The organism is Saccharopolyspora sp. NPDC003752 (assembly GCF_053605825.1).
Genome location: NZ_JBSGJZ010000026.1, coordinates 1 through 113,229, shown reverse-complemented (window position 1 = coordinate 113,229; position 113,229 = coordinate 1). Strand labels below are relative to the sequence as shown.

The following is a 113,229-nucleotide window of genomic DNA, read 5'->3' as shown; positions in this document are numbered from 1 at the left end:
AGGAGGCCCAGCTGGTGGCCCGCTACGGCCGGGATGCGCTGTACGACTGCTGGGAGCGGGAGAACTCCAACCTGCTCGACATCCACCGCCCCTCGGCCGCCTGACGCCCCAGGGGTCGGTGGCCGGGGAATCCGGGTCGGGTCGGGGTCGAACCCCGAGGCCTCCGGCCCCTCCGGGGCCCAAGCTGGAGGCATGACCGAGAACTTCGCCACCACCGGCAGCACCCAGAGCACCACCGAGTCCCGGGTCCGGAAGTTCCGCCGCAGCCGGGAGGACGCCATGATCGCCGGGGTCTGCGCCGGCGCCGCCAAGGGTCTCAGCGTGGACGCCACGATCCTCCGCGTCCTGCTGGTCGCCGCCACGCTGCTCGGCTTCGGCGCCGGCATCGTCATCTACCTCGTCTGCTGGGTCCTCGTCCCGCAGGAGTGACGGCCAGTTTCAATTGAAACCGCGGTCGGAGAAACACAGTTTCAATTGAAACTGCACCGTCAGCGGATGCCGGGGGCCTGTTCGACGAACGTGTCGAGCACTCCGTCGGCGACCAGCACCTGACCCTGGGGCCGGACCTCGCCGGGCAGGGTGCGGATCTGCTTGGCCTGGTCGGCGAACTGCCGCGCCGCGGTGAAGTGCTCGAAGGTGCTCGCCTCGTCGCCGTTCGCCCGCGCCTGCAGACCGTCCACAGTGGCCACCAGCGCGTCGCCCCACAGCTCGGTGGCCGTCAGCCACGGCTTCGCGTCGGCGACGAAGTCCGCGGGCGCTCCCCGCCCGATCTGCTCCGGCGCACCCGCGATCGCCTGCGCGTAGCCGCGCAGCGCTTCCACCGCGCCCGCGCGGTCGCCGCGCTCCCAGCCGTCGCGGAACTCCTGGATCCGCCGCGCCAGCTCCGGCGCCGGCGGCAACCACGGCCGCCCGCTGGGCAGCGGCGCCATGTGCTCCAGGTCGAAGAACACCATCAGCGCGTCGACGGTCGCCTGGTCGGCGACCAGCCCCGGCTCGCCGGCCGCGCGCTTGCCCGCCAGGTACTCGGCCGCCGCCCGCCAGGCCCGCTGCGGATCGAAAGCCGCGTCGTTCCAGGCGAAATCGGCCACCCCGAGCACCACGACCTTGCTCGCCGCCGCCAGGTTCATCGGGTTCGACACGTTGCCCACGAGCTGCCCGCTCAGCCCGCGCTCGCGCTTCTCGTACGGTCCGAGCAGCAGCCGCCCGACGGAGCCGTCGAAGTCGTTGACCGGGTAGTTGTCCCACAGGAAGAGCTTGCGGCCCCAGACCTTCTCGGCCTGCTGCGCGTCGGAAACGGTGATCTGGCGCGGAATCACGCCGTCACCGGTCCACATCACCAGCACGCGCGGGTCCAGCGCCGTGCGGATCGCCGTCTTGTAGGCCGAATCCTCCACGTCGGAGTACTCGGTCGGCACGAACTGCAGCGGCGCCACGCCGGGATGGGTGTCGACGAACTCGCGCTGCACGCGGTTCAGCAGCTCCGCCTGCGCCTGCCCGGCCGCGCCCTCGGACGGCTTGCCGTACTTCGCCTGGTCGCCCGCGCAGTTCCAGCGGGTGTAGGAGATGTCGTCCAGCGGCACGGAGAAGTCGCGCACGCCCTCGTCGTACACCGTCTGCAGCTTCGCCAGCAGCGCGCGGACGTCCGCGTCGTCGCTGTAGCAGATCGAGGTGCCCGGGGAGAGCGCGAAGGTGAACTTCACGTGGTGCGCCGCGGCCTGCTGGATCAGCTGCTTCACCCGGGCCAGGTCGTCGGCCGGGTACGCCTCGCGCCACTTCTCCCGGTGGTACGGGTCGTCCTTGGGCGCGTAGATGTAGGTGTTCATCTTGACGTCGCCGTAGAAGGCCAGCTGGTCCATGCGCTCGGCGTGCGTCCAAGGTGGACCGTAGAAGCCTTCGACGGTGCCGCGCAGCGGCATCGCCGGGTAGTCCACGATGCCGACCCCGGCGAGGCGGCCCGGCGAGGCGATCTGCCGCAGCGTCTGCACGCCGTAGTAGGCGCCGGCCGCGTCGGAGGCGCCGATGAAGATGACCGGCGCGCCGCCGCCGCGACCGGCCAGCACGTAGCCCTCGGGCGGCAGCGGCGCGGGCGCGGCGAAGCCCAGCTCCTGCAGGCCCTTCACCACCGTCGGCGCGGTGCGCTCGCCGATGCGGATGCTCAGCGTGGCCCCCTCGGACGGCGGACCGGGTTCGCGCACCACGACGTCGCTCGCCCCGGCGAGCCGCAGCACCTGGGCCGCGAGGTCGCGGGTGGGCTGGTCGACGAGCGGATCGACGATCACGTCGACCTTGCCCTGCACCGGGATGTCGTCGCCGAGCCGCTTCATCTCCTGCGGCTGCGGGGTGACCTGCGGCAGCCCGGTCGCGGGCAGCGACTGCGGCGGTGGTGGCACGGTCGGCGTCGGCTCCTGCGGCGTGGTGTTCGTGCAGGCCGCCAGCACCACGCACATGAGCGCCGCGACCACGGCGGACCGCCGGACGTTTCGACCGAGCATGACTCCTACCTCACCTGGACTGCCACCGGTCCACAGGACATCACACGCCGCTTCCGGCCGCCGCCGCACCCGGGAGCGCCGTGATCATCCGCACTGCAAGCGACGAACAATATCAACGGGGCTCGTCGTGCCCGGCCGATCGCGGTGGCGGTGACGCTCAGGACAGGAGCTCGCGCCAGCTCCGGACCCGCTCCACCTGCACCGATCCGCCCTCGCGGGCGCCGGTGCCGATGTGGAAGGCGCGGGCCCCGGCGGCCCGCAGGCCGGCGACGTGCTCCTGGCGCAGGCCGCCGCCGACGAGCAGCGCCACGCCGTCGACGTCCTGCCGTTCGGCGCGTTCTCGCAGGTGGGAAAGGCCCTCGTCGACTCCGCCGGGGTCGCCTGCGGTGAGCACGGTGTCGGGGCCGAGCGACACCGCTTGGTCCCAGGCGAGCCGGTAGTCGGCGGCGTGGTCGACCGCACGGTGGAAGGTCCACGGGCAACCGTCGAGCTCGGTGACCACCTCGCGGGTGGCGCCCACGTCCACCTGCTCGTACGGGTCGAGGAACCCGAGCACGAACTCCCGCGCCCCGGCCTCGCGCAGCTCGCCCACCCGCCGCCGCAGCGCCTCGGCATCGGCGGCGAAGTCGGGTTGGTCGCGCACCATGACCCGCACCGGCAGATCGGTGGCCGCGAGCACGCTGCGCACGGTCGACGGCTCCGGCGTGAGCCCGTCGGCGGCCAGGTCCCGCACCAGCTCCAGCCGGTCGGCACCACCGGCCTGGGCGGCCTCGGCCTCGGCGGCGTCCAGCACGATCACTTCCAGCAGCGCTCCCACACCCGCACCGTAACCGGCCGGCGGGAGCCCAGCGAGGCCCGCCTGTTCCGCCGGCCCGGAACCACGGCACCGACGCCGGTTTCGCGCGAAACCGGCGTGCCCTGGCACGCGGATCGCCGGTTTCGCGCGAAACCGGCGGGTTCACCCACCCGGGAACGACCGAAGGGCCGCCCCCGGAGCGGGGACGGCCCTTCGAAAAGCGACAGCAGCGTGGATCAGAAGTCCATGCCGCCCATGCCACCGGTCGGGTCCGGAGCGCCGGCCTTCTCCTTCTCCGGCTTGTCCGCGACCACGGCTTCGGTGGTCAGGAACAGCGCGGCGATGGAGGCGGCGTTCTGCAGCGCCGAACGGGTGACCTTGGCCGGGTCGAGGACGCCGGCCTGGACCAGGTCCTCGTACTCGCCGGTCGCGGCGTTGAGGCCGTGGCCGGAGGTGAGGCCCTTCACCTTCTCCGCGACGACGCCGCCCTCGAGGCCGGCGTTGATGGCGATCTGCTTCAGCGGCGCCTCGACAGCGATCTTCACGCTGTTGGCACCGGTCGCCTCGTCACCGGTCAGGTTGAGACCGTCGAAGGCAGCCTGCGCGGCCTGCAGCAGCGCGACGCCGCCACCGGCGACGATGCCCTCCTCGACCGCGGCCTTGGCGTTGCGGACCGCGTCCTCGATGCGGTGCTTGCGCTCCTTGAGCTCGACCTCGGTCGCCGCACCGGCCTTGATGACGGCCACGCCGCCGGCCAGCTTGGCCAGCCGCTCCTGCAGCTTCTCGCGGTCGTAGTCGGAGTCCGAGCGCTCGATCTCGGCGCGGATCTCGTTGACCCGCCCAGCGATCTGCTCGTCGTCGCCGGCACCCTCGACGATGGTGGTCTCGTCCTTGGTGACCACGATCTTGCGGGCGCGGCCCAGCAGGTTCAGGTCAGCGTTCTCCAGCTTGAGGCCGACCTCTTCGCTGATGACCTGGCCGCCGGTCAGGATCGCCATGTCCTGCAGCATCGCCTTGCGGCGGTCGCCGAAGCCGGGGGCCTTGACGGCGACCGACTTGAAGGTGCCGCGGATCTTGTTGACGACCAGCGTGGCCAGGGCCTCGCCCTCGACGTCCTCGGAGATGATCAGCAGCGGCTTGTTGGCCTGCATGACCTTCTCGAGCAGCGGGAGCATGTCCTTGACGTTCGAGACCTTGGAGCTCAGCAGCAGGATGTACGGGTCCTCCAGGACCGCCTCCATCCGCTCCGAGTCGGTGACGAAGTAGGGCGAGATGTAGCCCTTGTCGAAGCGCATGCCCTCGGTGAGCTCCAGCTCCAGGCCGAAGGTGTTGCTCTCCTCGACGGTGATGACGCCTTCCTTGCCGACCTTGTCCATCGCCTCGGCGATGAGCTCGCCGATCTGACGGTCGCCGGCCGAGATCGCGGCCGTGGCGGCGATCTGGTCCTTGGTCTCGATCTCCTTGGCGTTCTTGAGCAGCTGCTCGGCGATCGCCTCGGTGGCCTTCTCGATGCCGCGCTTCAGGGCGATCGGGTTGGCGCCGGCCGCGACGTTGCGCAGGCCCTCGCGCACCAGCGCCTGGGCCAGGACGGTGGCGGTGGTGGTGCCGTCACCCGCGACGTCGTCGGTCTTCTTGGCGACCTCCTTGACCAGCTCGGCCCCGATCTTCTCCCACGGGTCTTCGAGCTCGATCTCCTTGGCGATGGAGACACCATCATTGGTGATCGTCGGCGCGCCCCACTTCTTCTCGAGCACGACGTTGCGGCCCTTCGGCCCGAGCGTCACCTTGACGGCGTCAGCGAGGGTGTTCATGCCGCGCTCAAGACCGCGGCGGGCGTCCTCGTCGAACGCGATCATCTTGGCCATTGCGGTGTGGTCCTCCACCTGTCTGGACGCCGCGGTGGTGGGTGCACCCCACGGCAGGACTCGTGCTCGGCCAGGCTCGGTGCCCGCGACGGACGACCGTGCGGCGGCGCCGTCGGGTGGCACCGCCGGAGACGGCCTCACCGTCCCGGCCTGGCACTCAACCTTGCTGAGTGCCAATACCGTGTTTAGCACTCTCACCAGTCGAGTGCAAGCGAGGCGCGTCAGCGGGTGGGCACCGACGTGGGCAGATGACTGTTGTTGTACGAGGAAGTTTCCGTCGCAGTCGGGTCGGTGCCGCCGCCGGAACCACCGAGCGAGTTGGCCATCACAACGAAGATGACCACGATCACCACCAGCGCGACGCCGGCCAGCACCGGCACGATCCACTTCGCTGAGCTGCCGGACTTGGTCGCGAACGCCGCCGAGCCAGCCGGGATCGGCGGCCGCAGCCGCACGGGGTCGTTGCCGGGCGGCGGCAGCGGGCGCGGCGGCTGCTGCTGGTAGGGCGGGTAGCCGGGCGGCGCGGGCGGCGCGTACTGGACCGGCATCGGCCCGGACATCGGAGCCACGGGCGGGGCCACCTGGCGGGGCGGCGGCGGGGTCTCGCCGCCGGCCGCCGGGCCGAGCGCGGCGCGAGCCGCCGCGATCAGCTCCTTGCAGTTCGTGAAGCGCTGGTCGGCCTTCTTCGCCATGCCGCGGCGCAGCACCTCGTCGATGCTGCCGGGCAGCACCACCAGCGACGTCGCCGGCGGCGGCTCCGCGCCCAGGTGGCCCTGGATGACCTCCTGGACCTGCCCCTGGAACGGCGGCCGCCCGGTCAGGCAGGCGAACAGCATGCAGGTCAGCGCGTACTGGTCGGTGCGGCCGTCCACCGGTTCGCCGCGCAGGTGCTCGGGCGCCGCGTAGGTCGGCGAGCCCAGGAAGTCGCCGCTGGCGGTGCGGTGCCCGGTCGCGCCGCGCCGGGTGAGGCCGAAGTCGGCGAGGTAGACGTGCTCGTTCACGGACTCGCGCGAGGTCACCAGCACGTTGGCCGGCTTCAGGTCGAGGTGCACCAGGCCGCGCTCGTGCAGCATGTCCAGCGCCTCGGAGACCTGGGAGAGCAGCTCCAGGGCTCGCTTGGGCGAGATCGGCCCGTCCTTGATCAGGCTGGCCAGGTCTGACCCGTCGACCAGCCGCATCGCGATGTAGAGCATGCCGTCGACCTCGCCGAAGTCGTACAGCGGCACGATGTTGGCGTGGTCGATGGCCGAGGTGTTGCGGGCCTCGTCGACGAACCGCTCGCGGAACTCCGCGTCACCGGTGATGTGCTCGCCCATGATCTTGAGCGCGACCTTGCGCCCGAGCCGGGTATCGGTGGCGCGGTACATCACGCTCATCCCGCCGCGGCCGAGCACTCCGTCGATCTTGTAGTGGCCGAGGCGCTGCCCGGTGAGGTCTGCCGACACGCGGAGCAGCCTAACGTTTCGGGATCACGCACGTCCCCGGGTTCGGCAACACCGTGATGACATCGATTCCGCACGCGCCGCGGCCCGGCTCCCGCGGACGGGAACCGGGCCGCGCTGACGTTCTCGACGCCGTGACGTGCAATGTTTTTCCCGAAGCGGCGGCAGCCGCTCGCGGTGTGGGACTCGGCTCGCACGGCCGCGGGTTCTCAGGTGTCTTCTCACGAGGACAGCCCCAGCGCCGCCGAACAAGCCGGGTTCAGCTGCTTCTTCAGACCTTGCGGACACCGTCTGCTTGGGTGCGGCCGTCGCGTCCCGCTTTCACTTCGAATTCGACCCGATCCCCTTCGGAAAGGGTTCGGAAACCAGACATGTTGATCGCGGAGTAATGGACGAAAACATCAGATCCACCGTCCGTCGCGATGAATCCGTAGCCCTTCTCCGAGTTGAACCATTTGACCGTGCCGACCGCCACGGCGTCCTCCTCTAAAAAGTGATGCACGGCACCCAAAGCGCCGCTGGAGCAACGGCAACGCTACCCCAGAAAGCAGGTCTCGTCGCGGGTTCGGCAATGCAACTTTTCCGTTAAACGCTGGGCCGAACGGGTGTCGTCGATGGCCACGTTCAGTTATCGGAGTGGAGTTGACTCGGGAATTCGTCCGAATGCATGAGCCCATTTGCGCTCTCGGCGAAATCCGCGCCACCAGTTTGAAGCGACGGCTATGCGCACCCGAGCAACTCGCGCTCAGGAACGAGCGCCGAGGCCATTTGCCTGCAACCAGGTGACGAGTCCTCGCGGATTTCGGGTTTGGGTCAGCACCTGGCCGGGACCGGCGAAATCGAACACCAGGCCCTCACCGCTCTTGAGCGACTGGGCGACGCCCTGGTTCATCTGCCGCAGCCGGCTCTGCACCGTGTCGGCGTAGGCCACCACGTGCCCGGTGTCGATCGTGACGTATTCGCCGGGCTGCAGGGTCACCACGTCCAGCGCGCCGTAGCAGGAGACCACCACCGGGCCCTGGCCGCCGACGTGGGTCATGAAGCCGCCCTCGCCGCCGAAGAGGTTCTGGAAACCGCCCCACTGCGTCTCGACCTGCACGGTGCTCGCGGACGCGAGCCAGCAGCCCTTCGTCACGCACCAGCCGACCCGGCCGTCGAGCTCCAGCACGTTCAGGTCGCCCGGCAGGTTCGGCGCCACGTCCACCCAGCCGCCCTGCTGCGGAGCCGTGTAGGTGGACACGAAGAAGGACTCGCCGCCGAGCGCGGCGCGGGCCAGCGACTTCAGGAAGCCGCCCTGGGCGCGCGCCTCGACGGTCACGCCGAAGCTGGTGGCGAGCATCGCACCGGACTCGACCTGCACCGGCTCGCCCGGGGCGAGCATCAGCCGGGCCACCCCGAACGACGGCGTGTGACGGGTGCGAACCTGCACGGCTACCTCCTAGACGAGCCCGGGGACGAGTCTGCCACGTTGATCGGTGCGACTATTCGCACGCCGGTGGGGACAACGGGGGTGTCGATGACCGATGATCTGGGCGTGTCGCACGGAACCGGAACACCCGCTCTGACCGCGGTCGCAGATCACCAGTCGAAGATCGCCGCCCTGCTCGCCCCGACGCCGGTGCTGGTCAAGCCGCTGGCGGACTGCCTCGGGCTGGCCCTCGCCGCGGACCTGACCGCGCCGATCTCACTGCCGCCGTTCGACAACTCCGCGATGGACGGCTACGCCGTCCGCTCCGTCGACCTGGCCGGCGCGACGCCGGAGCAGCCGGTGCTGCTGCCGGTCCACGAAGACATCCCGGCCGGCCGGGTGGACGTGCCGCCGCTGCAGCCGGGCACCGCGCACCGCATCATGACCGGCGCCCAGATGCCGCCGGGCGCGGACTCAGTGATCCCGGTGGAACGCACCGACGGCGGCACCGAGCAGGTGCGGATGTTCGCCGCCGTGCAGCCGGGTGCGCACGTGCGGCGCGCGGGCGAGGACGTCACGGCGGGCGCCACCGTGCTGACGACGGGCACCGCGCTGGCGCCGTCGCAGCTGGGCGTCGCGGCCGCCATCGGGGCCGCGGAACTGCCCGTGCACCGGCCGGTCCGGGTGCTGGTCCTGTCCACCGGGTCGGAGCTGGTCGCGCCCGGCACCGCACTGCAGCCCGGGCAGATCTACGAGTCCAACGGCCTGATGCTGGCCGCCGCGGTGCGCGAAGCCGGCGGCGAGGCGACGCTGCTGCGGTTCGTGCCGGACGACGTCGAGGCCTTCCACGCCGCGCTCGCCCCGCACCTGGCCGACACGGACCTGCTGATCACCTCCGGCGGCGTCAGCGCCGGGGCCTACGAGGTCGTCAAGGACGCGCTCACCGGCACCGGCGTCGAGTTCACCAAGGTCGCGATGCAGCCCGGGATGCCGCAGGGCTGCGGCCGGTACCGGGACGGCGTCGCCGTGGTGACGCTGCCGGGCAACCCGGTCAGCGCGATGGTGTCGTTCGAGGTGTTCGTGCGGCCCGCGCTGCGCGCCGCGGCCGGGCACCTGGCCACTCACCGCCCGGTGCGGCAGGCGACGCTGGTCGAGCCGCTGTCCGCGCCCGCGGGCAAGCGCCAGTACCGCCGGGGCCGGTTCGACCCGGCCACCGGCGGTGTGACGCTGCAGGGCGCGCCCGGCTCGCACCTGCTGGCGGGCCTGGCCAAGGCGAATTGCCTGCTGGAGATCCCCGAGGACGTGACCGAACTCGCCGCCGGGTCCACAGTGGACGTCATGCTGCTCGACTAGCACCGCCCCGGGGCGCTCGGAAGATCATCTGGTTGACGGATGGCACCGGCGTCCCCAAGACTGCACCACCATCACCGACCACCCCTCCGGAGTTCTGCACCGTGCGTGGCCCCTGGCGCGCCGCCCTGGCGCTGGCGTTGCACATCGGCTTCTTCCTCGCGCCGATCGCGCTGGTCCTCGGGCTGCTCGCGATCTCGGCGTTCACCTTCCGATACGACCAGTCCAGCGGGGTGAAGGCCGCGCTCGCGGCGGTCGCCGTCGGCGCGCTCTTCGCGATCGGGCTGCGCGCCGTGCTGCGCAGCCGGGTGCGGCCGCGCGGCGTGCGGCTGGACCGAGCGGAGCAACCGCAGGTCTGGCGGATGGTGGAGTCGATCTCCGCCGACGCGGCCGCACCGCTGCCCGACGAAATCCGCGTCACCTCCGACCCGACCGCGAACATCCGCGAGGACACCGCGCTGCTGGGCCTGCGCATCCGGACCCGCTACCTGGAGCTCGGGTTACCGCTGCTGGCCGCGCTCAACGTCAGCGAGCTGCGGGCCGTGGTGGCGCACGAACTCGGCAGGCTGACCGGGCGCAACAAGCTGACGGTCACCGCCTACCGGGCGTCGGCGAGCGTCGAGCGCACCGTCGACGGGCTCACCGGCGGCCCGGTCAAGTGGCTGTTCACCGGCTACGCCCGGCTGTTCACCGCGATCGCGGCCACCACCGGCCACGACCTGGAGCTCGCCGCCGACGCCATCGCGGTCCGGGAGGCGGGCACCCGAGCGGCGGCCACCGCGCTGCGGAAGCGGATCGCCATCGAGCTCGGCTGGCCGGAGTACGCCGACGAGTACCTCAGCATGGCCAAGGCCGTCGGCCACACGCCGGACGTGCTGCTGGGCTTCCGCAACTTCATGGAGCACCCGACCCGCAAACCGGAGCTCGCCGAGCGGGTCAAGAAGGCCATCGCCGAGGGCGAGGACGGCAGCCGCACGCACCTGCCCAAGCGCCGGCGCATCGAAGCGATGAAGCGGATCAAGGTCACCGGCCGCGACATCGACGACCGGCCCGCGTTCGCGTTGCTGCGCAACCCGCGCAAGAGCGTGCCTGACCTCGAAGACCGCCTGATGGTCGACGGCCTCAAGCGCCGGCTGGGCTGGCCGGAGCTCGCCCGGCTGGCTGGCGCCGCGCACGTCGCCGAGCGGGCCGCGCTGCTGAGTTCCGCGGCGGCGCAGAGCGGGCTGCCGGTGGAGCCGACGATCGCGGGCATCCTGCCCGCCATCCACCGCGGCCAGGGCCACGACCTGGTCAACCCGGTGCTCAACCCCGGCCTGTGCCCGGAACGCATCGACGAGGCCGCCGTCGACACGCTGACCGAACTGCTCGGCTGCGCCGTGGTGGACGCGCTGATCTGCGCCCGGCGGGCGCACCACGAGCTGGACTGGGGCGGCCCGTCGACGGTGCGGCTGGCCAACGGGCAGCCGCTGGACCCGGACCGGCTGGTCCGCCCGGCGGTGGCCGATCCTCGGCTGATCCCGGGCCTGCACCGGGCGCTGGTCGACCTCGGGGTGCCGATGACCCACGCGCGCCGCCCCGCCGCCGAGCCCGAGCCCGCGCTGGCCGGGATCGTCAGCCCGGTGCAGTGCCCCGGCGGCAACTACGACCTGCTGGTCACCGATCGCGGCCTGGTGCTGCTGCCCAGCTCCGCCAGCACCACGAAGCGCCTGCTGGCCGGCACGCTCGCCCGGTTCCGAAAGGCGGAGCAGGAGCAGCTCGCCGAGCTGGCCGCCACGCCGATCGGCGAGCTCCGGGAGCGGCCCGGCGCGCAGTGGGTGGACAGCCGGGACGTGGCCCGCGCGCAGCTGGACCAGGACCGCGCGGGCTGGTCGCTGTCGCTGGAGCTGTACCTGGACGAGTACGCGGTGTCCGAGCTGGACGACATCGGCGTGCGCGACGGCGAGGACGGCGTGTCCGAGCTGGTGCTGCGCAGCACGGCCGACGGCGTGGAGCACGGCGACCCGTACCGGGGTCTCGGCGAGCTGATGGGAGCGCGGATGAACCTCGACGAACCCGTCGACACGAATGAGTGAGAGCGAGCGGGGTTCTGATGACTCTTCGTCATGTAACGGCGCCGTGAGGTCCTCCAAAAGCGGCTACGGACATTTTGTGAACTCAATTACACTGGAAACCGCGTAACGAACCGTCGCCCATATACATCTCTTAGACGTCCGCACAAACCCACTACCGCTTGCCGGTGGGGAGCGGACACACCGAGGACCGTGCGCCGTCGGGGGGTGCACGGACCACACCGGGGAGGCCGTCCGACGTCTACGGGGAGACGTCGGACGGCCTCCTCGCTTTCCCTCACCCGACCGGGTTACCTGGGCGGCGCGTTGGCGGTAGCATCCCGGAATCTGATAGACGCAGGTCAGCAGGGTAGTTCTTGATCAACTACGCCCCCTGGCGTCGGTTGACGTGAGGCGTCCGCGATGCTGTACCGACGACGGCACCGGTCGGCGCTCGGCGTTCGCGCCGGGAACCCGGCCGAACCGCCGCACCATGACCGCCGACGCAGGGGCATAGCACCTCGATGAGCACCGCCGAAGAACCGAAGAAGAACCTGCTGGCGCACCTCGCCGCGCTGGCCCGCGACACCATCCCGCCGATGCACCCGGCAGGCCGCCCGTTCGTGCTCGGCGCCGCCATCGCGACCCTTCTGCTGCGCCGCCGCTGGCGCCCGGCGGGCGTGCTCGGCGGCATCGTCACCGCCTGGTGCGCGTGGTTCTTCCGCGAGCCCGCCCGCACCACGCCCAGCCGCGAGGGGCTCGCCGTCGCGCCCGCCGACGGCACGATCTCGCACATCGAGCCCGCGGTGCCGCCGGCCGAGCTCGGCCTCGGCGACGAGCCGATGACCCGCATCAGCGCCTTCCTGACGATCTTCGACGTGCACGTCCAGCGGATCCCGCTGAGCGGCAAGGTCGAGACCATCGCCTACCGGCCGGGCAAGTTCCTCTCCGCCGACCTGGACAAGGCCAGCGAGGACAACGAGCGCAACTCGATGGTCATCCGCACCGACGACGGCACCCAGGTCGCCGTGGTGCAGATCGCCGGCCTCGTGGCCCGCCGCATCGTCTGCTCCGTCTCCGAGGGCGACGTGCTGCGGGCCGGCAGCACCTACGGCCTGATCCGGTTCGGCTCCCGGGTGGACCTCTACGTGCCCACCGGCAGCCGGATCCTGGTCGAGCCCGGCCAGCGCACCATCGGCGGGGAGACCGCCCTCGCCGAGCTGCCTCGGGGGACGCATTCCTCATGAGCATGCACAGCGCCCCCGGCATCCGGCTGCTGCCCAACGCGATCACCGTGCTGGCGATGTGCGCCGGGCTGTCGGCGGTCCAGTTCGCGCTCAACGGCCAGCTCACCGGCGCGATCGCGGCCGTCGCCGTCGCGGCGGTGCTCGACGGCCTGGACGGGCGGATCGCGCGGCTGCTCGACGCCACCTCCAAGATGGGCGCCGAACTGGACTCGCTGTCGGACGCGATGTCCTTCGGCGTCGCCCCGGCGCTGACGCTGTACGCCTGGCAGCTGCAGGACAACCGCGTCGGCTGGGTGGTGTCGCTGATCTTCGCGGTGTGCATGGTGCTCCGGCTGGCGCGGTTCAACACGCTGCTCGACGACGCCGAGCAGCCGCCGTACGCCAAGGAGTTCTTCGTCGGGGTGCCCGCCCCGGCGGCCGGGCTGCTCGGGCTGCTCCCGATCGTCCTGACGGCGCACTTCGGCTACCTGGGCTGGTGGGCGAACCAGAACGTGGTGATGGTCTGGATGGTGCTGGTCGCGGCGCTGATGGTCAGCCGGGTGCCGACGCTGTCGCTGAAGACCGTGAAGGTGCCGCCGAGGGCGGCGGCACCGCTGCTGGTGCTGGTGGCGCTGCTGGCGGCGGGAATAATCATGTTCCCGCTGATCTCGCTGGCGATCGCCATGGTGATCTACCTCCTGCACATCCCGTACGCGGTCTACCGGCACAACTGGCTGGCCAAGCACCCGGAGGCGTGGAGCGCACCGCCGCGAGAGCGGCGCGCGATCCGCCGGCGCACCCAACGCCGGCTCGGCCTGCGCCCACCGCTGCGCCGCAGCGTGGCGGGCGCCGCCAGGCGCGTCCGCCTACCGCGCCGCCACAGCCACCCGGACGGACCCCGCCGCAGCTGGCGACGCCTGGAGTTGCGGCGCAGCCGCAACGACGGCCCCCGCCGCTAACAACCCACCCCCGAGACCCGACCCACCCCCGAGACCCGACCCACCCCCGAGACCCGACCCACCCCCGAGACCCGACCCACCCCCGAGACCCGACCCACCCCCGAAGACCCGACCCACCCCCGAAGACCCGACCCACCCCCGAAGACCCTCCACTCCCGGAGGCCCGCTCCGGGAGTGGAGATCCGGCTCCGGACGCGGAGGCCTGGCTCTGGGCGCGGCCCGGCCAGGGTGTGGCCAGAGCCCGGCGCGCGGGGTTCCTCCCGGCGGTGTTCCGCAATTTCAATGGAAATCGAAGGTCTGATTTCCATTGAAATTGCGGAAGTTGTCCACAGACACCCCGGGTTGTCCACATCCTTCGGCGTGTCCGGGGCACGACACACCGGTGGATCCGCAGTTTCAATTGAAACTGCGGATCCATGTTCCGCAGAGCGTTCCTCCGGGCCCTGCGCCGAGCGTTCCTCCGGGCCCTGCGCCGGGCGTTCCTCCGGGCGTTGTGCCGGGTCCTCCGGGCGTTGGGTGGCCTCGGTGCCGGTTCTTCGCGGTTAAGCTCGCGGCGTGCCGTCGATAACGCTGACCGCTCGACTCTCCCCGTCCGCCAAGGACACCCGGCGCGGCGTCGTTCGCCTGCATCCCGAGGTGTTCGACGCCCTGGGGTTGCGGCCGTGGAACGCCGTGCAGCTGACCGGTGCTCGGGTCACCGTGGCGCTGGCCGCCGCGGCCGCGCCCGGCAGCCCGACCGGGGTGCTGCTGCTCGACGACGTGGCGTTGATGAACCTCGGCCTCACCGAAGGCGCCGAGGTGGGCGTCGCGCCCGTGCAGGTCGCCGCCGCGAAGCGGGTGAACATCGCGGGCTCGCAGCTCGCCCGCGCCACCGTCGCTCCCGAGACCGTGCGGATGGCGTTGACCGGCAAGGTCTTCGGGACCGGCGACACCGTGTCGCTGCTGCCCCAGGACGTCGCGCCGGCGACCACCGCGAACGCCGGCGAGGTGCGCCGGAAGCTCTCCACCGCCATCGGCATGACCTGGACCAACGAGCTGATCACCATCGCCGCCACCGAACCGCCCGGCGCGGTGGCCGTGCAACCGTCCACAGTGGTCGAATGGCGGGACGGCACCGCACCGACGGACTCCCCCGCCGCGCCCCAGCCGGCGCCGGTCGAACCGGCCGAGCACGCGGTCCCGGTCGCCGACCTGGTCGGTTCCCGCGACACCGCGAAGCGGCTCACCGAATGGCTGCGGCTGGCGTTCGAGCAGCCCGAGCTGCTGCGCCGCCTCGGCGCCGAACCGCACCTCGGCGTGCTGCTCAGCGGCCCGGCCGGCGTCGGCAAGGCCACCCTCGCCCGCGCCGTGACGAGCGCGATCGGCGCGGAGCTCGTCGAGGTCGCGGCGCCCAGCGTCGCGGCGCTCGAACCGCGCACCGCCGCCCAACGCCTCCAGGACGCGATCAACCGCGCCACCAGCACAACTGGCAACTGCGTACTGCTGCTGACCGACGTCGAGAGCCTCCTGCCAGGCACCGAACCGCCGCCGCTGGCGACCGTGGCGCTCGACGCGATCCGCGGCGCGATCGGCACCGACCGGCTCGCCGTGGTCGTCACCAGCTCGCAGCCGCAGGCGATCGACCCCAGGCTGCGGGAGCCGGGCCTGGTGGACCGGGAGCTCACCCTCGGCCTGCCCGACGATGCCACCCGTGCGGATCTGCTGCGCGTGCTGCTGCGCAACGCGCCGCTGGCCGAGGACGTGCAGCTCTCCGAGGTCGCCGAGCGCGCCCCCGGGTTCGTCGTAGCCGACCTGGTGGCGCTGTGCCGGGAAGCGGCGGTCGGCGCGGCGTTGCGGCACCAGGACGACACCGCCGATCCCCGCATCCGGCAGCAGGACCTCCTCGACGCGCTGTCCTCGGTCCGCCCCATCTCGATGTCCACATCGGACAACCTGCAGACCGGCGGGCTGACGCTGGACGACGTCGGCGACATGACCGAGGTGAAGCAGGCCCTCACCGAAACGGTGCTCTGGCCGCTGCAATACCCGGATTCGTTCACCCGGCTCGGCGTCGAGCCGCCGCGCGGCGTGCTGCTGTACGGGCCGCCGGGCTGCGGCAAGACGTTCCTGGTGCGCGCCCTGGCCGGCAGCGGGCGGCTGAACGTCCTCGTGGTCAAGGGCGCCGAGCTGATGGACAAGTGGGTCGGCGAATCCGAGCGGGCGGTCCGCGAGCTGTTCCTGCGGGCCGCCAACGCGGCCCCGACGCTGGTGTTCCTCGACGAGGTGGATGCGCTGGCGCCGCGCCGCGGCCAGTCCTCGGACTCCGGCGTGGCGGACCGGGTGGTCGCGGCGCTGCTGACCGAACTCGACGGCGTGGAGCCGATGCGCGACGTGGTCGTCCTCGGCGCGACGAACCGCCCCGAGCTGGTCGATCCGGCCCTGCTCCGCCCCGGACGCCTGGAGCGCCTCGTCTACGTCCCGCCGCCGGATGCGGAGGCCCGCGAGGCGATCCTGCGCGCGGCGGCGAAGAACACCCCCTTGGCGTCCGATGTGGACCTTGCCGCCCTGGCCGCCGAGCTGGACGGCTACTCCGCCGCCGACTGCGCGGCCCTGATCCGCGAGGCGGCCCTGACGGCGATGCGCGAATCCCTTTCCGCGGCGGAGGTTTCGGCCACGCACCTCGCGACGGCCCGGAAGGCGGTCCGGCCCTCCCTCGACCCGGCCCAGCTCGCGTCCCTGGAGGCCTACGCCACCAACCGCTCCTGACCGCGCGACTTCTCGTCACCCAGGGCGGCGCGATTCCTCGCGAAATCGCGCCGTCCCCGGGTCACTTGGCGGCTACTGCGCCCTTGTAGTCGTTGGTGATGATGGCGATCAGGCCCGGCGTCGCGTCCTGGATGCCGTCGAAGCGGGCCTCGGCGCGCGCCCCGAAGTGGGCCGCCATGTCCTTCGCCTGCTGCTCCTCGACCGTGCCCGGCCGGAAGTAGATCGTCGTGGTGGGGATGCGCCCCGCCGAGTAGTTGCCGACCTCCGGAACCTCGTAACCGGCGCCCCGGAAGTCCTCCGCGGCGCGGTGCGCCAACCCGCCGATGGTGCTGTTGTTGTAGACGCGCACCAGGATCTTGCCCGTCGCGTTGCCGGAACCGACCGGCACGTCCTGGTTCTGGTTGCCCTGCGGCGGCGCAGGAGGCGGAGTGTCCTGTGTGGCCGGTGGCGGCGCCACCGGCGGTGCGACCGGCGTCGTGCCGGCGGGCGGCACCGCGGAGGGCTCAGCTGGCGGGTTCTGCGCCAGCGAGGTGATCGGCGGGTTGTTGCCCGGTTCCGGGGGCAGCGGTTGGGCCGTGTTCGACGTGCTGCCGCCGGAAACCAGCGTGGCGATGCCGATGACGCCCGCGATCGCACCGACGCCGATCAGGCCGAAGCCGATGATCTTGGCCTTGGCCGGTCCGGTGGGTTCCCCTGAAGCCATCAGTGCAACTCGATTCCCAGTCGTTGGGCGGCCCGTGCGCGCTGCCGTCCCGCCCGTGCCTTGCGCAGCCGCTTGATCAGCATAGGGTCTGCCCGTTCGGCGACCGGACTGTCCAGCAACGCGTTCAGCAGTTGGTAGTACCGCGAGGGCGACATGTCGAACAGCTCGCGGACCGCGAGCTCCTTCTTCACGCCTTCCCGCTTCCACCACTGCGACTCGAAGGCCAGGATGCCCCGCTCCCGGACGGTGAGCTCGCCGTCCGGCGGTAAGGGCTGGGGCGGCACCGGCGGCGGTTCGACGATCCGCTCGATCGGCTGGGTGATCGGCTCGGCGAGGCGCAACCGCCGACCGGGTGCCGGATCGGAATTCGGCTTCCGCTGTTGCAGGCGCGCCAGCTGCTCGCACTGACGAGCGATCTCCTGCGCGGTCAGCATTTGGGCGGCGTCCATCTGGCTCCTCGCCTCGCGATTCGGGACTTCCCGCGTTCGCTGGAATCACACAGCTGTGATTCCACCCCAATTACACCATGCCCGGAATCCCGGCGGGAGCGGATCACACCGGTGAGCACCGGCTCCGGAACACCCCGACTGCCCAAACCGCTAAAGTCCCGCTCATGGCTGTTCACCCGATCTGCGTCGTCGGCGACCCGGTGCTGCACAACCCCACCCGCCCGGTGGAGCACTTCGACGACGAGCTGCGCACCCTCGTCGAGGACATGTTCGAGACGATGGCCGCCGCCAACGGGGTCGGGCTCGCGGCCAACCAGATCGGCGTCGACCTGCGGGTTTTCGTCTACGACTGCCCCGACGACGAGGGCGTCCAGCACCGCGGCGTGGTGGTCAACCCCGAGCTGACCACCTCCGAGATCCCGCAGACCATGCCGGACCCGGACGACGACTGGGAGGGCTGCCTGTCGGTGCCCGGCGAGTCGTACCCGACCGGCCGGGCGAGCCGGGCGAAGGTCACCGGGTCCGATGTGGACGGAAAGCCGATCGAGGTCGAGGGGACCGGTTTCTTCGCCCGCTGCCTGCAGCACGAGACCGACCACCTGGACGGCCACCTCTACCTGGACCGCCTGATGGGCCGCCACGCCCGGGCGGCGAAGAAGATGGTCCGCCGCAACGGCTGGGGAATCCCGGGCCTGACCTGGGACCCGGCGGAATCCGGCGACCCCTTCGCCGAAGACGAGGACTGATCAGAATTCCTTGGTCTCCAAGGTGAAGTCGAAGGGCTCGGGCAAGGCGATCGGTTCACCGAATGGCACTCTGTGCTGAAATCGGTATCGGCCATCGGATGGCCCGGAGTACAGCGTCACCGAAGGTTCGTCCTTCGCGAAACGATCGATCAGCAGGAACAGCGAAACACCACCGTGCGCATATCCCCACAGTTTCTCGTTCCGGTCCCTGTCCGCATTTGACTTCGACGTGATCTCGACGGCGAGCAGCGCCCGCCCTGCGGGCACCGGAGCGGGATCGTCGCCCGATGGCAACGCATCCATCGGAATGACGACCAAGTCAGGGATGAAGAGATTGCTCCGCAACGGGATCTCGACAGCAGCAGTTTGAAAGATTCCCCAGTTCTGCGGAATCACGCGAACGAGAGCGCGATGCATTCGGTCAGCGATCACATTGCGGCCATATCCCGGCGGCGGGGTCATGACGATGCTCTCCTCGATGATCTCCGCGCGCCAGCCCTTGTTGGGCAGATCCAGGTTCTGCCAGACCTGAACCAGTTCGTCCCACGTCGAACGCGGGAGCACCGGAGCGGCAGTCACAGCGCGGTCACCCCCTGTATCGATTTCATCACGCACCGTACTCACCACCTCTGACAACGTTGTGATCGCCCTGGTCATGAGCCTAATGGCAAACCGGCCTGCCGTCATCGGGGTGAACCGGGGTTGGCAGCCCGCGGTCTCCCGGCTAGCCTCGGGCAGCGACAAATCAACACCGCGGGAGCTCGCACCAAGAGCGGGCTGAGAGGGCGGCTGGAGAACTCCGGGGCCGCCGACCGCATGAACCTGACCGGGTAATGCCGGCGTAGGGAGTGGATGGCAGTGGCCGACGTGCGTCCGAACGCGTCCGAAAGCGGAACCCAGATCACCACCGGGCCGATCAGCGGCTCGCGAAAGGTGTTCCGGAACACCGAATCCGGCCTGCAAGTGCCATTCCGCCGCATCGAGTTGACCAACGGCGAGCACCTCGACGTGTACGACACCTCCGGGCCGTACACCGACGAGAACGCCACCGTCGACGTCCACAGTGGACTACATCGGATGCGGGCGGGGTGGACCGACGGGCGGGAGCACCGGACCCAGCTCGGCTGGGCCAGGGCCGGCGTGATCACGCGGGAGATGGAGTACATCGCCGTCCGCGAGGGCGTGTCGCCCGAGCTGGTCCGCGACGAGGTGGCCGCGGGCCGGGCCGTGATCCCGGCCAACCGCTGCCACCCGGAGAGCGAGCCGATGATCATCGGCAAGAAGTTCCTGGTGAAGGTCAACGCCAACATCGGCAACTCCGCGGTGACCTCCTCGGTCGAGGAGGAGGTGGAGAAGATGGTGTGGGCGACCCGCTGGGGCGGCGACACCGTCATGGACCTGTCCACCGGCAAGCGGATCCACGAGACCCGCGAGCGGATCCTGCGCAACTCGCCGGTGCCGATCGGCACCGTGCCGATCTACCAGGCGCTGGAGAAGGTCAACGGCGATCCGGCCGCGCTGACCTGGGAGATCTACCGCGACACCGTCATCGAGCAGTGCGAGCAGGGCGTGGACTACATGACCGTGCACGCCGGCGTGCTGCTGCGCTACGTGCCGCTGACCGCGAACCGGGTCACCGGCATCGTGTCCCGCGGCGGCTCGATCATGGCCGCGTGGTGCCTGGCGCACCACCGCGAGAGCTTCCTCTACACGCACTTCAGCGAGCTCTGCGAGATCCTGCGCGACTACGACGTCACGTTCTCCCTCGGCGACGGCCTGCGGCCGGGCTCCATCGCGGACGCCAACGACCGCGCGCAGTTCGCCGAGCTGGAGACCCTCGGCGAGCTCACGCACATCGCCCGCGAGCACGACGTGCAGGTGATGATCGAGGGCCCGGGCCACGTCCCGATGCACAAGATCGCCGAGAACGTGCGCCTGGAGGAGGAGCTCTGCGGCGAGGCGCCGTTCTACACGCTCGGGCCGCTGACCACCGACATCGCCCCCGCCTACGACCACATCACGTCCGGCATCGGCGCGGCGATGATCGCGCAGGCGGGCACCGCGATGCTCTGCTACGTCACGCCCAAGGAGCACCTGGGGCTGCCGAACCGGGACGACGTCAAGACCGGCGTGATCACCTACAAGATCGCCGCGCACGCCGCCGACCTGGCCAAGGGGCACCCGCGGGCGCAGGAACGGGACGACGCGCTGTCCAAGGCGCGGTTCGAGTTCCGCTGGACCGACCAGTTCAACCTGTCGCTGGACCCGGACACCGCGCGCGCCTTCCACGACGAGACGCTGCCCGCCGAACCGGCCAAGACGGCGCACTTCTGCTCCATGTGCGGGCCGAAGTTCTGCTCGATGAAGATCACCCAGGACGTCCGGAAGTTCGCCGCGGAACGCGGCCTGACCAGCGTCGAGGCGATCGAGGCCGGGATGCGGGAGAAGTCCGACGAGTTCGCCGGGGCCGGCGGCAAGGTCTACCTCCCGCTGGCCGACTGACCCCGGGCAGGTTGTCCACATCCTCCGGCGTGTCGTGGCCCGACACGCCGGAGGACCGCAATTTCCATTGAAATCGAAGGTCCAATTTCCATTGAAATCGCGTTCCAGGCCGGTCCGCGCCTTGGAAGATCGGGCGGAGCGGGGCCGTAACATGAAGTGGATGCACGAGATCTCGGCCGGGCACGAACGTCGGCCCGCGAACAACACCGCTCCCCCGACCGCGCTGACCATCGCCGGGTCGGACTCCGGCGGCAGCGCCGGGATGCACGCGGACCTGCGCACCTTCTTCGCCTGCGGCGTGCACGGCATGACCGCGGTCACCGCCGTGACGGTGCAGAACACCGTCGGCGTCACCGGGCTGGTCGAGATCCCGCCGGAGACCGTCGCCGCGCAGGTCGACGCGGTCGCCTCGGACATCGGCGTGGACGCGGCCAAGACCGGGGTGCTCGCCTCGGCCGCCACCATCGAGGCCGTGCTGGACGTCTGCGACGAGCACGGCATCGGCCGCGACGGTCGCACCCCGTTCGTCGTGGACCCGGTCGCCGCCTCCCGCAGCGGCGAGCCGCTGCTGCGCCCGGACGCGCTGGACGCCCTGCGCCACAAGGCCTTCCCGCGCGCGACGCTGGTCACGCCGAACCTCGACGAGGTGCGGCTGCTGACCGGCATCGACGCGCGCACCCGCGCGGACCTGCTAGACGCCGCGAAGGCCGTCTTCGACTTCGGCCCGCAGTGGGTGCTGATCAAGAGCGGCCACCTGGCCGACGACCCGGAGTGCATCGACCTGCTCTTCGACGGCAACGAGGCGATCCCGCTGCCCGGCCCCCGCTACGCGACGGTGCACACCCACGGCGCCGGCGACGTGTTCGCCTCGGCGATCACGGCCGCCCTGGCGAAGGGCGCTTCGATGCCGGACGCGGTGCGCAGCGGCAAGCGGTTCGTCACGCGCAGCGTGTCGGACGCCTACCCGCTCGGCGCCGGGGTCGGGCCGGTGTCGACGTTCTGGCGCATCAGCCCCCGGTCCATCTGAACCCCCCAACCGGGCCCCTAATAGAGTGATTTTCGTCCCGGATCTGTAACCCGAATGGCGTGCCCGATCGACACAGGGGTTGAGAAGCGCGTAATTCCCGAGATCGTGGGCCAGCGGCGGCCCGCGGTCCGCTGCGCGCTGCGCGCACGACGACGACAGGGGTTTGCAACAGCGTGGCTAAATCGGTGTGGACGCGAGTGCGGGGACTGCTGGCCACCGAGGCCGGGGCGCCGGATCCCCGGCAGCGCCAGTACGCGGTGCTGGTGCTCGTCGCCGTGGTGGCCGGCACCGCCATCGGCTGGATCTTCGGCCTGCAGACCCCGGCGCTGATCGCCGGCCTGACCGCGGTGCTCGCGCTGATCGCCACCGGCGGCCAGTCGCTGCGCTCTGACCTGCAGCGGTTCGTCTGGTTCACCCCGGCGCTGGTGCTCGTGATGACCGTCGGCCCGCTGCTGAGCAGCATCCCGGTGCTGGCCGGGCTCGCGGTGGCGGTGGTGGTCTTCGGCGCCGGCATGCTGCCCGCGCTGGGCGAGCACTACCGCATCGGCGGGCAGACCTTCGCGGCGGCGACGCTGGTGTCCACCACCACCGGCATCGGTTCCGACCAGCCGGTGCTGGTGCTGCTGGCGGCGAGCGCCGCGGGCGCGGCGTTCGCGCTGGTGCTGCGGGTGATCATCGGCCTCGGCGATCCGACCAGGGCTACCCGCGTGGCGGTCGCCCGCACGCTGCTCGAACCCGGGCCGGGCGTCGTCGAATCCGCCGCCGCCGCGTGGCGAGCCGACGGGTCCAGCACCTGGCTCGGTCAGGTGCTCGCCGGGGCGGCCCGCTTCCGCGCGGCTCGGGAGACCCTGCTCGTGCAGGCCCAGCAGAGCGACCGGGCCGAAGCCGCGCGCCTGGAGCAGATCGTCGCGGAGGCCGACCAGGTCGCCGCCGAGCTCGCCCGGGCGGTGCGCTCCCGCGCCTGCACCGGACTGCCCGCGGCGGCCCGCCGCGACCCGGCGCTGGCGGTCGTGGCGCGCGGCGGACGGCAGGACCTGCCGGACGCGGTGCAGGGCCTCAACCAGGGGCTGGACCGGATCCGCGGTGCCGTGGTGCGGCGCGTCGAGACGCCGCTGCCGCCGCCGGCTCCCGGAGCGCGCCGCGAACGCGTGCTGGGCGCGATCCGCGCACACCTCTCGTTCCGCTCGTCGCTGTTCCGGCACGCGCTGCGCTGCACCCTCGCCGTCGCCTTCGGCATGGTGATCGTCCTGCTGCTGCGCGACCCCTCGGCGTCGAGCTTGCTGCTCGCGCTCTACGTGGTGCTGCAGCCTGCGGCCCGCGACAGCATGACCGGCGCGCTGGAGCGCACCGGCGGCGCGGTGCTGGGCGTGACCGCGCTGGCCGTGCTGATCACCCTGCTGCCGGGGGCGTTCTTGCTGGTGCCGCTGGTGATCGGCGGCATGCTGCTGAGCATGCCGCGGCTGCGCACCGACTACCAGGCGCTGCTCGGTTGCCTGATCGTCGTGACCGTCGTCGACCAGGCGATGCGGCTGGACCGGCCGCTGGTGAACGTGGGGATCAGCTTCGCGGCGAACACGGCGGTCGGCGCGGCGATCGCGCTGAGCGTCGGCTACGTCAGCTACCTGGTGCTGCCCAGCAGCATCCTGCCCGATGTGCGCGGCGCGGTGCGGTCGACGGTGTGGGCGGTGTCCGAGCTGCTGCGCAGCGTGCGGGCGGCCGGGCAGGGCGTTGATCTGCCCGCGGCATTGCAGGCCGCGAACGTGCTCGCGCTGCGGCGCACCCAGGACCTGCTGGGCATGCCCGCGCTGCTCGACGGGACCGGCGAGGAGACCGACGACGACCGGGCGACGCGCGCGGCGGCGATCGCGCTCGACGCGTTGCGCCAGGACGTCGCGACGCTCGCGTTCCGGCCGGAGTCCGAGCAGGCGATCGCGGTGCCGGCGCTGCGCGCGGTGGACGACCTGCTGGGCGGCAAGCCGACCGCGAAGATCCCGGACGTGCCCGAGGGCAGCGCCCCGGCGACGGAGCTGCTGGCGAGCTCGCTGGTGGAGAACGCCCTGCACGCCCGCCAGGCGATCGACCGGACCTTCGGTTACGACAACCCGTGGAAGAGCTACACGATCAGCTTCGTCCGCCCCGAACGCCTCCACATCCGCTGACTCCGGCGAGCACCGAAGCTCGGCAGGTGCATGGTGCGGCGCTTTCGCGCGAAACCGTCACCGGCACGCATGGCGAACGCCGCTTTCGCGCGAAACCGCCACCTGCACGCATGGCGAACGCCGCTTTCGCGCGAAACCGCCATCTGCACGCGTGGCGTACGCCGGTTTCGCGCGAAAGCGGCGTACAGAACGAGTTCCCGGACAGGCCGCGGAAACGTTCCTCAGGGCCGGGCATCAGCGTTGCCGGAAGTCCGGCGCGCTGCCGGCGACTCCCTCCTGCGGGGGAGGAATCTCCAGCCCCAGCGGGAGTTCTTCGCAGCGGGACGTGCTTATCGTCGCTCGCATGGTTGATTCTGATGTGCCGCGGCGCTGGCCTGCTTCAGCGGTGGCGGTGCTCCTCTTCGGTTATGCCGCGGGGAAGGCCGTTTTCGCGTCGCAGGGCCGACTCGGATTCCCGGGCGGGCCGACCGTGCCGGAGGCCGTCCAAGAGGGCTACTTCATGGATGCCGCCGGTGCGCAGTGGCTGGCCAGCGCGACCGGGATCGTGGGCGCGTGCGTGGCCCTCGCGACGGTGACTCCGCTGGGGCGTCGCGCGCCCAGGTCGTTGATGCTGCTGGTGCTGGCCGGGATGCTGCTGGCCGTCGGCGCCGGCGCGGCGATCATGGTCGTGGACGGCTTCATCGGCATCGGGGTGGGCTGGCAGTGGCACCACGGGGTCCTCGGGATCGTCGTGATCGGGCTGCTCGTGGCGATGATCCAGTCCTACGCGAAGGCGACGAAGCATGTCGTGGGCTGACCGGACGCGTGCCGGCGCGTACGGGGCGGCGGCCTGCGCCGCGGCCTACGGGTCGATGAAGCTGGCGCAGGCGCTGGGGGCCAATGCGCTGGCCGACAAGGACCCGCTGCGGCCGGACCTGCGCGAACGGTTGCTCGCCCGCGATCCGTTGTTCGTGGCAAGCCACTGGGTGCTGGCCGCTGCCGCGGTGGTCGGCGTCATCGTCGCGCTCGCCACCACCCGGCCCTGGCGCGCGCCCCTCCCGCGCCGGCTGCTGCTGACGATCGCCTGGACGCTCGGGATCCTCATGATCGTCCGGTCGATCGGGCCGCTGGGCATCGGCTTCGTCTCGGACGCGTTGGTGCTCACCGGGATCGACGTGCCGCCGCCCGAGCACGCCGCACTGGCCCGCGACCTGGCGCTCTGGGACCTGCTGCTGTGGTCGCCGTTCTTCCTGCTCTGGGGCGTGTGCTGGACGCTGGCCGGCCGTCGGCTGGGCAGGGACCGCCCGGCCCCGACGGTCCACTGAGGACTCGTCGGGGCGATCGGCTCACTCCAGGGGACGGCCGGGGCTGGATGCCTGCGCCCAGAAGCGCTTGGGGATCCGGCCCGCCAGGGCCGCGAGGCGGCCTCCCTCGACCGCCGCCCGCATCGCGGCCGCCATCCGCTCCGGGTCCTGGGCCCGGGTGACCGCCGTGGCCAGCAGCACCGCCGAGCAGCCGAGCTCCATCGCCAGCGCCGCGTCCGAGGCCGTGCCGATGCCCGCGTCCAGCACGATCGGCACCGACGCGCGGGAGACGATCATCTCGATGTTGTGCGGGTTCCGGATGCCCAGGCCGGTGCCGATCGGCGAGCCGAGCGGCATCACCGCGGCGCAGCCGGTCTCCTCCAGCTTCAGCGCCAGCACCGGGTCGTCGTTGGTGTAGGCCAGCACCACGAAGCCCTGGTCGACCAGCTGTTCCGCGGCGTCGAGCAGCTCCACCGGGTCGGGCAGCAGGGTGTCCTCGTCGGCGACGACCTCCAGCTTGACCCAGTTCGTCTCCAGCGCCTCCCGCGCCAGCTGCGCGGTCAGCACGGCCTCCGCCGCGGTCCGGCAGCCCGCCGTGTTCGGCAGCGCTTCGATGCCGAGCTTGCGCAGCAGGTCGAGCACCCCGGTGCCGCCGCCGGCGTCGGCCCGGCGCATCGCCACGGTCGTCAGCTCGGTTCCGGACGCGATCAGCGCGCGCTCCAGGACCGCGAGGTTCGTCGCCCCTCCGGTCCCGGTGATCAGCCGCGAACCGAACTCGCGGCCGGCGATCACCAACGGGTCGTCCATGACTCTCCTAACAACGGGTCCACCGAATCCGGGTAGCGCGGGATCCGGCGTGCTTCTGTTGCCTTGCAAGGGGATTCGTGCCAGCGGGGCGTCAGCCGCCCTGCACTGCGGTGAGGACCTCGATCGCGGCATCGGGGCGCAGCGCGGTCCCCGGCCACAGGGCGCGCGGCACCACGGCGCCGTCCAGCGCCACGGCCACGCCCCGCTCGGGCACCCCGAACTCCCGCAGCACCGCCGCGAGCGTTGCGTCGGCGGCGACCTGCCGGGTCTCCCCGTTGATCACGACGTGCACTGGTGTCCTCCCCATCGGCTCGGATCGGCGGCCTTGATCTCGACGGCGGGTTCCTCGTCGCGCAGCAGCGCGAGCACCGCCTCGACCGTCACCGGGGCGAGCAGGAAGCCGCCGCGGTGGTGCCCGGTGGCCGCCAGGACACCGGGTTCCAGCCAGCCGAGCACCGGCAGGTTGTCGTCGGTGCTCGGGCGCAGCCCGGCCGCGGCCTCGACCAGCCGGTATTCGGCGATGCCCGGCATCAGCCGCTCGGCGTCGGCGATCAGGTCCCGCACCCCGCCCACGGTGACCTCGGTGTCGAACCCCACCTCGTACTGGGTGGCGCCGAGCACCAGGCCGCCGTCGTCGCGCGGCACCAGGTAGGTCTGCCGACCGCGCACCGGGCCGCGGATCGTCCGGCTCGGCGGCGGCAGCGCCGTGCTCCGCGCGCGCAGGCGGAGGATTTCGCCCTTCACCGGCCGGATCCGGTCCCGCAGCGCGGGATGCAGCGCGCCCGAATGCACGCCCGCCGAGATCACCGCGACATCGCAGTCCACAGTGGAACCTTCGAGCTCCACCGCGCCGGGCCGGACGCGCTTCGCGTTCGCCGCGACGAACTCGACGCCCGCCGCGGTCGCGGCCGCGCGCAACGCGGCCAGCGCGAGGCGGTTGTCGACCGCGAGATCGCCCGGCACTTCGAGCCCGCCGCGCACCGCCGGGCCCAGCGATGGTTCGAGCCGCCGCACCTCCCGACCGGTCAGGCGGGTGACGGCGCGGCCGAGCCGCGCGAGGTACTCGACCAGGTTGTCGAGCTCCGCGCGGTCCGCGCTGTCGACGCCGACGACCAGGGTTCCCTCGCGGCGCAGCCCCGACGGCAGGCCCGAGGCCCGGGCGAGTTCGTCGGCGAACTCCGGCCACAGCCGCAGCGACGCCGCGCCCAGCTCCAGCAGTTCCTCCTCGCCGGGCCACGCCTCGGCGAGCGGCGCCAGCATTCCGCCGGCCACGTTCGAAGCCCCGGACGCCGGTTCGGCGTCGACGAGTTGCACATGATGCCCGGCGGCGGCTGCGCGCCACGCCACGGACATGCCGATCACGCCGCCGCCTACGACGACGACGCGTTTGTTCCGTTCTTCAGACACTCCACGCTCCCTGCGCCGGCATGACCCGGATCAGGTTCGACGGTCGGGGCCAACGCCCCCTCTCAGCCCGGCACCCGGGCTCCCGTGCTCACCGCCAACCACCGTACCCGGCGAGGATCGCCACGTCAGGGGTGAGGTCGAGCAACTTTCACAAACTTCGGGCGCCGAGTGGGAACGCGTCGGTGCCCGCGTTCACGCGATCCGGCGACCGCGTCGCGGGGAGCTACCCTGTGGGGCATGCCTGGATTGGACGGCTTCGGCATCCGCGCTCGCCTCGACGAGGCGCGGCTGTACCTGTGCACCGACGCGCGCGCCGAGCGCGGTGATCTCGCGGAGTTCGCGGACGCCGCCTTGGCCGGCGGGGTCGACATCATCCAGCTGCGGGACAAGAACCCGAACGGCGCCCCGCTGGAGGCCCGCCACGAGCTGGCGGCGCTGGAGGTGCTGGCCGAGGCGTGCCTGCGGCACGGCGCGCTGCTCGCGGTCAACGACCGCGCCGATGTCGCGATGGCCGCCGAGGCCGACATCCTGCACCTCGGGCAGGACGACCTGCCGGTGGAGATCGCCCGGCGCATCGTCGGCGAGCACGTCGCGATCGGCCGGTCGACGCACGACGTGGTGCAGGCGGACGCCGCCGCGATCGAGCCCGGCGTGGACTACTTCTGCACCGGCCCGGTGTGGACGACGCCGACCAAGCCGGGCCGCTCGGCGGCCGGGCTGGAGCTGGTGGAGCACGCCGCGGAGCACCGCGGCCACGGCCGGCCGTGGTTCGCGATCGGCGGCATCGGCCCGGACAACCTGGACCAGGCCCTCAAGGCCGGCGCGGAGCGGGTCGTCGTGGTCCGCGCGATCACGGAGGCCGAGGACCCGCGCGCCGCGGCCCGCGAGCTCCGCGACCGCCTGCCGTAACGCTCGACGGCTGGGCGATTTCGCGCGAAGTCGCCGTTCGCCACGCCTGGCAGGTGACGATTTCGCGCGAAATCGCCCTCCCCGGACGCGACGCGGCCCCCGGCCGGGTGCCGGGGGCCGGTCTGGTGGCGCTTACTGGGTGAGCAGGGTCAAGCCGTAGGCCTGCAGGATCTCGTTCACCGGCTGGAAGTAGGTCGTGCCGCCGGAGCTGCAGTTGCCCGAACCGCCGGAGGTCACGCCCTGGGCCTGGCTACCGGACAGCCAGGAGCCGCCCGAGTCGCCGGGCTCGGCGCAGACGTTGGTGCGGGTCAGGCCGGTCACCGTGCCCTGCGGGTACTGCACGGTCTGGTTCTTGGCCTGCACCGAACCGCAGTGCCAGCCAGTGGTGGAGCCGGAGCGGCAGATGGACGCGCCCACGGCGGACTCGGTGGAGCCCGCGACGCCGACGGTGCTGCCGTCGTACCGGTTCACCAGCGGGCGCGGGGTGTCGGCGGAGCCGACCCGGACCCAGGCGTAGTCGTTGCCCGGGAACGACGAGCCCTCGAACCGGCCGGTGGGCTGCGAAGTGGAGTCGCCGACGCTGCCGCAGTGCCCGGCGGTCACGAATCCGCCCTGCACCGAGAATCCGACGGAGCAGCGGGAGCCACTGCCGATGTAGTAGGCGTTGCCGCCGATGACATCGGCGTAGGTGCGGGGGTTCTCCAGCGATTCGGTGACGCGCACCGCATCCGTGATGACCCCGGAGGTGTGCACGAACCGCGCCGCGTCGGGGGCGGTGCCCGGCCTGGTGGTGACGACGACGGAGTTCACCTTGCCGTCGACGTACCAGCCGGAGACGCCCTTCGGGGCGATCGAACTGCGCAGGTTGAGGCCTTCGACGACCCCGTTGAGCTGCTCGATGCTGTAGATGACGAGCTTCGGCTCGGCGCCGGCCGCGCGCACCTCGTCGAAGCGGGCCTGGTCGGTGACGCCGACGACGAGCTTGCCGAGCGCCGGGTCGAAGTAGGACCCGCCGTAGGTGCTGCCCAGCGCGCTGCTCAGCCGCTCGTCGGCCTGGGCCGCAGCGGCTTCCTGGTCGAGGCGCTGGAGGGCCTGGTCCCGGTCCAGGCCGAAGTCGCGCTGCATCGCGTCTAGCAGGGTCGCCGCTTCTGCCGCGGGCGGCGCGGTTTCGGTCGCGGTGGCGGGCATGGTCAACGCGGCCACCGTTCCCGCCGCCAACATCACGGTCCCGGCCACCCGGGCCGCGAGTCTGCGCTTCATCTGATGTCTCCCTCTTCGTGAGCTGGATCTCATCGCCCCGTCGCCGATCCAGTATCAGAGGAGAACATCAGTCCCACATCCGCCTTTCGCCCCATTCGCCCAAAACGCCTCCTGCGCAACTCGATTGAGCTAGCGCAGGAGGCGTTCGGCCTGGATTTCCTATCCCCCAGAAGAAGACTGACGCGGCTCGCCGGTTTCGAGGGGCACCTCCAGGCGGCCCGACTCCGGCGCCTGGCTGGGCCGTTCGGCCGTGGTCGGCGCCTGCGTCGGCTGCTCCCGGGTGGGCGTCGGGGTTTCCGCGGTCGGTTGCACCGTCGGCTGCTGCGTCGGCGTCACCTCGGTCGTCGGCTGCGGCTGCTGGGTCGGGGTCTCCCGCGGCTTCGTCGGCTCGGCCGGGACGCTGGGCGCGCGCTGCTCGTCGCGCTGCAGCACCTGACCGAGCGTGGTGCCGCCGTCACCGCCGGAGAGCGGTTTTCCCGTCACTCCTTCGAATCCGGTGACGATCAGCATGCTCAGCGCGAACACCCCGGCGCAGCTCGCGGCCACCATCGCCCACCGGACGTTGCGCTTGCGCCGGTCGGCGGCCGGCTTCGCGGGCGCGACGACCTCGGTCGCCTCCCCCGCCTCGGCCACGTTCAGCATGCGGGTCGCCGCGTCGGTGTCGATCTTCGCCGTGCGGTCCTCGTCTACGACGGTTTCCCCGCCCGGCCAATGCATTCCGGGCGCCAGGCGGATCCGCCGCGTCGTCTCGACGGTCTCGTCCTCTTTGGACACGTAGCGCGCGACGGTGGTCCGCCGGAGCTTCAGCACCGAGGCCTTCGCGGCGGCGTGCACCGCCTTCTCCTTCGCGCTGTCGAACGACCGCTGGTAGAGCGCCCCGCCCACGGTGATCACCACGCTCGTCAGCGCGGCACCGATCAAGGTGCCCGCCACGCCGAGCCGGGACCCCAGGAAGGCCGCCGTCACCGAGGCCAGCGCCGCGCCCGCGACCTGGGTCGGTGCCACGTCGATCTTCTTGGACTTCTTGGCCTCCTCGCCCGGCTCCTGCTCGTCCGACTCCTCTTGCCGCTTGACCTCTTCCTGCCTGCCCATCGCTCCCACGCTCTTGAACGCACTCTCCCTGAACGGTCCAACGGGCGAGCACGAGCGTTTTCTCCAGATCGTTGCCGAACCGTGAGGACTCCCACTTCGCGTAACGCGGCCGGCAACGACGAAGGGCACCCCGATCCAGGATGCCCTTCCGCAGGAAACAGGCTCAGTTGGGTGGGTTGAGGCGGGCGACGAACTTGTAGCGGTCGCCCCGGTAGATGGAGCGGACCCACTCGACCGGGCGTCCCTCGGTGTCGAAGGAGTGCCGGGACAGCAGCAGCATCGGGAGGCCGACGTCGGAGCCGAGGAGTTCCGCCTCCTCCGGGCTGGCCAGCGCGGTCTCGATGGTCTCCTCCGCGTGCCCCAGCTCGACCTCGAAGCTCTCGCGGAGCACCTGGTAGAGCGAGCCGCCGGACTCCAGCCGGGTGGTCAGCCCGCGGAACCGGGTCAGCGGCAGGTGGGTGGTCTCGATGGCCATCGGCTCGCCGTCGGCCAGCCGCAGCCGGCGCAGGCGCAGCACGGTCGAACTCGGCTTGGTCCCGAGCAGCTCGGCCAGCTCCTCCGCGGCCGGTTCCTCGACGACCTCCAGCAGCCGGGAGGTGGGCTGGCGGCCCTGGGCGCGCATGTCCTCGGTGTAGCTGCTCAGCTGCAGCCGCTGGGCGACCTTCGGCTTCGCCGCGAAGGTGCCCTTGCCCTGCACCCGCAGCAGCCGGCCCTCCACGGTCAGCTCGGCCAGCGCTTGGCGCACGGTGGTGCGCGAGACGTCGAACTCGGCGGCCAGCGAGCGTTCGGTAGGAATCGGCGCACCGGGCGGCAGGGATCGGAGCATGTCCAACAGGTGCTGCTTGAGCCCCCAGTACTTCGGTTCGCGTTGTGCGCGTCCGGGCGAGTCCGCCCCACCGGACACGGACGTTTCGAGCATCGTTCCTCCTACCACCGCAACCTTGCCGCCGTTGTTCCGCTCCCCGAGGCGTCGAGTCGCCGGCCTGCCGAGTCCTGATACCTCAGCATGCCCGAAAGTCGGCCGCCCGAACGCCGGCGGCGGCGACGTGCTGCCGCGGCGAGCCGGCGCCCGAAGATCAAGCCAGCCTTATGCGTGCCTGAACAGTAGCGCCGAAAAGTCTTGACATCGCGTGCCCCGCGCCACAATCTTCATCGCATTGGTCTACACCAAAGATATGCGGGTGCCCGGCCCCGATGGCGAGCACCCGCGGCTCCGCGCCGGCGCGGAGGAAGGGGCGAATGTTGAAGACCTGGAAGGCGCTCGCGGCGGCCGCCGCGCTGTCGTTGACCCTCGCTGGTTGCGGCGGCGGAACCGGCGCGAGCGACAACAAGCTGACCGTCTGGCTGATGGACGGCTCGGCGCCCGACGTACTGATCGAAGAGCTCAACAAGGAGTTCGAGCAGAGCCACCCGGGCATGAAGGTGGACTACCAGATCCAGCAGTGGAACGGCATCCAGGACCGCCTGACCACCGCTCTGACCAGCAACGATCCGCCGGACGTGATCGAGCTCGGGAACAGCCAGACCGCGCAGTTCTCCTCCGAGGGCACACTGCTGGACCTCACCGCCGACGCCGACGGCATGGGCAAGTCGCAGTGGGTACCCGCGCTGGCCGAGTCGGGCGCGTGGGAGGGCAAGCAGTACGCCGTGCCGTTCTACGCCGCCAACCGCGTCGTCGTCTACAACAAGGAACTGTTCCAGCAGGCGGGCATCGCCCAGCTGCCGACCAACCGCGACGAGCTGCTCGCCACGATCACCAAGCTGGAGCAGACCCACGGCGCGGACCCCGACTTCCAGTCGCTCTACCTGCCGGGCCAGTCCTGGTACGCGCTGCTGTCGTTCATCTGGGACTCCGGCGGAGACATCGCGACCGGCCAGGGCTCGGAGTACAAGGGCGCGCTGGACACCGCGCAGACCCGCGAGGGCGTCGAGTACTACCAGCAGCTGGTCAAGACGTCGGCCACGTCCGCCCCGGCCGACACCGACGAGGCCGAGCCGCAGCAGGCCGAGGTGTACGCCAAGGGCAAGGTCGCGATGATGATCGCGCTGCCGTGGGAGGTGCAGACCGCCGCGAAGACCAACCCGGCGATCGCCGGGCTGTCCGGCGCCTTCCCGATCCCGTCGAAGTTCCCGGGCAAGACCGCGCCGGTGTTCCTCGGCGGCTCCAACCTGGCGATCCCGGGCGGCAGCGCCGACGCCGCCGCCGCCAAGGACTGGCTGAAGCTGCTGACCAGCCAGAAGTACCAGACCAAGCTCGCCGACAGCGGTGTCGTGCCGGGTGCCTCGCAGGACACCAGCGCGCTGGAGAAGAACCCGGTCAGCGCCGCGATGGCCATCGCATCGAAGGACGGCAAGGTGCCGCCGCCGGTGCCGCAGTGGGCGGCCATCGAGTCCGGGCAGAACCCGCTCAAGGACATGATGACGGCCGTGCTGACCGGCCAGAAGTCGGTCGTCGACGCCACCTTGGAGGCGAACGACAAGATCACCCGATTGCTGGCGGCGAACAACTGATCATGACCGCTACGCACACCCGCCCGGCGCCGGGCACCGCGGGTTCGCCCGTGGTGCCCGGCGCTCGGCGCCGCCCGCGAGTCCGGGAAGCGATGCCGTACCTGCTGCTCGCTCCCGCGGTGCTCGCGCTGATCGCACTGCTCGGCTGGCCCGCGGTGAACGTGGTCGTGACCAGCTTCCGCAAGCTCGACCTCGGCGAGCTCACGCGTGGCGAGTTCACCTGGATCGGCTTCGACAACTACGCGCAGATCCTCGGCAACCCCGAGTTCTGGACCGTCACGCTCCGGACCGTGGTGTTCACCTCGTCCATCGTGGCGGCCACCGTGCTGACGGCACTGCTGCTGGCGCTGCTGATGAAGCACGTGCCGATGGTTCCGCGAGTGGTGCTGCAGGTCAGCCTGCTGCTCGCGTGGGCCATGCCGCAGCTGGCCGCGACCACGGTGTTCCAGTGGATCTTCGACCAGCAGTACGGGATCCTGAACAAGACGCTGGTGCTGCTCGGCTTCGGCTCCTTCGCCGGGCACTCCTGGTTCGCCACCGGTGCGAGCACGCTGACCGTGGTCGGCATCCTGATCACCTGGCAGGCCGTGCCGTTCGTGGCGATGACGCTGTACGCCGCGCTGCTCGGGGTGCCCAAGGACCTCTACGAATCGGCCGGGATCGACGGCGCCAGCGGCTGGCAGACGTTCACCGCGATCACCTGGCCGCAGCTCAAGCCGGTGCTGATGATCGTGACGTTCCTGTCGGTGCTGTGGGACTTCAAGGTGTTCTCGCAGGTGTGGGCGATGCGCGAGGGCGGCCCGAGCGGCGGGAGCACGACGCTGCCGGTCATGCAGTACCTCGAAGGCATCGCGGGCAAGCACTTCGGCGCCGCCGCCGCGGTCAGCGTGCTGATGGTCCTCGTGCTCGTCGTGGTCTGCGCCCAGTACCTGCGCCTGTTGCTGCGATCCCAGGAGGTGGAGCTGTGAGGATCCGCCGGATCGGGCTGTCCGCGCTGGCGCTGGCCATCGCGGTGATCTTCGTGTTCCCGACGTACTGGATGTTCGCCAGCTCGTTCAAGCCGCGCGGCGAAGTGCTGTCCACGTCCTACGACCTGGTGCCGAGCGCGGTCACGCTGCAGAACTACGCGACCGCGCTGTTCGGCTCGGACTTCCTGCGCTACCTGGGCAACAGCCTGCTGGTCACGCTCACCGCGGTGGCGTGCTCGCTGGTCGCGGGCACCCTGGCGGCGCTGGCGATGAGCCGGTTCCGGTTCCGCGGCCGCAAGGGCTTCCTGATGCTGGTGCTGGTCGCGCAGATGGTGCCGTTCGAGGCGCTGATGGTGCCGATGTTCCTGTTCATGCGGGATCTCGGGCTGCTGAACAAGCTGCCGTCGCTGATCCTGGTCTACTGGGTCACGACGCTGCCGTTCACCATCTGGTCGCTGCGCGGCTTCATCGACGGGATCCCGATGGACCTGGAGGAGGCCGCCATGGTGGACGGCTGCGGGCGGGCCGAGGCGTTCCGCCGCGTCACGCTGCCGCTGCTGGGGCCGGGCCTGGTGGCCACCTCGGTGTTCGCGTTCATCACCGCGTGGAACGAGTTCCTGTACGCGCTGATCTTCATGCGTTCCCAGGACCTCCAGACGCTGCCGGTGTTCCTGCAGAGCTTCCAGAACGCGTTCGGCACCGACTGGGGCGCCACGATGGCCTCCGCGACCCTGTTCACGCTGCCCGTCCTGGTGTTCTTCCTGGCGGTTCAGCGGAAGATGGTGTCGGGCGTCACTGCGGGCGCCGTCAAGGGCTGAGTAAGATTGGTCTAGACCTACATCTGAAGGGATGGGCCCGATGACCGCCACCCCCGGTCGCCACATGACCGACGAGATCGGCCAGCAGCCCGCGATCTTCGCCGACCTGCTGGCCGGCCGGGACGCGATCGCCGAGGTGGCCGCGAAGATCGCGGAACGCCGGCCGCGCTTCGCGCTGCTGGCCGCCCGCGGCTCCAGCGACCACGCCGCGCTCTACGCGAAGTACCTGCTGGAAGTCCTGCTCGAAATGCCCGTCGGGCTGACGTCGCCGTCGACGACGACGCTCTACGGCGCGCAGCCGGACCTGACCGACGTGCTGCTGGTGTCGGTCAGCCAGAGCGGCGGGTCCCCGGACCTGCTGGAGGTCACCGAGTCCGGCCGCAAGCGCGGCGCGCTGACGGTCGCGGTCACCAACACCGCCGACTCGCCGCTGAACTCCGCCGCCGAGCTGTCGGTGGACATCCGGGCGGGCCGCGAGCAGGCGGTGGCCGCGACCAAGACCTACAGCGCGACGCTGCTCGCCCTGTACCTGCTCGTCGACGCGGTGCGCGGCGGGACCGGCGCGGACGCCGAGCCGATCCCCGAGCTGGCCGCGACCGCCCTGGACGCCGGCCAGAAGGTGGTGGACGACGCGGTGCGCCGGTACCGCTTCGCGGAGCGGATGGTCACCACGGGGCGCGGCTACTCGCTGGCCACCGCCTCCGAGGCGGCGCTGAAGCTCGCCGAGACCAGCTACCTCTCGGCCCGCGCCTACAGCGGCGCCGACCTGCTGCACGGCCCGGTCGCGGCGGTCGACACTGACACCGCGGTGCTCGCGCTGTGCAGCAACGGGCGCGGCGGTGACGCGATGCGCGAGGTGCTCGACGTGGTCCACGAGCGCGGCGCGGACATCTGCGCGATCGGCTCGGCGGCCTCGGACGTGCAAGCGTCGCACCGCATCCCGGTGCCCGCCTGCGCCGAGGAGCTGGCGCCGGTGCTGGAGGTCCTGCCGGTCCAGCAGCTGGCCCTCGGGCTGGCGCTGGCCCGGGGCTTCGACCCGGACAGCCCGCGCGGCCTGAAGAAGGTCACCCGCACCCGGTGACCGACGGTTTTCGAAGCGAACGGCCCGTTCACCCCGTCTACCGGGGCGAACGGGCCGTTCGCTCCTCCGGCCCGGTCGCACTGAGCGACGACATCCCCCTGCCGCGCAAGTAAAAGCCCGCCTCACCGAGGGGGCGGGGTGAGACGGGCACCGTCAGGCTACGCCGAACGGAGCACGCCGCAAGCCTCGGGGCGAGCCGAACGGCAGAGTCCAAGGACCCTAAAAGCCGTACACCTCGCGCGCCGTCGCCCCGAACACCGCCGCGCGCTGCCGATCGTCGAGCCCGGCGGTCAGCTGCCGGGCCACGTCCACGACCTGCCCGTAGTCGGCGGCGAGCAGGCACACCGGCCAGTCCGAACCGAACATCAGCCGGCCCGGCCCGAACGCCTCCAGCACCACGTCCACGTAAGGAGCAAGCCTCACCGGATCAGGTTGCCGGGCCCAGTCGTCCTCGGTGACCAGACCGGACAACTTGCACACCACGTTCGGGTGGGCGGCCAGCGCCCGGATGCGACTCGCCCACGGCTCCAGCTCACCGGTGGCCACGGGCGGTTTCGCGCAGTGGTCGAGCACGAAGGTCAGCTGCGGGAACTGCCCGACGGCCTTGATCGCGGCCGGCAGCTGGTGCGGCCGGACCAGCAGCTCGTACACCAGCCCGGCGTCCTCGACCGCGGCCAGCCCGTTGAGCACCTCCGGGCGGACCAGCCAGTCCGGGTCCGGCTCGTCCTCGACCTGGTGCCGGATGCCCTTCAGCCAGCCGCCGGACGGGTGCGCCTGCAGGCGGCCGATCCGCTCGCGGGCGTCCCGCGCGGTCAGGTCGACCCAGCCGACCACCGCCGCGATGCGGTCCACGGTGTCGGCCAGCACCAGCATCTCCGGCGTCTCGTCCGGGTCGGCGGCGGTCTGCACCAGCACCGTGGCGGTCACGCCGGAACCCTTCAGCGCGGCCTGCAGGTCGGCGGGCCGGAAGTCGCGGCGCAGCGGCTCCATCGCCTCGCCGACGATCCACGGCTGGTCCCGGACGTCGAGGTCCCACAGGTGGTGGTGGGTGTCGACGGTCATCGAGCCGCCCCGCTCGCGCCGCGACGGCCCGCACCGTCCAAATCGGACATTCGACGTGACCCGGCAAGGTCGTCCATGCTCCAGCTCCCCGACTGATCAAGCAACGCCTCGATGTATAGCCGCTCGCCACGCCGGATGCCAGGGGTTGGCGAGAAGGTCCCGGCCGGTTTTGGTCGCGCCGGCCACGGTGCGCGGCCGCGACGGGTAGAAAGGGCGGATGCACGGCGACGAAGCGGCGCTCGTACTCGGCCTGGACATCGGCGGAACCAGCAGCCGGGCGCTCGTCAGCGACCTGTCCGGCCGGGTGCTGGGCCGCGGCGAAGCGGCCGGCGGCAACCCGAATTCGCACCCGCCCGAGCAGGCGGCGCGGCAGATCGCCGATGCCGCGCGGGCGGCCCTCTCCGGGATCGATCCGGCGGCGGTGCGCAACTGCGTGATCGGCATGGCCGGGGTCAGCAAGATGGCCGATCCCGGGTTCGGCACGCTGTTCGACCGCACGTGGTCCGGGCTGGGCCTGCGGAGCCCGTGGAGCGCGATCAGCGACTGCGAGGTGGCCTTCGCGGCGGGCACGCCGGACCCCGACGGCACGGTGCTGATCGCGGGCACGGGCGCCATCGCGGCCCGCATCGAGCAGCACCGGATGGTCGCGACCATCGGCGGTCACGGCTGGCTGCTCGGCGATGAGGGCTCGGCGTTCTGGCTGGGCCGCGAAGCGGTGCGAGCCGCGCTGCGCGCGCTGGACCGCGGCGAGCCGCTGCACGGCCTCACGTCGGCAGTGCGCGACCGGCTCCTGCCGGACGCGCCGGGCGCGCAGCGCAGGGAGCTGATCAGCGCGGTGAACGCGGCCCCACCGATCCGCCTCGCGGAGCTGGCGCCGCTGGTGACTGCGGCCACCGACGAAACGGCGGCCGACATCGTCCGGCGCGCCGCCCAAGTCCTGGCCGACACCGCGGCGGCGACCCGCTGCCACGGCGAATCCAGGACGATCGTGCTGGCAGGCGGCCTGGTGACGCCGGGCAACCCGGTCCGGAGCGCGCTGCGCGGCACGCTGTCGGCCCGGGGCTTCCAAACCCAGCGCACGGCGGGTCCGGGCGAAGCCGGAGCGGCCTGGTTAGCGGCCCTGGACCTCGCGGAGGACCCGAAGACCCTCCACGAACGCCTGCTCGGCCGGACTACCAACGCCTCCCACGAGCCGTGAGGTCCGCAATTTCAATGGAAATCAGAGGTCCGATTTCCATTGAAATTGCGGAAGTTGTCCACAGGACCCGGCGTGTCGGGCTACGACACGCCGATGATCCCCGGTTTCCGTTGGAGCTGGGGATCCGGTTGCGGCGGAAACCTGGCCGGTTGCGGCGGAAACCTGGGGTGCAGTTTCAATGAGCCTTTTTCATCCTGGTCGGCCCGCAACCGCGGGCCGCAAAGCTGCACGTCGATGAGGTGTCGCATGCGCCGAAGGCGCATAACCCACCTACGACACCGGCACCGCCGCGGGTTCTCAGAGGCTTCCTGGCGAGGACGGCCCCTCCGCCGTGTATTGGACATACATCAGGAGGGGCACCCACAGACCAGGGAGCCTCTGAGGTTCCGCTACCCGCACCGCTACGCAAAACGAGGCTGGAAAAACCTCAATGGAAATCGAAGTCCAGTCCGCCCTCAGGCGAGGCCGACCTCTTGGAGACCCTTGCGGATCGCCGCCAGCTCCGCCTCGTCCGCGTCCACCAGCGGCAGCCGGACCCCGCCGACCCGGTGGCCGACCAGGTTCAGGGCCGCCTTGACCGGGATCGGGTTCGTGGTCGTCGACAGCGCGGCGTACAGCGGCTTCAGCGAGGCGTCGATCTCCGCCCGGCGCGCCGGCTCGTCGACCATCCGCCGCATCTGCGGGCCCACCAGGTGGCTGGCCACCAGGATGCCGCCGAGACCACCGAGGTCCAGGGCCGCGGCGAAGCCGTCGTCGTTGCCCGCGTACAGGCCGAGGCCGTCGATCTGGGCGAGCGCGGCGTTGTCCGCCTGCTTGACGTAGTCGATGTTCTCGACCTGGGCGAGCTCGGCGAGCAGGTCGGGCGTCAGCGACAGGCCGATCCGCGACGGCACGTTGTAGAGCACCACCGGCTTGTCCGTCGCCCGCGCGATCTCGGTGAAGTGCCGGACGAGGCCGCGGCGGTTGGGCCGGTTGTAGTACGGCGTCACCGAAAGCACCGCGTCGGCGCCGAGCTCGGTCGCCCGCTCCGTCATCTCGCAGGCGTGCGCGGTGTTGTTCGACCCGGTCGAAGCGATCACCGTGGCGCCAGCCGGGCGCTCGGCGCAGGCGAGCTCGATGAGCCGCAGGTGCTCCTCGTCGGTGAGCGTGGGCGCCTCGCCGGTCGTCCCGCAGACCACGATGCCGTCCGAGCCGTGGTCGATCAGGTGGCGGAACAGGTCCATGAAGGCGGCTTCGTCGACGCGCAGCTCGTCGTCGAACGGGGTGACTATCGCGGTGATCACGCTGCCGAGAGACATGAGCGCATTCTGCTCCTCCGGCCGAGCGGTCACGACTGCGGATGCCGCAGACCCGGGTGTTCCGGCGGCAGGGACCGCCTCATCACCCACCAGCTCGCCGCCACGCACACCGCCACCAGCGGCCAGGTCAGCACGACCTGCGCGATGGTCAGCGCGCCGGTGAAGCCCAGCAGCCACAGCGGGATGAACACCACCAGCCGCACCACGTACTGGCCGACCCAGACCCAGCTCGCCCGGCTGTACGCCCGCAGCAGCACCGGGTCGTGGCGCCACCGCCGGGCCTGGCCGAGGGCCGTGCCGACCACCACGCCCAGCAGCGGCCAGCGGATCGCGATGCTGGTCATCCAGGCGAGCGCGCTGAGCGCGTTGGTCACCAGCCTGGGCAGGAAGAAGTCCGCGGCATCCCCGGTGTACAGCGCGATCAGCGCGCCGAGCAGGACCGCGAGCAGGCTGATCAGCACCGCCAGCGGCCGGGCTCCCCCGCGCAGCCGCCAGCCGGCGATCAGCGCGCCCACCACCACCGCCGCGCCGCCGCCGATGGCGATCGACTCGCCGCCGAAGAACCACCCGGCGCCGAACGCGATGGGCGGCAGGCTCGCGTCGATCGCGCTGGTGCGGCCGCCGAGCAGCCGCATGAACGAATCGCGGTCGTCGCGGTCCGCCGCGATCTCCGCCTGCCGGTCCTGCGTCACGGAACCCAGCCTGCCCTAACCAACGCCCGGTCCGCACCCACCAGTGGCAAGCGACTCCCCGACGAGGCGTTTCAGCCGAGCCCCCGGCGGGCCCGGTCGAGGAGGGCGGCGAGCTGGCCGGCGATGCGGGGCTTGTCCGCCGGGCGGCAGGTGACGACGTCCTGGCCGTCGGTGCGCTCGCCCTGCAGCGAGTAGCGGCCCCGGTCGTTGTCGAACCAGATCAGGTTCGGGATCCGGCCGCGCGACCCGCCGCGCCGGGCGCCGCCGACCACGAAGTGCCCGAGCCGGAACTTCTGCCCCGAGGTGATCGAGCGCAGTTCGGCCAGCCCGTCGATGTCGGCGTCGGTCGGGCGGCCGTGGCTGCGGTCGGCCACCGCGCGCACCTCGCCGCCGCTGCCGGGCGGGGCGTCGGGCAGCAGCTCGGCGCACACCCGGGGCAGGGTGTCCGGCGCCAGGAAGCTCATCCGCAGCCCCCGGCCGTCGAGCACGCCGACCACGCCGACCTCGCCGGTCGCCACGACCCGCGCGGCCAGCCGCTGCCCGGCGCGCACGTCCAGCAGCCCGGCGGCGGCGATCGACACCTCGGAGCTGCACAGCAGGTACAGCGCGTCCTCGACCTCGGGCTCCGGGCGGCCGTTGCGGGCCAGGCCGGTCGACTCCAGCTCCTGCCACACCTGGGCGGCCAGCCGGTTGCGGTCCTCCGCGGCCTCGCCGACGCGCGGGAGCTCGAACGGGTACTGCCGCACGGTGAGGTTCAGCTGCTCACCGAGCAGGTCGACCGCGGGGATCGACAGGGTGATCGTCTCGACCATCACAGCTCATTTCGAGTCGGGGTGCGCCGGCCGGCGCTGAGATCAGCGGCGCGGGACTCAGCCCGCACCGCAGGCGTTGGTTGCACCCGCGGCGCGAGCCACATCGAACAATCCCTAGAAGTCCCGGTAGCTGGAGGGGGCTTCGCCCAGCACCGGCGGGGCGACGAGACGGCTCTCGCCGTCGTCCTCCTCGAAGAGTTCGTCGGCTTCGACCAGGAACTGCGGCACCGCGCCGCGACCGCTCTCGCCCGGCTTGTAGCCGGCGCCGGCGCGCAGGTCGTCGTCCTCCCGGCGCTCCTCCTTGAAGTCGTCCGCCGACCAGGTCATGTTCCGGCCGTAACCGGCCCGGGACGACGAGGTCCCGTTCCAGGTGCCGGACGATCCCATCGGCCCGAACCCGCCGTCGGCGCGCTGCGTGAGCTTCGGCGCCCGCGCGGGCACGGGACGCCGCTGCTCGGGCTGGCGAGGCGACTCCGGCTGCGGCTCCGGCGGGCGCGGTGGCGCCTGCGGAGCCGGCGGCGGGCCGGCGTTGACCGGCATCGGACCGCTCGGCTGGCCGTCCGGCCGCGCGGGTGGCGGACCGACCGGGCGCCCGGCCTGCGGCATCGGACCGCTCGGCGGCCCCTCGGGCGGCGGCCCGGGAGCGACCGGAGGTCGCGGCGGCGGACCACCCAGCGACGGGTTGCCGACCGGAGGCGACGGCGGACCCTGCGGAGCAGGAGGACGCGGTTCGGCCATCGGCGGACCGTCGACGGGCGGCGGCCCGGAGGGCGGCGGCCCGGCGAGCCGGGGACCGGGAGCCTCGTGCCGCGGCGCGCCGTCAGGCGCGAGCGGTGCGTCGGGCCGCGGCGGAGCCTGCGGCGGCGGACCGCTCAGCGGAGCGGCCTGCGGCAGCGGGCCGGGCTGCGGAGGCGGGCTGTCCAGCGGCAGCGGCGGAGGGCCGTCCGGCCGGGGCGGGCCGGCCTGCGGCAGCGGGCCGCTGCCCGGACCGGAGTCGTGGCGCGGCGGCGGACCGTCCAGCTGAGCATCGTGACGCGGCGGAGCCTGCGGCGGCGGGCCACTCAGCGGACCGGCCTGCGGCAGCGGGCCGCTCGGCGGTCCCACCTGCGGCGGCGCACCCATCGGGGCCGCGTCCGGTCGCGGCGGCAATCCGTCGATCGGCCCATCGTGGGGCGGCGGCCCGTCCGGACCTGCCTGCGGCAGGTCGTGGCGCGGCGGTCCAGCCTGCGGCAGCGGGCCGCTCGGCGGGCCGACCTGCGGCAGCGGGCCGCTCGGCGGGCCGACCTGCGGCAGCGGGCCGCTCGGCGGGCCGACCTGTGGCTGCGGGCCGCTCGGCGGGCCGGCGTCGTGCCGCGGTGGCAACCCGTCCGGCCCGGACATCGGCCCATCGTGGGGCGGCAGACCATCCCGGCCTGGCGGTGGGGCGTCGTGACGGCGCCCGGCGACCTGCGGCGGCAGTCCGCTCGGCGGCCCGTCGAACGGCGGGACGCCGGACCTCAGGGCATCCGGCTCGGGCGCCAGCAGCCCGTCTTGCGGCAGCGGGCCGCTCGGCGGTCCCTGCTGCGGCAGCGGGCCGGAGTCGTGTCGGCGCGGTGGGCCGTCCGGCCCGGTCGGCGGGAGGTCGTGGCGCGGCGGTCCCGCCTGCGGCGGCGGGCCGCCCACCAGGCCGTCGTGGATCGATGGCAGCGGCCCGCTCAGCGGGTCGTCCTGCAGCGAGCCGCTGAGGCCGCCGCTGAACCCGGCCGGGCGCTGCGGTTCTTCGAACGACTCGGGGCCGAGTGAGCCGGACAGCTCGGCCGGCGGTTCCGGGCGTCCCGGCGGCACGTCGAGCCCGCCGAGGTCGCCGGAGAGCGCCAATCCACCGCCCGGCGTCTTCGGCGCTTCCGGCCGGTCCGGCGTCGGCCTGGCGTCTTGGGGCTGCCGCCGCTGATCGTGCTCGAAGCGATCGGGCAGCTGCTCGGCGCGCTGCCACAGCGCGAACGGGTGCGGTTCGGCGGCCAGTGCGGCGAGCTCGCCGCGCAGATCGAGGCGCATCGGACGCGGGGCGGGCGGCCGGGGCCCGCTCGGTGCCGACGGCACCTCACCGCCGAGCGAGCCGCGCATCGGCGCGTCCGCGCGGCGTCGTCCTCCCGGGCCTGCTGCCCGCTGTTGCGCGTCGAAGCCCGCTGGCCCCGGCGCGGACGCCGGATTCTGCGGTGACGTCACGATTCCCCCAGATATTCGGGACGGTTGCAGCGCCGCGCGACGTCCGGGTGGACCCGAACCGCGGGCGCACTGGAATCGACGCAACGGAGCACGCTGTCGTTCCCCAACTCAACCGACCGCGATGACGCGAAACGGCGGACGGCGCGGCGTCTCCCCGAACGCACGCCGAGCTGCCACCTGCATCGATCGCAACATCGCGGGCCCCCTCATTGCATCTGTTACCGCCGAAGGACAGTAGCAGCTGAGGTTCACCCGTATCGGTGTTTCGAGGAATAGCCACCCAGTTGCTGCCGCGACGTCGGAAAAGTGCAGTGCGGCAACGAAATTCGCAAAGCACGAGCAGTTTCCGGGCGAATCGGACAGAAATACTAGACCGTTCAGTGCCGTTAGTCACTAGTGCGGAACCGACGGTGGCGTAGGTAGCCGTTCGAGCGCCAATCTGGTTCCCGGTCACCGCGCGTGCGGGAGGAAAGACCAGGAGGGAAAGAGTCAATGGAATCGCAGCGCAACGCCGACTCGGCGCGCTGGGGCAGCTTCGTCGCGCTGGGGGACAGCTTCACCGAGGGGCTCGCCGACGCGGATCCGAACGGGAGCTTCCGCGGCTGGGCGGACCGGCTGGCCGAGCACCTGACCGCCCACGACCCCGAGCTGCGGTACGCCAACCTCGCGGTGCGTGGCAAGCTGATCCGCCAGATCGTCGACGAGCAGGTGCCCCAGGCGGTGGCGCTGCGGCCCGGGCTGGTCGCCCTGACCGCCGGCGGCAACGACATCATCCGCCCCGGCAGCAACCCGGACGCGGTCGCGGAGCTCTTCGACTCCGCGGTCGGCGAGCTGCGGGCCACCGGCGCCGACGTGCTGATCGGCACCGGCTTCGACACCCGCGACACCCCGGTGCTGCGGCACGTGCGCGGCAAGGTCGGGACCTACAACTCGCACCTGCGGGCGATCGCCGACAAGCACGGCTGCTACGTGATGGACCTGTGGTCGATGCGGGTGCTGCGGGACAACCGGGCCTGGAGCGAGGACCGGCTGCACCTGTCCGCGGCGGGCCATCGGCGAGTCGCCCTGCGCGCGTGCGAGGCGCTGGGCGTTCCGGTCGCCGCCGACTGGCGCGAGCCCTGGCCCGTGGTCCCGGAAATGCCCTGGCGGGAGCAGCGCGCCCAGGACATCCGCTGGGCCCGCGAGTACCTGGCGCCGTGGATCAGCCGCCGCCTGCGGGGCGTGTCCAGCGGCGATGGCCGCACCGCGAAGCGCCCCCAGCTGGAGAAGCTCACCGCCGGGCACCCCTCGGCCTGAGCTCCGGAACAACGTTTTCCCTGGCCACACCTACCGTGAGTACTTTGTGTCGCCATGGCGACACAAAGTAGTCACGGCCCCGACCAGGCAGAACACCCCCAGATGCCCCGGAAAGACGAAGTGCGGACCTCCGGCAGGATCACCCACTCCTGGCGCCGAAAGCCCGCACTCACCCCCACGTCCATCCGGGATGAACCCGTCCCGAATGCCAAGCCCCCCTTGCGGCCGCCCCGGCCGGCCACGTGTGCCGACCGGGACGACCGGGCGACAATCCCCCCTGGACTCCCCCCAGAGCCGCCCGTGTGCGAACCATGCACGGCTTGATCCGCACATGATGAAAGTTCCCAGCGGGCGCTACACGGCCGCTAAACGTCGGCTAAACGCCCCTCAGCAGGCGGCCGCGGAGAGGTCTTCCAGCCGCGCGCGGACCTCGGTCGAGCGCGGCGAGCCCTCCGATTCGAAGATCGCCAGCGCGGTGTCCCAGCGGGTCCTGGCCACCGCCAGGTCGCCGCGGGACCGGGCGGCGTCGCCGAGGCCCAGGTACGCGGACGCCTGCCGCATCGCGGAGCCGCACTTCAGCGCCATGTCCAGCGCCTCGTGGTGGAACCGCTCGCCGTCGGCGATCCGGCCCAGCTCGATGCTCACCTCGCCGCAGTTGTTCAGCACCATCGCCAGCGTCTCCAGGTCGTCGGCGTCCCGGTACAGCGCCTCGGCCTCGCGCAGGTGCGCCAGCGCCTCCTCCAGCTCGCCGTTGACCTGCTCGACCATGGCGAGGTTGTTCAGCGCCCCCGCCACGAAGTACCGGTCGCCCAGCGAACGGTAGACCCTCAACGCGTCCTGGCAGTGCACTTTCGCCTCTTCGTAGCGCTTCAGGCGGAACAGCACGCTGCCCATGTTGACCTGGGTCATCGCCAACCGCGCGGAATCGCCGGTCCGCACCGCCGCCTGGTACGACTCGTCGTAGTGCGCCAGCGCCGCGTCCAGCCGGCCCGACCGCGAGTACGCGACCCCGAGCCCGGCCGGCATCAGCACCTTGCCCGCCGGGTCGTCCACCGCCCGCGCCGAGTCGAGCCCGTCGCGGTAGATCCGGATCCAGTCCTCCCACGGGCAGCGCACCATCAGGTAGTTGAACTGCAGGCGGGCCAGCGGCCAGGCCAGCTCGTGCATGCCCTCGGCGTTGGCCGCCCGGACGGCGGCGACCAGGTTCGTCCACTCCGCGTCGAACCACTCCAGCGCCTGCGAACGGTCGGTGATCTCCGGCCGGGGCACCTCGGGCCCGCTGGAGAAGTCCAGGTCGTCCCGGGCCGGGCGGAGGAAGCGGCGCGCGTGGTCGGCCGTGACGAGGTAGTGGTTCAGCAGCCTGCGCAGGGCCTCGGTGTCGACCGGGGCCGGCTCGGCCAGCAGGTCGCGGGCGTAGACGCGCAGCAGGTCGTGCATGCCGAACCGGTCCGGCTCGGTCTCGGTGACCAGGTGCGCGAGCGCCAGGGCCCGCAGCCTGCGCTGCGCGTTGGGCGCGTCGGTGCCGCACAGCGCGGCGACGGCGTGCGAGGTGAAGGTGTGGCCGGGCACCAGCCCTAACAGCCGGAACGTGTCGGCGTGCACCGGGTGCAGGCTGCGGTAGGAGATGTCGAACGCGCGGCGGACGCTGGTGTCGACGTCGTCGATGTCCAGCGCGTGCAGCCGGTTGCGCTCGTCGGTCAGCTCGTGCACCAGGTCGGACACGCCGCGCGCCGGGTTCGCCGCGAGCCGCGCGGCGGCGATCCGCAGCGCCAGCGGCAGACCGCCGCACAGCTCCGCCAAGGCGGCTGCGGCCGCCGGCTCGGAGGCCGACTTGCCGGGCACGCCCGCCCGGTCGAGCAGCTCGATCGCGGTCTCGGTCGGCAGCGTTTCCAGCGGCAGCACCCGCGCCCCGCTGCGCACCACCAGCCCGTCCAGCCGCCGCCTGCTGGTGACCAGCACCAGCGACTCGGCGCTGCCCGGCAGCAGCGGCCGCACCTGCTCGGAGTCCCGCGCGTTGTCCAGCAGCACCAGCACCCGGCGCTTGGCCAGCAGCGACCGGTACAGCGCGGTGCGGTCGTCCAGCTCGACGGGGATCGCATTCGCCGCGACGCCGAGCGCTTTGAGCATGCTGGTCAGCACCTCGCCGGGCGTCAGCGGCTCGCGCTCCGAGTCGTAACCGCGCAGCGATGCGTACAGCTGCCCGTCGGGGAACTCGTGCTCGACGCGGTGCGCCCAGGTCAGCGCGAGGGCGCTCTTGCCGACGCCCGCGGTGCCGGTGAGCACGGCGAGCAGGGTGGAGCCGCGTTCGCGTTCCGCCAGCAGCTCGTCGAGCGCGGCGAGTTCGCCCTGGCGACCGACGAATCCGGCCGGGGCCGGCGGCAGCTCCGCCGGGATCGGGCGCTTGAGCTCGGGCCCCGGTTCCGGTCGGCGCTGCGGGCTGCGCAGCGCCGGGTCGTCGCGGAGCAGCTTCTCGTAGAGTTCGCGCAGCTCGGGGCCGGGATCGAGGCCGAGCTCGTGGGACAGCCGGTGGCGCAGGGCGTGGTAGCGGGCCTGCGCTTCGGCGCGGTGCCCCGCGCGGTAGTGGGCCAGCATCAGCTGGCTGGTGAGCCGTTCCCGCAGCGGATTCCGGTCGACCAGGGTGGACAGTTCCAGCACCAGCTGGTGGTGCCTGCCGAGATCCAGGTCGGCGGCGACCCGCTCCTCCAGCGCCAGCAACCGCAGCTCGTCCAGGTTCGGCGCGACCATCCGGTACAGCCGGCTGCTGGCGAGGTCGGAGAGCACCGGGCCGCGCCACAGGGTCAGCGCCTCGGCCAGCATCCGCGACCTCGCCGCCGGTTCCATGCCGTGCGCGCGGTTGATCAGCGCCCGCGCGCGGTGCGCGTCGATCCGGTCGCTGTCGACCCGCAGCAGGTAGCCGGGCGGGCGGGTGACGATCTCGGCCGATTCCGAGCCGGCGCCGAAGAGCTTGCGCAGCCGGGAGACGTAGCCGTGGATGATGGTCCGGGCGCTGGCCGGCGGCTCGTGCTCCCACAGCGTGTCGATCAGCCGGTCCATCGAGACGACCTGGTTCGGTTCCAGCAGCAGGCAGGCCAGCAGCGCGCGGACCGGGGCGCTGCCCAGCGGTTGCGGGCTGCCGTCGACGCGCACCTCGAGAGGACCGAGCAGGCGGAACTCGAACCCCGCGCCCGGTGCCTCGGTCCAGCTGCCCTGCCCCGCCATCATCTCCAATTCCGACTCTCACTCATGTTTGTTGAGCCTTCAGACAGTCTCGGGTACCGCGCACGGCGAGTCCACACCCCCGGAAAGCCCACGCGGCGGCCGGTCCGCCGCCCAAAACCCGACACACCGTAACGAGGCGCGCCCGAACGCATGTCGATCACCGGCCGACGATTCACTCCAATGGAGCCATGTCCGATTCCTCCCTCGGCGTCCGGCCCACGCCCGCTGTTGCGGTGAACATCTCCCGGCGACCGGATACGCCAAGTAAAGTCTGGACACGGCGATCACTCGTACGAGGACACTGTGGAAGGAGAGCCGCACCCGTGCCGACCCCGTCCACAGTGGTCGATCGCGCGGTGGCCTGCCTGCTCGGCGGGGCGCTCGGCGATGCGCTCGGCAGTCCGGTCGAGTACGCGCAGCTGGACGACATCCGCGCCGAGTTCGGCCAGGCAGGCGTGGCCGAACCGCCGCCGCAGGCGCTGCTCGGCGACGCGACGCAGCTGGCGCTGTTCACCGGCGAGGGTTACCTGCACGCCTGGACCACCGGTAACAACGGCGGCAATTGGCGGCCGGTCGAGTCCACCGCCGCCGCTTACCGACGGTGGTTGACCACCCAACAGGAAGACAAGCCGCAGCCCGGCGCGACCGGCCTGCTCGCCGAGCCCGAGCTGTACGCCAGCCGGGCGCCCGGCCTGACCAGCCTGCGCGCGCTGCAGGAACCCGAGCTCGGCACGCCGGACCGGCCGCGGAACACCTCCAAGGGCTGCGGCGGAGTGGATCGCAGCGCGCCGCTCGGCTTCGCGCCCACCGCCGAGATGGCCTACCAGCTGGCCTGCCAGTGCGCGGCGCTCACCCACGGCGGCGTCAGCGGCTGGGCCTCAGCCGGGGCGCTGTCGCTCATCGTGCACCTGGTGGCCGTGCAGGAGCGGAAGCTGCCCGCCGCGGTGGACCAGGCGGCGGGCCGCGTGCTGCGCGAGGACGGCGAGGCCGCGACCGCCCTCGCGGAGGCTTCGACGCTGGCGCGGCTGGGCGCGAGCGTCGGGCACATCGAGCGGCTCGGCCAGGGCTGGATCGGCCCGGAGGCGCTGGCCATCGGCGTCTACTGCGCGCTCGCGATGCCCAAGCCCGACCAGTTCGCCGACGCCCTGCGGCTGGCGGTGAACCACTCCGGGAACAGCGACACCACCGCCGCCGTGACCGGCAGCATCCTCGGCGCCCGGCACGGCACGGCGGTGCTGCCCCGCTCGTGGCTGGCGCGGCTGGAACTGGCGGACGTGATCGAGCGCATCGGCCACGACCTCGGGGCCTCCTGCGTCGGCGAGCAGTTCAACGAACGCCGCTACCTCGGCCTCGCCTGACGCACGGTTTCCGCTGGTGCACACCCGTGCGTGTTTTGTGCTGCCATAGCGACACAAAACACGCACGGCACCTGACCAGCCGAAACGGAGCTCAGCCGTCGTCCGGCCGGGATGCCTTGGCCCGGACGACGGCGACGGCCACGGCGAGGAACCCGATGTTGAAGCCCATCTGCACCGAAACGACCGCGCGGGCGAGCTGGGACACCGCGTACACGTCGCCGAAGCCGACGGTGCTGGTGATCGTCAGCGAGAAGTAGAGCGCGTCGGTCTTGGTGCGCAACGACGCGACCGAGCCCGGATCCTGGCGGACCAGTCCGAAGTAGACAGCGGCGAAGAACAGCACGGCCAGGTACAACGCCACGGCCACCCCGGCGATGGAGCTGCCGTGGCGCGCGCCGCCGATCCGGAACCGGCGCACCTGGAACAGGATCAGCGAGGCGACCGCGACCAGACCGATCGCGAACAGCACGACCGAGTTCACGGTGCCGACGAGCCCGAACCGGTCGACCGGCAGGAGGTAGTAGACGACGGTGCACGCCACCACCGCGCCCAGCGAAGTCGCCAGGTTGATCAGGACCCGATTCCGGCCGCTCCCAGGCACGACCGCCAGCTTCGGCCAACACCGGACCCACCGCCATTCGGACCCCGTGCTCAACCCGCAGTTTCAATTGAGCCTTTTTCATCCTGGTCTGCGGCGTGTGCAGGGGTCGTGAGTGCCCATGGTCGTCATAGCGACCATAGCCACTCACGACCCAGGACACAGGCCATCCGCGCAGAGGATGAAAAAGGTCATCGAAACCGTCACCACGTGACCCGCAGTTTCAATTGAAACTGTCGTCAGGCGGTGGCCGGGGTCCGGGACAGGCGGCTGAGCCGGCGGTTGCCGACCACGCGGCACACCAGGTAGATCACGAACGAGATGATCGTGACGAAGGCGCTCACCGGCGCCCCCGGCGCCAGCGACAGCAGGATGCCGCCCAGCACCGCCACCTCGGCGAACACCACGGCCAGCACCGTCGCCTTGACCGGGCTCGCGGTCACCCGCGCCGCCGCGGCTCCCGGCGTCACCATCAGCGCCAGCACCAGCAACGCGCCGACGGTGTAGACGCCGAGCGCGGTCGCCACGCCGACCAGCACCGCGAACAGCGGCGTCAGCAGCCGCGCCGGAACACCGCGGGCCGCCGCGACGTCCGGGTCGACGCTGGCGAACAGCAGCGGCCGGTACACGAAGGCCAGCACGACCAGGACCGCCGCCGCCGAACCGGCCAGCAGCAGCACGTCCGCGGAATCGACGCCGACGATCTGCCCCACCAGCAGGCTGAACTTGTTCGAGGTCCGCTCCGGGTTGAGCCACAGCAGCAGCACGCCGACGCCGAGCCCGAAGGACAGGATCGCGCCGATCACCGAATCGCGTTCGGTCCCGCGCTGCCCCAGCAGCCCGAGCAGCAGCGCGGCGACCACGGCCCCGGCCAGCGCCCCGACGCCGACGCCCACGCCGATCAGCAGCGCCGCGGCGGCACCGGTGAACGCGAGCTCGGCCGTGCCGTGCACGGCGAAGGACATCTTCCGCGCGACGACCAGCGGCGCCAGACAGCCGGAGACCAGCCCCAGCGCCGCCGCGGCCAGCAGCGCCTGCTGGACGAACGGGTAGCCGAGCAGGTCGATCGTGGTCGAGAAGTCCAGGATCTTGCCCAGCCCGTCGATGATCGCGTTCACGCTTCTTCCGCCTCTTGCACGTGGTGGTCGTGCTCGTGCTCGTCGGTGCCGGCGACCACCAGCCGCCCGCCGACGCGGGCGACCTCGACGTCGGTGCGGTACAGCTCGGACAGCGTCGCGGAGGTCATCACCTCGTCCGGCGGGCCGATCCGGAACCGGCCGTCGACCAGGTAGAGGACCCGGTCGACCAGCGGCAGCACCGGGTTGATCTCGTGGGTGACGAACAGGACCGCGGCCCCGGCCTCCCGCGCCTGGTTCGCGATCAGCCGGCTGACCTTGCGCTGGTGCGCGATGTCCAGCGACAGCAGCGGCTCGTCGCACAGCAGCACCGCCGGATCGCTGACCAGCGCCTGCGCCACCCGGAGCCGCTGCTGCTCGCCACCGGAGAGCAGACCCAGCGGCATCCGGGCGTACTCGGTCGCCTCGACCGCGCGAAGCGCCGCGGCGACCCGCTGCTTGCGTTCGCGGCGGCCGCGCAGGCCCGTGCCCCAGTGGTGACCGTCCAACCCGAGACCGACGAGATCGCTACCGCGCACCATCACGGTCGCGTCCAGCGCCCGCTGCTGCGGGATGTAGCCGATCCGGTTGCTGCCCCGGCGGGCCGGCCCGCCGGCGATCTCGACGCTGCCCGCGGAAAGCTGCTGCAAACCCAGCAGCACGCGCAGGAGGCTCGTCTTGCCGGAGCCGTTCGGGCCGAGCACGGCCAGGAACTCCCCCGGCTCGACGTCCAGGTCCAGGCCGGACCACAGCACTCGGGGGCCGTAGGAGAGCTCCGCGCCGCGCAGCCGCACGGCGGGGGCCGTGGCGGTGGGCGCGAGGACGGTCTCGGTCTCGGGTTTGGCGGTCATGTCTCAGCGATTCTGGGTCAGGGCGGCCTGCAGGGCCGTGATCTGGGCGTCCATCCACTGCACGTAGGTCTTGCCCTGCGGCAGGGTCTCGGTCATCTCCACGACCGGGATCTGATTCTGCTCGGCGGCGCTGCGCACGTTGCGGGTGACCGGCGATTCGGTCTGCGGGTTGTAGATGACCGCTGCGGCCTGCTTGGAGTTCACGGCGTTCTGGATCGCGGCGACCGCGGCCGCCGACGGGTCGCTCTCGGCCTCGACGGCCTTGACGAACTCCGGCGGCGTGATGTCCTGCAGGCTCGCCGCTTCCACCAGGTAGTGCGCGACCGGCTCGGTGACGATCACCGGCTTGCCCCGGTTCTGGTCGCCCAGCTCGCCGACCCGCCCCTGCAGCTTGCCGATGTCCTCCGCGAAGTGGCCCGCGGCCGTGCCGAACTGCTCGGCCTTGGCCGGCTGCAGCTTGCTCAGCTCGGCGCTGACCTGGGCGGCCACCTGCTCCACGACGTGCAGGTCGTACCAGACGTGCTCGTTCGCCGAGTGGTCGTGGCCCTCGTGCCCGCCGTGCTCCTCGTGCCCGCCGTGCTCACCTGCGGGTTCACCCGCGGGCTCGCCCTCGTGCTCGTCCTTGACGGCCTCGATGGTGGGCTTGCCCTGGCCGCTGCTGCCGAGGATCTTCTCCATGAACTCGTCGTATCCGCCGCCGTTGAACACGACCAGATCCGCGTCGGTGACCTTCGCGGCGTCCTGCGGGGTGCTCTCGTAGGAGTGCGGATCGGCGCTGGGGTCGCTGATGATCGCCTCGACGTCGACGGCGTCGCCGCCGACCGCCTGCACGACGCTGGCCCACGCGCTGGTGGAGGCGACGACCTTGATCTTGTCGCCGCCGCCGGCCGCCTGCTCACCGGTGCCGCAGGCGGTCAGGGCGATGGCGGTGGCCGCGAGGCCGGCTAAGGCGGTGGCAGCAGAGCGGCTGCGGACGGTCATCGGTTGCACTCCTCGGTGATTGGCCCCTTGCGCAGCAGACTGACGGCTAACTGCGAACGGTAACGGAAACCGTTGTCAACTACAGTCTAAGCACGTCTCCGCACAACACTCCACCAACCGGGTTATTCCTGTTGCGCGCGCAACGACGCCCCCGCCAGGACCAGCGGGGGCGTCGGCATGGGGGCCGCGACCGGCGGTGGCCGCCTGAGCAGCCACGATCGGTTCGCGATCAGGCGACCAGGCGATCTCCGGTCTCGGGGTGGAAGAGGTGGATCTCACTGTGGTCGCGCAGCGCGACCTTGACCTGCTGCCCCAGCGCGGGCGGGGTGCGGCCGTCGGCGCGGACGACGAAGCGCTCCTGCGAACCGTTGACGTCGATGGCGCCGTGGATCAGCGCATCCGCGCCCAGCTCCTCGACCAGCTCGACGGTCATGGCCATGCCGTCGTCCTCGCTGGAGGTCAGCGACAGCGCTTCGGGGCGCACGCCGAAGGTGATCTCCTTGAGGTCGCCCGCGGCGGCCACGGCCTCGCGCGGCAGCGGGATCGTGGCGCCGTCGAGCACCGCCCCGTCGCTGGTCAGCGGCACCGTCTTGAGGTTCATCGCGGGCGATCCGATGAAGCCGGCGACGAAGGCGTTGGCCGGGTTCTCGTACAGCTCGCGCGGGCTGGCGCACTGCTGCAGCAGCCCGTCCTTGAGCACCGCGACGCGGTGCCCCATCGTCATCGCCTCGACCTGGTCGTGGGTGACGTAGATCGTGGTGGTGCCCAGCCGCTTCTGCAGCGCCGCGATGTTCGCGCGGGTCTCCACCCGCAGCTTGGCGTCGAGGTTGGACAGCGGCTCGTCCATCAGGAACACGCTGGGCTCGCGGACGATCGCGCGACCCATCGCGACCCGCTGCCGCTGACCGCCGGAGAGCGCCTTGGGCTTGCGGTCCAGGTACTTCTCGAGGTCCAGCATCCGCGCGGCCTCGGTGACCTTCTCCTTGATGACGCCCTTGGGCGTCTTGCGCAGCTTCAGCGCGAAGCCCATGTTCTCCGCGACCGTCATGTGCGGGTACAGGGCGTAGGACTGGAACACCATCGCGATGTCCCGTGACTTCGGCGGAGTGTTGGTGACATCGTTGCCACCGATGGTGATGCCGCCCTCGTCGACGTCCTCCAGCCCGGCCAGCATCCGCAACGCCGTCGACTTGCCGGACCCCGACGGCCCCACCAGCACCAGGAACTCACCATCGGCGATGTCCAAGGCGAGCTTGTCCACCGCCCGTACCGGTGGACTCCCCTGGTAAACGCGCGAGGCGTTGACGTACGCAACCTCAGCCATCTGTGACACCTTTCACGGAATCGGTCATGAAAACGTAACCGCAAAATCGCTCCGGGTCAGCCCCTCGAATGAACCAACTCGGAGAGTGATCACTGCGCGTCGCTCCGTGTTCATGATTCGAACGTGAGTGGGATCTGCATCATGCTCACTTCACCGAGGGGTACTGAACCGTTACGGTTCCTCCATGGCGCGGTCAACGAATGCCCGGCGGCCTGCGACGCTCGCATCGCTCGCTGCAGAACTCGGGGTCTCCCGGACGACGGTTTCCAACGCGTACAACCGTCCGGACCAGCTCTCCCCGGAGCTGCGCAAGCGAGTCCTGGAGACCGCTCGCCGGCTCGGCTACCCGGGGCCGGATCCGGTCGCGAGGTCGTTGCGGACCAGGAAGGCGGGCGCGGTCGGCCTGCTGCTCACCGAGAACCTCTCGTACGCGTTCCGCGACCCGGGCGCCGTCGGCTTCCTCGAAGGACTCGCGCTGGCCTGCGAAGACGCCGGTCAGGGCCTGCTGCTGATCCCGGCGAGCCCGGAGCGCGAGGACGTCGCCTCGGTGCACCGCGCCGGCGTCGACGGCTTCGTCGTGTACTCCGTGCCCGAGGACGACCCGCACCTGGCCGCGGTGCTCGAACGACCCGTCCCGGTGGTGGTCTGCGACCAGCCGCGCCTGGACAACCTGGACTGGGTCGGCCCGGACGACGGGAAGGCCATCAAGAGCGTCGCCGACCACCTGATCGGGCTAGGACACCGCCGCATCGGCGTGCTGTGCATGCGCCTGGCCCGGGGCCGCAACGACGGGCCCGCGTCGGTGCAGCGGCAGGCCAACGCCAGCTTCCACGTGCAGAAGGCCAGGCTGACCGCGCTGGCCGAGGTGTTCAGCGAGGCGGGCGTGGACTGGACGAAGGTGCCGGTGGTGGAGCGCTTCGACCACACCACGGCCTCCGGGGCGTCGGCGGCGGCGCAGCTGCTGGAGATCGACCCCGAGATCACCGCCATCGTGTGCACCTCGGACATCCTCGCCCTCGGCGCGCTGAGCGAGGCCCGCAACCGCGGCCTGCGGGTGCCGGAGGACCTGACCATCACGGGCTTCGACGGCATCCCGGACGCGGAGCGGGCGGGCCTGACGACGGTGCGCCAGCCGTGGCTGGAGAAAGGCCGTGCGGCCGGGCGCCTGCTGCTGGAGGCCAGCGAGCCGGGCCGCCCCCGCCACATCCAGCTGGAAACCCAGCTGATCACCGGTGCCACCTCGGCCCCGCCCCGCTCGGCGGAGGAGCGCTGGTTCGGCCCGTGATCACGTCCCGGACAGGCCGCCGTCCACGGCGGTGCAGCCGCCGGTGACGTGCCCGGTGAGGTCGCTGGCGTAGGCGACGATCGCGGCGGCCACGTCCTCGACCGGCCCAGCGACGTGCGCGCCCCGGTCTCGTCGATCATCGCCCACTGCTGCGCACCGGCGTTGGCGTCGGTGGGCACGAATCCGGGCGCCACGATGTTCACCCGGATGCCGCACTGCCCGAGTTCGACGGCGACCTGGCCAGCATGTCGCTGGCCGACTGCCGGGAGGCAAGGGTCGGTTTCACGCGAAACCAGCGCACGCCCTGAGGACGAAGTGGCGATCTCGCACGAAACCAGCGCACGACCTGGGCGAAGTGGCGATTTCGCGCGAAACCAGCGCACGGCCTGAGGGCGAGGGGCGAAAGCGGCGTCGGCGTCGGGCACGGGGCTTCCCGACTTCGCCTGAAATCGGAAGTCTCCTCGGCCTGGTGGGTCAGTAGTTCGCCCACTCGCCCTGGGCGTACTGGAGGATCGTCGGGTGCATCAGGGTCGACGGTTCCAGGCCCGGGATCCTGGTGCGGTCCGGCGAAAACGTCGCCGCCGCTTGCAACGTCGCCGCATCCAGGGACCGCAGCGGCGGAGCGTCGGCCGCGAGCCGCAGCAGCGGCGCCCCGGGCGAGGCGAGCGGTGTCGGGCCGGGCGAGGCGAGCGGTGACGCCCCGGGCGAGACTATCGAGGGTCCGCCCGTCGTGTGATCGTCCGCAATTTCCATTGAAATCGAAGGTCCAATTTCCATTGAAATTGCGGACCCCGGGGCGGAACCCGGGGTGGTTGGGGGTTGTTGGGTGGGGGTTGCGTTGGCCAGGTGGAAGCCCCATTCGCCGAAGCTGGGCATCGCGATCTGGTACGGGACCGTGTTCAGGCCCGCCGACCTCATCGTCGACTCGATGCACCAGAACGCCTTCGGCGCGAAGAACGGCGAACCCGCCTGCACCACCACTCGCGCGTTGTCCGCCATCGCCTGCCGCACCAGGCCGTAGAACTCCGTCGAGTACAGCTTCGCCGTCGCCGTGGAGTCCGCGTCGGGCATGTCCACGAGCACCACGTCGTAGCGTTCGCGGTTGTCCCGCAGCCAGCTGAAGGCGTCCGCCGCGATCGCCCGCACCCGCGGATCCGCGAAGGCGTTCTTGTTCAAAGTGGACACTCGGGGGTCGGTGCGCGCCAGCTCCAGCACCGCCGGGTCGAGGTCCACCAGCGTGGCCTCGCGGACATCCGGGTACCGCAGCACCTCGCGCAGCGCCAGGCCGTCGCCGCCGCCCAGCACGAGCACCCGATCCCGCGGCCCGGCCATCGCCGGGTGCACCAGCGCCTCGTGGTACCGGTACTCGTCCATCGAGCTGAACTGCAGGTCTCCGTTGAGGTACAGCCGGGTGTCGCTGTTCCCGTTCAACGAAACCGACTCGGTCAGCACGACGTCCTGGTATGGCGTGCGCTCCGAATGCACCACCGGGTCCGCGTACAGCGCCTGGCGCGCGGTGACCTCGAAGTCGTCGGCGAACGCGTAAGCCCCGACCAGCACGCCGCCGACCAGCACGGTCGCCCCGGTCAGCAGCAACGTCGCGCGCTTGGAGAGCTCCCGGCGGAAGACGGTGAGCACCAGCCCGATGCCGGCGGCGGCGTTGACCATGCCGACCAGCAACGCGCCCTGCACCTGCCCGAACAGCGGCAGCAGCAGGAACGGGAACGCCAGCCCGCCGACGAGACCGCCGACGTAGTCGGCCGCGAACAGGTCGGCGACCGCAGAACCCGCGTCCTGCCGCCGGATCCGCTGCAGCAGCACCATCAGCAGCGGGATCTCCGCGCCGATCAGCACACCGAGCACGAGCGCGGTGGCGATCAGCGCGGGCATGTACAGGCTCAGCCACGCGAACGCGGCGTACAGCCCGAGCACGCTGATCCCGCCGAGCAGCGCGAGCAGCAGTTCGATGCCCGCGAACGCCGGAGCCGCCCAGCGCTGCAGGGGTTTCGCGGCGAGCGCGCCGACGCCCATCGCGAACACCATCAGCGACAGCACGATCGACGCCTGGCCGACGGTGTCGCCGATCAGGTAGCTGCCGAGCGCGACCAGCGCCAGTTCGTAGACCAGACCGCAGGCGGCGCAGATGAAGACGGCCACCAGCACCGCGGTCCGGGCGACCCGGCCGCGCGGCTTGACCGGATCGGCGGGCTCGGCGCTCACCGACACGCGCTGCTCACCAGATCGAGGCGGCGATGATCACCGCGATCACCACGTGCGTGGTCGCCGAGACCCAGGTCGCCGGGTGCATGTTCGGGGAGGAGAGCTCGTCGCCGAGCTTGCCGGGCGTGACCGCGTCGATCAGCAGGAACGACAGGCTCATCAGGATGAGCCCGAGGAGACCGAAGACGAGGGTGTCGATCAGCCCGGCGATCAGGTCGTCGGCGCTGCCCACGATCGCGGTGGTCAGGATGATCCCGACCCCGATCAGGCCGGAGACCAGCAGCAACGCCGCATTCGGGTTGCGCTGGACCCAGATCAGGTCGCGGAGCTTGCCCGGCGTGGCCAGGTCGACGAGCACGTAGCCGAGCGCCATCATCGCCACACCGATCACCCCGTAGGCGACGGCGGCGATCAGGCCGGCGAGCATTTCCTGGAGCAAGGTGAGGCCCTTCTGGTGTCGTGTTCGGTGCGGTCAGCGACGGGGGCCTGCCGGCGGCGGCCCCTGCGGCGGCGGTGGCCAGGGCTGCCCCGGACTCCCGGGCGGCGGAGGCCACCCCTGCTGCCCCGGCGCCGCAGGTCCTCGCGGCGGGTGCGGTCCGGACGGCGGTGGTCCCTGCAGCGGCAGACCCGGCGGTGCAGGCGGCGACCCTTGCGATCCGCCAGGGGGCGGGCCCTGTGGAGGCGAACCCTGCGGACCAGGCGGTCCACCCTGCGACGGCCCCTGCGGAGGACCAGTGGGAAGCCCCTGCAGTGGCGGGCCGCCCTGCGGGCCTGGCGGCGGATTCCCCTGCGGCTGCACCGCACCCTGCGGTCCCGGCGGCGGCCCGGACGGAGTGTCCGATGTGGACTTCTGCTTCGCGCGGCCCCGGAAGCCCAGCAGCAGGCCGAGCACCACGACGACGCCCAGCCCGCCGAGCCACGCCCAGGGCACCCAGTCCGAGCCCGAACCGTCGCCCTTCGGCAGCGGCGGGACCGAGGCGGTGCCCGACGCGTCCTCGGTCGCCTTCGGCGCCGTCAGCACGCCTTTCTCCACCAGCAGCAAGGGCAATCCGAGCGCGGCCTGCCCGGTCGCGGTCACCGTTTCCTCGGCCAGCGAGTCGGCGGTGACGCCGAGGTTCACGAAGTCGTCCGCGTCCAGCTGCGCGTCGAGGTCGCCGGACGCCACCACCTTGATGTCGGCCGAGTCGGCGTCGTCGGTTTCGCCGGCGGCGGCCACGAACACCTGGGTCTCGGCCCAGCGCGGGCAGCTGTCGGCCGGGACGCTGGGGCCGCGGCTGGAGCCCTGGTCGAACTGTTCCGTCGAGCCGTCGACCAGCTTCCAGCCGAAGCACACCCCGTGCGCCCGCTCCGCCTCCGCGAGCCGCTGCGCGAGCTGCTGCGCATCGGCGGGGGTGAACCGCTCGATCGGCGGCCCCGAGTAGCTCGTGCCGTCCAGGTAGTAGGTGGTTTCCTCCGAGGTGAAGGCGTTCTGCGCGGACTCGCCGCCGACCGTCCCGGCGACCGCCAGGCCGACGACGAGGACGGCGCCCGCGGTCAAGGCGAACTTGGACTTGTTGCCGCTCATTTGCCCGCTCCCGGCCCCCGGCCGCGGAAGCTCTCGCCGTGCGGGCTGCTCCAGCCCCAGACGCCGCCGACGTGGCTGTGGTAGCGGCGGTAGGCCCGGTCGGAGTCCATCAGGTGGATCACCGATCCGGGTGCCTGCGGCTGGATGATCACCGCGTCGCCGGAGTACCGCAGGTAGATGCCCGACGAGTCGGCGTACTGGGACTGCGGGCGCCACTTCGAGGTGATCTCGGCGGCGACGACGCTCGGCGGTTTCGGGCTGGTGTAGGCCCGGTTGTCGGAGTCGCCGGACAGGTCGAGGTGGGCGGCGCGGGTGTAGTTCTTCGCGACGTAGCCGTGCGGCCCGGTGCCGGTGGAGAAGATCGTCACCAACCCGATGATCAGGGCCAATACCGCGGCCGCGCCGGCGATCACGAACCAGAAGCGAGGTTTCACCGGTCAGTCCGCCGTCGGGTAGATGAGCACGTCGTAGCGGCTTAGCGCTTCGCCGCTGCTGGCTTCCCAGTCGGCGCCGCCGTAGGACTCGAAGCCCAGCATCGATCCGTCCGAGGCCTCGTAGTCGTGGTAGCGCACGGTGCCCCGCTCGGCCAGGCCGGTGGTGGCCTCGCTGCGGAACTCGGCGCTGCCGGATTCCTCGGAGTGGTAGGTGCGGCCGCCGAAGTCGATCGTCTTCGGGCCGGGCTCGCCGGCGTCGGCGACGGGCGTCCACAGCGAGAGGATCAGGTCCGGGTCCTCTTCCACGGCCAGCCACACCTGCCCGCCCTTGGCGTCGTCGAGCAGGTGCTCCGCCCAGGTCCAGCCGCCTTCGTCGAGCCGGAGGGTGCCGCGGACGGTGTAGGTGCTGCCGCGCACCTCGACGATGTCGCCGGCCTTCAGCGCCCGCGGGTCGCCGCGCAGCGAGTCCTGGTCACCGGTGTGGAACGGATCGGCGGGCCGGGTTTCCGGTTTCGCGGCGGAGCGCTTGGCCCGCACCCCCATGATCACGGCGAACACCGCGACGACGATCAGCACGATGATCACGACGATCAGCGTTGCGGTCAGTCCGTTCACCCGTCCGCCTTCCCCTCGTGCGAGCGTCCGGCACAGAGCGTATTAGCCCGCCCCCGACGGGATGACATCAATCGCCCAAATCGTGACCAGTTGAACGTTAAACGGACCAATTGACGCGCTGAGTGGCGAACGGTCCGCTCACCCCACCCGGCAGGCGGAAGCGAACGGACCGTTTGCGCCGCAGAACGAGGCGAACAGGCCATTCGCCCCACCGAACAAAGCGAACGGCCCGTTCACCTCGCCCGCCAGGCGGAAGTGAACGGACCGTTTGCGCCGTAGAGCGTGGCGAACAGGCCGTTCGCCTCTCCTCGCAGAACTATGCGGACAGCAGCTGGGCGCAGCGGATCAGGCCCAGGTGGGAGTACGCCTGCGGGTGGTTGCCCAGGGAGCGCTCCGCGATCGGGTCGTACTCCTCCGACAGCAGCCCCGTCGGACCGGCCGTGTCGACGATCTGCTGGAACAGCTCCTCCGCCTCGGTGCGGCGGCCGATCAGCAGGTACGCCTCGATCAGCCAGGCCGCGCACAGGTGGAAGCCGCCCTCGTCGCCGGGCAGCCCGTCGTCGCGGCGGTAGCGGTACACGGTGGACCCGCTGCGCAGCTCCGCCTCGATCGCCGTGACGGTGGCCTGGAACCGCTCGTCGGACGGGTCGATCAGCCCGGACAGCCCGACGTGCAGCGACGCCGCGTCCAGGTCCGAGCCCTCGTAGGCGGTGGTGAACGCCTGCACGTCCGGGTGCCAGCCGTTCTTGACCACGTCCTGGCCGATCTGGTCGCGCAGCGGCGCCCACGACGGGTCGGCCTCGCGGCCGTACGCGGTCGCCAGCTTCACCGCGCGGTCCAGCGTCACCCAGCACATGACCTTGGAGTACACGTGGTGGCGCGGCACGTCGCGCTCTTCCCAGATGCCGTGGTCGGGCTCGAACCAGCGGTGCGAGACGGCCTCGGCCATCGCCTTCACCAGGTCCCAGTCCACGTCCCGGATCCGGCCGGTGGCCTGCGCGAGGTGCGCGATCAGCTCCACCACGGGCCCGAACACGTCCAGCTGCACCTGCTGGTCGGCGAGGTTGCCGACGCGGACCGGCCGCGATCCGGCGTAGCCGGGCAGGCTGTCGATCACGGCCTCCGGGCCGAGCCCGGTGCCCTGCAGCGTGTACAGCGGGTGCAGCCGCTCCGGTCCGGGCAGCGTCTCCAGCACCCGGTGCAGCCAGTTCAGGAACGCCTCGGCCTCGCCGGTGGAGCCGAGCGTGACCAGCGCCTGCGCGGTCATCGCGCCGTCGCGCAGCCAGCAGTACCGGTAGTCCCAGTTGCGGACGCCGCCGATCTCCTCCGGCAGCGAGGTGGTGGCGGCCGCCATGATCCCGCCGGTGTCGGTGTTGCACAGCCCGCGCAGCGTCAGCGCGGAGCGGGCGACCAGGTCGCGCTCCACGTCGGGCAGCGACAGCGTCTTCATCCACTCCGACCAGTACCGGTCGGCGACGTCGCGGCGCTCGGCCTCGGTGTCCGCCGACGACAGGTCGTCGGTGCCGCAGCGCAGCTCCAGCACGACCGGGTTGTCCTCGCGCGGGTCGACGACCGCGTGCGCGGATTCGTGCATGCCGTCGGAGGTGATCTCCCACTGCACGCCCGGCGAGTACAGCACCATCGGCTCGGCCGTGCCCTGCACCCGCAGCCCGCCGGCCTCGGCGGTCAGCCGCACCGGCACCTGCCCGAACTCGGGGCGCGGCGCGAACTCCACCGCCGCCGGCACGCCGCCGCTGATCACCCGCACCAGGTCGGTGCGGTGGCTGTCGGTGCCGTGCGCGAGGTAGTCCGTGACCAGCAGCCGCGACCAGCGGGTCTCCACGATCATGGTGTTCGGCACGTACCGCTGGCCCAGCGGCAGCGGGCTGCGCTGGGCGCCGTTGCCGCCCTGCGGGCGGACCGTGAAGTGCCCGGCGCCGGGTCCGCCGAGCAGGTCGGCGAACACCGCGGCCGAGTCGGGGCCGGGGTGGCACATCCAGGTCAGCCGCGCGTCGGGGGTGACCAGGGCGACGGTGCGCTCGTTGGACAGCATCGTCAGCCGCTCGATCGGCGGGGCCTGCTCGCCGTAGAGCCAGGTGCGCCGTTCCTCCATCAGGAACGCCAGCACGGTCGCGACCTCGGTGGTGCTGTCGATCCGGTAGGCCGCCAGCGTGTCCCCGTCGCCGACCTTGATGCCCAGGTCCGGGCCGTGCAGCCGGGCGAAGGCCTTCTCGTCGGTGACGTCGTCGCCGAGGAAGATGGCCGCGGTGGCGCCGACCTGGTGGCGCAGCGCGTCGAGCGCGTTGCCCTTGTCGGTCTGCACCACGGCCAGCTCGATGACCGCCTTGCCCTCGGTGACCTGCACGCCTTCCCAGGCCGCCGGGCCGGTGCGGACGGTGTCCAGCACCTCCTCGGCCACCTCGGCTTCGGCACGCCGGACGTGCACCGCGACGCTGGCGGGTTTGTTCTCCAGCGTGACGCCGGGTTTGCCGCGCACGATGTCCTGCAGGGCGATCTGCAGCTCCGTGCGCAGCTGGGTGGCTTCGGGTTCGAGTTCGTGCACGAACCCGACGTCGAACTCCGAGCCGTGGCTGCCGACGAGGTAGACCTCGGCGGGCAGCCGGGACAGGGTGGCGAGGTCGCGCAGCGCGCGGCCGGAGATCACCGCCGTGGTGGTCGCCGGCAGCGCGGCCAGCGACCGCAGGGCGTGCACCGATTCGGGCAGCGGTTTGGCCTGGGTGGGGTCCGCCACGATGGGGGCGAGGGTGCCGTCGTAGTCGCAGGCGACCAGAAGTCGAGGCGTCCGCGCGAGCTGCACGATCACGCGTCGCAGCTCGGCAGGAAGGGCTTCGGCGGTCAACGCCATACTCCTCAGGGGGGCGCGGTCAAGTCGTTTGTGGATCGATCCCGTTCGCGCCACGGTGGTGACCGTCGACGGCGAGCGGTTCGAACAAGTATCGCTGAGGCCGGACCGTCCGTGTTGTGGACCGGTTACTCGCGGCTACTCCACGAGCGGTGCGCCCAACGCTTCGAGGAACGACCGCGCCCAGCGGTCGACATCGTGCGTGAGCACCTGCCTACGCAGTGCGCGCATCCTACGGCGTCCTTCGGCCTCGTCGATGTCGAGGGCCGCGAGCAACGCGTCCTTGACCCCGTCCAGGTTATGCGGGTTCACCAGGAACGCGCTCGTGAGTTCCGCCGCAGCCCCGGCGAATTCGCTCAGCACCAGCGCGCCGCCGAGGTCGTGGCGGCAGGCCACGTACTCCTTGCACACCAGGTTCATGCCGTCTCGCACCGGCGTCACGACCATGACGTCGGCGGCGCAGTAGAAGGTCACCAGGTCCCTGCGGTCCACCGAGGTGTGCAGGTAGTGCACGGCCGGGTGGCCGACGCGGCCGAACTCGCCGTTGATCCGTCCGACCTCGCGCTCGATGTCCTCGCGCATCTGCTTGTAGTGCTCGACGCGTTCCCGGCTGGGCGTGGCGATCTGGATCATCGTCACGTCCTCGGCCTTGATGTGGCCTTCGGCGAGCAGCTCGTGCATCGCGTGCAGCCGCACGTCGATGCCCTTGGTGTAGTCGAGGCGGTCGACGCCGAGCATGATCTTCTTCGGGTTGCCGAGCTCGGCGCGCAGCGTCTTCACGCGCTGCTGGATCTCCTTGGTGCGCGCCAGCTTGTCGAGCCCGGCGGCGGCGATGGAGATCGGGAACGCGCCGACGCTCACGGTTCGGTCGCCGACCTGCACGACGCCGGGCCGGGAGCGGACGCCGACCTGGCCGCGGCTGGGTTCGAAGCCGGCCAGCCGGCGGGCCAGCCACAGGAAGTTCTGCGCGCCGCCAGGCCGGTGGAAGCCGACCAGGTCGGCGCCGAGCAGCCCGCGCACGATCTCGGTGCGCCACGGCAGCTGCATGAACAGCTCGACCGGCGGGAACGGGATGTGCAGGAAGAACCCGATGCGCAGGTCGGGCCGGAGCTCCCGGAGCATCGCCGGGACCAGCTGCAGCTGGTAGTCCTGCACCCACACCGTCGCGCCTTCGGCGCTGACCGCGGCTGCGGCCTCCGCGAACCGCTTGTTGACCCGCCGGTAGGAGTTCCACCAGGCGCGGTTGTACACCGGCGGCACGACCACGTCGTGGTACAGCGGCCACAGCGTGGCGTTGGAGAACCCCTCGTAGTACTCGGCGAATTCGTCCGCCGACAGCGGCACCGGGTGCAGCTGCAGGCCGTCGTCGCTGAACGGTTCGACCTCGATGTCGGCGACGCCGGGCCAGCCGACCCACGCGCCGCGCCGGGCGCGCAGGAACGGCTCCAGCGCGGTGACCAGCCCGCCGGGGCTGTGCCGCCAGCGTTCCGTGCCGTCGTCGAGGCGTTCCAGATCCACCGGCAGCCGGTTCGCGACCACGACGAAGTCCGCTCGATCGGGCGTGCTGCCCTTGCTCACCGGTTTTCCTCCCGCCGTATCGGCCACCTGTCGCGAGGCTAGCCAATCCAACCTGCCGCTGCGTGCTGCGTGTGGTGCAAACCGAGCCCGCCTGCCCGTGGGTCGTCCGGCCCGTCGGAACGCCGCCGGAAGACCCGCAACCGATCAGTCGATCCGGCGCTTGGCGGGGCGCAGCGGGCCGGACATCCGCGGCCCGGCGAACCGGCGTTCCAACCTACCGAGCCGGGAGCGGACCGGCTGCGCGAGATATTCGCCGAGCACCACGCCGGCGCCGAGCGCGAGCCCGGTGGCGACGGCGAGCATCAGCGTGGCGACGCCGGTCGGGCTGCCCAGCACGGACAGCTCGTACAGGCCGCGGTAGGTCGCGAATCCGGGCAGCAGCGGCGCGACGCCGGAAACGGCGATCACCAGCGCGGGGATCCGCAGCCGCCGCGCGATGATCCCGCCGATGAAACCGACCACGGTCGTCGCCACGGCCCCGGCCAGCACGGTGTGCACGTCGACCAGCGTCAGCAGCGAGTGCACCGCTGCGGCCACGCCACCGCCGATCCCGGCCGCGAGCAGCGGCCGCGGCGGCGCGTAGCTGGCGAGCGCGAAGCATGCCGACGTGGACGCACCGGCGAGCATCTGCACGGGCAGGTGCAGGGCCGGTGCCAGCACTTCGGCGCGCCCGAGGCTCTGCGCGTCCAGGCTGCCGACGGACTCGCCGCCGATGCGCACGCCGATGTACAGCGAGAGCACGACGCCGGCGATCAGCCCGGCGGACATCAGGGCCAGCTCGGCGATCCGGCCTGCGGCGGTGACGTTGTATCCGGTGATGGCGTCCTGCATGGAACCGACCACGGTCATACCGGACAACAACACGATGATGCTCGCCGCGATCGCCAGTGCGGCGTTGTCGAGCATGCCGGTGGCGTAGCAACCCAGCGCGACCGCGGTGGCGATCGCCCCGCCGACGGCCTGTTGGAAGAAGAACGGCAGCGCGCGCTTGTTCAGCAACCGCCCGACGCGATCCACCAGCGCGGTCGACCCGGCGGCGACCAGCGGCAGCAGCGGGGTGGAGCCGCCGCCGAGCAGCACGGCCAGCGACGCGGCCATGCCGGCCCAGGACAACGTGGCGACCCAGCGGGGGAACGGGTGCGGAGCAGTGGTGATCCGGTCCAGCTCGGCGTAGGCCTCGGCGGCGGTCAGCTCGTTGGCCGTGATCCGCCGCAGCAGCGCCTCGACGTCGGCGAGGCGCGTGTAGTCCAGGGAGCGGTTGCGGACCACTCGCAGCGAGGTGATCGGCGGCAGGTCGGTGCCTCGGTAGGTGGACACCGTGATCGACGTGTAGATGACGTCGACCTCGGTGTGCGGCAGACCGTAGGCGCTGACGACGGCGATGATCGTCGCGGTCACATCCGAGGCGCCGGCCCCGCTTGCCATCTGCACCTCGCCGATGCGCAGCCCGAGGTCGAGCACGAGGTGGACGGTGGACTCGTCGGGCAGAGCCGGCCCGTAGACGACGTTGCGAGTCCCGGGCGGCATGGTCAGTTCCGGGTCGCGCCGCCGCAGCACACCGCGGGCGCGGTGCGTGATTCCCACTGCTGGTCTTCCTTCCTGCCGGGCCGCCTTGCGAGCGGGCCGCCGTGCCTGATCTTCCCCTCGGGCATCGCCTGTCATGAGCCGACCGTTGCACTCACAATCTGTGTCGTCCATCACTGATTTCCGGCCAGTCGTCGACCCCACCGGAAGCCACCGCCCGGCGCCGGTCGCGCGGCCGCTTTCCACCCCGGGCGGATGGACGCATACGATGTCCCCGCACGACGGAAGTGCATGCCGCTGTAGCTCAGTTGGTAGAGCGCCCGCCTTGTAAGCGGACGGTCAGGGGTTCGAGTCCCCTCAGCGGCTCCAAAGGTACCTGACCTGCGCTTTTGACGAAATCAGACGATCTGTCGATTGCAGCACAAAAACGCCCCGCCCGGCATCGGCCGAGCGGGGCGCATTCGTTGAACGGCCGGAGCTGAAGTTTCGGCAGCTGATGTCCCGTGAGCGCTTTGGGGTGCCATAGCGCCCCAAACCACTCACGGCCACCTACCTGCGAAAACCACCAGCCTTGACCTTGCCGAGGAAAGCTGCGAAGGCGTCGCGGCTGAACGCCAGGACAGGACTCGACTCGCCGAGCTTCGAGTCCCGAACGCCGCGAGCGCCGGGCGCAGCGCCAACCTCGACGCACTGCTGCGGATTTCCGCTGCTCCGAGTCGACTTGTGCCAGTTGGTGAACGCGCTCGCGTTCATGCTGACCCTCCTGGATGACGATTGATCACAGATAGTTGTCCGCTTCGCGGAGCAAGTAGTCACGAGAGGCCACCGGATCGAGTGCTGCCCCTGTGAGCCGTGCCCACAAGTGACTGTACGTCTCGACGTCGTCCTCCTCGTCGAGATACCTGCCGTCGTGAAAGTCCTCCAGATACACGAACTCCAGCGGCCCAGCCTTGCCCGGTGACGGAATGCGGAATGTCGTGAACGGATAGGTGCAAGCAGGCGGGTAAGTGCGGGCCTTGAACGGCAGGATCTGCAGCTGAACGTTGGCCAACGTGGCCACCTCCGCGAGGTGGATCAGCTGCTCGCGCATGACCTTGGCGTCCCCTACCTGCCGAAGCACGCACGACTCCGACATCACGAACCCGATCTCGGGTGCCGACGAGCGATCGACGATCTTCTGCCGTTCCAGCCGCGCCCGGATGGCGTTGTCGATCGACTGATCGAAAACTCGCGGGCCGCCCTCGGTGAACATCGCCCGCATGTAGCCCTCGGAGAGCTGATGGGGGTCGTGAGTGGCAATGGTCGCCTGAGCGACCATTGCCACTCACGACACCCGGGGGCACTCGTGCCTTGATTGCGAACGACATGAAGCCCGATCCCTGGCTGGTTCCGCATCTGGATGCGTTGCGGGCGAGCGTTCTGGCCGGGTTTCGGTTCTTGCACCTTCCTCGGTTCGACAATGTCCTTGTCCTGCAAGGACTTCGGATCGCGCACGGGGCGATGGACATGTTCCGGGCGAGTTCGGCCGACGATGCGCTCGCGGCGCGGTTCCGCGTCGAGGACCTGGGAACCGGCTCCCCGCAAGCGGTTTGGCACCGGTACGGGCCAGTCGCCGATGCCGTCCGCGCGCTGCTCGACCTTCCGCCGCACGGTTCGCCCGGCGCGCCGGGCTTGGCGCGGTCGCTGTGGCTGCCCGGCGATGAGCTGCTTCGGAACGGAGGACTGGGATGACCTGGCTGCTGTGGTTCTTCGCGGGATACGTGCCCGGCCTCGCCGTGCTGGTCATCGCACTGTGCCGACTGAACGGGCGCGAGCCGACCGGCCAGCACTCCGGCTCCGGCGACGGCGCGCTGACCGTCGAGCACCTCATCGCGCGCGTCGAGGACGACCAGGTGTCAACGGATTGCTACGGCAGGCACGCACTCCGCGATCCGGGCCTGTTCCGGGTGGCGGTGTAGCCATGGCCGCGAATTCCAAGCCACCGCGCGTGGTCCGGATGAAGCACACCAAGCCGAATCGGTTCCTGCCGATGGCTTGGCGCGTCGAACGGCTCTCGCCCACCGAGGCCTACACCATCCGCTGGGGCCGCGGCGCGGGCTACTTCACCGTCCCGCGCGGCGACATCGGCAGCTCCCCCGGCGACGCCCACCTGATCGACACCGTCCACATAGGTCACGACTGGGCGGACGAGGCCGACGTGACAGCCCAGCTCCGGACCTGGTTGCGCCACAAGGCGAACCCCACCGCCGAACGGCGTGACCCCACGACTCCGCCCGATGCCGCCTCCCCGACCCCGAGGCATCGGAGCGGACGGCCGGTCGGCGCAGGCCCCGCGCCGACCGGCCACCCGGCCATGCGCTGCGCCGCCAGCCAGGGCACTTCACCGCCCCGGCGACCCGGTTGGCGTCAAGGGCGGTGCGTCAGCAGGATCTTGCCGAAGATCCCGCCCGCTTCCATCGCGCGGTGCGCGTCGGCCGCCTCGGCGAGCGGGACCGTCCGGCCGACGACCGGCCGCACGGAACCGCGTTCCACCAGGGGCCACAGGCTCTCGCGCACCGCTGCCGCGATGCGTCCCTTGTCGGATGCCGGCTGGGGTCGCAGCGCGGTGGAGGCGATGCTCGCGCGCTTGGCCATCAGCTTGCCGATGGCCAGCTCTCCGGTGAGGCCGCCCTGGAAGCCGATGATCACCAGCCGGCCGCCCGTCGCCAGGGCATCGAGGTTGCGGTCCAAATAGGACGCCCCCATGTTGTCCAGGATCACGTCCGCCCCACCGGTCTCCTCCACCAGCTCGCCGACGAAGTCCTGCTCCCGGTAGTCGATCGCGATGTCCGCCCCGAGCCGCCGGCACTGGTCGAGCCGTTCAGCCGAGCCCGCGGTGACCGCCACGGTCGCGCCGAGTGCCTTGCCGACCTGGATCGCGTGGGTGCCGATGCCGCCCGCGCCGCCATGCACAAGGAGCACCTCACCAGCCCGGAGACCGGCACCCATGACAACGGTGGACCACACCGTGCAGGCCACCTCGGGCAGCGCTGCGGCGGCGACCAGACCGACACCTTCCGGCACGGGGAGCAGCTGAGCGGCGGGCACCACGACCTGCTCCGCGTACCCGCCACCGGAGAGCAGCGCGCACACCTCGTCGCCGACCCGCCATCCGTCAACGCCCTCGCCCAGCACCGCAATGGTGCCCGAGCATTCGAGGCCGAGGATCTCGCTCGCTCCGGGCGGCGGCGGGTACAGCCCTTGTCGTTGCAGCACATCCGCCCGGTTCACCGCGCCGGCCGCGACGCGGACGACCACCTCACCTGACCCCGGTCGCGGATCGGGTACCTCGGTCCAGTCCAGGACCTCGGGTCCGCCTGGTTCGCGAATCGTGATCGCACGCATGACCTCTCCTGCGTCGACGTCTCTCGGCGGGTTTCAGTTCATCCGGAAAGCCCGCCCCGACCAAGGAGCAGTCCGCGTCCGCTGCGTTCACGAATCGTGATCGCAGGCCCGCAGCAGTTCGTCCAGGCACTGCGGCGGGTAGGTCTTGGAGACCGCGAGCAGGGTGGTCATGTTGATCGGTGTCGCCGTCGGCCTTAGCGCCACCCGAGGCGTGACCAACCGGCTGGCCTGCGACTCGTACAGCACCGTCCAGGTGTCGGCGCTGCTTCCCACGATGGCCAGCGTGTCCTGCATGGTGGTGGCCGGCGGGCCGAACACGGGATCGAAGCCGGCTGCTCGGCAGGACGACATCATCAGGTCGTGCAGCGGCGCGTTGCGCGCGCGGTCGGCCAGCCGCAACGGCATGCTCGCCAGATCGGCGAGCTCGACCACCGGCGCCTCAGCGAGCGGGTGATCGACCGGCAACGCGACGGTGAGCCGGTCCTGCCACAGCGGGATCAACCGCAGTTCGGGGCTGTCGGTGACGCCCCGGACGAACGTGGCGTCCAGCTCGCGTGCGCGCACCTGGTCCAGGCGCGCCTGGGTGGGTGCCGACACCAGCACGACGCTGACCTGCGGCAGCAGCCTGGTCAGCTCGTCCAGCACGCGGTCCAGGTGCTCGCCGAGCCCGTTGCTGGTGCCCAGCCGCAGCTCGGTGGACCGCGAGGCGGCGAAGTCGGCGATCCTGGCGCGCGCCTTGCTCTCGGCGGCCAGCACCGCACGCGCCTCGGGTAGGAACAGCTGACCGGCCGGGGTCAGCCGCACCACCCGTGGCGAACGGTCGAACAACTCCACGCCGAGCTCCCGCTCCAGCCTCCGCACTTGCTGGCTCACCGCGGCTTGCACGATGTGCAGCCGCTGCGCGGCCCGTCCGAAGTGCAGCTCCTCGGCGACCGTCACGAAGTACCGGAGTTGGCGAAGTTCCACCACCGCAGTGTCACCGGCGCGGCCCGGGCGCCACCCGGCGCACTGCCGATGTGTATCCGCGATCACGATTCCTGATCGCAGCGAGCACGGACTGCTCCTTGGTCGATCCGGACCTCTGATGTGGACTTCTGTCAGGCCGGAAAGCCTTGGACAGGAGGAGAACTGCGATGCCGATCGTGACCGTGCAGCAGGGGCCGCGCGCAACCGAGGCGAAGCGCGAGCTGGTCGAGAAGATCACCGATGCGTTCGTCGAAGCCTATGCGGTGCCTGCGGAATCCGTGCAGGTGTGGATCCACGAAGTGCCCGGCGAGAGCTGGGGCAAGGCCGGGACGCTGACCGCGGACAGGTAAGCGGGATGCGCCGTCGTGAGTGCGACAGCGGGCTGTCGCACTCACGACCCCGGATCAGCGGCCCTGCAGGGCCTTGACGTTGTTGCCGAAGGTCCAGGACTTCGAGCCGTCCCAGTTGATCGACCAGGTCATCAGGCCCTTCAGGCCGCCGTTGTAGTTGTTCCACGCCTGGGCCACCAGGTTCGGCGGCATGTAGCCGCCGCCCGCGCCCGGCTGGGCGGGCAGGCCGGGAACCTGCTTGTCGTAGGGCACCTTGATCGTGGTGCCCTGGATGACCAGGCCGTTGTTCAGGCAGTCCGTCTGCACCACGAAGCCCTCGACCGTGCCCGCCTGGTACGAATCGCCGGAGCAGCCGTACATGCTGCCGTTGTAGTACTGCATGTTCAGCCACCACAGCCGGCCGTTGTCCGCGTACTTCTTCACGATCGGCAGGTACGCGCCCCAGATCGACCCGTAGGTCACGCTGCCGCCGGTGACGTACGCGGTCTCCGGCGCCATCGTCAGGCCGAAGTTGGCGGGCATCTTGGCGAGCACGCCGTCGATGATGCGGATCAGGTTGGCCTGCGAGGGCGAGAGCTCGTTGATGTTGCCGCTGCCGCTGAGGCCGGTCTCGATGTCGATGTCGATGCCGTCGAAGTTGTACTTCTGCAGGATCGGGACCACCGTCTCGACGAACCGGTCGGCGACGGCGCTGGATGACAGGTCGATGCCCGCCGTGGCGCCGCCGATCGACATCAGGATCGTCAGCCCGTTCGCCTTGGCCTCGCACATCTCGGCGGGCGTGGCCACCTTCACCGTGCTGTCCATCCCGTCTTCCCACAGGACGGTGCCGTCCGAGCGGATGACCGGGAACGCCGCGTTGATCACGTTGTAGCCGTGCTCGCGGATGGCCGGGTCGGTGATCGGCGTCCAGCCGAACGGCGGGTGCACGCCGTTGGCCGCGCCGTCCCAGTTCTCCCAGTAGCCGTGCAGCACCTTGCCCGCGGGCTTCGACTTCACCGGGCACGTCTCGGCCGCCGGGTTCGCGGCGTTCGCCACCGGCTGCGCCTCGGTCCCTGCCGCGACCTGCGGGATCGACAGCGCGGCGACGAACGCCGCCACCAGCCCGGTTCTCAGCAGACGTTTCGTCCGACCGCTCATTCCCGAATCCCTTCGCGACAGGACCAATTCCGCAATTGGTCCGGTGTTCAGCCGATCGTCATCAGGAACTTTTATGACAAATTTCGCGTCCGGAAACAAGATTTCGGAAAAAGTGGTATTTACCAATTTGACCGAAAGTCGCGCGAGATCGCCGGGCCCGGCCCGGGGCCGCAATGATGGCGCCATGGGCACCCGAACCACGTTGACCGACAAGCTCTTCCGCATCGCCGTGCTGCTCAAGGGCCTGGACGGCGCCGTGCAGCTGATCGCCGGTGTACTGCTGATCTTCTTGTCCCCCAGCACCATCACGCGGCTCGCCCACGCCGTCGTCACGCGGGACCTGCTGGGCCCGCCGACCGGGCCGCTGGCCGGGCACTTCGAAGAGGCCCTGCAGCACTTCGCCGGCGGCAACCGGGCGTTCGTGATCACCTACCTGATCGCCCACGGCGTCATCAAGATCGGCCTGGTGATCGGCCTGCTCCGCAAGATCATGCCGCTGTACCCGGTGGCGATGGCGGCGCTGGGCCTGTTCGTCGTCTTCGAGGTGCTGCGCGCGGTGCAGACGAAGTCGGTGGTGCTGCCGCTGTTCGCGGCGCTGGACGTGGCGATCATCGTGCTCGTGCTCCGCGAATACCTCGAATTGCGCCGCCGGTAGCGGATCGAGCGGCTCACTCGGTGGCTTTGGGGTGGGCGTTTCCTGCGACGACGATCCATACCGTGCGTTGCTGCGCGTCGACGAGATACCAGATCCGACCGCCGCCGGTTACTTCTATCTGCCACCTGGGCAGCATTCGACCTTCGAACGCGCCGCTTCCGAGCGAGCCGCGAAGCCTGTGCTGCCGCGGTGTTTCGACTGCCGGTGCCGGGTCGGCGCTCATCTGCTCCCAGGCCCGCCGAGTGTTCCCGGGAGCCTGTTGACACAACTCGTCCCACCCTTTTCCGGCATCGTTGCTGCCACACCGCACTTCCCAGTGATCAGGACCGGCAGGCGGCGCGACCCGCTGCTTTCGCTTCGTGGTCATGTCCTCGTAGGTTCCGTCGCCAGGCCGTGGTCGGTGATCCCGGCAGTCAACTGCGCGTACAACTCGGGGTCTGCATAAACCTCGGCAGTGTGCCGCCACGCCGCGATTACGTTGACCACCGGGGCAGGGTTGTCGACAGCATCCGCCGCGCGAAGCGTTTCCACCAGTTCCACCACGAAGGCCCGCACGTCTTCCGCAGGAAGGAACTTGACCCAGGGGAATGCTTCCGGAACGACGTCGACCAGCAGCGACAGGGCGGCGCCGTCGTGCCGCATCATGGCGATGAAGATCCGCGTGGTCGCCGAGACCATCTCGCTTTCCTGCTCGGCGCGGGTGGCGGTGGTCAGCACGAGATCGTCGGCATCGCGACGGCGTAACAGCAGCTCACGGGCCGATGAAAGCTTCGCGACCGTGGCCTTCGGATGGTTGATGAGCTCCGAGAACGGAGTCTCCGCAGCGATGCTCGACATACTTTCAAACTACCTTGAAAGTCCGCAGCGCGGCAAACGCAGGAGGAGAACGACGAGCGTCGGGGCCGAGCCCAGTCCGGACGGCGCTGCACAGCAGGTCAGTGGTGCTGCAGCTGTTCGCGGCGCTGGACGTGGTGATCATCGTGCTCGTGGCCCGGCGCTTGCGCAGCACCAGGAGCAGCAGGATCCCGGCCAGCAGTAGCGCAGCACCGGCGATGCCCAGCGGACCCGCCGGCGAGCCGATGGGCGCAAGGCGGTGCGGGTTCGACGTCGATCCGCCGTCACCGCCGCCCGAGCAACTGCCGCGATCACGGCAGCGGCTGCCGCCTGTGCAACGTTTCCGATCGGGCAGAAGGTGTCCTAATAGGACATCGCTGACCAGCGAACATGTCCCATTGCGCGGGCAATCACTTCAACTCGCGAGCCCACCGCCCGGATGCGATCATGCGCGGTTCGGCAGCGCCCGCCCGGCTCCGGGCCCCGCGAGCCCGACCCGCTCCGGCGAAAAAGAACCGATCTCGATCGCGTTTCGCAGATCCGCGAAATACGGGAATTCGCGACGGCGGATCGACTTCTGCGACCTCCGGACATCTTGATCAATTTCGATCTTTCACCAGCAATTGGCGAATTGTGCCCAAGCGATGGACATCTTCACTCGATCGAGTGAAGAGTCTCCTCTCGGTTCGAACCAGCTGTGCCCTCGTGAACCGAAGGAGATCAGCGTGTCGCTCGCCCGAAACCTCGCCGGACTCGCCGGAGCCGTGTTGGCCGTCGCCGCCTTCGCCGCCCCGGCCCAAGCGGAGACCCCGCCGTCGGACGTCTCCACCAAGATCATCGACGGCCGGGAGGTGGACAGCGCTCCCTGGGCGGCGCGGCTGTTCGCCAACGGCCAGGAGAACTGCAGCGCCACCATCATCGCCCCGGAGTGGGTGCTCACCGCCCAGCACTGCGTCGCCGGCGGCGGCTCCCTCAGCTTCAACATCGGCAACGTCGACCAGACGCAGGGCGAGAGCGCCAACGCCAAGCCCGGCGGAGTCCACATCCACGACTCCGCCGACCTCGCGCTGGTGAACATCGACCACGCGGTCCAGACCGAGTACGCCCCGCTGGGCTCGACCGGCGACGTCCAGGTCGGCCAGACCGTGCAGACCTACGGCTGGGGCGCGACCTGCACCGACCAGCCCGAGATCAATTGCCAGTCGCAGATCCTCAAGGTCGCCGACGTGAACGTGACCGACATCGCGTGCAGCGACTACCGCGGCGGCACCGCGGTGTGCGCCACCCGCGGCGACGGCATCCCGGCCGGCGGCGACTCCGGCGGCCCGATGTTCTCCGGGAACGTGCAGGTGGGCGTGGCATCGACCAGCGACCGCCAGTACAACACGGCCTACACCAACATCACCGAGTACCGCGACTGGATCCAGTCCATCGCGGGCGTGTAGATCAAGATCGCGAAGCGGTCCGCCCGGGCGCCTGCAGGCCCCGGGCGGACCGCTCGTGCATTGATGTTCACCTGATCCGAGCAGTTTTTCGGACTATCTGAGAACTTCTTCTTGATGCATCCCGACGGCGCCGTGAAATTCAGCGTTTGCGCAGGTCAAGGCCGCACTGAATGGATTGATCTAGCAATCCGGAGACGATCGGTAGCATCGCGTCGAAGCGCATTGCAACGTTTGTGTAGTGCTTCTCACGTGTAAAATCGCGTCTCGCCTGGTAGACGGATAGTTATCGCGTCGGGAGCCTGACGCGTTACGGATGTTCTGTTAAGTTGGCAAAGCATGACCGGCGACAAACCGAGCCATAACATCGACAAACGGAATGGCGACAGCGGTTCAGCCGGACGGTTGGAGATCGATACTCCGGTCGTCGCGGACGGCCCTGAGCTCTACCGAATCACCCGTGATTCGGCAGTGCTCGATGTGAACTCGTCCTACGCATATTTGTTGTGGTGCCGGGACTTCGCGCAGACCTCCGCGGTGGCACGCACCGACGGTGCGGTCGTGGGATTCGTGACCGGTTACATCCGGCCGGACGCCCCCGACACGCTCGTCGTGTGGCAGATCGCCGTCGATGCATCCCAGCGCGGTGGTGGCGTGGCGGGCCGACTCCTCGGCCACCTGGTGGACCGCGTGCTGCCGCGCGGGGTGCGGTACCTGGAGACGACGATCACGGCTGACAACGCTGCATCGATCAACCTGTTCACGGCGCTGGCGCGCAAGCGCTCGGCCGGCCTGGAGCGCAGCGAGCTGTTCACCGCCGACCTGTTCCCTGATGCGCACCTGGGGGAGGACCTGTACCGCATCGGGCCTTTCGAGCCCGTTCCGGCGGCCGCCGCCGGAGCCTGACGGCCGCCGTCCTGGCACGAAATCTTGTTCTTGAAGTGCCGGGCGCGCGCACAACGCGCTGCCTGGCCGAACGGAGGATCGTGAACGACATCTTCGCAACCCTGGAATCGGAAGTACGCAGCTACAGCCGCACCTGGCCGACGGTCTTCGACCGCGCCGGCGGCAGCTACCTCTACGACGAGGACGGCACCGGTTACCTGGACTTCTTCGCCGGTGCCGGCGCGCTCAACTACGGGCACAACAACCCGTTGCTGAAACGAAAACTGATCGAGTACATCGAGCGCGACGGCGTCACGCACGGCCTGGACCAGTCCACTGTGGCCAAACGCGCGTTCCTGGAGACCTTCCAGGACAACGTGCTCAAACCGCGCGGGCTGAACTACAAGGTCCAGTTCCCCGGCCCGACCGGCACCAACTCGGTGGAGTCGGCGCTGAAGCTGGTCCGCAAGATCACCGGCCGGGAATCGATCATCAGCTTCACCAACGCCTTCCACGGCATGACGCTGGGTTCGCTGTCGGTCACCGGCAACTCGATGAAGCGCGGCGGCGCCGGCATCCCGCTGGTGCACGCCACGCCGATGCCCTACGACGACTACTTCGACGGCCAGGTCCCGGACTTCCTGTACTTCGAGAAGATGCTGGAGGACAGCGGCAGCGGCCTCAACGAGCCCGCCGCGGTGATCGTCGAGACGCTGCAGGGCGAAGGCGGCATCAACTCGTCGCGGCCGGCGTGGCTGCGCGGGCTCTACGAGCTCTGCCAGAAGCACGGCATGCTGATGATCGTCGACGACGTGCAGATGGGCTGCGGCCGCACCGGTCCGTTCTTCAGCTTCGAAGAGGCCGGTATCCAGCCGGACATCGTCTGCCTGTCCAAGTCCATCGGCGGCTACGGGCTGCCGCTGGCGCTGACCCTCATCAAGCCGGAGCACGACGTCTGGGAGCCGGGCGAGCACAACGGCACGTTCCGCGGCAACAACCCGGCGTTCGTCACCGCCACCGAGGCCCTGAATCAGTACTGGGCCGACGACTCGCTGGAGAAGTCCACCATCGCCAAGGGCGAGCGGGTCGGCGAGGTGCTCGAGGAGCTCGCCGCCAAGTACGGCGCGGTGGCCAAGGGCCGTGGGCTGGCGCGCGGGCTCGGCTTCGAGGACACCGACGTGGCGGGCAAGGTCTCCAAGGCGGCCTTCGACCGCAAACTGCTGGTGGAGACCTCGGGCCCGAGCAGCGAGGTCATCAAGATCATGCCGCCGTTGACCGTTTCGGATGACGAACTGGAGCAGGGTCTTCAGATCATCCGCGACTCGGTCCAGTCTGTCCTGGCCTGATCCGGCACGCCGCGTCATGGCGCGAACGGACCGTTCGCCTCGTCAAGAGGCGTGAACGGGCCGTTCGCGCCGCTGCGGCAGAACTGCAAGTTGATCCACTGGAGGAACTGTGATCGTCCGGCACCTGTCGGAAATCGAGGAAACCGACGCCGACATCAAGACGGAGAACTGGCGCAGCAAGCGCATCGTGCTGGCCAAGGAGAAGGTCGGCTTCTCGGTGCACGAGACCACCCTCTACGCCGGCACGGTGAACGACTTCTGGTACGCCAATCACATCGAGGCGGTCTTCATCACCGAAGGTGAGGGCGAGATCGAGGACAAGGCGACCGGCGAGGTCCACCAGCTCAAGCCGGGCTCGCTGTACCTGCTGAACAACCACGACAAGCACCAGGTCCGGCCGCGGACGACCATGCGCACGGTGTGCGTGTTCAACCCGCCGGTGACCGGGCGCGAGGTGCACGACGAGAACGGCGTGTACCCGCTGGTCGTGGAGGACGACGAGACGCCGGTCGCCGGCTGAACTCGCTGTTCGAGCTTGTGAACCGCACGTGGCGGGTAACCGGAAGTGGTTGCCCGCCACGTGCGTTGACGGGTCTTCCCACGCGATGACGTGGGGAGTTGCGGGCGCATACGTGCGCCGCTTCTAACCGAGGAACCGAGAAATGGCGGCGGTGCCACCTGCACCGACCGCTCCGGCGGGAATTCGCGAAGGAGGCGCAAACCATGACCGTCGCTGATCTGAGCACCCAGGATCGCTATCCGACCCGGGTGAGCGCCGAGCCGGCGTTGATCCGGCGAGAGGACCCCACCGTCTGGCCCGGCGTGACGGCCGGCCCGGCGACCGCGGAAGAGCTCGCGGCCCACCAGGCCAAGGGCTTCCACGTCGTCGAGGGCTTGCTGTCGCCTGCCGAAGTCCAGACCTACTGGCAGGAGCTGGAACGGCTCACCAGGGACCCGGCGGTGCGGGCCGATGAGCGGACCATCGTGGAGCGCAGCTCCGACGAGGTCCGCTCGATCTTCGAGGTGCACCGGATGAGCGAGCTGATCGCGGAGCTGGTGCGCGATCCGCGAGTGCTGGACCGGGCCAGGCAGATCCTCGGCTCGGACGTGTACGTGCACCAGAGCCGGATCAACTACATGCCCGGCTACCGGGGCACGGGCTTCTACTGGCACTCCGATTTCGAGACCTGGCACGCCGAGGACGGCATGCCGGCGATGCGCGCGGTGAGCATCTCGATCGCGCTGACCGACAACTACCCGTACAACGGCGGGCTGATGATCATGCCAGGCTCGCACCGGACGTTCGTGTCCTGCGTGGGCGAAACGCCGGACGACAACTACAAGTCGTCGCTGAAGCAGCAGCGCATCGGGGTGCCGACGGAGGACGACATCACGAAGCTGGCCTACGAGCACGGCATCGAGCAGTTCACGGGCCAAGCGGGGTCGGCGCTGTGGTTCGACTCGAACTGCATGCACGGCTCGGGGAACAACATCACGCCGTTCCCGCGCTCGAACATCTTCGTGGTGTTCAACAGCGTGGAGAACGAGCTGGTGGAGCCGTTCGCGGCGAGCAACCCCCGCCCGGATTTCGTCGCCTCCAGAAGAACGATCCCGATCCAACGCTGACCGGCTGAGGCAAGAGGGCACCCGCGACACATCGGTCGCGGGTGCCTCTCTTCTTTTCACACCGGGAAGCGCATTCGGTTGGCAAGCGGCGACGTGAATCACAAGCCGCCGTGACGACGCTGCGTGATCACCCGGCTCCGGAGGCGCATCATTACTCCATTTCGACTAATGCAATCTCATGGACGTCGAGGTCCAGCGGGTTTACCCAACAGTAAGTAATTGCGAGTGGAATATTCCGGCGAGAAATTGGTCCGACACACCCGGAGGTGGGGTGGCGTCGGTTACACGCCGTGGCCTATGGTGTCCGTTATCGAAAAGCCGGTAGTAACCGGAATTTTCCAACCTGGGGATCAGAAGGGAGGCCCTGCGGTACCACCTGGCTTGAGTCCTGTCGCAGCGCTTCAACAGGACTCGTCCTGTTGTTGTCAGGCCTGACAGCAGTCGGGCCGCGTTCGGCGGTCGCCGAGCGTTGGGTTCAACAACGAAAGGAACATGCACAGGTGAACCGCAAGCAGGCCCGGAAGGCTCGTCAGACTCGTCGGCGGCGGGGTGCGGCAAAGCGCCCGGCCCGCCCACGTGGGACGGCCCGGGCACTTCTGCTGCTGATTCTGCGGGTCTCGCTGTGGTGGATCGTCACCTGGTTCGACGACCACAGCTAATCCCTTCTGGGGGCGGGTTGAAGTGGCACCTTCGGCCCGCCCCGTCCCAGCCGATGCGCCGCGAACGGCACATCGTGCACGTGCAGCTACGGACGGTTGATCCGCAATCGCACTGCGCGGTTAGGTTAGCGGATCCCGGGCTTGCGCGGCACTGCGATCGGCAAAAACAGGACGTGCGTCCGGCTACAACTGCCCGGAATGCCCCATGGAGCTTTCAACTCGCCATCAGGTCAGCGGATGGGGTGGGCTGCGAGGATCGCGCCGACCTGGTCGGCCACCTCCGGGTCGAGCATCGGGTAGCGGCCTCCCGCTACGAAGCGCTCCGAGAGCTCGAAGGTGACCACTTCGCCTTCCGCCAGCAACCGGCCCGCCGCCACCGGGTCCACCGCGACGTTGTCCGGGTGCGTGACCGTGATGTTGGCGAATGTCGCCGCCAGGTACGGGCTCGCGAACTGGGTGAACGAGTCGCCGACCATCCGCACCGGCCGGTCGATCATGCCCGGCAGCGCCGGCGACTCCAGGTGCAGCGGCTGGTGGAAGTCGCTGGGCTTGAACTGCGTGTTGTCCTCCGGCCCGCCGTCGGGCGCCAGCGAGTACGCCTGGATCGGCACGGTCCGGTCCTGCCCGAGCAGGTCCGGGATGTCGGCGCTGTGCGGGTACTGCCGGGACGGCCGGACCAGCCAGCTGCTCGTCACGCCCGGCTGCAGGCGTTCCGCGAGCTGGTAGGTCATGGCGATGCCGCCCTCGTGGGTCCAGTGCGTGTCGATGTCGTGGTAGATCGGCCGCTGGTTGCGCGCCGCGACCTCGCGCAGCTGGGCGCGCAGGTCCACCGCGCCGGTCGCGGCGGGCACCCGGCGCCAGAACTCGTCGCGGACCTGCGTCGAGCAGTCCTTCCCCGCATAGCCGTCCGGCATGTTCTCCGGGTAGACGGTGGACTTGTCCGGGGCGATGACCAGCTGGAACTTCCGGCCCGACGCCTCCACCACGGCGCGCCAGCGGCGCAGCCCGGCGATCACCTCGTCCAGCGTCCGCTTCGGCACGCACCGGTACGCCACGTCGTGGCCGAGGTACAGCCAGCCGTTCTTGCCCTCGATGACGGCGGGGAACACGTTCTCGTTGATCGGCGGTTTCTCGTCCACCTGCCCGGCACCTATCGGCGACGTGTGCGAGCCGCCGGCCAGCCGCGCGGGCTCGCCGAACACGCCGCGGCTGAGCGCGTCGACCGACTGCACGGCGCCCTTGCGGAACGGCAGGTTGTCGGTGGCCCACGCGTTCAGCCCGGTGAAGAACCCCCAGCCTTCGGTGACGCTGGGGAAGGCCGCGAGCGGGCGGTTCTCCAGCTGCTCGGCGCGCGCGCCGAAGACCCAGGTCACCACCTGCGCGGTGAAGAACAGCACCGCGCACACCAGCGCGGCCAGCTGGCGCCTGCCGTGCCGGGGCCGGTGCAGCGGGTGTTCCCGCGGCAACCACGCCTCGTGGACCGGGGGAAGATCGGGATGCTCCTGCCGCGACACGGCACCACGTTAACCGGGCACGCACCGCAACCGGCCCAGAACTCGCGGATTCCGGCACCCCGGTGCGCAGCGGTGAAATCTCCGGGCTCGGCGGTAGCGTCATGTTCCGCGAAGCCTTCCCGATCTTGTCGACGCCCGACCTCGACCGCGCGATGCGCTTCTACTGCGATGTGCTCGGATTCGAGCCGCAATACCGGTTCCCCGCCGAAGGCGAACCCGAATTCGTCACGCTCCGCCTGGAATCCCTCAGCTCGGCCTCGGCGCGAATCCCGAAGTGCGGCCAGGACGCCATTTCGCCCTGTGGCTCTACACCGACGACGTCGACGAAGCGGTGGGCCGACTCAGCGCCGCAGGCGTCCCGATCATCCAGGAACCCCAGGACATGCCCTGGGGCGAACGCATCGCCACGGCCGCCGACCCGGACGACAACCAGATCCACCTCGGCGCAGCGATCACCTGACCGACACCGTTTTCCGCCGACCTGGCCCGTGCGCGTTTTGTGTTGCTATAGCGACACAAACCACTCACGGGCAGCTACCTGCCGAAAAGCGCATTCGCGGTGCCATAGGGGAAGGCGGGTGTCCTCTTCGGGCAGTTTGTCCTCCGGATTCTTGGGCGGGCACCCGCACCTGGATAGCGTTCTCCACGAAAGCGGATCCGCGCAACATTCCTACTACCTCGGAGGAATCATCGTGCTTCGCAAGATCACCATCGGGGTCGCGGCCGTCGCCGGACTCCTCGCCTTCAGCGCCCCGGCCATGGCCTCCGGCGGCCCGTACCCGGCAGGCGTCTACCCGTCGTACGAAGCGGCCGAGGCGGCGTGCGAGGCCGGGAAGGCCCAGGGCCGCTGGACCGGCTGCTCCATCGAGGCCGGCATGGGCGACCCGATCCTCCTGTGGGTCTGGACCGACTGAACGAACTGACTGCTAAGCGCCGTCCCACATCCGGAGAAGCGGCGCAGCAAGACGCACACCCCCGAGGTGCAGGTTCAACAGGCGCATTGAACCTGCACCTCGGGGTGCTTCTTTTCAAGAACGGGCAGGGGCGAACCGGCTCGCGACGGTCTCGCAGGCGAAGCGCACCACGGTCCGCAGCTCCCGATCCGACGCACCGGCGCGGCTGAGCACCGCGAGGGACTGGTTGATCGCGACGACGTAGATGGCGAGGTCGTCGAGCGTCGCCGGGTCGACGTGCGGATCGTCGAGCGCGGCTCGGATGCGGGCCTGCTGGATGTCGAGCAAGCGGCGGACGTGCGCGGCGCTTTCGGGCGTCAGCGCGGCCGACTGGGCAGCCGACTGGGCGATGAGGCAGCCCTCCGGCACAGCGGGGTCGTTGATCCTGTCCAGGATGACGCCGAAGAACGCCTCGACGGCACGGACCGGATCGCCCGGGTGCGCGGTGAGCGCGTCCTCGTAGCGGGGACCGTACGTCGCGGAGTACCGGTCCAGCGCTCGGCGGAACAACTCGTCCTTGCCGCCGAACGCTCCGTAGAGCGATCCCCGGCCCAGCCCGGTGGCAGCGCCGAGCATGTCCAGCGACGCGTCGGCGTATCCCCGCTGCCAGAACACCGCCATGGCCTTGTCCAGGGCTTCGTCGACGTCGAACTGCTTGCGACCCGACATGCGTCTCCTCCCGGTCGGCGTGAGCCTACCTACTTCTTGGACCGGACGGTACAAGAATCATGGACCGATCGATCCAAGATGGTTTACGGTCGGAGCATGGGAGAAACCACCGAGCCTGTCGGCCGCGGCTCCGCGAGCGGCGCCCCCGGGCTGCCCGCCGGGTTCACCGACACGTTCCGCAGCCGCTGGGTGCAGGTCGGCGACCTGCGCCTGCACGCCGTGACCGGTGGCGACGGGCCGCCGTTGCTGCTGCTCGCCGGCTGGCCGCAGACCTGGTACGCATGGCGCGAGCTGATGCCGGCGCTGGCGCTGGACTTCACGGTCGTCGCACCCGACCCCCGGGGCGTGGGCCTGTCCGGCAAGCCGGACGACGGCTACGACACCGGCACCCTCGCCGCCGACATGGCCGACCTGATGAGCGCGCTGGGACACGAGCGCTTCGCGATGGCCGGCCACGACGTCGGCATGTGGACCGGATACGCGCTGGCCTCGGACCACCCGGAGCGCGTGGAACGCCTGGCCCTCGCCGAGGCCGTGATCCCCGGCCTAGCGCCCTCCCCACCGCTGTTCGCGCCGCAGGCGGCCGTCGATCGGCTGTGGCACTTCGGGTTCAACCGGCTCGGCTCGCTGAACGAGGAACTCGTCGCAGGCCGGGAACGGCTCTTCTTCGGGTACCAGTTCGCGACCAAAGCGGCCCGCCAACTGCCGGAGCACGCCGTCGACCTCTACATCGAGGCCCTGGCCACCGATCGCGAGGCCCTGCGCGCCAGCTTCGAGTTCTACCGCGCGATCGACACGACGATCGAGCAGAACGCCCGGCGCAAGGCGCGGAAGCTGACCATGCCCGTGCTGGCCATCGCCGGCGCTCGCTCCGTCGGCGACCTGGTCGGCGAAACCCTGGCCCCCGTCGCCGAAGACGTCGCGAGCGTCGTCCTGCCCGACTGCGGGCACTACCCGGCCGAAGAAGCCCCGCGGGAAATGCTCGCCGCCCTGACCGAATTCCTGACCCCGTACCGCGCCGCATTCTGATCATCAGAACCAGTAGTACTGATGAATGAAAATCCGGGACCGGCGGAAATCACCCGCCGGACGACCACCCGGCCGATCTCATTCGCCATCTTTATGTGCGCGGTGCGCTCAGCCGCCGCCAGTACCGGTGCCGGTGCCGCTGTGGCCGCCCGTGCCGGTGCCGCCGGTGTCGCTGCCGGTGCCTGTGCTGCTGTCGCTGCCCGTGCTGGTGTCGGTGTCGCCGCCGGTGCCGGTGCTGGTGCCGGTATCGCTGCCAGTGCCGGTGCTGCTGTCGCTGCCCGTACCCGTGCCGGTATCGCTGCCGGTGCCGGTATCGCTGCCAGTGCCAGTACTGCTGTCGCTGCCCGTACCCGAACCGGTGTCACTACCGGTGCCGCTGTGGCCGCCGGTACCGCTGTCGCTGCCAGTGCCGTCGCCTGAACGGCCGGTGCCGCCGGTGCCGCTGTGGCCGCCGGTGTCGGTACCACCGCCGGTGTCAGTGCCGCCGGGGCTGCTGCCGTGCTGCCCAGGCTCGAACGGATTCGGGGGTGCGGGTGCTGCCGGGGGCACCGCCGGCTCACTGTTCGTGCCCCCACCAGGCTCGAAGGGCGCCGGAGGTGCCGGTTCCGGGACGTGAGGCGATACGTACGGGTTCGGGGGCGGGGATTCGGGCCCACCGAACGGGTTCGGCGGCGCGGGTTCAGGTCCGCCGAACGGGTTCGGCGGCACCGGTTCCGGAACATGAGGTGGCATGAACGGATTCGGCGGCGGCGGTTCCGGTGCTGCCGGTATCGCCGGGGCCTGCACTCCGGGAGGTTCGGGAGGTCGTGGCTCGGGAGCACCCCCGCTCGGCCAGAACGTGTAGATCAGGCCACCGACGGCGACCACTGTGCCCACCACGGCGACAACCTTCTTGAAACGGCCCTTGACGACCTCGAACCCGACTTGCGCCGCCTTGACCAGACTCGTGCCCGCCAGCCACTTCGCGATCTGGCTCACCACGCCCGGGCCTTCGGAAGGCTCCGCTCCACCCGGTCCCGGCGCCGGAGGCAGCTGATCACCCGGCTCAGCGTCAGGTCCTACGGGCGACGGCGCGGCCTGACCTGGTTTCAGGGTCCAGTCCGGCTTTTTCTCACCGGTGCGGAACGTGGGCGTCTTGCCGGCACCCGCATCCACCGCCGGCGGCTCGCCGGCACTCGGCATCGGCTCCGCAGGCTCGGTGACCGGCAGCTCCGGAACGTCATCACCGGTCGGCCGCCCCGGTTCGTAACCCTCGACCGGCCCCAGAGCGGAATCTTCAGGCGGCGTCACGCCGAACTCGTCCAGAGCGGTCTGGTCCGCCCAGTTGTCCCCTTGGTGGTCGTTCAGGAAATCCTCGCTCGCGCGGGATCCGTTGAGGCGAGCGGTCCGCGCCTCCTCGATGCGTTGCCTGGTCGCCTCGATCTCCCGCTGACCGTCCCGGAGTTCGTCGCTCAGCCCGCGTGCTTCCTCATCGAGGTACTCGACCTCCGACACCGGTTTTCCGAGAGCCTCGGCCTCCTGCACCTCCGGCCGATGCATCTTCTGGTGCATCGCCAGCGCCTTCTGGGCGACCTCCAGGCCCCTCTCCTGGTTTTCGATGTAGTTGTCGATCGCTTTCTGGACGACCTGCTGCTTCGTGGTGACCATTCGTCCCGCCTCCGGATCCTCCACGTGCTCGTCCGAAGAGAGGGCTGCGTCCGGCCGGACCCCATGTGGTGCAGCCGGTCCCCGACAGGCCGGGAATCTCCACTCCCCAGTCCACGCCACACCGATTCGTGGTCCGGCAGAGCAGAAAGTCCCAACGAGCAAACGCCTGGTCGGGGCCCCTGATGATGGTCAGAACTGGTAGTAGAGGAACGGGCTGAAGGAGCCGGTGGCGACGAGCAGGCCCGCGTAGCCGAGGCCGAGGGTCAGGACGCCGATCCGGAGCGCGTAGGCCTGCGGGGTCCGGACCGCCTCCAGGAACGGGCCCGTGCCCGAGTTCGCCGGCAGCGCCACGACCACCAGCGCCAGCAGCAGGAACACCAGGCGCTGGTTCGTCACCGACGCCGCGACGATGTCCGTCAGGCCGGCGAAGTCCGGCAGCAGCATGTGGCCCAGCATCACGAACGCGCTGCCCAGGTCCGGCGACCGGAAGAACACCCAGCCGATCACCACCAGCAGCATCGTCAGCGCGCGGCGGCCGAGCCGGGCACGGGTGGTGCTCGGCGCGTGCGACCAGCCGAAGGCGCGCTCCACCACCAGCAGCGCGCCGTGGAACAGCCCCCACACCAGGTACGTCCACGCCGCGCCGTGCCAGAAACCGGTCAGCACGAAGATGATCGCCAGGTTCCGGTAGGTGCGCGCCGTGCCCCCGCGGTTGCCGCCCAGCGGGATGTAGACGTAGTCCCGGAACCAGCGGGACAGGGACATGTGCCAGCGGCGCCAGAACTCCGTGACGGTCACCGACGAGTACGGCCGGGCGAAGTTCTCCGGCAACCGGAACCCGAGCATCCGGCCCAGCCCGATCGCCATGTCCGAGTAGCCGGAGAAGTCGAAGTACAGCTGCATCGTGTACCCGATCGCGCCGAGCCAGGCGATCGCGAACGTCATGTCCTCGTTCGGGGTGGCGAAGCAGGCGTCCACCATCGGCGCCAGCGTGTCCGCGATGACGACCTTCTTCGTCAGGCCCCACGCGAACCGCGGGAAACCCGCCGCGATGTCGTCGAGCCGGTGCGTCCGCTGCTGCGGGAGCTGGTCGGCGATCTCCCGGTAGCGCACGATCGGACCGGCCACCAGCTGCGGGAACATCGCGATGTAGGTGATGAACGAGACCGGATCGCGCAGCGCCGGGCGCTCGCCCCGGTAGATGTCCACCACGTAGGAGATGTGGTGGAACGTGTAGAACGAGATCCCGATCGGCAACGCCAGGTGCAGCACCGGGAAGTCGCCGCCGAACCACTGGCCGAGCACCGCGAGCTGCGCGGTGGCGAACCCGGCGTACTTCCAGATCGCCAGGATCGCGAGGTTGAACGAGATCGTGCCGATCAGCAGCCACTTCCGCCGGTTCTGCTCGAAACCCCAGTCGTCGGGTTCCAGCCGCCGGCCGGCGAAGTAGTTCACCACGATGCAGGCGAGCAGCAGCAGCGTCGTCCCGCCCGCGCCGCTGACGTAGAACAGCAGGCTCGCCACGGCGATCACGACATTGCGTCCGCTGCGCGGTGCGATCAGCACGGCCGCGAGCACGGCCGGCAGGAAGTACCAGAGGAACAGCGGACTTGCGAACGACATCGGGGGCCTCGGGGTACGGGAGGCCCTCGCCTCCTCGCTGGTGCTGAATTGCTCCGTCGGACTCTAGCCGAGCCCGGACCGTCACCGGCCCCGAACGCGATGAGTGCAAACCCGGGACGGCCGCCGCGACGATCGCCTAGCCTGGGCCCATGAACGCACCGCCGCCCGGCTGGTACCCGGACCAGGCAGATCCGCGTTACGTGCGCTGGTGGGACGGTCGGCAGTGGACCCCGCACGTCCAGCCCGCCCAGCCGGTCCAGCAGCCGCAGTACGCGCAGCGCAACGACGCCTCGGCCATCGAGCTGGCGATGGGTGGCACCGGCGACGCCGCGTCCGTCCAGCAGCAGGTGCAGCAGCGCGCCGGTGTCGGAGGCACGATCGCCGGCGGCGGTGGCACGCTGTTCACCGAGCCGGTGCTGGTGATCAACCAGAAGGCGAAGCTGATCGAGGTGGCGAACGAGTACGCCGTCTACGACCAGCACGGCCGCCAGCTCGGCTCTGTCATGCAGGTCGGCCAGAGCGGCGCGCAGAAGGCGCTGCGGATGTTCACCAAGCTCGACTCGCTGATGACCGTGACGCTGGAGATCCGCGACGCCACCGGCCGGCCGATGTTGGTGCTGACCCGTCCGGCGACCATGTGGAAGGGCACGGTGCACGTGCAGCGGCCGGACCAGTCGCCGGTCGGGGACATCAAGCTGGCGAACGTCTGGGGCAAGGCCAGGTTCGACTTCGAGGTCAACGGGCAGCGCATCGGCGGCATGCGCGCGGAGAACCTGCGCGCCTGGGACATCAAGGTCCTGGACCACGCCGACACCGAGATCGGGCAGATCACCAAGACCTGGCAGGGCCTGGCGAAGGCGGCGTTCACGACCGCGGACAACTACGTCCTGCAGATCCACCGACCGCTCCAGGACCCGCTGCTGAGCATGGTCGTCGCATCGGCCCTGACGGTCGACACCATCCTCAGCCAGAACCAGTCCTGACGTCCCCACCCGCAGTTCGATCGACCGCAGTTCCAATTGACCGCAGTTTCAATTGAAACTGACCCTCAAGTTTCAATTGAAACTGCACCCCTCCCGGCGTGTCGGGGTCACGACGCACCGGAGGGTGTGGACAACCTCGTACGGCTGTGGACAACTTCCGCAATTTCAATGGAAATCGGACCTTCGATTTCCATTGAAATTGCGGACCAACGGACCGTTCCCGGTCGGCGGGACCTGAGGGGTGGTGTCTCGGCCGGGGGTCAGTTCCTGCGGCGGCGGGCGACCTCGGCGAGGACCACGCCCGCGGCGACCGAGGCGTTGAGCGACTCCACCCCTCCCGCCATCGGGATCGACACCGTCTGGTCGCAGGTTTCCCGGACCAGCCGGGACAGCCCGCGCCCCTCCGAGCCCACGACGACCACCAGCGGTCCCGTCGCCAGCTCCAGCTCGTCCGAGGTGACGTCGGCATCGGCGTCCAGGCCGATGACCATCAGCCCGGCTTCCTTCAGGTCCTTCAGCGTGCGGGTGAGGTTGACCGCCTTGGCCACCGGCAGCTTCGCGGCCGTGCCCGCGCTGGTGCGCCAGGCGACGGCCGTGATCCCGGCGCTGCGCCGCTGCGGCACGATCACGCCGTGCGCGCCGAACGCCGCCGCGGAGCGGATCACCGCACCCAGGTTGCGCGGGTCGGTCACGCCGTCGAGCGCGACGATCAGCGGCGGCAAGCCGGAATCATGCGCCGCCGCGAGCACGTCCTCCGGGTGCGCGTAGGAGAACTGCGGCACCTGGAGCGCGAGCCCCTGGTGCATCGCGTTGTTCGTCATCCGGTCGAGCTCGATGCGCGGCACGTCCAGCACGGAGATCCCGCGCGACTTCGCCTCCCGCACCGCCTCGGTGACCCGGTCGTCGATGTCGATGCCCTGCGCCACGTACAGCCCGGTCGCCGGCACGCCGGCCCGGATGCACTCCACCACCGGGTTGCGCCCGGCCACCAGCTCCGGCTGCGTGTCCTGCTGCGCCTTGCGCTTCGCGCGCTGCTGCTCCGCCTTGCTGCGCGCGTCGGCGCGCCGCTTCGCGGGGTGGCTGACCCGGTCCTCCGCCTTCGGCGTCGGCCCCTTGCCGATCAGCCCCCGGCGGCGCTGCCCGCCGGATCCGACGACCATGCCCTTCTTGTTGCTCTTGCGCATGCCGCCGCGGCGTTTGTCGTTGCCGGCCACGTGTTACCCGTCTTTCAATGTCCACATCGGACCGTCGGGGGTGTCCTCGACGGCAATCCCGCTGTCCTGCAACCGATCGCGCAGCAGGTCGGCGGTGGCGAAGTCGCGCTCCTTGCGGGCCTGCTGGCGCTGGTCGAGCATCGCCTGGACCAGGTCGGCCAGCGCGGTGTGCGCAGCATCGTCCGAACCGGCGTCCTCGGCCCACTTCTCGGACAGCGGGTCCAACCCGAGCACGTCCATCATGGCTCGCACCGACGCCGCCGCGTCGCGAGCCGCCTCGTCGTCGCCGCGGTCCAGCGCCGCGTTGCCCTCCCGGACCGCGTTGTGCACCGCCGCGATCGCCTGCGGCGTCGACAGGTCGTCGTCCATCGCCTCGGTGAACTCCGCGGCCAGCTCGCCGGGCTCGACGTTGCCGGCACGCTGCCCGACGCGGCGCACGAACGACTCGATGCGCCGGTACGCGGCGACCGCCTCGGCCAGGCCGCCCTCGGAGAACTCGATCGTCGACCGGTAGTGCGGCGTGACCAGGTAGTAGCGCAGCTCGGCCGCGCGGGCGCGCTGGAGCACCGCCGGGATGGACAGCGTGTTGCCGAGCGACTTCGACATCTTCTCGCCGCTCATGGTCACCCAGGCGTTGTGCATCCAGTACTGCGCGAAGCCGTCCCCGGCCGCGTTCGACTGGGCCAGCTCGTTCTCGTGGTGCGGGAACACCAGGTCCAGGCCGCCGCCGTGGATGTCGAACTCGCTGCCGAGGTAGAAGGTGGCCATCGCCGAGCACTCCAGGTGCCAGCCCGGGCGGCCGTGGCCCCACGGCGTCGGCCAGCTCGGCTCGCCCGGCTTCGCGCCCTTCCACAGCGTGAAGTCGCGCGGGTCGCGCTTGCCGCTGGCCAGGGTCTCGCCCTGCTGCACCTCTTCGAGGCGCTGCCCGGACAGCTTGCCGTAGTGGTCGGCGTAGGAGGCCACCGCGAAGTAGACGTCGCCGCCCGCCGCGTAGGCGTGACCCTTGTCGATCAGCCGCTGGATCAGGTCGACCATCTGCGTGACGTGCCCGGTCGCACGCGGCAGCACCGACGGCGGCTGGCAGCCGAGCTGATCGTACGCCAGCTCGAAGGCGCGCTCGTGCGTCGCGGCCCACTCCCACCACGGGCGACCGGCTTCGCCGGCCTTGGTGAGGATCTTGTCGTCGATGTCGGTGACGTTGCGGACCAGGCGCACGTCGTAGCCGACCCGCTGCAGCCAGCGGCGCAGCACGTCGAAGTTCAGCCCGCTGCGGACGTGGCCGACGTGCGGAATGCCCTGCACGGTGGCACCACAGACGTAGATCGACGCCACTCCGTCGCAGCGCGGGTGGAATTCGCGCGTCGTGCGGGTCGCGGTGTCATGCAGGTGCAGGCTCACGCCCCTGATGGTACGGGGACAGGTCGGCGCGCAATCACGACAGGGGCTGGCGCGTCAAGGGGTAGTGATCGTCAGCGCAGTACGTCGGCGACGGCGGTCAGCAATCCGTCCGGCCGCTCGGCGGTGGACACGGGGTCGACGATCGCCACCCGGCAGCCGACCGCCGCCGCGCCGCCGTCGGCCTCCTCGCTGTCGCCGACCATCAGCGCCTCCTCCGGCGCGACGCCGAGCCGCTCGCAGGCGCGCAGGAAGATCTTCGGGTCCGGCTTGATGACGCCTTCGAGGTACGACAGCAGGAACTCGTCGACGTAACCGGTGACGCCGATCCGCTCGAACGCGGGCCGGATGTCGAAGGCGATGTTGCTGATCACGCCGATCTTGGTGCCCGCCTCGTGCAGCCGGCGCATCACCTCGACGGTGTCCGGGTACGCCGTCCAGAAGTCGGGGTCGATCAGCCGCTCGTAGAGGCCCGTGGCCTGGCCGTCCTGCACCCCGGAGCTGCGCAGCACCTCCACGTAGACCTTGCGGTGCAGGGCCGGATCGAGGTCGCGGTTCTCCCACGCGTCCTGGAATTCCGGGCCGAGCTGCACGATCTGGCCGACCGGCGCCGTCATCCGGCGCATCACCTCGGCCTGCGCCGCCAGGTCGAACGGGGCGCCGTCGGCATCGGCGAGGTCGCTGAACCAGGACTCGTCTTCTTCGAGACGGAACAGCGTGCCGGAGAAGTCGAAGAGCACCGCGCGCGAAGTCACGCCGCCAACGGTAAGTGGACTGGACCGGGCCGGGCACCGACATGCGGCCAAGCTCACGACCCGGACCACCCCTCCGCCGCAGTCAGCAGCGCCGCGCCTGGTGGCCGCGCATCGGGACGACGATGCCCGCGATGCAGATGGCCGCACTCACCCACAACAGGATCACGGCCGCCGCCAGGCCGAGGCCGCTGCCCCCGGACCACAACACGAACGACACTGGCCACACCAACACCGGCTGCACTACGAGCAGCCGACGCACCCACCGGTTCCGCTCGATCACCATGCGTCGAGCATGGCGCGCACCGACCCCGGCATTCCAGACCGCGAGCCCTGAGTTTTCCCTGACTCCGCCAACCCGTTACGCCCAGCTATCCGCCCGTTACTCGACGGGCCAGGCGCAACCGCCGATCAGGTGCCGTGCGCACTGACCGGCCGGAACCGTCAGGCCGCCGGGAAGACCAGGGCGGTGGCCACAGCGGCGATGCCTTCGCCGCGGCCCGTGAGGCCCAGGCCGTCGGAGGTCGTGCCGGACACCGACACCGGCGCGCCGATCGCCTCCGAGAGCACCTGCTGCGCTTCCTCGCGGCGCTTGCCGATGCGCGGCGCGTTGCCGATCACCTGCACGGTCGCGTTGCCGATCCGAAAGCCCGCCGCAGCGACCCTGTTCCGCACCTCGATCAGGAAGTCCGCGCCGTGGGCGCCGGCCCAGCGGTCGTCGTCGGTGCCGAACACCGCGCCGAGATCGCCGAGGCCCGCCGCCGACAGCAGCGCGTCGCACAGCGCGTGCGCCGCGACGTCGCCGTCGGAGTGCCCGGCGCAGCCGTCCACGCCCGGCCAGAGCAGGCCCGCCATCCAGCAGTCGCGCCCGGCTTCGACGGGGTGCACGTCGACGCCCTGGCCGACTCGGGGCAGCATCTCGGTCACTCGGGTTCTCCAGCCACGGCCAGCACCGACTCGGCGATGGCCAGATCGAAGGCGGTGGTGATCTTCAGGGCGTGCGGGTGCCCGGCGACGGTGTGCACCTTGCCGCCGACCCGCTCCACGAGCCCGGCGTCGTCGGTGGCCACGTCACCGGCCGCGGCGTAGGCCGCCCGCAGCACGTCGATGGCGAAACCTTGGGGCGTCTGCACCGCCCGCAGCTGCGAGCGGTCCACGGTCGAGACGACGTCGCCCGCGTCGTCGACCTGCTTGATCGTGTCGGTCACCGGCAGCACCGGGATCACCGCGGGAGCGCCCTCCTCGACCGCGGACACGACATCCCGGATCATCGAAGCCGGGGTGAAAGCACGTGCGGCGTCGTGCACCAGCACGACCCGCGCATCCGGCGCGATCCGCTCGACCGCGTCGAGCGCGCGCCGCACGGAGTCGGTCCGCTCCGCTCCCCCGGCGACCACGTGCGCGGACGGCAACGCGGCCAGCTCCGCGGTCACGACCTCGACCTGATCGGCCGGGGCCGCGACCACGACGTGCTGCACGCGGCCCGAGGCCAACAGGCCGCGGACCGCGCGCAACAACAACGATTCACCGATCACCGGAACCAGCGCCTTCGGCATCCCGGCACCCAGGCGCACCCCGCGGCCGGCCGCGGGTACCAGCGCGACAACGCTCACGCTCGTCTATTCCCGATGATCACACTGCGGTGGCGAGGACTTCGTCCAGCAGGGTTTCCGCCTTGCCTTCGTCAGTACCTTCGGCCAATGCCAACTCGCTGACCAGGATCTGCCGCGCCTTCGCGAGCATTCGCTTCTCGCCTGCGGACAGGCCACGATCCTTCTCGCGTCGCCAGAGGTCGCGCACCACTTCGGCCACCTTGTTCACATCGCCGGAGGCGAGCTTCTCCAGGTTGGCCTTGTACCGTCGAGACCAGTTGGTGGGCTCTTCGGTGTGCGGGGCCCGCAGCACGTCGAAGACCCGATCGAGCCCCTCCTGGCCGACAACGTCCCGGACGCCGACGATCTCGGCGTTGTCCGCGGGAACGCGCACGGTCAGGTCGCCCTGCGCGACCTTGAGGACGAGGTACTGCTTTTCCTCGCCCTTGATCACACGAGTCTCGATTGCTTCGATGAGCGCGGCACCGTGATGCGGGTAGACGACGGTCTCTCCGACCTTGAAAACCATGTGTCCTCTGCCCCTTTCGCTATGCCCAGTTTAGCACGTCGAGCAACCGGGCCTCGACCACCTCGCCATCCGTATTCGCAGGTCAGGCGGCGGACAGGGGTTGACAAGGATGCCCCGAACGTGCAAGGAGGCACCTTTCGGCCCACTGAAATCGTCCACTATGGATAGTCTGGTCGGAGTGCCATCCAGGCCTCCGGGGACCCGGAAATAGGTAGTTCGGCTAGCCCCTGGAACGGCCGCGCGGGGTGGGGATTAAGCTTCCAGCGGTTGTCCGGCAATCAGGAAGGACGCTGCATCCGTGAGCCGCCCTCAGCACCTCAAGGCCGTTCGCCTGCGGTTGATCCCGGCCGTCATCGGGCTCGGCGCCGTCGTCGCCCTCGCCGGGTGCAGTGCCGGTCAGGTGACCGAGACCGACACCCAGGTCGCCGCCGTCAACGGCGGCAGTGGTGACCTCAAGCAGATCTCGATCCGCGACGCCTCCTTCACCTTCCCGACCACCGACGCGCGCTACCCGGCCGGTTCGTCCGCGCCGGTGCAGCTGGTGATCGCCAACGAGGGGCCGAACGACAAGCTGGTCCAGGTCACCAGCCCGTACGCCGCGTCGGCGACCCTCGGTGGGATCACCGACCTGCCGAGCCGGACCGCGCTGCACGCCACCGGCAAGTCCGAGCAGGTCCAGCAGGGCGAGACGACCGCGGACCGCGTGGTGCAGATCACGCTGAACGGGTTCAAGCAGGACATCACGCCGGGCGTGACCGTCCCGGTGACCTTCGTCTTCGAGAAGGCCGGCTCGGTCACCGTGCAGGTGCCGGTGGGTGTCGACCACTCGCCGCGCCCCGAGCACGGCAGCCCGGTGTCGGGCGCCGAGCAGGGCGGCGGTCACTGACCGCAGGTTTCGCCGGAACGGGCCGTCCGCACGCGCGGGCGGCCCGTTCTCGCGTCTCGTGGTGCCGCAATTTCCATTGAAATCGAAGGTCCGATTTCCATTGAAATTGCGGCACCACGGACGGCACCACGGACGGTGGGCCGGGCCGTTGGCCGCCTGATCCACTCGATCGCGGGGAATCCGGCACGACCTCGGGTCCGGCGCGCGATGCCGGTGACCGGGCCTGTCGTCGCGGGCGGATAGCCTCGCCGCGTGCCCCCGAAGAACACCCGCACCGCCCGTCCCGGATACCGCTGCGCCGACTGCGGCCACGAGGTCGCCAAGTGGGTCGGCCGCTGCCCGAGCTGCCAGGCGTGGGGCACCATCGACGAGACCGCCGCCGCCCGACCCGTGCTGACGAAGGTGGCGGCGGGCGCCCCGGCCACCCCCGCCCGGCCGATCGCCGAGGTCGACCTCGATTCCGCCCGCGCGGTGTCCACCGGCATCGCGGAGCTGGACCGGGTGCTGGGCGGCGGGATCGTGCCCGGCGCGGTCGTGCTGCTGGCCGGCGAGCCCGGAGTGGGGAAGTCCACACTTCTGCTGGAGGTCGCGCACCGCTGGGCCGCTGGCGCCTCGCCCGGCCCGTCGCTCTACGTCACGGGTGAGGAATCCGCAGGCCAGGTGCGGCTTCGTGCGGAGCGCACCGATTCGGTGCACCCGGAGCTGTACCTCGGCGCCGAGAGCAACCTGTCCGCCGTGCTCGGGCACGTCGACGCGGTGCGGCCGGGCCTGCTGATCGTCGACTCGGTGCAGACCGTGCAGTCGCCCGAGGCCGACGGCAGCCCCGGCGGCGTCACGCAGGTCCGCGCGGTGACCACGGCGCTGGTGTCGCTGGCCAAGGAACGTGGGCTGCCGGTGGTGCTGGTGGGGCACGTCACGAAGGACGGGGCGGTGGCCGGTCCGCGCGTGCTGGAGCACCTGGTCGACGTGGTGCTGCACTTCGAGGGCGACCGGCACTCAGCGCTGCGGATGCTGCGCGGCGTGAAGAACCGGTTCGGGCCCGCCGACGAGGTCGGCTGCTTCGAGCAGCGCGACGACGGCATCGCCGAGGTCCCGGACCCGTCCGGGCTGTTCATCAACCGCAACGAGACCCAGGTCGACGGCACCGCGGTGACCGTGATGGTCGAGGGCAAGCGCCCGCTGCTGGTGGAGGTCCAGTCGCTGGTGATGAAGACCCAGATGGCCATGCCGCGGCGGTCGGTCAGCGGCCTGGACTCGGCCCGGGTGTCGATGATGCTCGCGGTGCTGGGCAAGCACGGCAAGGTGCCCACCGGCGAGTACGACGTGTTCGCGGCGACGGTCGGCGGCACGAAGGTGCACGAGCCCGCCGCGGACCTCGCGATCGCGCTGGCCATCGCCTCGTCGCAGAAGGGCAAGCCGCTGCCGCCGAACCTGATCGCGGTCGGCGAGGTGGGGCTCGCCGGGGAGATCCGGCGGGTCAGCAGCGTCGGGCGGCGGCTGGCCGAAGCGGCCAGACTCGGGTTCGACCGGGCGCTGGTGCCGCCGGATGCGGGCCCGCTGCCGAAGGGCGTGCGCGCCACGGTGGTGTCGAACGTCAGCGAGGCGCTCAAGATCGTGGGTGTCAAATGAGCCACGAGCAGCTGCGCGGCACGCTCGCCCGGCTGGCTCCCGGAACCGCGCTGCGGGACGGGCTGGAGCGCATCCTGCGCGGCCGCACCGGCGGCCTGATCGTGCTCGGCTACGACCCGGCGGTGGAGGCGCTCTGCGACGGCGGGTTCCACCTGGACATCGAGTTCAGCGCGACCCGGCTGCGCGAGCTGTCCAAGATGGACGGCGCGGTGGTGCTGTCCACGGACGCGACGCGGATCATGCGGGCGAACGTGCACCTGGTGCCCGACGCGAGCACGCCCACCGAGGAGTCCGGCACCCGGCACCGCACGGCGGAGCGCACCGCGATCCAGACCGGCTACCCGGTGGTGTCGGTGAGCCAGTCGATGAGCATCATCAGCGTCTACACGCAGGGCCACCGGCACGTGCTGATCGGCTCGCCGGAGATCCTCTCCCGCGCCAACCAGGCGCTGGCGACCCTGGAGCGCTACACCGCGCGGCTGGCCGAGGTCGCGCAGGCGCTGTCGGCGCTGGAGATCGAGGACTACGTGACGTTGCGCGACGCGATGACCGTCGTGCAGCGGATGGAGATGGTGCGGCGGATCGCCGACGAGATCGAGGGCGACGTCGTCGAGCTCGGCAAGGACGGCCGGCTGATCGAGCTGCAGCTGGACGAGCTGGTCGGTTCCTCGCGGGAGGCGCGCGGCGGTCGCGCCCGGGACGGCATCGACCTGGACCGCGAGCTGATCGTGCAGGAGTACCTGCCGACCAGCGGCGCGATGCCGACCTCGGAGCAGGTCGAGGCGGCGCTGCACGAGCTCGACGGCACGGAGTTGCTGGACCTGACGGCGATCGCCGGGGCCTTCGGCTACTCGGACAAGCCGGAGGCGTTGGAGGAGCACCTGAGCCCGCGCGGCTACCGGCTGCTCGCGAGGGTGCCGCGCCTGCCGACGGCGGTGCGGCGGCAGCTGGTGGAGCACTTCGGCTCGCTGCAGCGGCTGCTCGCGGCGACGGTGGCCGAGCTGCGCGAGGTGGATTCGATCGGCGAGGCGAGGGCGAGCGCGATCCGGGAGGGCCTCTCCCGCCTGGCGGAATCCTCCATAGTGGACCGCTTCGCCTGACGCGCTCCAGCCCGCCACGAGGGCTCCCGATTTTGCCTGAAATTGGGGGATTTCGGGGACCGGGTCAGTTGGCCGCGGTCAGGCGGAACGGGGTCGGGGAGCTGTTGAGCGCCGCCAGCCTGGCCACCACCTGGTAGTCGCCCGCCGGGGCCTTCGCCTGGCCGTCTTCGCAGTCCGATGTGGACGTCTGGCCCGACCACTGGATGTCGTTGCGCACCGACTGGCCCGGCTGCAGCAACGGCTGCTCGTTCGTCGACTCCGAGTAGCAGTCGTTGCTCGACCACACGTGCTTCCCGCCCGGGGTCGACACCGTCAGGTCGCGCAGCAGGCGGTTGATGTCGCGCACGCAGGCGCGGTCGCTCGCGTTGGTCACCACGACGCTCATGCCGACCCGCTCACCCACCTTGAACTCCGGGCGGGCCACCTCGGCCACGACGCGCATCGACTCGTCCGCGCACGGCTGCGGTGGCGCGTCGGCCGCCACCGCGACCGGCGGCCCCGGCGGCGGCGCCGGGACGGCTTGCGGCCCCGAGGCCCCGCCCAGCAGGGCGATCGCGCCCCAGCCGAGGAGCGCCACCACCAGCACGACCGCACCGATCGCCACCGCGCGGCGACGCCAGTACACCGTGGGCGGGAGCGGTCCGGTCGGATCAAGCACGGCAACGACAGTAACCCGGCGACTACTCCGAAGAGCGTTACCAACGATCACCCAATCGGGCGTATCACGGCCGATCGGGCCCCGGCGACCGGGAACGTGCGCCCACCGAACGCGCTCCCGGCCGCCGCGTGGAGCGGCGCGATTCCTCGCGAAATCGACGTTCATCCGGGCGACCGGTCGATTTCTCGGGCAATTGCGCATCGCGTCGGGACACGAGGTCATATTCGCAGGTGGGCAAGGCTGTTCCGGATCTAGTTAGGTGGATGTTCGCGCGACGGCCGGGATGACTCCGCGTGGTCCTTTCGGGCGTGTTCTCCCGCGCGCCGGGGGCCTGGCAGGATCGGTGGTGCCATGAAGACCACCGCCGCGCATCCCGCCCCGCCCCTGGATCCGGTCGAGCTCATCGACTGGTTCGCCGCCACCGCCCGGCCGCTGCCGTGGCGCGCGCCCGGCACCACGGGCTGGGGCGTGCTGGTCAGCGAGACGATGCTGCAGCAGACCCCGGTCAACCGGGTCCAGCCGATCTGGGAGGAGTGGATGCGCCGCTGGCCGCGCCCCTCCGACCTGGCCGCCGAGCCGCAGGGCGAGGTGGTGCGCGCCTGGGGGAAGCTCGGCTACCCGCGCCGGGCCCTGCGGCTGCACGAGGCCGCCGCGACGATCGCCGCCGAGCACGGCGACGTCGTGCCGTCCGATGTCGACACGCTGCTGGCCCTGCCGGGCATCGGCGCATACACCGCCCGGGCCGTGGCGGCCTTCGCCTACGGCAAGCGGGCTCCGGTGGTCGACACGAACGTCCGCCGGGTGGTGGCCCGCGCCGTGCACGGCGCGGGCGACGCCGGTCCGCCGTCGACCAAGCGCGACCTCAACGACGTCGACGCCCTGCTCCCGGCCGACGACGCGAGCGCCGCGAAGCTCTCGGCGGCGCTGATGGAGCTCGGCCAGGTGGTGTGCACTGTGCGGTCGCCGCTGTGCGAGTCCTGCCCGATCGCGCACGACTGCGCCTGGCAGCACGCCGGCCGCCCGGCCTACGCCGGACCGCCGAAGAAGGTGCAGAAGTTCGCCGGCACCGATCGCCAGGTTCGCGGCAAGCTGCTGGACGTCCTGCGCGGCTCGACCGGTCCGGTGCTGCGCGAGCAGCTGGACGCGGTCTGGTCGGACGCCGGGCAGCGCGACCGCTGCCTGGATTCCCTGCTGGTGGACGGGCTGATCGAGCAGACCGACGACGGCCGCTTCGCACTGCCCGGCGAGCACTGATGGCGCAGGCGGTGGTGGCGTTCTTCGACGACGCCGCGGATTCCGCGGTCCGGGCGCTGTGGCGGCGCTTGGACGCGGCCGGGGTGCCGAGCGTCGCCGCGCGCAAGCACCGCCCGCACGTCATCTTCGCCGCGGCCCGCGCCATGCCGACCGCGGCGCGCAAGGCGCTGCGCTCCGAGCTGGAGCTGCTGTCCATTCCGGACCTCTGGCTGCACACCCTGGGAACGTTCCCCGGCGAGGAGCGGGTGCTGCTGCTGGGCGCGGTCGTGGACACCGAGCTGCTGGCAGTGCACTCGGCGGTGCACGACGCGCTGGCCGGACGGGTGCAGCACCCCTCCGCCTACTACTTCCCGGGCGCGTGGATCCCGCACTGCACGCTCGCCCAGGGCATCACCGACGACCAGCTGGCGACGGGTTTCCGGGCGCTGCAACCGCCGGAGCCGGTGCGCGCCGGGATCGGCGAGATCGCCATCGTCGACACCAAGACCGGCGAGGCCGAGACCGTCACCACCCGCTGACCCTCCGATCGTGGGCGGCATCGTCACCCGCGGCAGTTTCAATTGAAACTGCCGCTTCCGGGCCCGGTTTCCGCCGCGCGACCCGAACGCGCTCGACACGCCCCGGGTCCGCAACATCCGATCCACAGTGGACTACCGTCGATCACGAGTTGCCGACCTCCGCGCGAGCCGCCACTTTGGAGCAGCAAATCGCGCACGCAGGAGGGTGAATGGACGTCGACGGCGTGGCCATCCTCGCCCGCGGAATCGCCGCCAGGGGCCCGGAGGGCATCGTGTTCGCCAACCTCGACCTGCGCGTCGAACCGGGCGCGCTGGCCGTGATCGCCGGGCCTTCCGGCACGGGCCGCACCTCGCTGCTGCTCGCGCTGTCCGGCAGGCTCCCGCTCGTCACCGGGCACCTGGACGTCTCCGGGCACGTGCTGCCCGCGCAGGCCAAGGCGGTGCGGCAGCTGATCCGCCCCGCGCGGCTGCGCCCCGGATACGAGCTGGAGGACAAGCACCGGGTCCGCGAAGCGATCGCGGAACGCCGCCTGATCAGCGGCGTCTCCGAGCGCGCCGTCGAAGCCGCGCTCGACCGGGTCCGGATCGCCCCGGACCGCACCGCGCTGGTCGACGAGCTGCACCCCGCCGAGCGGCTGCTGTTCGCGGTGGCGCTGGCGATCGCCGGCTCCCCCGCCGGGATCCTCGTCGACGACGTCGACGCGGGCCTCCCCCGGGCGGCCCGCGCGCAGGTGTGGGCCGGGTTGCGCGAGGTGACCCGCACCGGGATGACGGTGCTGGCCAGCGCGACCGATCCGCCGTCCGGCGACGTCGAGGTGATCCCGCTGCCCGTCCGCGAGCCGGAACGGCCCACGAAGGTGCTCGACCGGCAGGAAGAAGAGGTCGCCCGGTGAAAGCGTTCAAGCTGGCCTGGCTGGAGCTGCGGCGCTTCCGCGGGCCGCTGCGCCGCTTCGTGCCGCTCGTGCTGATCCTGGTCCCGCTGCTGTACGGGTCGCTGTACCTGTGGTCGAACTGGGATCCCTACGGCCAGTTGAACCGGGTGCCGGTCGCGGTGGTCAACTCCGACCTGGCGGTCGACGCGCGCGGCGAGCACATCAACGCCGGCGCGCAGTTCGTCCAGCAGCTCAAGGCGACCGACATCTTCGACTGGAACTTCGTGGATTCCGCCGAGGCCCGGCACGGCCTCGTGGAAGGCCGGTACTACTTCACGATCGAGGTCCCCTCGGACTTCAGCGCGAAGCTCGCGACCGCGGCCGACCGCACCCCGGAGCGCGCCGCGCTGCAGATCGTCAAGAACGACGCCAACGGCTACATCGCCGGGATCATGGCCGACACGGTGCAGACCGAGCTGCAGAACCAGATCAACGCCGCCGCGCACGCCACCTACGCCCGCGCGCTCTACGGCGAACTCGACCAGGCGCGGGAGAAGCTGCAGCTGGCTTCGGAAGCGTCGAAGCAGCTCGTCGAGGGCACCGACCTGAGCAAGCAGGGCACCGCGGCGCTTTCCAAGGGCCTGGGCGGAGTTCGCGACGGCACCGGCCAGGTCTCGCGCGGGGTGCAGGACATCTCGGACGCCACCGCGCAGCTGAGCAAGCAGCTGTCCGGGGTCAGCAACTTCACCGCCGAGCGGCTGCCCGGCGCGGTCAACGCCCTGGTCAACGCGAGCAACATCGCGGTCAACAGCCTGAGCACGATCAAGACCACCACCGGGTTCCTCGGCCAGCGCGCCGCCGAGGGCCGCTCGGCGATCGAGGAACTCGGCAAGCGGCACCCCGAGATCGCCCAGGACGCCGCCTACCAGCGCGCCCTGGACAACGCCCAGAAGCTGGCCGATTCCGCGAGCACCGCGGACAAGGACGCCCAGCAGGCCCTGGCCACGGCGCAGGACGCCAACTCGCAGGCGCTGACGCTGCAGAACAACATGGGCCCGCTGCAGAACCAGATCCGCGCGTTCACCGCACCGGCGGACACGCTGCGCGCGGGTGTCGCGGAACTCTCCGGCGGCGCCAACGGCATCACCAACGGCCTGGACACGCTGGCGGCGAGCAGCGGGGTGCTGGAGACCGGCGCCGGGCAGCTCAACGACGGCGCGAAGAACCTGCAGGGCCTGGTCGACGACACGCTGGGCAAGATCCCGCCGACGAACCCCACCGAGGTCGCGCAGGCCGCCGACGTCCTCGGATCGCCGACCGAAATCCGCACCGACAACCTGAACCCGGCGCACGTCTACGGGCGCGGGCTGGCGCCGTTCTTCTTCGCGATCGCCCTCTGGGTCTTCGGGCTCTTCGCGTACCTGCTGCTCAAGCCGGTGAACCAGCGCGCGCTCGCGGATCGCGTCGGGGCGTTCACCATCGCGTTCGCCGGTTTCCTGCCCGCGGCCGTGCTGGGCATCGTCGGCGGGCTGGTGCTGTACGCGGTGGTCGACTTCGGGCTGGGGCTCGACCCGGTGCACGTCTGGTGGACGATCGGGCTGGTCTCCCTCGCCGCGGTCGCGTTCGTGGCCATCGACCACTTCCTGCGCACCGCGCTCGGCGCGGTCGGCGACCTGCTGTCGCTGGTGCTGCTGATCATCCAGCTCACCGCGTCCGGCGGGCTGTACCCGATGGAGACCGCCCCGGCGCCGTTCCAGGCCGTGCACCCGTTCCTGCCGATGACCTACCTGGTGGACGGGCTGCGCGTGACGATCTCCGGCGGCGTCACCGAGCACCTGCTCCGCGACGTGGCGGTGCTGACGGGCTTCCTGGTCGTCTTCCTGGCCCTGACAACACTGGTCGTCCAGCACCAACGGGTCTGGAACATCGGCCGCCTGCACCCGCAGATCGAGCTGTAGAGCCGATCTCGCGGTACCGGGTCGAATTGTCATCGGGCTTCGCTAGCGTTCGGCCACATGGCACAAACTTTTGCTGCGGTGGAAGTCCCGGAGTGGTGCGGCGTCTTCGACGCCGAGCAGTTCGAGGCGTTCCGCCAAGAGGTCGACGACGCTTGCGACTGCTTCGGCGCCGGAGGGCAGAGCCTCGAATCTGGCTTCGTCGAGTTGGTCTCGGGGGCCTACTCCGACGGCTACGAGTTCCGGCTCGAACGGCTCGCCAAGCGGTGCGCGGAAGCACCGCGGGAGGACTGGGAGGGCATCTGCTTCGGCCAGATCGACGCGTGGAGCATGGCGGAGGCACAGTCGGAATGGCTGGAGCAGGCACCCTTCGAGCAGGTGCGGGATCTCCTGCGGATCCACCTGTTCGACGGAAGCCCGCGCTCCGAGACAGATGAGTCGGAGGAGCCCGACGAGTCCGAGGAGTGGTTCCGGCTGCCGCTGGCCGACGGGCTCTGGATCGGGCTGGTCGTAGCGGACGCGCCATCGTCGGACGAGGACGAGCCCGAGATCGACACCCAGGTGCACAACGCGGCGGTGCAGGCCTGGGGCGTGGAGCCCGAGCAGCTGGTCGAGGCGGCTCTCGCGAACCTGCGCCGGGAGGAGGAGGCCCCGGCGTGGGGCGAGGTGTCCGTCGAGCTGTCCGATGAGGACGACGAGCCCGTCGCGACGATCACGGTGCTGACCATCGAGAACGCCCCTTGGGCGCTGCTGCTCGACGAGATCGAGCCGGAGTTGGCGGAGCGCGGAGTGGTGCTGGCCGTCCCCGCGCAGGACGCCGTGCTCGTGGCGGAGGTGCCCGAGCCCGACATGCTGGACCTGGTCGTCACCGCGGTCTCGGCGGTGGCGCGCGATCACGTCGATGCGGCCGAAATCGGCTACGAAATCGGCGACGGCACCTACTGGTACCAGAACGGCGAGTTCAGCAGGTTCGAGGAGTCCGAGTCGGACGACGAGGCGGAACCGGTCGAGTAGTGGCGGGCCGGCGAATGCCTCGGGCCGTGCGGTCGCCGGTGGTCGCGGCGGGCTCGTAGGCTGGCTGCATGGCTGTTGTGAAGATCAATGCGATCGAGATCCCTGAAGGTGCCGGGCCGGAGCTGGAGAAGCGGTTCGCTTCGCGGCACGGCTCGGTGGACAGCGCTCCCGGGTTCCTCGGGTTCGAGCTGCTGCGCCCGGTGAAGGGCGAGAACCGCTACTTCGTGTACACGAAGTGGGAGTCCGAGGAGGCGTTCCAGGCGTGGGCCAGCGGCCCGGCGAAGGAGGCGCACGCGGGCGAGGCCAAGAACCCGGTGGCCAGCGGGTCCAGCCTGCTGGAGTTCGAGCTCGTCCAGGAGTCCCACCCCGGCAAGTGACCGGCCGGGCAGCCGTTCCGGCTGCTCAGGACCCGTGAGTGTTTTGGGGCGCTATAACACCCCAAAACACTCACGGGCACTGACGATCAGCCGGTCAGGACGACCGTGGCGAGAATCGCGCGGTGGTCGGCGCCGGCCACGTCGATGGTGCGGAACGACTGGGGCGCGATGCCGCCGCTGGTGAGCACGTGGTCGATCGTGACCGGCGGCGGGAACCAGGCGCCCGGGCCCGGCCAGGTCGGGTGCAGGCCGTCGCCGGTGGCCTCGGCGACGTCGGTGTAGCCCTGGCCGATCAAGTACTTGAGCCGGGTGTGGTCGAGGGTGGCGTTGAAGTCGCCGACCAGCATCCGGGGCGTGCCGTCGGTGGCCGGCGCCGGCAGCTCGCGCAGCTCGCGGCCCCAGACCTCGGCCGTGCCCCGGCCCATCGGGTACAGCGGGTGCACCGCGACGATCTCGAAAGCCGGTGAGCCCGGCCGCTGCACCCGCGCCGATGGCTGGGCCAGCGTCGAATCCGGCACCAGCGACAGTTCCTGCAGCGGGTAGCGCGACGCGATCCCGGAGCCGTCCGCCTTGGGCCCCGGCTGGAACACCCGGTGCGGCAGCGTCTCGGCGAGCCCGGCGCCGTCCAGCGCGGCCACCAGCTCGGGCGTGAGTTCCTGCAGGCTCAGCGCGTCGACCTGGTTCTGCCGCACGATGTCCACGACCTGCGCGGCATCCGCCCCGCCGAAGAAACCGTTCAGCGACATCACCCGCAGCGCAACGCCCTGCGCCGGAGGCGCGTCGGGAATGGCGCGCGGCGCGACGGAGAGCACCAGGATCGCGGTCGCCAGGCCGACGACGAGCGCGGTCAACCAGCGCCGCAGGATCACGGCGAGCAGCGCCAGCACGATGCCGGACAGCGCCGCGTACTGGGTCAACGCCGCCAGCGCCACCAGGTACCGGCCGCTGTCCCAGCCCGACAGCGGCAGCGTCGCCCAGGCCAGCAGGCCGATCGCGGCCAGCACCAGCAGCACCGTGACCACGCGGCCACCGGGCTTGCGCCGCGGCGGGTCGTCCCGCTCCGGCTCGACGACCAACGTCCGATCCATCCTGGCTCCCCATGTCGTCCGCGTCACCCAGCCTGTCAGCGAGCTGTGCGCGGGCTGTCAGCGTCCCCCCGGAAAGTGAAAGCATGTCATTCGCGATCCAGGCCGAGGGCCTGGTCAAACGATTCGGCTCCACCACCGCGCTGGCCGGGGTGGATCTCGCCGTGCCGGCGGGAACGATCCTCGGCGTGCTCGGCCCCAACGGTGCGGGCAAGACCACCGCGGTCCGGATCCTGGCCACGTTGCTGCGGCCGGATGCGGGCACCGCGACCGTCGCCGGCTACGACGTGCTCCGCCAGCCGGTCGCGGTGCGCAGCCGCATCGGGCTCACCGGCCAGTACGCCTCGGTCGACGAGGAGCTCACCGGCATCGAGAACCTGGTGCTCATCGGCCGGTTGCTGGAAATGCCGAAGCGCGACGCCAAGGCGCGGGCGGCCGAACTGCTGGAGCGCTTCGGCCTCACCGACGCCGGCGGCCGCGCGATCAAGACCTACTCCGGCGGCATGCGGCGCCGCCTGGACCTCGCGGCGAGCCTGGTCGGCCGCCCCGAGATCCTCTACCTCGACGAGCCCACCACCGGGCTCGACCCGCGCAGCCGCAACCAGGTGTGGGACATGGTTCGCACGCTCTCCGCCGAAGGCGTGACGGTGCTGCTGACCACCCAGTACCTGGAGGAGGCCGATCAGCTGGCCGACCGGATCAGCGTGATCGACCACGGCCGGGTGGTCGCCGACGGCCGCGCCGACGAGCTCAAGCGCCGCGTCGGCGGCCAGACCCTGCAGGTGCGGCCGACCGATCTGGCGAACGTGCCCGCGGTGCGCCGGATCCTCGCCGAGCTGACCGGCGCCGAACCGGCCACGAACGACGACAGCGGGCTGCTGACCACGCCGGTCGACGACCCGGTGCTGCTGTCCACCCTGGTCCGCCGGCTCGACGACGCCGGGATCACCGCCGACGAACTCGCGCTGCGCCTGCCCAGCCTGGACGAGGTGTTCCTGGCCATCACCGGCAAGGCCGCCGAGGAGGAGACCGCCGCATGACCGCCACGATCGAACGCCCGCCGGCCGCGCCGACGGCCGCCTCGGAGCACATCGGCCCGATCCGCGCGCTGCGGCACGGCCTGACGCTGGCCGGGCGCAGCATCCTCAAGATCCGCAAGTCGCCCGAGGGCCTGATCGACGTCACCATCCAGCCGATCCTGTTCCTGGTCATGTTCGTCTACCTCTTCGGCGGGGCGATCGTCGGGGACACCGGCTCCTACCTGCAGCTCACGCTGCCCGGCGTGATGGCGATGAACATGGTCTTCGCCAGCCTCGGCACCGGCTGGGCGCTCAACACCGACATCTCCAAGGGCGTGTTCGACCGGTTCCGCAGCCTGCCGGTGGCGCGGTCGGCGCCGCTGATCGGCGCGGTGCTGGGCGACATCGTGCGCTACCTGGTGGCGCTGGCGGTGCTGCTGGTCTTCGCCACCATCATGGGCTTCCGGATCCAGACCGATCCGCTGTCCGCGCTGGCCGCGATCGTGGTGGTGATCGCCTTCGCGCTGGCGATGTGCTGGATCACGGTGTTCCTCGGGATGCTGATCAAGAACCAGCAGGCGCTGCCCGGCGTGGCCATGGCGTTCATGTTCCCGCTGACCATGGGCAGCAACGTGTTCGTGCCGACCGAGACGATGCCGGGCTGGCTGCAGGCGTGGGTGACCATCAACCCGGTCACGAAGCTCGCGGACACCGCGCGCGGCCTGATGATCGGCGGGCCGGTCGCCGGGCCGTTGACGGCGACGCTGATCTGGATGGTCGCGATCGTGGCGGTGTTCTTCCCGCTGGCGATGTGGGCGTACCGCCGCCGGATGTGACCGCCGGGGCCGCACTCCGGAGCGGCGTTTCCGCAGGCAGGGAGCCGTGCGCGTGTTGTGTCGCCATAGCAGCACAAAACGCGCACGGCCCCTGTGACCAGCGGAAACCGGACCGCGAACGCCCTTCCCCGGAACGCGCGAATGGTGCCTGACCAGCGGTGACGACGGCGTTATCGGTGGTCGCCGGGAGGTGTCCCCGGCCGAAGCGGAATAATCCTCACGACCACCTGCGGTCGAGCCCTCCCGCGTCGGGGGCGGGAGGGACCGACCGCAGGTCCGGCAGGGCCTCCGCCCGATCGGGGTTAACGCCCCTCAACCCCCAACGCGTCGCGCAGCTCTGCGAAGGCGTCGTCCCGCGAGAGCGCGGCTGCGCCGTCGCGCTCTTCGCGGTGCTCCCCGGCCAGCTCGCGCAGCAGCGCTCGCACTTCGGGGTCTCCTTCGTCGACCAGGCCGCGCAGCACGGTGGCGATGCCGATCAGGCGGGCCGCCCGCTGCGGCCGGCCGGCAGCGAACTCCACGCGCGCCGCCTGCTCCGCGATGGTCGCGTTCAGCGGCATGTCGCGGAGTTCCAGTCCCGCGGTCAAGGCTTCGGCGAGCAACGCCTGCGCCCCGCCGGGCTCGCCTTCGTCGAGGCGCAGCCGCGCTTCGCCGAGCAGTTCCATCTGCCGCAGCGGTTCCGGCGCCGTCGCCGCCTCCGCCAGCGCCGCGCGCGCCGCGGCGAGGTAGTCGCGGGCCTGGTCCCGGTCGCCGGCGACCCGGGCGACCTCGGCGAGTCCGGTCAGCGCCGCGATCTGGTGGTAGAGGAACCTGTTCCGGCCGATGCGTTCGGCGCGCAGCAGGTCGGCGCGGGCCCCGTCGAGGTCGCCGCCGCGCAGCCGCTCCATGCCGATCCGCGCCAGCGCGGGCACCAGGTCCTCGGTGGCGCGCAGTTCGCGGAACGTCTCGACGGATTCCTGGAACGCCTCGATCGCGCCCTCGTGGTCGCCGCGCCGCGACCGGAACTCGGCGATGCTCGTGGTGGTCTGCGCGCTGCCCCACCGGTCGCCGATGGCGCGGAACTCGGTGCGCGCGGCGAGCATGTCCTTCTCCCCGGCGATGGGATTTCCGTTGTGCTCCGCGCCGAATCCCCGGCAGAACAGGCCGGCGGCCCGCGCCCACGGGTGCGGGTGCTGCAGCGCCCGCTCGACACATCTGTCCAATTCGGACTGTTCGCTGATCAGCATCCACCCGATCGGTTCCATCACCGACGCCCACAGATAGCGGAAGCGCGCGCCGGTGTCGCGGGCAGCGGTTACCGCGGGGCGCAGGCGCTCGGCCCAGTCCGGGGTGGAGTCGACGGCCATCACCAGCATCAGGTCGACGATCGCCCGGCTCTCCGGCGGCGCCGGGCCCGGCAGGGCCGCCACCTCTTCCAATCGGCCCTTCAGCTCGTCGTGCTGCGCGGACATCGACCAGTACCAGCTCAGCGCCGCGCTCAACCGGAATCCCCGGTCCGCGTCGCCGGATTTCGTCGCCCAGTGCAGCGCGGCGATGATGTTGTCGTGGTCGGCGTCCAGCCGGTTCAGCCAGTCGATCTGCTCCGCTTCGTGCAGCCGGGGCGCGGCGGATTCGGCGAACTCGACGAAGTACGTCGCGTGCGAGCTGCGCAGGGCGTCCGTCTCCCCGTCCGCGGCGAGCTTCTCGGCGCAGAACGCGCGCACCGTCTCCAGCATCCGGTACCGCATGCCGAGTTCCGAATCGACCGCCTCCACCAGGGATTTCTCCACCAGCGAGACCAGCACGTAGAACACGTCCGCGGCAGGCATCCCGGTGTCGGCGCACACCGCGGAGATCGCGTCGGCCGAGGCGTTCCCGGCGAACACCGACATCCGCCTGGCCAGCACCTGCTCCGGCTCGGTCAGCAGGTCCCAGCTCCACTCCACCACCGCGCGCAGCGTCCGGTGCCGCGGCATGGCGGTGCGATTTCCGCTGGTGAGCAACCGGAATCGGTCGTCGAGCCGCTCGGCGACCTGCCGGACGCTCATGGCTCGCAGCCGGGCCGCCGCCAGCTCGATCGCCAGCGGCATGCCGTCCAGCCGACGGCAGATCTCCACCACGTCGCGGGTGTTGCCGTCGTCGAGCGCGAAACCGGGCCGGGCGGCGGCCGCCCGATCCACGAACAACCGCACCGCCGCGGCCTCCGGCGCCGCGTCCTCGGCTTCCGGCAGCTCCAACGGCCCGACCGGCAGCAGTCGCTCGCCGGTGAGCGCCAACGGCTCCCGGCTGGTCGCCACGACCCGCAGCTGCGGGGCCCGGCTCAGCACCTCCTGCACGAACTCGGCGGCGGCCTCGATCACCTGCTCGCAGTTGTCCAGCACCAGCAGCGCCGGCTCCGCCGAGAACAGGTCCGCCGCCCGGTTCAACGCGTGCTTCATCGGCGATTCCAGCAGCCGGGTCTCGCGCACCCCGAGCGCGGCGAGCACCGCCGCCGTCACGTCCTGCCCGTCCCGCACCGGCGCGAGCTCGACGAACCACACCCGCCGATCCGACATCCCGGCGGCGGTCTCGACCGCCAGCCGCGTCTTCCCCGCGCCGCCGGGACCGAACAGGGTGACCAGCCGGGAATCCGCCAGCTCCGCGCGAACCCGCTCGATCTCCCGCTCCCGGCCGACGAAACTGCTCAACCGGGTCGGCAGCACCGGCCGGATCGGCTCCCACCGCAGCTCGTCGCGCGAATCCGGCTCCGGCCGCGGCGCCGGACGCGGCGTCAGGCCGGCGTCGCCGCGCAGCAGCGCGACCTGCAGATCCCGGAGCTCCTGCGACGGCGACACCCCGAGCTCCTGGTCCAAGCGGCGCCGCAATGCCTCATAAGCGGCAAGCGCATCGGCCTGCCTGCCGCTCGCGTAGAGCGCGCGAACGCGCAGCGCCGTGAGCCGCTCGCGCAGCGGAAAACGCGCGCAAAGCCCCTCCAGCTCGGGCACCAGATCGGCATGCCGACCGGTACCGAGATCGGCCTCCGCCCGGTCCTCGACCGCGGCGATGCGCAGCTCCCCCAACCGCGCCGCCTGCGCCTCCGCGAACGGCGCGTCGACGAAGTCGACGAGCGCATCCCCCTGCCACAACTCCATCGCCTCGCGGAGCGTGGCAGCGGCAGCATCGTGCCGGCCGCTGCGGAGCAGGCGGCGCCCCTCTGCCGCGAGCGCGGCGAAGCGGATGGCGTCGACGTCGTCGGGATCCACCAGGAGGGCGTAGCCCGACTGGTCGGAGCGCAAGGACAGCTCGCCCGCGAGCGCGCGGCGCGCGCGAGACACCAGCGACTGGAGCGCGTTCAGCGCGCCGGCCGGCTGGGCGGAGCCCCAGAGGTCGGCGATGAGGAGCTCGGTGGAGACGGTGCGGCCGGCGTCGAGTGCGAGTCGCGCGAGGAGCATCCGCACCCGGAGGCCGCCGACCGCTATCGCCCGACCGTCGGGTGCGTTCAGCCGAAAGGGCCCCAGCAACGCCACGCGCACCGCACCAGCTTCGCAGAAGGGACCGACCCGCTGCCCGTCATTTCGGGCGTTCCGCACGGCGAACCCGGGAGATCACCGGCCGTCCGGCAGGGCGCATCCTGCCGGCACCAGGGAAGATCGAAGCCCGTTTTGCCTGGTTCGTCGCGTTCTGACTTCAGACAGAACCGGAAACCTCCCAGGCGGGAATTATGGGGTAGATCACCTCCCGTCGAGCCGGAGCACCGCCGCGGGCTGGAATCATGGAGGAAACGGACATACCACCGATCATGTTCCGCCGGCACGGCTCGCACGCCGACGTGCTCCACACCGTCCGGGCGGGGCGCTACCCGGAGCCGCTCGAATGGATCTGACGACCTTGGCCGCCACCTCCGCCGAACCGACCGGCTTCGCCGCCTGGGTGATCTCCGTGATGGAGGCCCTCGGCGGCCCGGGAGCGGGAATGATCGTCGCCCTGGAGAACCTCTTCCCGCCCATCCCGTCCGAGGTGATCCTGCCGCTGGCCGGATTCACCGCCAGCCAGGGCGACATGTCCGTGATCGGCGCGATCCTGTGGACGACGCTCGGCTCGCTGATCGGCGCGCTGGCGCTCTACGGCATCGGCGCGACGCTGGGCCGCGACCGCACCCGCGCCATCGCCGCCAAGATCCCGCTGGTGAAGATCTCCGACATCGACCGGACCGAGGCGTGGTTCGCCAAGCACGGCGTCAAGGCGGTCTTCTTCGGCCGGATGATCCCGCTGTTCCGCAGCTTCATCTCGCTCCCGGCCGGCGTCGAACGCATGCGCCTGGCCACGTTCGCCCTGTTCACCACGCTCGGCAGCCTGATCTGGAACACCGTCTTCGTGCTGGCGGGCTACCTGCTGGGACAGAGCTGGTACCTCGTCGAGGAGTACGCGGGGCTGTTCTCCCGCGCGGTCCTGATCACGGCGATCCTGACGGTCGCGGCGTTCATCGCGATCCGCATCCGCAACAACCGCCGCGAACGCCAGCTCTCGGAAGCCCCCACGGTCCGCCTCGCTCGGGTGCCCGCCGAGGCCCCGACCGAGGAGATCCGCCGCATCCGCTGACCAGCGCCGGGCGCGATTTCGCGAGTGCTCGCCCCGGGTGAGCCCAGGGGTCAGCGGAAGTCCGACGCGTGGTCGGCGGCCCACTGGGCGAAGGGGCGGGCCGTGCGGCCGGTCAGGACCTCCACCGTGTTCACCACCGGCAACGGGCGGCCGTCCTGGCCCGCGAGGTAGCGCAGGAGGGTGTCGGCGAGGTGCCCCATCCCGTGCTCGGCCATCGCCGCGCGGTAGTCGTCCGGGCTCTGCGGCACGAACTCGACGGGGCGGCCGATCGCTTCCGCGATCGCCTCGGCCTGCTCGCGCTGCGTGATCGACTGCGGCCCGCTCAGCGGGTAGGCCCTGCCCTCGTGCCCGGGCTCGGTCAGCGCCCGCACCGCCGCGGCCGCGATGTCCGCCTCGTGGATCAGGTCGGTGTGCGCGTCCGGGTACGGCGCCTCCACGACGCCTCGGGCGCGGATCGACCCGGCCCACGCCAGGGCGTTCGTGGCGAAACCTCCCGGCCGAAGGAAGGTCCAGGCCAGCCCGGAGTCGAGCACCGCCCGCTCGGCCGACGCGTGCAGCCGGATCAACGGGTCGTCGGGGGTGCCCGGGGTCGTGACGACGTTGGCCGACAGCAGCACGACGTGCTCGACACCGGCGGCCCGGGCGGCGTCCAGGAAGCCGCCCACCCCACCGCGATCGGCGTAGAGGAACACCGCGGACACCCCGTCCAACACCGACTCCGGCGGTTCGGCGAGGTCGCCCCGGACCACCTCGACCTGCTCCGGCAGCCGGGTGGCGGCGGGATCGCGGCTGATCACCCGCGGCTTCTCCCCGGCGCTCAGCAGCTGCTCGACCACGCTGCGCGCCACGCTGCCGCGTCCTCCGGTCACCAGGATCGTCATCTGATCTCCCTTCCAGCGATGTGCCACCACGATCGCCGCAGCGGCGGGCGCGCGGGAGAGACCGGTCGAACCTAGGTCTGGCGATCCCAGTTCCGGAGGTCCTGCAGCGCCTTCCCGGTGGGCGAGCCCTCGGGGGCGGTGAAGAACATCAGCCGCTGGTCGACCTCGGGGATCAGCAGGACCTCGCAGTCCAGCTCCAGCTCGCCGAAGACCGGGTGCACGCCGCGCTTCGGCGTGCTGCGCTGCACCTGGACCTCGTGCGCGGCCCACATCCCGGCGAAGGCGGGGCTCCGCTCGCCCAGCTCGTCGACCAGCGCGCGAACGCCGGGATCGCCCGGGTAGCGGCCGGCGGCGCGCACGCTCGCCACGCACGACTCGGCGAACCGCCGCCCGTGCCCCGTCTCCAGCACCGACGGCTGGTGGCAGAACATCCACCAGAGCATGTTGCGCTCCTTCTCCGACCGGCGGCCGAAGTCGCCCATCAGGCCCACCGCCATCCGGTTCCAGGCGAGGATGTCGTACTTCACGTCGAGCACCAGCGCGGGAACGTCGTCGAACCGCTCCAGCAGCCGCAGCACGTTCGCCGGGACCTCCCGAGACGACACGACCGACGGGGCCTCCCCTACCAGGCGGAACAGGTAGTTCCGCTCGTCGCCGGACAGCCGCAGCGCGTCGGCGAGCGCGTTGAGCACCTGCCGGGACGGGCGCGGCCCACGCCCCTGCTCCATGCGGATGTAGTAGTCCACGGAGATCCCGGCGAGCAGCGCGACCTCCTCCCGCCGCAACCCGGGCGTCCGGCGGCCGCTGCGCGCCTCCAACCCGACATCGGCGGGCCCGACGCGGGACCGCCGGTCCCGGAGGAACTCCGCCAGTTCAGCCCGCACCCGAACTCCTCCACAACTCCAGGACCACCGTCTCCGCAGGCCAGCGCCCGTGAGTGCTTTGGGGTGCCAGGGCGCCCCAAACCACTCACGGGCCCCAACGCCAGCGGAACGGCGCTCGAACCTCACGAGCCACAACGCAGAAGGCCCCGCGCGTGGAGCGCGGGGCCTTCTGGGTCTTGCGTCAGGCGGACTACTCGGAGTCCGTGCCCTCGGACTTCTCCTCGGAGGCGGCCGAGACCGCGACCGGCGGGGCGTCCGGGACCAGCGACGGCTTCTGCTCGCCGCGGAAGGTGAAGTGCGACTTGTCGTCGGCGCCTTCGCCGTCCCAGCCCTCGACGTCCACGATCACGATCTGACCCGGCTGGATCTCGCCGA

Annotated in this window: 105 protein-coding genes, 1 tRNA gene, 2 pseudogenes and 2 riboswitches (1 of these 110 only partly in view); of the genes and pseudogenes, 49 read left to right on the top strand and 59 right to left on the bottom strand. The window is 70.9% G+C overall.

Annotation, left to right across the window (positions count from 1 at the left end; translation table 11 throughout):
- A protein-coding gene (locus ACWEV3_RS29065) for a suppressor of fused domain protein (RefSeq protein WP_452616920.1) crosses the window boundary here: on the top strand, positions 1-104 show its final stretch. 454 nt of this gene lie to the left of the window's left edge; the window shows 104 of its 558 coding nt (coding positions 455-558); the start codon falls outside the window, past its left edge; it ends in the stop codon at positions 102-104.
- A gap of 88 nt (positions 105-192) precedes the next feature.
- Entirely contained in the window at positions 193-429 is a 237-nt protein-coding gene (locus tag ACWEV3_RS29060; RefSeq protein WP_452616919.1) for a PspC domain-containing protein, read from the top strand.
- Between the two features lie 59 nt (positions 430-488).
- On the opposite strand, the gene ACWEV3_RS29055 is transcribed toward ACWEV3_RS29060, so the two are convergent.
- The 6 genes from ACWEV3_RS29055 to ACWEV3_RS29030 form a co-directional block, all read right to left on the bottom strand.
- On the bottom strand, positions 489-2,492 hold the full coding sequence (locus ACWEV3_RS29055) for a beta-N-acetylglucosaminidase domain-containing protein (RefSeq protein WP_452616918.1): 2,004 nt from the start codon (positions 2,490-2,492) through the stop codon (positions 489-491).
- A 157-nt stretch (positions 2,493-2,649) separates the two neighbouring features.
- On the bottom strand, positions 2,650-3,309 hold the full coding sequence (locus tag ACWEV3_RS29050) for a copper homeostasis protein CutC (protein WP_452616917.1): 660 nt from the start codon (positions 3,307-3,309) through the stop codon (positions 2,650-2,652).
- A gap of 215 nt (positions 3,310-3,524) precedes the next feature.
- On the bottom strand, positions 3,525-5,153 hold the full coding sequence (groL, locus tag ACWEV3_RS29045) for a chaperonin GroEL (protein WP_093268687.1): 1,629 nt from the start codon (positions 5,151-5,153) through the stop codon (positions 3,525-3,527).
- 221 nt (positions 5,154-5,374) lie between these two features.
- Positions 5,375-6,598, bottom strand: coding sequence for a serine/threonine-protein kinase (locus ACWEV3_RS29040; protein WP_452616916.1), 1,224 nt, complete (start codon positions 6,596-6,598; stop codon positions 5,375-5,377).
- Between the two features lie 268 nt (positions 6,599-6,866).
- Positions 6,867-7,070 carry a cold-shock protein gene (locus ACWEV3_RS29035; RefSeq protein ID WP_093268692.1) on the bottom strand — a complete coding sequence of 68 codons (204 nt, stop codon included), beginning with the start codon at positions 7,068-7,070 and terminating at the stop codon, positions 6,867-6,869.
- Positions 7,071-7,340: 270 nt separating this feature from the next.
- On the bottom strand, positions 7,341-8,024 hold the full coding sequence (locus ACWEV3_RS29030; RefSeq protein WP_358580603.1) for a TIGR00266 family protein: 684 nt from the start codon (positions 8,022-8,024) through the stop codon (positions 7,341-7,343).
- An 87-nt stretch (positions 8,025-8,111) separates the two neighbouring features.
- Here ACWEV3_RS29030 and moeA point away from each other — a divergent pair, with 87 nt between their 5' ends.
- The 5 genes from moeA to ACWEV3_RS29005 all read left to right on the top strand — a co-directional run bounded on the left by moeA (position 8,112) and on the right by ACWEV3_RS29005 (position 16,331).
- A complete protein-coding gene (moeA, locus tag ACWEV3_RS29025; protein WP_452616915.1) occupies positions 8,112-9,356 on the top strand; it encodes a molybdopterin molybdotransferase MoeA in 1,245 nt (414 codons plus the stop codon).
- Positions 9,357-9,457: 101 nt separating this feature from the next.
- Positions 9,458-11,425, top strand: a complete 1,968-nt coding sequence (locus ACWEV3_RS29020) for a M48 family metallopeptidase (RefSeq protein WP_452616914.1) — start codon at positions 9,458-9,460, stop codon at positions 11,423-11,425.
- A gap of 500 nt (positions 11,426-11,925) precedes the next feature.
- The gene (locus ACWEV3_RS29015) at positions 11,926-12,648 is read left to right on the top strand and encodes a phosphatidylserine decarboxylase (RefSeq protein ID WP_452616913.1); all 723 of its coding nucleotides are present in this window, start codon (positions 11,926-11,928) and stop codon (positions 12,646-12,648) included.
- A complete protein-coding gene (gene pssA / locus ACWEV3_RS29010) occupies positions 12,645-13,586 on the top strand; it encodes a CDP-diacylglycerol--serine O-phosphatidyltransferase (protein WP_358580612.1) in 942 nt (313 codons plus the stop codon). The genes ACWEV3_RS29015 and pssA overlap by 4 nt, the downstream gene beginning before the upstream one ends.
- Before the next feature lie 555 nt (positions 13,587-14,141).
- Entirely contained in the window at positions 14,142-16,331 is a 2,190-nt protein-coding gene (locus ACWEV3_RS29005; protein WP_452616912.1) for an AAA family ATPase, read from the top strand.
- Positions 16,332-16,392: 61 nt separating this feature from the next.
- On the opposite strand, the gene ACWEV3_RS29000 is transcribed toward ACWEV3_RS29005, so the two are convergent.
- Positions 16,393-17,034, bottom strand: a complete 642-nt coding sequence (locus ACWEV3_RS29000) for a LytR C-terminal domain-containing protein (RefSeq protein WP_452616911.1) — start codon at positions 17,032-17,034, stop codon at positions 16,393-16,395.
- Complete coding sequence (locus tag ACWEV3_RS28995; protein WP_452616910.1) at positions 17,034-17,483, bottom strand: DUF3263 domain-containing protein; 450 nt, start codon at positions 17,481-17,483, stop codon at positions 17,034-17,036. The genes ACWEV3_RS29000 and ACWEV3_RS28995 overlap by 1 nt, the downstream gene beginning before the upstream one ends.
- A 164-nt stretch (positions 17,484-17,647) precedes the next feature.
- Here ACWEV3_RS28995 and ACWEV3_RS28990 point away from each other — a divergent pair, with 164 nt between their 5' ends.
- Complete coding sequence (locus tag ACWEV3_RS28990) at positions 17,648-18,229, top strand: peptide deformylase (protein WP_358566931.1); 582 nt, start codon at positions 17,648-17,650, stop codon at positions 18,227-18,229.
- On the opposite strand, the gene ACWEV3_RS28985 is transcribed toward ACWEV3_RS28990, so the two are convergent.
- Positions 18,230-18,886, bottom strand: coding sequence for a Uma2 family endonuclease (locus tag ACWEV3_RS28985; protein ID WP_452616909.1), 657 nt, complete (start codon positions 18,884-18,886; stop codon positions 18,230-18,232).
- A gap of 86 nt (positions 18,887-18,972) precedes the next feature.
- A riboswitch (TPP riboswitch) is annotated at positions 18,973-19,094 on the top strand.
- On the opposite strand from ACWEV3_RS28985, the gene thiC reads away from it, so the two are divergent.
- The 5 genes from thiC (at position 19,088) to ACWEV3_RS28960 (ending at position 25,221) form a co-directional block, all read left to right on the top strand.
- On the top strand, positions 19,088-20,731 hold the full coding sequence (gene thiC / locus ACWEV3_RS28980; protein WP_452616908.1) for a phosphomethylpyrimidine synthase ThiC: 1,644 nt from the start codon (positions 19,088-19,090) through the stop codon (positions 20,729-20,731). (Overlaps the previous riboswitch by 7 nt.)
- A 160-nt stretch (positions 20,732-20,891) precedes the next feature.
- Entirely contained in the window at positions 20,892-21,758 is an 867-nt protein-coding gene (gene thiD, locus ACWEV3_RS28975; protein ID WP_452616907.1) for a bifunctional hydroxymethylpyrimidine kinase/phosphomethylpyrimidine kinase, read from the top strand.
- A 173-nt stretch (positions 21,759-21,931) separates the two neighbouring features.
- Positions 21,932-23,917 carry an FUSC family protein gene (locus tag ACWEV3_RS28970; RefSeq protein ID WP_452616906.1) on the top strand — a complete coding sequence of 662 codons (1,986 nt, stop codon included), beginning with the start codon at positions 21,932-21,934 and terminating at the stop codon, positions 23,915-23,917.
- Positions 23,918-24,260: 343 nt separating this feature from the next.
- Positions 24,261-24,713: a hypothetical protein gene (locus ACWEV3_RS28965; protein WP_452616905.1), complete on the top strand. Its 453-nt coding sequence runs from the start codon at positions 24,261-24,263 to the stop codon at positions 24,711-24,713.
- Positions 24,700-25,221 (top strand): DUF3995 domain-containing protein, encoded by a 522-nt coding sequence (locus ACWEV3_RS28960; protein WP_452616904.1) that lies wholly within the window; start codon positions 24,700-24,702, stop codon positions 25,219-25,221. The genes ACWEV3_RS28965 and ACWEV3_RS28960 overlap by 14 nt, the downstream gene beginning before the upstream one ends.
- A gap of 21 nt (positions 25,222-25,242) precedes the next feature.
- Here the strand turns inward: ACWEV3_RS28960 and thiG are convergent, their stop codons facing one another.
- The 3 genes and pseudogenes from thiG to thiO form a co-directional block, all read right to left on the bottom strand.
- A complete protein-coding gene (thiG, locus tag ACWEV3_RS28955; protein WP_132487127.1) occupies positions 25,243-26,007 on the bottom strand; it encodes a thiazole synthase in 765 nt (254 codons plus the stop codon).
- Positions 26,008-26,098: 91 nt separating this feature from the next.
- Positions 26,099-26,299 carry a sulfur carrier protein ThiS gene (gene thiS, locus ACWEV3_RS28950; RefSeq protein ID WP_358566952.1) on the bottom strand — a complete coding sequence of 67 codons (201 nt, stop codon included), beginning with the start codon at positions 26,297-26,299 and terminating at the stop codon, positions 26,099-26,101.
- Positions 26,287-27,417, bottom strand: a pseudogene (thiO, locus tag ACWEV3_RS28945) (glycine oxidase ThiO); the annotation flags it as partial. The pseudogene thiO and the gene thiS, both read right to left, overlap by 13 nt.
- Positions 27,405-27,510, bottom strand: a riboswitch (TPP riboswitch). It overlaps the preceding pseudogene by 13 nt.
- A gap of 141 nt (positions 27,511-27,651) precedes the next feature.
- Between thiO and thiE the strand changes: the two are divergent.
- On the top strand, positions 27,652-28,323 hold the full coding sequence (gene thiE / locus ACWEV3_RS28940) for a thiamine phosphate synthase (RefSeq protein ID WP_397527495.1): 672 nt from the start codon (positions 27,652-27,654) through the stop codon (positions 28,321-28,323).
- 132 nt (positions 28,324-28,455) lie between these two features.
- Here the strand turns inward: thiE and ACWEV3_RS28935 are convergent, their stop codons facing one another.
- From ACWEV3_RS28935 to ACWEV3_RS28925, 3 genes are all read right to left on the bottom strand, one after another.
- Positions 28,456-29,583, bottom strand: coding sequence for a S1 family peptidase (locus ACWEV3_RS28935; RefSeq protein WP_452616903.1), 1,128 nt, complete (start codon positions 29,581-29,583; stop codon positions 28,456-28,458).
- A gap of 159 nt (positions 29,584-29,742) precedes the next feature.
- The gene (locus ACWEV3_RS28930; RefSeq protein ID WP_452616902.1) at positions 29,743-30,675 is read right to left on the bottom strand and encodes a hypothetical protein; all 933 of its coding nucleotides are present in this window, start codon (positions 30,673-30,675) and stop codon (positions 29,743-29,745) included.
- Positions 30,676-30,838: 163 nt separating this feature from the next.
- The gene (locus ACWEV3_RS28925) at positions 30,839-31,594 is read right to left on the bottom strand and encodes a GntR family transcriptional regulator (RefSeq protein ID WP_093268739.1); all 756 of its coding nucleotides are present in this window, start codon (positions 31,592-31,594) and stop codon (positions 30,839-30,841) included.
- Positions 31,595-31,917: 323 nt separating this feature from the next.
- Between ACWEV3_RS28925 and ACWEV3_RS28920 the strand changes: the two genes are divergently transcribed.
- Genes ACWEV3_RS28920 through ACWEV3_RS28905 form a run of 4 tightly spaced genes read left to right on the top strand, consistent with a single transcriptional unit; the run spans position 31,918 to position 36,053 of the window.
- Entirely contained in the window at positions 31,918-33,186 is a 1,269-nt protein-coding gene (locus ACWEV3_RS28920; protein ID WP_452616931.1) for a sugar ABC transporter substrate-binding protein, read from the top strand.
- Positions 33,187-33,188: 2 nt separating this feature from the next.
- Positions 33,189-34,154, top strand: a complete 966-nt coding sequence (locus tag ACWEV3_RS28915; protein ID WP_452616901.1) for a carbohydrate ABC transporter permease — start codon at positions 33,189-33,191, stop codon at positions 34,152-34,154.
- The gene (locus ACWEV3_RS28910) at positions 34,151-34,972 is read left to right on the top strand and encodes a carbohydrate ABC transporter permease (protein WP_132487115.1); all 822 of its coding nucleotides are present in this window, start codon (positions 34,151-34,153) and stop codon (positions 34,970-34,972) included. The genes ACWEV3_RS28915 and ACWEV3_RS28910 overlap by 4 nt, the downstream gene beginning before the upstream one ends.
- A gap of 31 nt (positions 34,973-35,003) precedes the next feature.
- On the top strand, positions 35,004-36,053 hold the full coding sequence (locus ACWEV3_RS28905) for an SIS domain-containing protein (RefSeq protein WP_452616900.1): 1,050 nt from the start codon (positions 35,004-35,006) through the stop codon (positions 36,051-36,053).
- 219 nt (positions 36,054-36,272) lie between these two features.
- On the opposite strand, the gene ACWEV3_RS28900 is transcribed toward ACWEV3_RS28905, so the two are convergent.
- Positions 36,273-37,115: an amidohydrolase family protein gene (locus ACWEV3_RS28900; protein WP_452616899.1), complete on the bottom strand. Its 843-nt coding sequence runs from the start codon at positions 37,113-37,115 to the stop codon at positions 36,273-36,275.
- A 217-nt stretch (positions 37,116-37,332) separates the two neighbouring features.
- Here ACWEV3_RS28900 and ACWEV3_RS28895 point away from each other — a divergent pair, with 217 nt between their 5' ends.
- On the top strand, positions 37,333-38,313 hold the full coding sequence (locus tag ACWEV3_RS28895) for an N-acetylglucosamine kinase (RefSeq protein WP_452616898.1): 981 nt from the start codon (positions 37,333-37,335) through the stop codon (positions 38,311-38,313).
- A gap of 455 nt (positions 38,314-38,768) precedes the next feature.
- On the opposite strand, the gene dapA is transcribed toward ACWEV3_RS28895, so the two are convergent.
- The 4 genes from dapA to ACWEV3_RS28875 form a co-directional block, all read right to left on the bottom strand.
- Positions 38,769-39,611: a 4-hydroxy-tetrahydrodipicolinate synthase gene (gene dapA / locus ACWEV3_RS28890; RefSeq protein ID WP_452616897.1), complete on the bottom strand. Its 843-nt coding sequence runs from the start codon at positions 39,609-39,611 to the stop codon at positions 38,769-38,771.
- Between the two features lie 29 nt (positions 39,612-39,640).
- Positions 39,641-40,303: a DUF3159 domain-containing protein gene (locus tag ACWEV3_RS28885; protein WP_452616896.1), complete on the bottom strand. Its 663-nt coding sequence runs from the start codon at positions 40,301-40,303 to the stop codon at positions 39,641-39,643.
- 71 nt (positions 40,304-40,374) lie between these two features.
- Positions 40,375-41,115, bottom strand: a complete 741-nt coding sequence (locus ACWEV3_RS28880) for an ESX secretion-associated protein EspG (protein WP_452616895.1) — start codon at positions 41,113-41,115, stop codon at positions 40,375-40,377.
- 114 nt (positions 41,116-41,229) lie between these two features.
- Positions 41,230-43,320, bottom strand: coding sequence for a hypothetical protein (locus ACWEV3_RS28875; RefSeq protein ID WP_452616894.1), 2,091 nt, complete (start codon positions 43,318-43,320; stop codon positions 41,230-41,232).
- A gap of 492 nt (positions 43,321-43,812) precedes the next feature.
- Between ACWEV3_RS28875 and ACWEV3_RS28870 the strand changes: the two genes are divergently transcribed.
- Complete coding sequence (locus tag ACWEV3_RS28870) at positions 43,813-44,616, top strand: SGNH/GDSL hydrolase family protein (protein ID WP_452616893.1); 804 nt, start codon at positions 43,813-43,815, stop codon at positions 44,614-44,616.
- 387 nt (positions 44,617-45,003) lie between these two features.
- Here the strand turns inward: ACWEV3_RS28870 and ACWEV3_RS28865 are convergent, their stop codons facing one another.
- Complete coding sequence (locus tag ACWEV3_RS28865) at positions 45,004-47,838, bottom strand: AfsR/SARP family transcriptional regulator (protein ID WP_452616892.1); 2,835 nt, start codon at positions 47,836-47,838, stop codon at positions 45,004-45,006.
- 320 nt (positions 47,839-48,158) lie between these two features.
- On the opposite strand from ACWEV3_RS28865, the gene ACWEV3_RS28860 reads away from it, so the two are divergent.
- On the top strand, positions 48,159-49,193 hold the full coding sequence (locus tag ACWEV3_RS28860) for an ADP-ribosylglycohydrolase family protein (RefSeq protein ID WP_452616891.1): 1,035 nt from the start codon (positions 48,159-48,161) through the stop codon (positions 49,191-49,193).
- A gap of 91 nt (positions 49,194-49,284) precedes the next feature.
- Here the strand turns inward: ACWEV3_RS28860 and ACWEV3_RS28855 are convergent, their stop codons facing one another.
- The 5 genes from ACWEV3_RS28855 to ACWEV3_RS28835 form a co-directional block, all read right to left on the bottom strand.
- Entirely contained in the window at positions 49,285-49,794 is a 510-nt protein-coding gene (locus ACWEV3_RS28855; protein WP_452616890.1) for an ion channel, read from the bottom strand.
- Between the two features lie 236 nt (positions 49,795-50,030).
- Entirely contained in the window at positions 50,031-50,909 is an 879-nt protein-coding gene (locus ACWEV3_RS28850; protein ID WP_452616889.1) for a metal ABC transporter permease, read from the bottom strand.
- Positions 50,906-51,757: a metal ABC transporter ATP-binding protein gene (locus tag ACWEV3_RS28845; protein ID WP_452616888.1), complete on the bottom strand. Its 852-nt coding sequence runs from the start codon at positions 51,755-51,757 to the stop codon at positions 50,906-50,908. Before ACWEV3_RS28845 ends, ACWEV3_RS28850 begins: the two co-directional genes overlap by 4 nt.
- Positions 51,758-51,760: 3 nt before the next feature.
- Positions 51,761-52,738 carry a metal ABC transporter solute-binding protein, Zn/Mn family gene (locus ACWEV3_RS28840; RefSeq protein ID WP_452616887.1) on the bottom strand — a complete coding sequence of 326 codons (978 nt, stop codon included), beginning with the start codon at positions 52,736-52,738 and terminating at the stop codon, positions 51,761-51,763.
- A 229-nt stretch (positions 52,739-52,967) separates the two neighbouring features.
- The gene (locus ACWEV3_RS28835) at positions 52,968-54,062 is read right to left on the bottom strand and encodes an ABC transporter ATP-binding protein (RefSeq protein WP_132487087.1); all 1,095 of its coding nucleotides are present in this window, start codon (positions 54,060-54,062) and stop codon (positions 52,968-52,970) included.
- 184 nt (positions 54,063-54,246) lie between these two features.
- On the opposite strand from ACWEV3_RS28835, the gene ACWEV3_RS28830 reads away from it, so the two are divergent.
- Positions 54,247-55,347, top strand: coding sequence for a LacI family DNA-binding transcriptional regulator (locus ACWEV3_RS28830; protein ID WP_132487085.1), 1,101 nt, complete (start codon positions 54,247-54,249; stop codon positions 55,345-55,347).
- On the opposite strand, the gene ACWEV3_RS28825 is transcribed toward ACWEV3_RS28830, so the two are convergent.
- The 9 genes from ACWEV3_RS28825 to ACWEV3_RS28785 form a co-directional block, all read right to left on the bottom strand.
- Positions 55,348-55,494, bottom strand: a complete 147-nt coding sequence (locus ACWEV3_RS28825) for a hypothetical protein (protein WP_452616886.1) — start codon at positions 55,492-55,494, stop codon at positions 55,348-55,350.
- A 327-nt stretch (positions 55,495-55,821) separates the two neighbouring features.
- Positions 55,822-57,567 (bottom strand): polyamine aminopropyltransferase, encoded by a 1,746-nt coding sequence (locus ACWEV3_RS28820; RefSeq protein WP_452616885.1) that lies wholly within the window; start codon positions 57,565-57,567, stop codon positions 55,822-55,824.
- Positions 57,568-57,580: 13 nt separating this feature from the next.
- Positions 57,581-58,006 (bottom strand): DUF350 domain-containing protein, encoded by a 426-nt coding sequence (locus ACWEV3_RS28815; RefSeq protein WP_358567018.1) that lies wholly within the window; start codon positions 58,004-58,006, stop codon positions 57,581-57,583.
- Positions 58,007-58,039: 33 nt separating this feature from the next.
- Positions 58,040-59,131, bottom strand: coding sequence for a hypothetical protein (locus ACWEV3_RS28810; protein ID WP_452616884.1), 1,092 nt, complete (start codon positions 59,129-59,131; stop codon positions 58,040-58,042).
- Positions 59,128-59,565, bottom strand: a complete 438-nt coding sequence (locus ACWEV3_RS28805) for a DUF4247 domain-containing protein (protein WP_358567024.1) — start codon at positions 59,563-59,565, stop codon at positions 59,128-59,130. The genes ACWEV3_RS28810 and ACWEV3_RS28805 overlap by 4 nt, the downstream gene beginning before the upstream one ends.
- 3 nt (positions 59,566-59,568) lie before the next feature.
- Positions 59,569-60,180, bottom strand: coding sequence for a DUF4178 domain-containing protein (locus tag ACWEV3_RS28800; protein WP_452616883.1), 612 nt, complete (start codon positions 60,178-60,180; stop codon positions 59,569-59,571).
- Positions 60,181-60,496: 316 nt separating this feature from the next.
- Entirely contained in the window at positions 60,497-63,046 is a 2,550-nt protein-coding gene (gene otsB, locus ACWEV3_RS28795) for a trehalose-phosphatase (RefSeq protein WP_452616882.1), read from the bottom strand.
- A gap of 135 nt (positions 63,047-63,181) precedes the next feature.
- Positions 63,182-64,621, bottom strand: a complete 1,440-nt coding sequence (locus ACWEV3_RS28790) for an alpha,alpha-trehalose-phosphate synthase (UDP-forming) (RefSeq protein ID WP_452616881.1) — start codon at positions 64,619-64,621, stop codon at positions 63,182-63,184.
- 144 nt (positions 64,622-64,765) lie between these two features.
- Positions 64,766-66,205 carry a threonine/serine ThrE exporter family protein gene (locus ACWEV3_RS28785; protein ID WP_452616880.1) on the bottom strand — a complete coding sequence of 480 codons (1,440 nt, stop codon included), beginning with the start codon at positions 66,203-66,205 and terminating at the stop codon, positions 64,766-64,768.
- Between the two features lie 233 nt (positions 66,206-66,438).
- Between ACWEV3_RS28785 and ACWEV3_RS28780 the strand changes: the two genes are divergently transcribed.
- A tRNA-Thr gene (locus tag ACWEV3_RS28780) sits at positions 66,439-66,514 on the top strand.
- Positions 66,515-66,694: 180 nt separating this feature from the next.
- Here the strand turns inward: ACWEV3_RS28780 and ACWEV3_RS28775 are convergent.
- Together ACWEV3_RS28775 and ACWEV3_RS28770 are read right to left on the bottom strand one after the other, a co-directional pair.
- Positions 66,695-66,898 carry a DUF397 domain-containing protein gene (locus ACWEV3_RS28775; RefSeq protein WP_452616879.1) on the bottom strand — a complete coding sequence of 68 codons (204 nt, stop codon included), beginning with the start codon at positions 66,896-66,898 and terminating at the stop codon, positions 66,695-66,697.
- A 25-nt stretch (positions 66,899-66,923) separates the two neighbouring features.
- Positions 66,924-67,463, bottom strand: a complete 540-nt coding sequence (locus ACWEV3_RS28770; RefSeq protein WP_452616930.1) for a DUF5753 domain-containing protein — start codon at positions 67,461-67,463, stop codon at positions 66,924-66,926.
- Between the two features lie 188 nt (positions 67,464-67,651).
- On the opposite strand from ACWEV3_RS28770, the gene ACWEV3_RS28765 reads away from it, so the two are divergent.
- Together ACWEV3_RS28765 and ACWEV3_RS28760 are read left to right on the top strand one after the other, a co-directional pair.
- The gene (locus ACWEV3_RS28765) at positions 67,652-67,876 is read left to right on the top strand and encodes a hypothetical protein (protein ID WP_452616878.1); all 225 of its coding nucleotides are present in this window, start codon (positions 67,652-67,654) and stop codon (positions 67,874-67,876) included.
- Positions 67,873-68,103 carry a hypothetical protein gene (locus ACWEV3_RS28760; RefSeq protein ID WP_452616877.1) on the top strand — a complete coding sequence of 77 codons (231 nt, stop codon included), beginning with the start codon at positions 67,873-67,875 and terminating at the stop codon, positions 68,101-68,103. Before ACWEV3_RS28765 ends, ACWEV3_RS28760 begins: the two co-directional genes overlap by 4 nt.
- A 448-nt stretch (positions 68,104-68,551) precedes the next feature.
- Here the strand turns inward: ACWEV3_RS28760 and ACWEV3_RS28755 are convergent, their stop codons facing one another.
- Together ACWEV3_RS28755 and ACWEV3_RS28750 are read right to left on the bottom strand one after the other, a co-directional pair.
- Positions 68,552-69,529, bottom strand: coding sequence for an NAD(P)H-quinone oxidoreductase (locus ACWEV3_RS28755; protein WP_452616876.1), 978 nt, complete (start codon positions 69,527-69,529; stop codon positions 68,552-68,554).
- An 87-nt stretch (positions 69,530-69,616) separates the two neighbouring features.
- Positions 69,617-70,495, bottom strand: coding sequence for a LysR family transcriptional regulator (locus ACWEV3_RS28750; protein ID WP_452616875.1), 879 nt, complete (start codon positions 70,493-70,495; stop codon positions 69,617-69,619).
- Between the two features lie 146 nt (positions 70,496-70,641).
- On the opposite strand from ACWEV3_RS28750, the gene dmpI reads away from it, so the two are divergent.
- Positions 70,642-70,845: a 4-oxalocrotonate tautomerase DmpI gene (gene dmpI, locus ACWEV3_RS28745; RefSeq protein ID WP_452616874.1), complete on the top strand. Its 204-nt coding sequence runs from the start codon at positions 70,642-70,644 to the stop codon at positions 70,843-70,845.
- 54 nt (positions 70,846-70,899) lie between these two features.
- On the opposite strand, the gene ACWEV3_RS28740 is transcribed toward dmpI, so the two are convergent.
- A complete protein-coding gene (locus ACWEV3_RS28740) occupies positions 70,900-71,985 on the bottom strand; it encodes a chitinase (RefSeq protein ID WP_452616873.1) in 1,086 nt (361 codons plus the stop codon).
- A 184-nt stretch (positions 71,986-72,169) separates the two neighbouring features.
- Between ACWEV3_RS28740 and ACWEV3_RS28735 the strand changes: the two genes are divergently transcribed.
- The gene (locus ACWEV3_RS28735) at positions 72,170-72,640 is read left to right on the top strand and encodes a DUF2127 domain-containing protein (RefSeq protein WP_452616872.1); all 471 of its coding nucleotides are present in this window, start codon (positions 72,170-72,172) and stop codon (positions 72,638-72,640) included.
- A gap of 13 nt (positions 72,641-72,653) precedes the next feature.
- Here ACWEV3_RS28735 and ACWEV3_RS28730 read toward each other — a convergent pair whose 3' ends face one another.
- Positions 72,654-73,007 (bottom strand): hypothetical protein, encoded by a 354-nt coding sequence (locus ACWEV3_RS28730; RefSeq protein WP_358499958.1) that lies wholly within the window; start codon positions 73,005-73,007, stop codon positions 72,654-72,656.
- The gene (locus ACWEV3_RS28725) at positions 73,004-73,477 is read right to left on the bottom strand and encodes a DUF6247 family protein (protein WP_358499956.1); all 474 of its coding nucleotides are present in this window, start codon (positions 73,475-73,477) and stop codon (positions 73,004-73,006) included. Before ACWEV3_RS28725 ends, ACWEV3_RS28730 begins: the two co-directional genes overlap by 4 nt.
- A gap of 722 nt (positions 73,478-74,199) precedes the next feature.
- Here ACWEV3_RS28725 and ACWEV3_RS28720 point away from each other — a divergent pair.
- The 5 genes from ACWEV3_RS28720 to thpD all read left to right on the top strand — a co-directional run bounded on the left by ACWEV3_RS28720 (position 74,200) and on the right by thpD (position 78,773).
- Positions 74,200-74,919: a S1 family peptidase gene (locus ACWEV3_RS28720; RefSeq protein ID WP_452616871.1), complete on the top strand. Its 720-nt coding sequence runs from the start codon at positions 74,200-74,202 to the stop codon at positions 74,917-74,919.
- 402 nt (positions 74,920-75,321) lie between these two features.
- The gene (gene ectA / locus ACWEV3_RS28715) at positions 75,322-75,822 is read left to right on the top strand and encodes a diaminobutyrate acetyltransferase (RefSeq protein WP_132484584.1); all 501 of its coding nucleotides are present in this window, start codon (positions 75,322-75,324) and stop codon (positions 75,820-75,822) included.
- Positions 75,823-75,902: 80 nt separating this feature from the next.
- Positions 75,903-77,147 carry a diaminobutyrate--2-oxoglutarate transaminase gene (gene ectB / locus ACWEV3_RS28710; protein ID WP_452616870.1) on the top strand — a complete coding sequence of 415 codons (1,245 nt, stop codon included), beginning with the start codon at positions 75,903-75,905 and terminating at the stop codon, positions 77,145-77,147.
- 109 nt (positions 77,148-77,256) lie between these two features.
- On the top strand, positions 77,257-77,667 hold the full coding sequence (locus tag ACWEV3_RS28705) for an ectoine synthase (RefSeq protein ID WP_358567078.1): 411 nt from the start codon (positions 77,257-77,259) through the stop codon (positions 77,665-77,667).
- A gap of 203 nt (positions 77,668-77,870) precedes the next feature.
- On the top strand, positions 77,871-78,773 hold the full coding sequence (thpD, locus tag ACWEV3_RS28700; protein WP_358567081.1) for an ectoine hydroxylase: 903 nt from the start codon (positions 77,871-77,873) through the stop codon (positions 78,771-78,773).
- Positions 78,774-79,662: 889 nt separating this feature from the next.
- Here thpD and ACWEV3_RS28695 read toward each other — a convergent pair.
- Positions 79,663-80,946 (bottom strand): alginate O-acetyltransferase AlgX-related protein, encoded by a 1,284-nt coding sequence (locus tag ACWEV3_RS28695; RefSeq protein WP_452616869.1) that lies wholly within the window; start codon positions 80,944-80,946, stop codon positions 79,663-79,665.
- Positions 80,947-81,047: 101 nt separating this feature from the next.
- On the opposite strand from ACWEV3_RS28695, the pseudogene ACWEV3_RS28690 reads away from it, so the two are divergent.
- From ACWEV3_RS28690 to ACWEV3_RS28680, 3 genes and pseudogenes are all read left to right on the top strand, one after another.
- Positions 81,048-81,149, top strand: a pseudogene (locus ACWEV3_RS28690) (VOC family protein); the annotation flags it as partial.
- Positions 81,110-81,406 (top strand): VOC family protein, encoded by a 297-nt coding sequence (locus ACWEV3_RS28685; RefSeq protein WP_452616929.1) that lies wholly within the window; start codon positions 81,110-81,112, stop codon positions 81,404-81,406. The pseudogene ACWEV3_RS28690 and the gene ACWEV3_RS28685, both read left to right, overlap by 40 nt.
- 232 nt (positions 81,407-81,638) lie before the next feature.
- Positions 81,639-81,860, top strand: coding sequence for a hypothetical protein (locus tag ACWEV3_RS28680; RefSeq protein WP_358567089.1), 222 nt, complete (start codon positions 81,639-81,641; stop codon positions 81,858-81,860).
- Positions 81,861-81,974: 114 nt separating this feature from the next.
- Here the strand turns inward: ACWEV3_RS28680 and ACWEV3_RS28675 are convergent, their stop codons facing one another.
- A complete protein-coding gene (locus ACWEV3_RS28675; RefSeq protein WP_452616868.1) occupies positions 81,975-82,568 on the bottom strand; it encodes a TetR/AcrR family transcriptional regulator in 594 nt (197 codons plus the stop codon).
- A 96-nt stretch (positions 82,569-82,664) separates the two neighbouring features.
- Between ACWEV3_RS28675 and ACWEV3_RS28670 the strand changes: the two genes are divergently transcribed.
- Positions 82,665-83,597, top strand: a complete 933-nt coding sequence (locus ACWEV3_RS28670; protein WP_452616867.1) for an alpha/beta fold hydrolase — start codon at positions 82,665-82,667, stop codon at positions 83,595-83,597.
- Between the two features lie 108 nt (positions 83,598-83,705).
- Here ACWEV3_RS28670 and ACWEV3_RS28665 read toward each other — a convergent pair whose 3' ends face one another.
- Positions 83,706-85,244 (bottom strand): hypothetical protein, encoded by a 1,539-nt coding sequence (locus ACWEV3_RS28665; protein ID WP_452616866.1) that lies wholly within the window; start codon positions 85,242-85,244, stop codon positions 83,706-83,708.
- A gap of 189 nt (positions 85,245-85,433) precedes the next feature.
- A complete protein-coding gene (locus ACWEV3_RS28660) occupies positions 85,434-86,867 on the bottom strand; it encodes an MBOAT family O-acyltransferase (RefSeq protein WP_452616865.1) in 1,434 nt (477 codons plus the stop codon).
- 149 nt (positions 86,868-87,016) lie between these two features.
- On the opposite strand from ACWEV3_RS28660, the gene ACWEV3_RS28655 reads away from it, so the two are divergent.
- Positions 87,017-87,850, top strand: a complete 834-nt coding sequence (locus ACWEV3_RS28655; protein ID WP_452616864.1) for a phospholipid scramblase-related protein — start codon at positions 87,017-87,019, stop codon at positions 87,848-87,850.
- A 260-nt stretch (positions 87,851-88,110) separates the two neighbouring features.
- Here ACWEV3_RS28655 and rlmB read toward each other — a convergent pair whose 3' ends face one another.
- From rlmB to ACWEV3_RS28620, 7 genes are all read right to left on the bottom strand, one after another.
- Positions 88,111-89,064 (bottom strand): 23S rRNA (guanosine(2251)-2'-O)-methyltransferase RlmB, encoded by a 954-nt coding sequence (gene rlmB, locus ACWEV3_RS28650; protein ID WP_452616863.1) that lies wholly within the window; start codon positions 89,062-89,064, stop codon positions 88,111-88,113.
- 3 nt (positions 89,065-89,067) lie between these two features.
- On the bottom strand, positions 89,068-90,462 hold the full coding sequence (cysS, locus tag ACWEV3_RS28645) for a cysteine--tRNA ligase (protein ID WP_452616862.1): 1,395 nt from the start codon (positions 90,460-90,462) through the stop codon (positions 89,068-89,070).
- Positions 90,463-90,533: 71 nt separating this feature from the next.
- Positions 90,534-91,214 carry an HAD family hydrolase gene (locus ACWEV3_RS28640; RefSeq protein ID WP_452616861.1) on the bottom strand — a complete coding sequence of 227 codons (681 nt, stop codon included), beginning with the start codon at positions 91,212-91,214 and terminating at the stop codon, positions 90,534-90,536.
- A gap of 82 nt (positions 91,215-91,296) precedes the next feature.
- Positions 91,297-91,497, bottom strand: a complete 201-nt coding sequence (locus ACWEV3_RS28635) for a hypothetical protein (RefSeq protein ID WP_452616860.1) — start codon at positions 91,495-91,497, stop codon at positions 91,297-91,299.
- Between the two features lie 158 nt (positions 91,498-91,655).
- A complete protein-coding gene (gene ispF, locus ACWEV3_RS28630; RefSeq protein WP_452616928.1) occupies positions 91,656-92,129 on the bottom strand; it encodes a 2-C-methyl-D-erythritol 2,4-cyclodiphosphate synthase in 474 nt (157 codons plus the stop codon).
- 5 nt (positions 92,130-92,134) lie between these two features.
- The gene (gene ispD, locus ACWEV3_RS28625) at positions 92,135-92,824 is read right to left on the bottom strand and encodes a 2-C-methyl-D-erythritol 4-phosphate cytidylyltransferase (RefSeq protein WP_452616859.1); all 690 of its coding nucleotides are present in this window, start codon (positions 92,822-92,824) and stop codon (positions 92,135-92,137) included.
- A gap of 19 nt (positions 92,825-92,843) precedes the next feature.
- Positions 92,844-93,332: a CarD family transcriptional regulator gene (locus ACWEV3_RS28620; RefSeq protein ID WP_009947449.1), complete on the bottom strand. Its 489-nt coding sequence runs from the start codon at positions 93,330-93,332 to the stop codon at positions 92,844-92,846.
- Positions 93,333-93,630: 298 nt separating this feature from the next.
- Here ACWEV3_RS28620 and ACWEV3_RS28615 point away from each other — a divergent pair, with 298 nt between their 5' ends.
- From ACWEV3_RS28615 to disA, 3 genes are all read left to right on the top strand, one after another.
- A complete protein-coding gene (locus ACWEV3_RS28615) occupies positions 93,631-94,218 on the top strand; it encodes a hypothetical protein (protein ID WP_452616858.1) in 588 nt (195 codons plus the stop codon).
- A 252-nt stretch (positions 94,219-94,470) separates the two neighbouring features.
- The gene (gene radA, locus ACWEV3_RS28610; protein WP_452616857.1) at positions 94,471-95,847 is read left to right on the top strand and encodes a DNA repair protein RadA; all 1,377 of its coding nucleotides are present in this window, start codon (positions 94,471-94,473) and stop codon (positions 95,845-95,847) included.
- Complete coding sequence (gene disA, locus ACWEV3_RS28605) at positions 95,844-96,947, top strand: DNA integrity scanning diadenylate cyclase DisA (RefSeq protein WP_452616856.1); 1,104 nt, start codon at positions 95,844-95,846, stop codon at positions 96,945-96,947. Before radA ends, disA begins: the two co-directional genes overlap by 4 nt.
- Positions 96,948-97,011: 64 nt before the next feature.
- Here the strand turns inward: disA and ACWEV3_RS28600 are convergent, their stop codons facing one another.
- Positions 97,012-97,605, bottom strand: a complete 594-nt coding sequence (locus tag ACWEV3_RS28600; protein ID WP_452616855.1) for a hypothetical protein — start codon at positions 97,603-97,605, stop codon at positions 97,012-97,014.
- 351 nt (positions 97,606-97,956) lie between these two features.
- Between ACWEV3_RS28600 and ACWEV3_RS28595 the strand changes: the two genes are divergently transcribed.
- The 6 genes from ACWEV3_RS28595 (at position 97,957) to ACWEV3_RS28570 (ending at position 103,595) form a co-directional block, all read left to right on the top strand.
- On the top strand, positions 97,957-98,859 hold the full coding sequence (locus ACWEV3_RS28595) for an A/G-specific adenine glycosylase (protein WP_452616854.1): 903 nt from the start codon (positions 97,957-97,959) through the stop codon (positions 98,857-98,859).
- Positions 98,859-99,377, top strand: coding sequence for a 2'-5' RNA ligase family protein (locus tag ACWEV3_RS28590; RefSeq protein WP_452616853.1), 519 nt, complete (start codon positions 98,859-98,861; stop codon positions 99,375-99,377). The genes ACWEV3_RS28595 and ACWEV3_RS28590 overlap by 1 nt, the downstream gene beginning before the upstream one ends.
- Before the next feature lie 209 nt (positions 99,378-99,586).
- Positions 99,587-100,270, top strand: a complete 684-nt coding sequence (locus ACWEV3_RS28585; protein ID WP_452616852.1) for an ATP-binding cassette domain-containing protein — start codon at positions 99,587-99,589, stop codon at positions 100,268-100,270.
- A complete protein-coding gene (locus ACWEV3_RS28580; RefSeq protein WP_452616851.1) occupies positions 100,267-102,207 on the top strand; it encodes a YhgE/Pip family protein in 1,941 nt (646 codons plus the stop codon). The genes ACWEV3_RS28585 and ACWEV3_RS28580 overlap by 4 nt, the downstream gene beginning before the upstream one ends.
- Before the next feature lie 57 nt (positions 102,208-102,264).
- Positions 102,265-103,218 carry a hypothetical protein gene (locus ACWEV3_RS28575; protein WP_452616850.1) on the top strand — a complete coding sequence of 318 codons (954 nt, stop codon included), beginning with the start codon at positions 102,265-102,267 and terminating at the stop codon, positions 103,216-103,218.
- A gap of 68 nt (positions 103,219-103,286) precedes the next feature.
- On the top strand, positions 103,287-103,595 hold the full coding sequence (locus ACWEV3_RS28570; protein WP_093267950.1) for an antibiotic biosynthesis monooxygenase family protein: 309 nt from the start codon (positions 103,287-103,289) through the stop codon (positions 103,593-103,595).
- 86 nt (positions 103,596-103,681) lie between these two features.
- Here ACWEV3_RS28570 and ACWEV3_RS28565 read toward each other — a convergent pair whose 3' ends face one another.
- Positions 103,682-104,683, bottom strand: coding sequence for an endonuclease/exonuclease/phosphatase family protein (locus ACWEV3_RS28565; RefSeq protein WP_452616849.1), 1,002 nt, complete (start codon positions 104,681-104,683; stop codon positions 103,682-103,684).
- Positions 104,684-104,766: 83 nt separating this feature from the next.
- Here ACWEV3_RS28565 and ACWEV3_RS28560 point away from each other — a divergent pair, with 83 nt between their 5' ends.
- Together ACWEV3_RS28560 and ACWEV3_RS28555 are read left to right on the top strand one after the other, a co-directional pair.
- Complete coding sequence (locus tag ACWEV3_RS28560; protein WP_452616848.1) at positions 104,767-105,720, top strand: ATP-binding cassette domain-containing protein; 954 nt, start codon at positions 104,767-104,769, stop codon at positions 105,718-105,720.
- Complete coding sequence (locus ACWEV3_RS28555) at positions 105,717-106,535, top strand: ABC transporter permease (RefSeq protein WP_452616847.1); 819 nt, start codon at positions 105,717-105,719, stop codon at positions 106,533-106,535. Before ACWEV3_RS28560 ends, ACWEV3_RS28555 begins: the two co-directional genes overlap by 4 nt.
- 302 nt (positions 106,536-106,837) lie before the next feature.
- Here the strand turns inward: ACWEV3_RS28555 and ACWEV3_RS28550 are convergent, their stop codons facing one another.
- On the bottom strand, positions 106,838-110,023 hold the full coding sequence (locus ACWEV3_RS28550; RefSeq protein WP_452616846.1) for a BTAD domain-containing putative transcriptional regulator: 3,186 nt from the start codon (positions 110,021-110,023) through the stop codon (positions 106,838-106,840).
- Between the two features lie 340 nt (positions 110,024-110,363).
- Between ACWEV3_RS28550 and ACWEV3_RS28545 the strand changes: the two genes are divergently transcribed.
- Entirely contained in the window at positions 110,364-111,089 is a 726-nt protein-coding gene (locus tag ACWEV3_RS28545; protein WP_452616845.1) for a DedA family protein, read from the top strand.
- Positions 111,090-111,139: 50 nt separating this feature from the next.
- Here the strand turns inward: ACWEV3_RS28545 and ACWEV3_RS28540 are convergent, their stop codons facing one another.
- From ACWEV3_RS28540 to ACWEV3_RS28530, 3 genes are all read right to left on the bottom strand, one after another.
- Positions 111,140-111,970, bottom strand: coding sequence for an NAD(P)H-binding protein (locus ACWEV3_RS28540; protein WP_452616844.1), 831 nt, complete (start codon positions 111,968-111,970; stop codon positions 111,140-111,142).
- 71 nt (positions 111,971-112,041) lie between these two features.
- Positions 112,042-112,854, bottom strand: coding sequence for a helix-turn-helix transcriptional regulator (locus ACWEV3_RS28535; RefSeq protein WP_452616843.1), 813 nt, complete (start codon positions 112,852-112,854; stop codon positions 112,042-112,044).
- A gap of 190 nt (positions 112,855-113,044) precedes the next feature.
- Positions 113,045-113,229: hypothetical protein (locus ACWEV3_RS28530; RefSeq protein WP_452616842.1), on the bottom strand; the 185-nt coding region annotated here is incomplete at its 5' end.

What these genes read in the sequence shown, in the direction of transcription:
- ACWEV3_RS29060 (WP_452616919.1), top strand. Translation starts at nt 193, where the DNA reads ATGACCGAGAACTTCGCCACCACCGGCAGCACCCAGAGCACCACCGAG.
- ACWEV3_RS29055 (WP_452616918.1), bottom strand. Translation starts at nt 2,492, where the DNA reads ATGCTCGGTCGAAACGTCCGGCGGTCCGCCGTGGTCGCGGCGCTCATG.
- groL (WP_093268687.1), bottom strand. Translation starts at nt 5,153, where the DNA reads ATGGCCAAGATGATCGCGTTCGACGAGGACGCCCGCCGCGGTCTTGAG.
- moeA (WP_452616915.1), top strand. Translation starts at nt 8,112, where the DNA reads ATGACCGATGATCTGGGCGTGTCGCACGGAACCGGAACACCCGCTCTG.
- ACWEV3_RS29015 (WP_452616913.1), top strand. Translation starts at nt 11,926, where the DNA reads ATGAGCACCGCCGAAGAACCGAAGAAGAACCTGCTGGCGCACCTCGCC.
- pssA (WP_358580612.1), top strand. Translation starts at nt 12,645, where the DNA reads ATGAGCATGCACAGCGCCCCCGGCATCCGGCTGCTGCCCAACGCGATC.
- ACWEV3_RS29000 (WP_452616911.1), bottom strand. Translation starts at nt 17,034, where the DNA reads ATGGCTTCAGGGGAACCCACCGGACCGGCCAAGGCCAAGATCATCGGC.
- ACWEV3_RS28995 (WP_452616910.1), bottom strand. Translation starts at nt 17,483, where the DNA reads ATGGACGCCGCCCAAATGCTGACCGCGCAGGAGATCGCTCGTCAGTGC.
- ACWEV3_RS28990 (WP_358566931.1), top strand. Translation starts at nt 17,648, where the DNA reads ATGGCTGTTCACCCGATCTGCGTCGTCGGCGACCCGGTGCTGCACAAC.
- ACWEV3_RS28985 (WP_452616909.1), bottom strand. Translation starts at nt 18,886, where the DNA reads ATGACCAGGGCGATCACAACGTTGTCAGAGGTGGTGAGTACGGTGCGT.
- thiD (WP_452616907.1), top strand. Translation starts at nt 20,892, where the DNA reads ATGCACGAGATCTCGGCCGGGCACGAACGTCGGCCCGCGAACAACACC.
- ACWEV3_RS28965 (WP_452616905.1), top strand. Translation starts at nt 24,261, where the DNA reads ATGGTTGATTCTGATGTGCCGCGGCGCTGGCCTGCTTCAGCGGTGGCG.
- ACWEV3_RS28960 (WP_452616904.1), top strand. Translation starts at nt 24,700, where the DNA reads ATGTCGTGGGCTGACCGGACGCGTGCCGGCGCGTACGGGGCGGCGGCC.
- thiG (WP_132487127.1), bottom strand. Translation starts at nt 26,007, where the DNA reads ATGGACGACCCGTTGGTGATCGCCGGCCGCGAGTTCGGTTCGCGGCTG.
- thiE (WP_397527495.1), top strand. Translation starts at nt 27,652, where the DNA reads ATGCCTGGATTGGACGGCTTCGGCATCCGCGCTCGCCTCGACGAGGCG.
- ACWEV3_RS28935 (WP_452616903.1), bottom strand. Translation starts at nt 29,583, where the DNA reads ATGAAGCGCAGACTCGCGGCCCGGGTGGCCGGGACCGTGATGTTGGCG.
- ACWEV3_RS28930 (WP_452616902.1), bottom strand. Translation starts at nt 30,675, where the DNA reads ATGGGCAGGCAGGAAGAGGTCAAGCGGCAAGAGGAGTCGGACGAGCAG.
- ACWEV3_RS28925 (WP_093268739.1), bottom strand. Translation starts at nt 31,594, where the DNA reads ATGCTCGAAACGTCCGTGTCCGGTGGGGCGGACTCGCCCGGACGCGCA.
- ACWEV3_RS28915 (WP_452616901.1), top strand. Translation starts at nt 33,189, where the DNA reads ATGACCGCTACGCACACCCGCCCGGCGCCGGGCACCGCGGGTTCGCCC.
- ACWEV3_RS28905 (WP_452616900.1), top strand. Translation starts at nt 35,004, where the DNA reads ATGGGCCCGATGACCGCCACCCCCGGTCGCCACATGACCGACGAGATC.
- ACWEV3_RS28900 (WP_452616899.1), bottom strand. Translation starts at nt 37,115, where the DNA reads ATGACCGTCGACACCCACCACCACCTGTGGGACCTCGACGTCCGGGAC.
- ACWEV3_RS28895 (WP_452616898.1), top strand. Translation starts at nt 37,333, where the DNA reads ATGCACGGCGACGAAGCGGCGCTCGTACTCGGCCTGGACATCGGCGGA.
- dapA (WP_452616897.1), bottom strand. Translation starts at nt 39,611, where the DNA reads ATGTCTCTCGGCAGCGTGATCACCGCGATAGTCACCCCGTTCGACGAC.
- ACWEV3_RS28880 (WP_452616895.1), bottom strand. Translation starts at nt 41,115, where the DNA reads ATGGTCGAGACGATCACCCTGTCGATCCCCGCGGTCGACCTGCTCGGT.
- ACWEV3_RS28870 (WP_452616893.1), top strand. Translation starts at nt 43,813, where the DNA reads ATGGAATCGCAGCGCAACGCCGACTCGGCGCGCTGGGGCAGCTTCGTC.
- ACWEV3_RS28865 (WP_452616892.1), bottom strand. Translation starts at nt 47,838, where the DNA reads ATGATGGCGGGGCAGGGCAGCTGGACCGAGGCACCGGGCGCGGGGTTC.
- ACWEV3_RS28845 (WP_452616888.1), bottom strand. Translation starts at nt 51,757, where the DNA reads ATGACCGCCAAACCCGAGACCGAGACCGTCCTCGCGCCCACCGCCACG.
- ACWEV3_RS28840 (WP_452616887.1), bottom strand. Translation starts at nt 52,738, where the DNA reads ATGACCGTCCGCAGCCGCTCTGCTGCCACCGCCTTAGCCGGCCTCGCG.
- ACWEV3_RS28835 (WP_132487087.1), bottom strand. Translation starts at nt 54,062, where the DNA reads ATGGCTGAGGTTGCGTACGTCAACGCCTCGCGCGTTTACCAGGGGAGT.
- ACWEV3_RS28830 (WP_132487085.1), top strand. Translation starts at nt 54,247, where the DNA reads ATGGCGCGGTCAACGAATGCCCGGCGGCCTGCGACGCTCGCATCGCTC.
- ACWEV3_RS28810 (WP_452616884.1), bottom strand. Translation starts at nt 59,131, where the DNA reads ATGAGCGGCAACAAGTCCAAGTTCGCCTTGACCGCGGGCGCCGTCCTC.
- otsB (WP_452616882.1), bottom strand. Translation starts at nt 63,046, where the DNA reads ATGGCGTTGACCGCCGAAGCCCTTCCTGCCGAGCTGCGACGCGTGATC.
- ACWEV3_RS28775 (WP_452616879.1), bottom strand. Translation starts at nt 66,898, where the DNA reads ATGAACGCGAGCGCGTTCACCAACTGGCACAAGTCGACTCGGAGCAGC.
- ACWEV3_RS28770 (WP_452616930.1), bottom strand. Translation starts at nt 67,463, where the DNA reads ATGGTCGCTCAGGCGACCATTGCCACTCACGACCCCCATCAGCTCTCC.
- ACWEV3_RS28765 (WP_452616878.1), top strand. Translation starts at nt 67,652, where the DNA reads ATGTTCCGGGCGAGTTCGGCCGACGATGCGCTCGCGGCGCGGTTCCGC.
- ACWEV3_RS28760 (WP_452616877.1), top strand. Translation starts at nt 67,873, where the DNA reads ATGACCTGGCTGCTGTGGTTCTTCGCGGGATACGTGCCCGGCCTCGCC.
- ACWEV3_RS28755 (WP_452616876.1), bottom strand. Translation starts at nt 69,529, where the DNA reads ATGCGTGCGATCACGATTCGCGAACCAGGCGGACCCGAGGTCCTGGAC.
- ACWEV3_RS28740 (WP_452616873.1), bottom strand. Translation starts at nt 71,985, where the DNA reads ATGAGCGGTCGGACGAAACGTCTGCTGAGAACCGGGCTGGTGGCGGCG.
- ACWEV3_RS28735 (WP_452616872.1), top strand. Translation starts at nt 72,170, where the DNA reads ATGGGCACCCGAACCACGTTGACCGACAAGCTCTTCCGCATCGCCGTG.
- ACWEV3_RS28730 (WP_358499958.1), bottom strand. Translation starts at nt 73,007, where the DNA reads ATGACCACGAAGCGAAAGCAGCGGGTCGCGCCGCCTGCCGGTCCTGAT.
- ACWEV3_RS28725 (WP_358499956.1), bottom strand. Translation starts at nt 73,477, where the DNA reads ATGTCGAGCATCGCTGCGGAGACTCCGTTCTCGGAGCTCATCAACCAT.
- thpD (WP_358567081.1), top strand. Translation starts at nt 77,871, where the DNA reads ATGACCGTCGCTGATCTGAGCACCCAGGATCGCTATCCGACCCGGGTG.
- ACWEV3_RS28675 (WP_452616868.1), bottom strand. Translation starts at nt 82,568, where the DNA reads ATGTCGGGTCGCAAGCAGTTCGACGTCGACGAAGCCCTGGACAAGGCC.
- ACWEV3_RS28670 (WP_452616867.1), top strand. Translation starts at nt 82,665, where the DNA reads ATGGGAGAAACCACCGAGCCTGTCGGCCGCGGCTCCGCGAGCGGCGCC.
- ACWEV3_RS28665 (WP_452616866.1), bottom strand. Translation starts at nt 85,244, where the DNA reads ATGGTCACCACGAAGCAGCAGGTCGTCCAGAAAGCGATCGACAACTAC.
- ACWEV3_RS28660 (WP_452616865.1), bottom strand. Translation starts at nt 86,867, where the DNA reads ATGTCGTTCGCAAGTCCGCTGTTCCTCTGGTACTTCCTGCCGGCCGTG.
- ACWEV3_RS28655 (WP_452616864.1), top strand. Translation starts at nt 87,017, where the DNA reads ATGAACGCACCGCCGCCCGGCTGGTACCCGGACCAGGCAGATCCGCGT.
- ACWEV3_RS28635 (WP_452616860.1), bottom strand. Translation starts at nt 91,497, where the DNA reads ATGGTGATCGAGCGGAACCGGTGGGTGCGTCGGCTGCTCGTAGTGCAG.
- ispF (WP_452616928.1), bottom strand. Translation starts at nt 92,129, where the DNA reads ATGCTGCCCCGAGTCGGCCAGGGCGTCGACGTGCACCCCGTCGAAGCC.
- ACWEV3_RS28620 (WP_009947449.1), bottom strand. Translation starts at nt 93,332, where the DNA reads ATGGTTTTCAAGGTCGGAGAGACCGTCGTCTACCCGCATCACGGTGCC.
- disA (WP_452616856.1), top strand. Translation starts at nt 95,844, where the DNA reads ATGAGCCACGAGCAGCTGCGCGGCACGCTCGCCCGGCTGGCTCCCGGA.
- ACWEV3_RS28595 (WP_452616854.1), top strand. Translation starts at nt 97,957, where the DNA reads ATGAAGACCACCGCCGCGCATCCCGCCCCGCCCCTGGATCCGGTCGAG.
- ACWEV3_RS28590 (WP_452616853.1), top strand. Translation starts at nt 98,859, where the DNA reads ATGGCGCAGGCGGTGGTGGCGTTCTTCGACGACGCCGCGGATTCCGCG.
- ACWEV3_RS28585 (WP_452616852.1), top strand. Translation starts at nt 99,587, where the DNA reads ATGGACGTCGACGGCGTGGCCATCCTCGCCCGCGGAATCGCCGCCAGG.
- ACWEV3_RS28575 (WP_452616850.1), top strand. Translation starts at nt 102,265, where the DNA reads ATGGCACAAACTTTTGCTGCGGTGGAAGTCCCGGAGTGGTGCGGCGTC.
- ACWEV3_RS28570 (WP_093267950.1), top strand. Translation starts at nt 103,287, where the DNA reads ATGGCTGTTGTGAAGATCAATGCGATCGAGATCCCTGAAGGTGCCGGG.
- ACWEV3_RS28565 (WP_452616849.1), bottom strand. Translation starts at nt 104,683, where the DNA reads ATGGATCGGACGTTGGTCGTCGAGCCGGAGCGGGACGACCCGCCGCGG.
- ACWEV3_RS28560 (WP_452616848.1), top strand. Translation starts at nt 104,767, where the DNA reads ATGTCATTCGCGATCCAGGCCGAGGGCCTGGTCAAACGATTCGGCTCC.
- ACWEV3_RS28555 (WP_452616847.1), top strand. Translation starts at nt 105,717, where the DNA reads ATGACCGCCACGATCGAACGCCCGCCGGCCGCGCCGACGGCCGCCTCG.
- ACWEV3_RS28545 (WP_452616845.1), top strand. Translation starts at nt 110,364, where the DNA reads ATGGATCTGACGACCTTGGCCGCCACCTCCGCCGAACCGACCGGCTTC.
- ACWEV3_RS28540 (WP_452616844.1), bottom strand. Translation starts at nt 111,970, where the DNA reads ATGACGATCCTGGTGACCGGAGGACGCGGCAGCGTGGCGCGCAGCGTG.